Annotated in this window: 96 protein-coding genes and 6 pseudogenes (2 of these 102 cut by a window edge); 55 read left to right on the top strand and 47 right to left on the bottom strand. The window is 70.5% G+C overall.

The genetic code is table 11. The features are described 5' to 3' along the window. From AB0I49_RS07640 to AB0I49_RS07630, 3 genes are all read left to right on the top strand, one after another. On the top strand, nt 1-3,298 hold the 3' portion of the coding sequence (locus AB0I49_RS07640; protein WP_363225899.1) for an ATP-binding protein. 1,145 nt of this gene lie to the left of the window's left edge; 3,298 of the gene's 4,443 nt are visible here — the last part of the coding sequence; its start codon lies off the left edge, out of view; its stop codon occupies nt 3,296-3,298. A 128-nt stretch (nt 3,299-3,426) separates the two neighbouring features. Beyond that, complete coding sequence (locus AB0I49_RS07635) at nt 3,427-4,158, top strand: Crp/Fnr family transcriptional regulator (RefSeq protein ID WP_363225898.1); 732 nt, start codon at nt 3,427-3,429, stop codon at nt 4,156-4,158. 85 nt (nt 4,159-4,243) lie between these two features. Then, nucleotides 4,244-5,035, top strand: coding sequence for a hypothetical protein (locus AB0I49_RS07630; protein WP_363225897.1), 792 nt, complete (start codon nt 4,244-4,246; stop codon nt 5,033-5,035). A gap of 94 nt (nt 5,036-5,129) precedes the next feature. On the opposite strand, the gene AB0I49_RS07625 is transcribed toward AB0I49_RS07630, so the two are convergent. After that, the gene (locus tag AB0I49_RS07625; RefSeq protein WP_363225896.1) at nt 5,130-5,291 is read right to left on the bottom strand and encodes a hypothetical protein; all 162 of its coding nucleotides are present in this window, start codon (nt 5,289-5,291) and stop codon (nt 5,130-5,132) included. 44 nt (nt 5,292-5,335) lie between these two features. Here AB0I49_RS07625 and AB0I49_RS07620 point away from each other — a divergent pair, with 44 nt between their 5' ends. From AB0I49_RS07620 to AB0I49_RS07600, 5 genes are all read left to right on the top strand, one after another. Further along, nucleotides 5,336-6,067: a hypothetical protein gene (locus AB0I49_RS07620; protein WP_363225895.1), complete on the top strand. Its 732-nt coding sequence runs from the start codon at nt 5,336-5,338 to the stop codon at nt 6,065-6,067. Then, entirely contained in the window at nt 6,064-6,372 is a 309-nt protein-coding gene (locus AB0I49_RS07615) for a DNA-binding protein (RefSeq protein ID WP_363225894.1), read from the top strand. Before AB0I49_RS07620 ends, AB0I49_RS07615 begins: the two co-directional genes overlap by 4 nt. A 53-nt stretch (nt 6,373-6,425) precedes the next feature. After that, nucleotides 6,426-7,508 (top strand): hypothetical protein, encoded by a 1,083-nt coding sequence (locus tag AB0I49_RS07610; protein WP_363225893.1) that lies wholly within the window; start codon nt 6,426-6,428, stop codon nt 7,506-7,508. A gap of 119 nt (nt 7,509-7,627) precedes the next feature. After that, nucleotides 7,628-7,999, top strand: coding sequence for a hypothetical protein (locus AB0I49_RS07605; protein WP_363225892.1), 372 nt, complete (start codon nt 7,628-7,630; stop codon nt 7,997-7,999). A gap of 128 nt (nt 8,000-8,127) precedes the next feature. Next, the gene (locus AB0I49_RS07600) at nt 8,128-8,814 is read left to right on the top strand and encodes a DUF5701 family protein (RefSeq protein WP_363225891.1); all 687 of its coding nucleotides are present in this window, start codon (nt 8,128-8,130) and stop codon (nt 8,812-8,814) included. 105 nt (nt 8,815-8,919) lie between these two features. Here AB0I49_RS07600 and AB0I49_RS07595 read toward each other — a convergent pair whose 3' ends face one another. The 11 genes from AB0I49_RS07595 to vanH all read right to left on the bottom strand — a co-directional run bounded on the left by AB0I49_RS07595 (nt 8,920) and on the right by vanH (nt 25,408). Beyond that, nucleotides 8,920-10,173 (bottom strand): MFS transporter, encoded by a 1,254-nt coding sequence (locus AB0I49_RS07595; RefSeq protein ID WP_363225890.1) that lies wholly within the window; start codon nt 10,171-10,173, stop codon nt 8,920-8,922. A 246-nt stretch (nt 10,174-10,419) separates the two neighbouring features. Further along, nucleotides 10,420-11,181, bottom strand: coding sequence for a glucose 1-dehydrogenase (locus tag AB0I49_RS07590; protein ID WP_363225889.1), 762 nt, complete (start codon nt 11,179-11,181; stop codon nt 10,420-10,422). Nucleotides 11,182-11,359: 178 nt separating this feature from the next. Beyond that, nucleotides 11,360-12,625: an aminotransferase class I/II-fold pyridoxal phosphate-dependent enzyme gene (locus AB0I49_RS07585; protein ID WP_363225888.1), complete on the bottom strand. Its 1,266-nt coding sequence runs from the start codon at nt 12,623-12,625 to the stop codon at nt 11,360-11,362. Beyond that, the gene (locus AB0I49_RS07580; protein WP_363225887.1) at nt 12,622-14,697 is read right to left on the bottom strand and encodes a condensation domain-containing protein; all 2,076 of its coding nucleotides are present in this window, start codon (nt 14,695-14,697) and stop codon (nt 12,622-12,624) included. The genes AB0I49_RS07585 and AB0I49_RS07580 overlap by 4 nt, the downstream gene beginning before the upstream one ends. Nucleotides 14,698-14,878: 181 nt before the next feature. Then, the gene (gene fabF, locus AB0I49_RS07575; RefSeq protein WP_363225886.1) at nt 14,879-16,159 is read right to left on the bottom strand and encodes a beta-ketoacyl-ACP synthase II; all 1,281 of its coding nucleotides are present in this window, start codon (nt 16,157-16,159) and stop codon (nt 14,879-14,881) included. Then, the gene (locus AB0I49_RS07570; protein WP_363225885.1) at nt 16,156-18,021 is read right to left on the bottom strand and encodes a thiamine pyrophosphate-binding protein; all 1,866 of its coding nucleotides are present in this window, start codon (nt 18,019-18,021) and stop codon (nt 16,156-16,158) included. The genes fabF and AB0I49_RS07570 overlap by 4 nt, the downstream gene beginning before the upstream one ends. 41 nt (nt 18,022-18,062) lie before the next feature. Then, nucleotides 18,063-20,855: an aldehyde dehydrogenase family protein gene (locus tag AB0I49_RS07565; protein WP_363225884.1), complete on the bottom strand. Its 2,793-nt coding sequence runs from the start codon at nt 20,853-20,855 to the stop codon at nt 18,063-18,065. A 410-nt stretch (nt 20,856-21,265) separates the two neighbouring features. Continuing rightward, nucleotides 21,266-22,438 (bottom strand): cytochrome P450, encoded by a 1,173-nt coding sequence (locus AB0I49_RS07560; RefSeq protein WP_363225883.1) that lies wholly within the window; start codon nt 22,436-22,438, stop codon nt 21,266-21,268. 273 nt (nt 22,439-22,711) lie between these two features. Beyond that, entirely contained in the window at nt 22,712-23,320 is a 609-nt protein-coding gene (gene vanX, locus AB0I49_RS07555; RefSeq protein WP_363225882.1) for a D-Ala-D-Ala dipeptidase VanX, read from the bottom strand. Next, nucleotides 23,317-24,357 (bottom strand): D-alanine--(R)-lactate ligase VanA-Sc, encoded by a 1,041-nt coding sequence (vanA-Sc, locus tag AB0I49_RS07550; RefSeq protein WP_363225881.1) that lies wholly within the window; start codon nt 24,355-24,357, stop codon nt 23,317-23,319. The genes vanX and vanA-Sc overlap by 4 nt, the downstream gene beginning before the upstream one ends. After that, entirely contained in the window at nt 24,350-25,408 is a 1,059-nt protein-coding gene (vanH, locus tag AB0I49_RS07545) for a D-lactate dehydrogenase VanH (protein ID WP_363225880.1), read from the bottom strand. The genes vanA-Sc and vanH overlap by 8 nt, the downstream gene beginning before the upstream one ends. Before the next feature lie 224 nt (nt 25,409-25,632). Between vanH and murF the strand changes: the two genes are divergently transcribed. After that, complete coding sequence (gene murF / locus AB0I49_RS07540; RefSeq protein WP_363225879.1) at nt 25,633-27,060, top strand: UDP-N-acetylmuramoyl-tripeptide--D-alanyl-D-alanine ligase; 1,428 nt, start codon at nt 25,633-25,635, stop codon at nt 27,058-27,060. Here the strand turns inward: murF and AB0I49_RS07535 are convergent. Next, nucleotides 27,036-28,289: a peptidoglycan bridge formation glycyltransferase FemA/FemB family protein gene (locus tag AB0I49_RS07535; RefSeq protein WP_363225878.1), complete on the bottom strand. Its 1,254-nt coding sequence runs from the start codon at nt 28,287-28,289 to the stop codon at nt 27,036-27,038. The two genes, murF and AB0I49_RS07535, sit on opposite strands and share 25 nt — an antisense overlap. Before the next feature lie 87 nt (nt 28,290-28,376). Between AB0I49_RS07535 and AB0I49_RS07530 the strand changes: the two genes are divergently transcribed. After that, nucleotides 28,377-29,075: a response regulator transcription factor gene (locus AB0I49_RS07530; protein ID WP_363225877.1), complete on the top strand. Its 699-nt coding sequence runs from the start codon at nt 28,377-28,379 to the stop codon at nt 29,073-29,075. Then, the gene (locus AB0I49_RS07525; protein WP_363225876.1) at nt 29,068-30,252 is read left to right on the top strand and encodes a HAMP domain-containing sensor histidine kinase; all 1,185 of its coding nucleotides are present in this window, start codon (nt 29,068-29,070) and stop codon (nt 30,250-30,252) included. Before AB0I49_RS07530 ends, AB0I49_RS07525 begins: the two co-directional genes overlap by 8 nt. 40 nt (nt 30,253-30,292) lie before the next feature. On the opposite strand, the gene rph is transcribed toward AB0I49_RS07525, so the two are convergent. After that, entirely contained in the window at nt 30,293-33,019 is a 2,727-nt protein-coding gene (gene rph, locus AB0I49_RS07520) for a rifamycin-inactivating phosphotransferase (protein WP_363225875.1), read from the bottom strand. 591 nt (nt 33,020-33,610) lie between these two features. Here rph and AB0I49_RS07515 point away from each other — a divergent pair. From AB0I49_RS07515 to AB0I49_RS07495, 5 genes are all read left to right on the top strand, one after another. Continuing rightward, on the top strand, nt 33,611-33,928 hold the full coding sequence (locus AB0I49_RS07515) for a hypothetical protein (RefSeq protein WP_363225874.1): 318 nt from the start codon (nt 33,611-33,613) through the stop codon (nt 33,926-33,928). 248 nt (nt 33,929-34,176) lie between these two features. Then, nucleotides 34,177-37,062, top strand: a complete 2,886-nt coding sequence (locus AB0I49_RS07510; RefSeq protein ID WP_363225873.1) for an NACHT domain-containing protein — start codon at nt 34,177-34,179, stop codon at nt 37,060-37,062. 149 nt (nt 37,063-37,211) lie between these two features. Further along, complete coding sequence (locus AB0I49_RS07505; protein WP_363225872.1) at nt 37,212-38,291, top strand: hypothetical protein; 1,080 nt, start codon at nt 37,212-37,214, stop codon at nt 38,289-38,291. A gap of 372 nt (nt 38,292-38,663) precedes the next feature. Then, on the top strand, nt 38,664-42,674 hold the full coding sequence (locus tag AB0I49_RS07500; protein WP_363225871.1) for an amino acid adenylation domain-containing protein: 4,011 nt from the start codon (nt 38,664-38,666) through the stop codon (nt 42,672-42,674). Nucleotides 42,675-42,714: 40 nt separating this feature from the next. Then, entirely contained in the window at nt 42,715-43,986 is a 1,272-nt protein-coding gene (locus AB0I49_RS07495) for an FAD-dependent oxidoreductase (RefSeq protein ID WP_363225870.1), read from the top strand. A gap of 19 nt (nt 43,987-44,005) precedes the next feature. Here AB0I49_RS07495 and AB0I49_RS07490 read toward each other — a convergent pair whose 3' ends face one another. Both AB0I49_RS07490 and AB0I49_RS07485 read right to left on the bottom strand, forming a co-directional pair. Next, nucleotides 44,006-45,376 (bottom strand): hypothetical protein, encoded by a 1,371-nt coding sequence (locus AB0I49_RS07490; protein ID WP_363225869.1) that lies wholly within the window; start codon nt 45,374-45,376, stop codon nt 44,006-44,008. Between the two features lie 721 nt (nt 45,377-46,097). After that, entirely contained in the window at nt 46,098-46,979 is an 882-nt protein-coding gene (locus tag AB0I49_RS07485) for a helix-turn-helix transcriptional regulator (RefSeq protein WP_363225868.1), read from the bottom strand. 199 nt (nt 46,980-47,178) lie between these two features. Here AB0I49_RS07485 and AB0I49_RS07480 point away from each other — a divergent pair, with 199 nt between their 5' ends. Together AB0I49_RS07480 and AB0I49_RS07475 are read left to right on the top strand one after the other, a co-directional pair. Next, nucleotides 47,179-47,589 carry a cupin domain-containing protein gene (locus AB0I49_RS07480; protein ID WP_363225867.1) on the top strand — a complete coding sequence of 137 codons (411 nt, stop codon included), beginning with the start codon at nt 47,179-47,181 and terminating at the stop codon, nt 47,587-47,589. A 92-nt stretch (nt 47,590-47,681) separates the two neighbouring features. Further along, nucleotides 47,682-48,959, top strand: a complete 1,278-nt coding sequence (locus AB0I49_RS07475) for an MFS transporter (RefSeq protein WP_363225866.1) — start codon at nt 47,682-47,684, stop codon at nt 48,957-48,959. 93 nt (nt 48,960-49,052) lie between these two features. On the opposite strand, the gene AB0I49_RS07470 is transcribed toward AB0I49_RS07475, so the two are convergent. After that, nucleotides 49,053-49,508 carry a MarR family transcriptional regulator gene (locus tag AB0I49_RS07470; protein ID WP_363225865.1) on the bottom strand — a complete coding sequence of 152 codons (456 nt, stop codon included), beginning with the start codon at nt 49,506-49,508 and terminating at the stop codon, nt 49,053-49,055. Between the two features lie 131 nt (nt 49,509-49,639). On the opposite strand from AB0I49_RS07470, the gene AB0I49_RS07465 reads away from it, so the two are divergent. Next, a complete protein-coding gene (locus tag AB0I49_RS07465; RefSeq protein ID WP_363225864.1) occupies nt 49,640-50,899 on the top strand; it encodes an alpha/beta hydrolase in 1,260 nt (419 codons plus the stop codon). Between the two features lie 230 nt (nt 50,900-51,129). On the opposite strand, the gene AB0I49_RS07460 is transcribed toward AB0I49_RS07465, so the two are convergent. Further along, nucleotides 51,130-52,143 carry a LacI family DNA-binding transcriptional regulator gene (locus AB0I49_RS07460; RefSeq protein WP_363225863.1) on the bottom strand — a complete coding sequence of 338 codons (1,014 nt, stop codon included), beginning with the start codon at nt 52,141-52,143 and terminating at the stop codon, nt 51,130-51,132. A gap of 245 nt (nt 52,144-52,388) precedes the next feature. Between AB0I49_RS07460 and AB0I49_RS07455 the strand changes: the two genes are divergently transcribed. The 6 genes from AB0I49_RS07455 to AB0I49_RS07430 all read left to right on the top strand — a co-directional run bounded on the left by AB0I49_RS07455 (nt 52,389) and on the right by AB0I49_RS07430 (nt 60,306). After that, nucleotides 52,389-55,031: a PA14 domain-containing protein gene (locus tag AB0I49_RS07455; RefSeq protein WP_363225862.1), complete on the top strand. Its 2,643-nt coding sequence runs from the start codon at nt 52,389-52,391 to the stop codon at nt 55,029-55,031. Nucleotides 55,032-55,568: 537 nt separating this feature from the next. Next, a complete protein-coding gene (locus AB0I49_RS07450; protein WP_363225861.1) occupies nt 55,569-55,841 on the top strand; it encodes an acyl carrier protein in 273 nt (90 codons plus the stop codon). Nucleotides 55,842-55,868: 27 nt separating this feature from the next. Next, nucleotides 55,869-56,903: a ketoacyl-ACP synthase III family protein gene (locus AB0I49_RS07445; RefSeq protein WP_363225860.1), complete on the top strand. Its 1,035-nt coding sequence runs from the start codon at nt 55,869-55,871 to the stop codon at nt 56,901-56,903. Between the two features lies 1 nt (nt 56,904). Continuing rightward, entirely contained in the window at nt 56,905-58,044 is a 1,140-nt protein-coding gene (locus AB0I49_RS07440; protein ID WP_363225859.1) for an acyl-CoA dehydrogenase family protein, read from the top strand. Further along, entirely contained in the window at nt 58,041-59,531 is a 1,491-nt protein-coding gene (locus tag AB0I49_RS07435; RefSeq protein WP_363225858.1) for an amino acid adenylation domain-containing protein, read from the top strand. Before AB0I49_RS07440 ends, AB0I49_RS07435 begins: the two co-directional genes overlap by 4 nt. Next, nucleotides 59,524-60,306 carry a class I SAM-dependent methyltransferase gene (locus AB0I49_RS07430; protein WP_363225857.1) on the top strand — a complete coding sequence of 261 codons (783 nt, stop codon included), beginning with the start codon at nt 59,524-59,526 and terminating at the stop codon, nt 60,304-60,306. Before AB0I49_RS07435 ends, AB0I49_RS07430 begins: the two co-directional genes overlap by 8 nt. A 147-nt stretch (nt 60,307-60,453) precedes the next feature. Here the strand turns inward: AB0I49_RS07430 and AB0I49_RS07425 are convergent, their stop codons facing one another. Next, on the bottom strand, nt 60,454-60,627 hold the full coding sequence (locus tag AB0I49_RS07425; RefSeq protein WP_363225856.1) for a CsbD family protein: 174 nt from the start codon (nt 60,625-60,627) through the stop codon (nt 60,454-60,456). Between the two features lie 494 nt (nt 60,628-61,121). Here AB0I49_RS07425 and AB0I49_RS07420 point away from each other — a divergent pair. After that, nucleotides 61,122-61,952, top strand: a pseudogene (locus AB0I49_RS07420) (DUF1206 domain-containing protein). A 134-nt stretch (nt 61,953-62,086) separates the two neighbouring features. On the opposite strand, the gene AB0I49_RS07415 reads toward AB0I49_RS07420, so the two are convergent. Further along, a complete protein-coding gene (locus tag AB0I49_RS07415) occupies nt 62,087-62,818 on the bottom strand; it encodes a GAF and ANTAR domain-containing protein (RefSeq protein ID WP_363225855.1) in 732 nt (243 codons plus the stop codon). 58 nt (nt 62,819-62,876) lie between these two features. Continuing rightward, a complete protein-coding gene (locus AB0I49_RS07410; protein WP_363225854.1) occupies nt 62,877-63,632 on the bottom strand; it encodes a GAF and ANTAR domain-containing protein in 756 nt (251 codons plus the stop codon). Nucleotides 63,633-63,962: 330 nt separating this feature from the next. Between AB0I49_RS07410 and AB0I49_RS07405 the strand changes: the two genes are divergently transcribed. Together AB0I49_RS07405 and AB0I49_RS07400 are read left to right on the top strand one after the other, a co-directional pair. Beyond that, a complete protein-coding gene (locus AB0I49_RS07405) occupies nt 63,963-65,459 on the top strand; it encodes an MFS transporter (protein WP_363225853.1) in 1,497 nt (498 codons plus the stop codon). Between the two features lie 172 nt (nt 65,460-65,631). Next, a complete protein-coding gene (locus AB0I49_RS07400) occupies nt 65,632-66,102 on the top strand; it encodes a MarR family transcriptional regulator (protein ID WP_363225852.1) in 471 nt (156 codons plus the stop codon). Nucleotides 66,103-66,344: 242 nt separating this feature from the next. Here AB0I49_RS07400 and AB0I49_RS07395 read toward each other — a convergent pair whose 3' ends face one another. Further along, nucleotides 66,345-67,262, bottom strand: a complete 918-nt coding sequence (locus AB0I49_RS07395; RefSeq protein WP_363225851.1) for a helix-turn-helix transcriptional regulator — start codon at nt 67,260-67,262, stop codon at nt 66,345-66,347. A gap of 219 nt (nt 67,263-67,481) precedes the next feature. Here AB0I49_RS07395 and AB0I49_RS07390 point away from each other — a divergent pair, with 219 nt between their 5' ends. The 4 genes from AB0I49_RS07390 (at nt 67,482) to AB0I49_RS07375 (ending at nt 71,093) form a co-directional block, all read left to right on the top strand. After that, nucleotides 67,482-68,459, top strand: coding sequence for an aldo/keto reductase (locus AB0I49_RS07390; RefSeq protein WP_363225850.1), 978 nt, complete (start codon nt 67,482-67,484; stop codon nt 68,457-68,459). Nucleotides 68,460-68,506: 47 nt separating this feature from the next. Continuing rightward, a complete protein-coding gene (locus tag AB0I49_RS07385) occupies nt 68,507-69,535 on the top strand; it encodes an alcohol dehydrogenase catalytic domain-containing protein (protein WP_363225849.1) in 1,029 nt (342 codons plus the stop codon). A gap of 282 nt (nt 69,536-69,817) precedes the next feature. After that, the gene (locus AB0I49_RS07380; RefSeq protein WP_363225848.1) at nt 69,818-69,916 is read left to right on the top strand and encodes a hypothetical protein; all 99 of its coding nucleotides are present in this window, start codon (nt 69,818-69,820) and stop codon (nt 69,914-69,916) included. A gap of 496 nt (nt 69,917-70,412) precedes the next feature. Then, nucleotides 70,413-71,093: a TetR family transcriptional regulator gene (locus AB0I49_RS07375; RefSeq protein WP_363225847.1), complete on the top strand. Its 681-nt coding sequence runs from the start codon at nt 70,413-70,415 to the stop codon at nt 71,091-71,093. Here the strand turns inward: AB0I49_RS07375 and AB0I49_RS07370 are convergent. After that, nucleotides 71,047-71,607: a hypothetical protein gene (locus tag AB0I49_RS07370; protein ID WP_363225846.1), complete on the bottom strand. Its 561-nt coding sequence runs from the start codon at nt 71,605-71,607 to the stop codon at nt 71,047-71,049. The genes AB0I49_RS07375 and AB0I49_RS07370 overlap by 47 nt on opposite strands. A 285-nt stretch (nt 71,608-71,892) precedes the next feature. On the opposite strand from AB0I49_RS07370, the gene AB0I49_RS07365 reads away from it, so the two are divergent. Further along, entirely contained in the window at nt 71,893-72,471 is a 579-nt protein-coding gene (locus AB0I49_RS07365) for a DUF1707 domain-containing protein (protein ID WP_363225845.1), read from the top strand. A gap of 478 nt (nt 72,472-72,949) precedes the next feature. Here the strand turns inward: AB0I49_RS07365 and AB0I49_RS07360 are convergent, their stop codons facing one another. After that, a complete protein-coding gene (locus AB0I49_RS07360) occupies nt 72,950-73,801 on the bottom strand; it encodes a LysR family transcriptional regulator (protein ID WP_363225844.1) in 852 nt (283 codons plus the stop codon). A gap of 80 nt (nt 73,802-73,881) precedes the next feature. Between AB0I49_RS07360 and AB0I49_RS07355 the strand changes: the two genes are divergently transcribed. Then, complete coding sequence (locus AB0I49_RS07355) at nt 73,882-74,391, top strand: cupin domain-containing protein (RefSeq protein WP_363225843.1); 510 nt, start codon at nt 73,882-73,884, stop codon at nt 74,389-74,391. A gap of 197 nt (nt 74,392-74,588) precedes the next feature. Continuing rightward, the gene (locus AB0I49_RS07350; protein WP_363225842.1) at nt 74,589-74,951 is read left to right on the top strand and encodes a DoxX family protein; all 363 of its coding nucleotides are present in this window, start codon (nt 74,589-74,591) and stop codon (nt 74,949-74,951) included. Between the two features lie 13 nt (nt 74,952-74,964). Here AB0I49_RS07350 and AB0I49_RS07345 read toward each other — a convergent pair whose 3' ends face one another. Beyond that, nucleotides 74,965-75,939, bottom strand: a complete 975-nt coding sequence (locus AB0I49_RS07345) for a helix-turn-helix transcriptional regulator (RefSeq protein ID WP_363225841.1) — start codon at nt 75,937-75,939, stop codon at nt 74,965-74,967. Between the two features lie 190 nt (nt 75,940-76,129). Here AB0I49_RS07345 and AB0I49_RS07340 point away from each other — a divergent pair, with 190 nt between their 5' ends. The 3 genes from AB0I49_RS07340 to AB0I49_RS07330 all read left to right on the top strand — a co-directional run bounded on the left by AB0I49_RS07340 (nt 76,130) and on the right by AB0I49_RS07330 (nt 79,537). After that, a complete protein-coding gene (locus AB0I49_RS07340; protein ID WP_363225840.1) occupies nt 76,130-77,212 on the top strand; it encodes an alpha/beta hydrolase family protein in 1,083 nt (360 codons plus the stop codon). A gap of 147 nt (nt 77,213-77,359) precedes the next feature. After that, nucleotides 77,360-78,229, top strand: a complete 870-nt coding sequence (locus AB0I49_RS07335) for a hypothetical protein (RefSeq protein WP_363225839.1) — start codon at nt 77,360-77,362, stop codon at nt 78,227-78,229. Between the two features lie 141 nt (nt 78,230-78,370). Beyond that, nucleotides 78,371-79,537 carry a hypothetical protein gene (locus AB0I49_RS07330; RefSeq protein ID WP_363225838.1) on the top strand — a complete coding sequence of 389 codons (1,167 nt, stop codon included), beginning with the start codon at nt 78,371-78,373 and terminating at the stop codon, nt 79,535-79,537. 25 nt (nt 79,538-79,562) lie between these two features. Here the strand turns inward: AB0I49_RS07330 and AB0I49_RS07325 are convergent, their stop codons facing one another. Then, the gene (locus AB0I49_RS07325; protein ID WP_363225837.1) at nt 79,563-79,760 is read right to left on the bottom strand and encodes a hypothetical protein; all 198 of its coding nucleotides are present in this window, start codon (nt 79,758-79,760) and stop codon (nt 79,563-79,565) included. A gap of 1,058 nt (nt 79,761-80,818) precedes the next feature. Between AB0I49_RS07325 and AB0I49_RS07320 the strand changes: the two genes are divergently transcribed. After that, nucleotides 80,819-81,457: a hypothetical protein gene (locus AB0I49_RS07320; protein WP_363225836.1), complete on the top strand. Its 639-nt coding sequence runs from the start codon at nt 80,819-80,821 to the stop codon at nt 81,455-81,457. Between the two features lie 54 nt (nt 81,458-81,511). Here AB0I49_RS07320 and AB0I49_RS07315 read toward each other — a convergent pair whose 3' ends face one another. The 3 genes from AB0I49_RS07315 to AB0I49_RS07305 all read right to left on the bottom strand — a co-directional run bounded on the left by AB0I49_RS07315 (nt 81,512) and on the right by AB0I49_RS07305 (nt 83,862). Then, a complete protein-coding gene (locus tag AB0I49_RS07315) occupies nt 81,512-82,225 on the bottom strand; it encodes a DUF4386 domain-containing protein (RefSeq protein WP_363225835.1) in 714 nt (237 codons plus the stop codon). Nucleotides 82,226-82,355: 130 nt separating this feature from the next. Further along, on the bottom strand, nt 82,356-82,979 hold the full coding sequence (locus AB0I49_RS07310) for a DUF4386 domain-containing protein (protein WP_363225834.1): 624 nt from the start codon (nt 82,977-82,979) through the stop codon (nt 82,356-82,358). 508 nt (nt 82,980-83,487) lie between these two features. Continuing rightward, a complete protein-coding gene (locus AB0I49_RS07305; RefSeq protein WP_363225833.1) occupies nt 83,488-83,862 on the bottom strand; it encodes a helix-turn-helix domain-containing protein in 375 nt (124 codons plus the stop codon). 100 nt (nt 83,863-83,962) lie between these two features. Here AB0I49_RS07305 and AB0I49_RS07300 point away from each other — a divergent pair, with 100 nt between their 5' ends. After that, a complete protein-coding gene (locus AB0I49_RS07300) occupies nt 83,963-84,682 on the top strand; it encodes an SDR family NAD(P)-dependent oxidoreductase (RefSeq protein WP_363225832.1) in 720 nt (239 codons plus the stop codon). Between the two features lie 215 nt (nt 84,683-84,897). Here the strand turns inward: AB0I49_RS07300 and AB0I49_RS07295 are convergent, their stop codons facing one another. Beyond that, nucleotides 84,898-85,356: a nuclear transport factor 2 family protein gene (locus tag AB0I49_RS07295; protein ID WP_363225831.1), complete on the bottom strand. Its 459-nt coding sequence runs from the start codon at nt 85,354-85,356 to the stop codon at nt 84,898-84,900. Between the two features lie 395 nt (nt 85,357-85,751). Between AB0I49_RS07295 and AB0I49_RS07290 the strand changes: the two genes are divergently transcribed. The 4 genes from AB0I49_RS07290 to AB0I49_RS07275 are packed head-to-tail and all read left to right on the top strand — an operon-like array spanning nt 85,752 to nt 90,331. Next, nucleotides 85,752-88,145, top strand: a complete 2,394-nt coding sequence (locus AB0I49_RS07290; RefSeq protein ID WP_363225830.1) for a xanthine dehydrogenase family protein molybdopterin-binding subunit — start codon at nt 85,752-85,754, stop codon at nt 88,143-88,145. Continuing rightward, entirely contained in the window at nt 88,142-89,026 is an 885-nt protein-coding gene (locus AB0I49_RS07285; RefSeq protein ID WP_363225829.1) for an FAD binding domain-containing protein, read from the top strand. The genes AB0I49_RS07290 and AB0I49_RS07285 overlap by 4 nt, the downstream gene beginning before the upstream one ends. Nucleotides 89,027-89,040: 14 nt before the next feature. Then, a complete protein-coding gene (locus tag AB0I49_RS07280; RefSeq protein WP_363225828.1) occupies nt 89,041-89,607 on the top strand; it encodes a (2Fe-2S)-binding protein in 567 nt (188 codons plus the stop codon). Nucleotides 89,608-89,620: 13 nt separating this feature from the next. Continuing rightward, nucleotides 89,621-90,331: an SRPBCC family protein gene (locus tag AB0I49_RS07275; protein ID WP_363225827.1), complete on the top strand. Its 711-nt coding sequence runs from the start codon at nt 89,621-89,623 to the stop codon at nt 90,329-90,331. Here AB0I49_RS07275 and AB0I49_RS07270 read toward each other — a convergent pair. The 3 genes from AB0I49_RS07270 to AB0I49_RS07260 all read right to left on the bottom strand — a co-directional run bounded on the left by AB0I49_RS07270 (nt 90,270) and on the right by AB0I49_RS07260 (nt 93,172). Continuing rightward, entirely contained in the window at nt 90,270-90,953 is a 684-nt protein-coding gene (locus AB0I49_RS07270; protein WP_363225826.1) for a GntR family transcriptional regulator, read from the bottom strand. The two genes, AB0I49_RS07275 and AB0I49_RS07270, sit on opposite strands and share 62 nt — an antisense overlap. A gap of 683 nt (nt 90,954-91,636) precedes the next feature. Next, entirely contained in the window at nt 91,637-92,215 is a 579-nt protein-coding gene (locus AB0I49_RS07265) for a hypothetical protein (protein WP_363225825.1), read from the bottom strand. 603 nt (nt 92,216-92,818) lie between these two features. Further along, nucleotides 92,819-93,172, bottom strand: a complete 354-nt coding sequence (locus AB0I49_RS07260; protein ID WP_363225824.1) for a hypothetical protein — start codon at nt 93,170-93,172, stop codon at nt 92,819-92,821. 335 nt (nt 93,173-93,507) lie between these two features. Here AB0I49_RS07260 and AB0I49_RS07255 point away from each other — a divergent pair, with 335 nt between their 5' ends. Next, nucleotides 93,508-94,359, top strand: a complete 852-nt coding sequence (locus AB0I49_RS07255; RefSeq protein WP_363225823.1) for an enoyl-CoA hydratase/isomerase family protein — start codon at nt 93,508-93,510, stop codon at nt 94,357-94,359. A gap of 213 nt (nt 94,360-94,572) precedes the next feature. On the opposite strand, the pseudogene AB0I49_RS07250 reads toward AB0I49_RS07255, so the two are convergent. The 3 pseudogenes from AB0I49_RS07250 to AB0I49_RS07240 all read right to left on the bottom strand — a co-directional run. Continuing rightward, a pseudogene (locus AB0I49_RS07250) lies at nt 94,573-94,647 on the bottom strand (hypothetical protein); the annotation flags it as partial. Nucleotides 94,648-94,698: 51 nt separating this feature from the next. Next, nucleotides 94,699-95,390, bottom strand: a pseudogene (locus AB0I49_RS07245) (Sua5/YciO/YrdC/YwlC family protein); the annotation flags it as partial. A gap of 44 nt (nt 95,391-95,434) precedes the next feature. After that, a pseudogene (locus tag AB0I49_RS07240) lies at nt 95,435-95,822 on the bottom strand (hydrogenase maturation protease); the annotation flags it as partial. 171 nt (nt 95,823-95,993) lie between these two features. Between AB0I49_RS07240 and AB0I49_RS07235 the strand changes: the two are divergent. Beyond that, complete coding sequence (locus AB0I49_RS07235; RefSeq protein ID WP_363225822.1) at nt 95,994-96,893, top strand: universal stress protein; 900 nt, start codon at nt 95,994-95,996, stop codon at nt 96,891-96,893. A 13-nt stretch (nt 96,894-96,906) separates the two neighbouring features. Here AB0I49_RS07235 and ppk2 read toward each other — a convergent pair whose 3' ends face one another. After that, complete coding sequence (gene ppk2 / locus AB0I49_RS07230; RefSeq protein ID WP_363225821.1) at nt 96,907-97,725, bottom strand: polyphosphate kinase 2; 819 nt, start codon at nt 97,723-97,725, stop codon at nt 96,907-96,909. A gap of 23 nt (nt 97,726-97,748) precedes the next feature. Between ppk2 and AB0I49_RS07225 the strand changes: the two genes are divergently transcribed. The 4 genes and pseudogenes from AB0I49_RS07225 (at nt 97,749) to AB0I49_RS07210 (ending at nt 102,638) form a co-directional block, all read left to right on the top strand. After that, entirely contained in the window at nt 97,749-100,133 is a 2,385-nt protein-coding gene (locus AB0I49_RS07225) for a phosphoketolase family protein (RefSeq protein WP_363225820.1), read from the top strand. 31 nt (nt 100,134-100,164) lie between these two features. Beyond that, nucleotides 100,165-100,371 (top strand): DUF6545 domain-containing protein, encoded by a 207-nt coding sequence (locus AB0I49_RS07220; protein WP_363226062.1) that lies wholly within the window; start codon nt 100,165-100,167, stop codon nt 100,369-100,371. A gap of 142 nt (nt 100,372-100,513) precedes the next feature. Continuing rightward, nucleotides 100,514-101,662: a serine hydrolase domain-containing protein gene (locus AB0I49_RS07215; protein WP_363225819.1), complete on the top strand. Its 1,149-nt coding sequence runs from the start codon at nt 100,514-100,516 to the stop codon at nt 101,660-101,662. A gap of 92 nt (nt 101,663-101,754) precedes the next feature. After that, nucleotides 101,755-102,638 (top strand): annotated as a pseudogene (locus AB0I49_RS07210) (IS5 family transposase). Here AB0I49_RS07210 and AB0I49_RS07205 read toward each other — a convergent pair. Then, nucleotides 102,616-103,059 (bottom strand): MarR family transcriptional regulator, encoded by a 444-nt coding sequence (locus tag AB0I49_RS07205; RefSeq protein ID WP_363225818.1) that lies wholly within the window; start codon nt 103,057-103,059, stop codon nt 102,616-102,618. The pseudogene AB0I49_RS07210 and the gene AB0I49_RS07205 overlap by 23 nt on opposite strands. A 100-nt stretch (nt 103,060-103,159) precedes the next feature. Between AB0I49_RS07205 and AB0I49_RS07200 the strand changes: the two genes are divergently transcribed. Beyond that, a complete protein-coding gene (locus tag AB0I49_RS07200; RefSeq protein WP_363225817.1) occupies nt 103,160-103,552 on the top strand; it encodes a nuclear transport factor 2 family protein in 393 nt (130 codons plus the stop codon). Nucleotides 103,553-103,639: 87 nt separating this feature from the next. Here AB0I49_RS07200 and AB0I49_RS07195 read toward each other — a convergent pair whose 3' ends face one another. From AB0I49_RS07195 to AB0I49_RS07185, 3 genes are all read right to left on the bottom strand, one after another. Next, nucleotides 103,640-103,855 (bottom strand): hypothetical protein, encoded by a 216-nt coding sequence (locus AB0I49_RS07195; protein WP_363225816.1) that lies wholly within the window; start codon nt 103,853-103,855, stop codon nt 103,640-103,642. Between the two features lie 188 nt (nt 103,856-104,043). Next, nucleotides 104,044-104,238 (bottom strand): hypothetical protein, encoded by a 195-nt coding sequence (locus tag AB0I49_RS07190; RefSeq protein ID WP_363225815.1) that lies wholly within the window; start codon nt 104,236-104,238, stop codon nt 104,044-104,046. 375 nt (nt 104,239-104,613) lie between these two features. Then, nucleotides 104,614-105,006, bottom strand: coding sequence for a helix-turn-helix domain-containing protein (locus tag AB0I49_RS07185; protein WP_363225814.1), 393 nt, complete (start codon nt 105,004-105,006; stop codon nt 104,614-104,616). 106 nt (nt 105,007-105,112) lie between these two features. Between AB0I49_RS07185 and AB0I49_RS07180 the strand changes: the two genes are divergently transcribed. Continuing rightward, complete coding sequence (locus tag AB0I49_RS07180; protein ID WP_363225813.1) at nt 105,113-105,946, top strand: enoyl-CoA hydratase/isomerase family protein; 834 nt, start codon at nt 105,113-105,115, stop codon at nt 105,944-105,946. Between the two features lie 123 nt (nt 105,947-106,069). On the opposite strand, the pseudogene AB0I49_RS07175 reads toward AB0I49_RS07180, so the two are convergent. From AB0I49_RS07175 to AB0I49_RS07165, 3 genes and pseudogenes are all read right to left on the bottom strand, one after another. Then, nucleotides 106,070-107,527, bottom strand: a pseudogene (locus AB0I49_RS07175) (MFS transporter); the annotation flags it as partial. Nucleotides 107,528-107,673: 146 nt separating this feature from the next. Next, complete coding sequence (locus AB0I49_RS07170; protein WP_363225812.1) at nt 107,674-109,074, bottom strand: MFS transporter; 1,401 nt, start codon at nt 109,072-109,074, stop codon at nt 107,674-107,676. A 440-nt stretch (nt 109,075-109,514) separates the two neighbouring features. After that, complete coding sequence (locus tag AB0I49_RS07165; protein WP_363225811.1) at nt 109,515-110,138, bottom strand: hypothetical protein; 624 nt, start codon at nt 110,136-110,138, stop codon at nt 109,515-109,517. Between the two features lie 518 nt (nt 110,139-110,656). Here AB0I49_RS07165 and AB0I49_RS07160 point away from each other — a divergent pair. Then, entirely contained in the window at nt 110,657-111,391 is a 735-nt protein-coding gene (locus tag AB0I49_RS07160) for a squalene/phytoene synthase family protein (protein ID WP_363225810.1), read from the top strand. Nucleotides 111,392-111,401: 10 nt separating this feature from the next. Here the strand turns inward: AB0I49_RS07160 and AB0I49_RS07155 are convergent, their stop codons facing one another. Then, nucleotides 111,402-111,983, bottom strand: a complete 582-nt coding sequence (locus AB0I49_RS07155) for a pentapeptide repeat-containing protein (RefSeq protein ID WP_363225809.1) — start codon at nt 111,981-111,983, stop codon at nt 111,402-111,404. Nucleotides 111,984-112,061: 78 nt separating this feature from the next. On the opposite strand from AB0I49_RS07155, the gene AB0I49_RS07150 reads away from it, so the two are divergent. Together AB0I49_RS07150 and AB0I49_RS07145 are read left to right on the top strand one after the other, a co-directional pair. Beyond that, nucleotides 112,062-112,607, top strand: coding sequence for a TetR/AcrR family transcriptional regulator (locus AB0I49_RS07150; protein ID WP_363225808.1), 546 nt, complete (start codon nt 112,062-112,064; stop codon nt 112,605-112,607). A gap of 177 nt (nt 112,608-112,784) precedes the next feature. After that, a complete protein-coding gene (locus tag AB0I49_RS07145) occupies nt 112,785-114,008 on the top strand; it encodes an FAD-dependent oxidoreductase (RefSeq protein ID WP_363225807.1) in 1,224 nt (407 codons plus the stop codon). 383 nt (nt 114,009-114,391) lie between these two features. Here AB0I49_RS07145 and AB0I49_RS07140 read toward each other — a convergent pair whose 3' ends face one another. Both AB0I49_RS07140 and AB0I49_RS07135 read right to left on the bottom strand, forming a co-directional pair. Next, complete coding sequence (locus AB0I49_RS07140; protein ID WP_363225806.1) at nt 114,392-115,111, bottom strand: GAF and ANTAR domain-containing protein; 720 nt, start codon at nt 115,109-115,111, stop codon at nt 114,392-114,394. 12 nt (nt 115,112-115,123) lie between these two features. Next, nucleotides 115,124-115,343, bottom strand: partial view of a GAF domain-containing protein gene (locus AB0I49_RS07135; protein ID WP_363225805.1) — the end only. Its footprint extends 635 nt past the window's final position; only the last 220 of its 855 coding nucleotides appear in the window; its start codon lies off the right edge, out of view; the stop codon is at nt 115,124-115,126.

The following is a 115,343-nucleotide window of genomic DNA, read 5'->3' as shown; positions in this document are numbered from 1 at the left end:
CCTCGTGTGCCGTGCGTTCGACGCCCAAGCTGATGCCCGCATCCGTCGGCTCACCGCATCGGAGACCTGGACGCGCCTTGCGGTTGAGCCGCTCTCCGACGCCCGGGTCGACGCCGCGGTCGCGAACATGGGCCTGGATGCCTCCCAGGTGGTTCCTACGCAGCGTGCGTTGTTCCGGTCACCGCTGAATTTGACCCTTTTGGACCAGGTCGCCGGCCAAGAGGAGGCGCTCTCCTTCTTTACTACCAGGCAACTCTTCGACGCCTTTTGGGACACCAAACGGAAGGAGTGCGAGCGGCGTAAGCCTTCCGTGCGCTTTCACGAAGCGGTGTCGGCAGTAGTAGGCGCGATGAGTGCGCGGCAGCGGCTCTTCGCACCGTTCAGCGTCCTCGACACGGATGGCCTCGCCGCGAGCGGAGAGGTGCTGGTGTCGGAGCACGTCTGTGTGCGTGAGGGGCGGCAACTGGCCTTCTTTCACGAGAGCTTCTTCGACTACGCCTTCGCCCGCGACTGGCTCCGGCGCGATGAAAGTCTGGTCGTCTTCCTCGCCGGCGGGGAACAGGAGCTCTTCCGCAGGGGACAGGTTCGGCAGGTTCTCGATCACCTGCGGGATGGGGACCCGGAGCGGTTCGTCGAGGAGGTCGAGGCGCTGTTGACCAACTCGGAGATCCGTTACCACATCAAAGACGTGATCTTGGCCGTTCTGCGCGGCTTGGAGGCTCCCACCGCTGGTGAGTGGGGTGCCGTCGCACGCGTGCTGGACACCCGCCCTCCGTTCCAGGACCTGCTTGTGAGCGCGGTCAGCAACGCGGCATGGTTCCGTCGCGCAGATGACGAGGCAGTGTTCGATGAGTGGTTGGCCAGCCCCGATGCGAGGGAATGCGACTGGGCGGTGCGGGTGATGGGCAAGGCCGTCAGGGCTTTTCCTGAGCGAGTGGCCAACCTACTGGAACCGTGCGCCTCGGATCCCCGGGACGGTTCGTGGCTGATCAGGATCGTTCGCTTCGCCCGTCTCGCCGAAAGCCGCGAGCTCTTGGATCTTCTGCTCGACGGCGTACGAATGGGCCTCTTCACCGGTCACGAGGGCATCCTCTGGTTCTCGGCGAGCGAACTGGCAGTTGAACGGCCCGAGTGGGCAGCCGAGTTTGTTGCCGTGTTGGTAGCGGATTGCCCGGACGCCTTCCAGCTCGATGATCACGGCAAGATCGGTGCTCTGCTGACCCGGGATGATTCGGCTCTCGACGCGGTCGAGACCGCCGCGACGGGTGCTCCTGAGGAGTTCTGTGTCCGCTTTCTGCCTGTGCTGCTGAACGTTATGGCGGTGACTGCTTGTCCGCCACAGGCTGGCTGCCCGGTCTATGACGGGCATTTCACGTACCGTTACCCTGATGACCAACCCAGTGACTTGGGTGACGCTTTATTCCAGGGCGCGGCAAAAGCCCTGCGGATCGTGGCAGGACGAGACGCCGCTCGCGTGCGGGAACTCGTGAGTGGGCTTGTGAACATGCCGTACGAATCGGCGCAGTGGCTCCTCTATCAAGCGCTGATCGAGGCGGGGCCCGCCCTCGCTCCTTGGTCCGCCGAGATCCTGCTGGAGGGCAGACACCGCCTTTTGTCCGGCTATGGATTCAACGTCGTTTGGGGTGCTCGAGAGGTCCTCCTCGCCGTTGGTGACGCGCTGCCGGCTGACTCTCTTGCGCAGTTGGAAAGCGTGCTCCTCCATCTGCGGCTTCCCCTGGGCGAGGAGCTTTCCCCCTGGCATGAATTCACGCTGCTGACGGCGCTCCCCGAAGGCCGACTGTCGGAGCGGGCGTCGCGTCGAACCGGGGAACTTCGCAGGTATCACGGCGACGTGCGGAGCCCCGAAGAGCCGCAGGGAATAGCGGCGGGGTTCATCGGGCCGCCCATCCCCTCGGAAGCGGCCCAGCATATGAGTGATGATCAATGGCTGAGCGCTATGAAGAAGCACAGCCAGGACCGCACCGACTGGGAGACCTTCACTGGCGGAGCCCGAGAGCTGTCCCAGGTGCTGCGGAGCATGACGCGAGCGGACCCCGGCCGGTTCGCGCGCCTTGCTTTGCGGATGGACGCCGGGATACATCCTGCCTACGGCGCTTCGCTGCTCCTCGGCCTTGGTGAAGCTGAGCCACCCGGTCACCCGGAGACCGTTTTCGGGGCCGTTCGCCACTTCGCGTGCCACGGCAGAACAGAGCACATCCGCTGGCTGGGACCGGCGGTGCGGAAGTGTCTTGCCTACGTGCCACTCGATCTGGTGGAGACACTACTGTGTTGCGCTCTCGCTGTGGACGCCACCGATGAGGTGACCGGCGAGGGTGGAGGAGACGTAGAGCGCGACGTGCTCGACAGGGGTATCAACACCGTGCGTGGCAGCGTGGCCGAGACGATGGGGGACCTGCTTATCCACGACACGGACGGTTCCCGGGCCGCCCTGGTCCTACCTCGCCTGGGTCGGCTGGCCGCCGACCCTTCCCTCCCCGTCCGGGCATGTGTGGCCCACGTGCTGCACGCGGCGATGCGCCACGACCGCCACGCGGTGGCCGATGCCTTCACGGTGCTCACGGAAGCCCCCGACCAGCTTCTGTCCTCACGGTATGTGAGCCGCCTGTTCGTGGCGCTGTGCTACGGCGACCCGGTGGCGGGCCGACCGGTGATGGAACGGATGCTGCGCTCCCCGGTGGCAGCGGTCCGTCGGGTCGGCGGACAGGTCGCCGCGCTGGCAGCGATGGAATGGGAAATGACGGATCTGCTGGCGAAGGTGCTCACCGGGAATGACAGTGCGCAGCGACAGGGTGCCGCTGTCGTGTGCGCTCGGCGTCTTGTGAACACCGGGGATGCTGCCCTTGCCCATCATGCGCTCGTCCGTTTCTTCCACGACCCGGAGGCGGAGGTGCGGAATGCCGCTGCCAGGCTCGTCGCTGAGCTGAGGGGGCGACGTCTTGGGCGCGTGCGCCGGACGCTGACCGCGCTGATGGACTCGCGTGCCTTCGAGTCTGCCCTGACCCAGTTGCTGATCACCCTTGAGCGCGCCCCCGACCGGGTCGACGAACTGGTCCTCACATGCGTGAGGCGATTCCTTAAGGTGATTGGTCCTGCCTCGGCTGATCTGTCGACCCATGCGGCAGTCGACGCCCGGCGCGTCGGGAAGCTTTTAGTCCGTGCTCATGCCCAAGCCGCCTCAGCCGCGCGTCGGTCCGAGATCCTCGACCTGCTGGACCAACTGCTGCTCCTGGGGTCTTACGGTGTGGCTGAGGCGATCAGTAGCGCAGATCGAGGCTGAGTTCCTAAACGACGGAGACGCCGGGTGCTCCGACTGTGCGCCGCCGTGCGCCCTGTGATGCACTCAGCGCACCAGCGAAACAAGCGGAAACCCGCACTACCGTGTCGACGGAGTGCTCTCCTGTGCACATGATGCACGCCTCGAACATTGGTGATCACGTTCCGTTCCTCAACACGCTGTCGAATGAGGCATGCGCGTCTTTCGCGCTCCTCGGCAGCCGGCGCAGTTATGGCGCAGGGGCTCCATTGATCCATGAGGGCGAACAGGCTCAGGAGCTGATGGTGCTCCATGAAGGGGTGGCAAAGGTTACGGCCCGATTGGACGGTGGCCGGGCAGCGCTCATGGACATCAGGATCGCCGGGGACGTCGTGGGTGAGTTGGCCGCAGTAGATCTAGGACCGAGGTCGGCGACTGTCACTGCGTGCGGTGACGTGGTCGCCACCGTCGTTCCCAGACACGAACTGTTGCCTTTCCTCCTGACCAACCCTGATATGGCACTGGCACTCAACCGAGTGCTCTGCGGCCGACTGCGTCGCTCCGATCGCCGGCGTCTGGAATTTGGCGGATATCCGGTTCTGGTCCGGGTGGCTCGCGTACTGGTGGAACTGGCGGAACAATACGGCCGCCCCGGGAGAAAGGCAGAGTTTAAGATCATCGATGTGAACCTGTCCCAATCCGAGTTCGCGTCGTTGACGGGATGTACCACACACACCGTGCGCAAGGCGCTCGCAGAATTGCGTGACAGCGGCCATATCACAACTGGCGCGAGGAAGACCGAAGTCCTGGACCAGGACGGGCTGCGAAAAGTCGCCCGGCTGAGCGTGTCAAAAGCTTCCACCAGGCGCTACAAAGCGGCATAAATGCCGGTTGCTGGACGGCCACAGACGCTGCCTCCACAGTTGACGTGCAACCCGCCCAACAACCCCTGGAAGGTGGCGAGTTATCGTGCACGAACCCTCCTCCCCGCGGCCGCCGGACGCCATTCCGCGCCGCCGGCTGTGCCTGGCGGCGGACATGGAGCAGTACAGCCGCCTCGACACCCGGACCCAGTCGGCCGTCCAGTCCGACCTGGCCCGGCTGCTGGATGAGGCGGCTGAGCTGTCCGGGCTGGACCGAGCGGCCTGGGCTCGCCAGCCGCAAGGCGACTTGGAGTTCGCCGTCCTCCCCGAGGCCACGCCTGAAGTCACTGTGCTGGGGCCCTTCGTGCAGCACCTGGTGGCTTGTCTCGGCGCCCTCAACGCCCGCCCGGCCGTCCCGCGCGTCAGGTTGCGGCTGGCTGTCGACGCCGGTGTCGCCGCGGGCGCCGCTCTCGGCCACGCCGGGCCCGCGCCGGTCGCCGTGGCGCGCTTCGTCAACGCGCCCCAGCTGAAGGCCGCGCTGGCCGCCCTCGCCTCGGCGGATCTCGCCGTCATCGTGTCGGACCGGCTGTACCAGGACGTCGTGCGGTTCGGGCATCCCGGCCTCGACCCGGCGCAGTACGTCCGGGCAGAGGTACGGGTGAAGGACTTCGGCGGTCACGGCTGGATCCGAGTACCGGGTCACGGGCCGGATGACGTGCGGCCGTTCGCGGAGAGCACGGGCGGCATGCTGCCGTCGCCGGGCACCCCAGCCCCCGGTCGGACGGAGCCGTCCCAGTACGTCCACCAGGGCGTCGCCGTCGGCCGGGACGCCAGTGGCGGCATCAACGTCGGCCTGCCCATGGTCCCCCCGCCGGTCGTCCCCTGGCGCACCTGGTGACGGCCCCGTATGAGGCCCCGCTCGGCCTCGAAGGGGCGGGGTGCCAATGGGCCGACTACGGGGTGAACGTCGGCCATGACGTGTTCGGCAACATTCACATCCATCCGCCCGCCCCGTCGGCCCAGCCGCTTCGGCGCTGGTCCGAGGAGACGAGCCCGATCTCGGCGACGCGCCACGCGGCTGCGCGGTCGGCGCTGACCACCCTTACATGCGCCTGCGAGCGAGCTGCTGGGGTGCTGTCGTCAGCCGGCTTCATCTGGCCGGGTTGGAGGAGCGATGATGTGGACTGACCCTCGGGGCATGTTCGCCCTGATCGACGAAGCCCTTCTCTCGGTGCCCGGAGGCGTGCGGCAATCACTCGCGGTGAGTATCGGTCGTCTGCCGGCACGCCTGTCCCCGGAGGAGTGCAGGAGCGCCCTGTACGGGCCGCGACGCGACGAGGCATTGAGGAAGGAGATCTGGCGACAGGCGGTCAGCGAGGCACAACAGGAGCCCCAGGGAGGCGACGGCGCCGGGCGGCTGTTCGTCATCTGGTTGGCCATGCCAGGCTTGTACCGGAACCTGCGCCGGATCCTGCGCCGATTTACGGTCGAGCGGACCGACCTTGAGGCGGAGGCAGTCCTCGCCGTCCTCGCCGCCCTCGACTCGGCGGATCCGGACCACCCGGACATGGGCAGCCGCATCATCAGGGACGCAGTGAACCGGATGTGGGCCTACGCGAACCGGGTCACACGGGAAGTTCCCGTCGTGGACATCGCCGCCCTCGCCGAAGCCCGCAACGCCACGGCCCCGTCGGAGGAACGGCCGCATACGACCGACGAGTGGGAGGTACACCTCACGCCGCCGCCCGGCCGTGACGGGCTGGCCGCGACGCTCCGCTTCGCCGAGTCGCGCACCCGGCGGGAAGGGGAACGGCTCGGAGCGCTCGCACACTGTGCAGGCCTGTCTGACCTGGTATTTCGGGCTCGCCGCCACGAGGAGGCCGATCTCATCGGCACTCTGGTGCTGCGCCCCGCAGGAGTACGGCGGTGAGCGCGCGGTCCGGGCCGCCCCTGAGTTTCGCGGAGGCCTTCGACCTGCCCTTGAGCGTCGATCTGCGCACGGCCGCCCGTGCCTTCGGAGTCTGCCCCGACACGGCGTACAAGCTGATTCGCCTCGGCGCTTTCCCGTGCCCCGTGCTGCGGCTCGGCTGGCGCTATCGCATTCCGACCGCGTACCTGCTGCGCTCCCTCGGAATCGAGGAGAGGCCGTTGTACGCCGTCGACTTGGAAGCCGGGGCCACACACGCCGAACGGTTCGACGACGTCCACTCTGGTGAAATGGAGGACCTCGCGTGATCGCGTCACAGTCTCTTCGGCAGGAGCCGGACCGGCCTCGTACGTGTTTCGTCGTGGGCCCCATCGGAGATTCGTACGCGGCGCACGGCAGCCCTGAGCATGAGGCGTACGAGCACCACCTCGGGGTTTTCGAGCAGGTGATCGCCCCCGCCTGCGAGAAGTACGAGATCACCGCCGTGCGCGCGGACGGCATCGCGCATGCCGGTGACATCAACGAGCAGATCTGTCGGCATGTCATCGAGTCCGACCTGGTCATCGCCGATGTCAGCGGCGGCAACCCCAACGTGATGTACGAACTGGGGCTGCGCCACGTCACGGGCAAGCCCACGATCCACATCGGGGAAGCCGGGCAATTGCCCTTCGACATCGCGTCGATCAGGATGATCAGATATCAGCGGGCGCGCAGTCTCCTGGCGGGTGCGCGCAGGGAGATCGAATGCGCCCTTGAGGCCGGGCTGCGGGACGGCTTCGAACTCCTCACCCCGGCACGGGTGCTGCGTGGGCTCCAGGCCGTCGACGGGCCGTCGTCGTCTCCCGAGGGGAGTGGCAGCGCGGTGGAGGCGGCCGACGATGATGCCCCTGGCCTGCTCGACGGTTTCGTCGTGATCGATGACGGGCTCGACGAGATGATCGCGGACACGCTGGCGATCACGAAGACCGTCGAGACGATCGGAGCGTTGAGCGATCAGAGCAACACGGAGATGCTCGATCTCAGCCAGGCGAATGCGCCTGCGAGTGCACGGCTCGCTGCTGTGAGCCGGTTCGCGGAGTCGCTCGGCGCACCGGCCAGGGAACTGAACACTGTCGCCGAGGCTTTCCAGGGGCGGATGGCGGCCCTGGACAGCGGGGTGAGGGCCGCACTGGGGCTCATCGAAATGACGCCGCCCGACGAGCGCGGCGAGGGAGTGAAGAAATTCCTGCACCAGCTCGTGACCTTGGACGATGCCGCTCAGGTCGGACTGTCACAGATCGCCTCCTTCGGTGAGTCCGCGGGTGGCATGGCCCGTTTGAGCCGTCACCTCCGCAAGCCGGTGCAGGACATCTCTGCCGCTGTGGAGCGGATGAACCATGCCATCTCACGCATGGGGGACTGGGCGGACAAGGCCCGCGTCCTGATGCGGGGCACTGCCGAGTGAGATTGCGCCGCAGGGGCCCGGGCCGCTGAGGCTCGGGTTCCCGCGCTGCCGCGGTTGTTCACGGAGCGGGATGCAGGTGGGGTCGGACGGGACCTTTGCTGACCGGGTGGCAACGGACCTTGTGTAGCACACGGTACGGGCAGGCGCACGCCTACTACTACGGCGAGCAGGGCGACGGCTCCGCCTGGCTCATCACGGAACGCGGCACCGTCCTGCGGCGCTACAGCCGCATCGGCGAGGACGATGACGAACTCTTCACCCTCGGCGAACCCCGGCCTTACGAGCGGGCCCGACGCGGGCAGTTGGGGCTGTCGCCCACCTGGGGCGCGGAAACGCGGGACCAGGATGCCGAGGGCGAAGGGGAGTGGGAGCGGGACGCAGCCGGTATGACACCGGAGCTCGCCGCCGCACTCGGGATCAGCCCGCTGGAACTCGGTGCGGAGACCCCCGTACACGGCACCGGCGTGATCGCCCGCACTCCGCGGCCGTAGTCGTAGCTGTGGCTGAGGGAAGGCCGCCTCATCCGTCGTGACATCGGTGCGCCCGTCGGGAACACTCCGGCGGGCCTTCTCGTTGGGTCTCAGGTCCGCTGCTTTGTGTCATGACCTGAGGGAGCACCTTGTCCGATACGTCGTCTGCCTCGTCCGTCTCATCCGTCTCGTCCGCCGTCGTCGTGCCCTCGCTTCCGCCGCTCGCCGCTCAGGCGGAGCGGCTGATCGAGCTCGCGGTGCATGAACTCGCGGGGATCTCCGCGGAGGAGCTGCGTGCCTTCGCCGACGCGGCCGGGCGTGAAGGCGGTGACGCTCTGCTCGTGATCCATCCCGGCCGCGTACCCGCGTCCGCGCTCGCGCCGTCGCTGAGCCGCGAGGGGAAGCCCGGCTTCGTCGTCGCCGATATGGAGGACGTCGATCAGTTCGCCCCTTGCGGCGTCGAGCTGCCCGACGAGGCGCTGTACGTCGTCTCCGGTCTCGACCGCGGCGACCGCATGGCCAATTGGAGCCCGGAGGAGGCGCTGCCCGCGCTCACGGAGGAGGGCCGTAGCCCGTTGCTGCTCACCGAAGGCGTTCACTGGGTGCTCCAGCAGCCGGCGGCTCTGGAGCGGAACCGGTGCTTCATGACCATCGGGTCCCGGCTGCGCAAGGCGAACGGCGCGCTGGACGCCCGTACCCCGGCGATCTGGATCAGCAATGGAACGGGGCGGGACGGCCGAGAGCGGCGTGACGCACCCAAGATCGGCTGGTGTTGGTGGGGGAACCGGCACACCTGGCTCGGCTTCGCTTCGGCTACGGGCCGCGGGGGCGCGTAGCGCCGGGCCGCGCGCCCGGCCGCGTTCGATGAGCCGCTCCTTTGCCGGGACCGGTGGTCTTGCCGGGACCGGTGGTCGCGCGCTGCCGCCCGCCCAGTGACACGGTCAGCGCAGGGAGCGGATCGCCGGGCTCGTGGCGACCAGGGCGGCGCACGCCAGGACGGCGCCGCCGCAGACCAGGAAGAGCGTCGTCGTGCCGTACGGGAGCAGGACGCCCGCGATCACGTAGGAGAACGGGTCGAACGCCACCGTGGCCAGCACGACGAGGCTCAGCACCCGGCCCAGCAGTCGCTCCGGCACCCGTTCCTGGAGCGTGGCCACGATGACCACGCCGAGGAACGCGGACCCGATGCCGACGAGTGAGACGATCGCCGTCGCGGCGACGACATGGGTGACGGCCGCGAGTCCGGCCACGCCCGCGCCGATCGCCGCGACCCCGCCGACCACGGTCCAGCCGCGCCGGGCGGGCGGCCGCCACCCGGCCATCAGCGAGCCGGCCAGCGAGCCGGCGCCGAAGCCGGAGAGTACGACGCCCAGGGAACCCGCGCCGCCGAGGCGTTGATCGGCCAGTACCGCGCCGCCTACGAGCACGGGGCCCACCACCGCGATGTTGATCATGGCGACGGCCGCCAGCATCCCCCGCACCAGCGGTTCACGCCAGGCGTAGCCCAAGCCCGCGCCGAGGGCGCGTGCGCTGCCGAACCGCTCACCGCCACCGTCGGCGTCCGGACCGGTTCCGGTCGCCTCGCCACGTCGTACCGCGCGGACAAGCGTGCTGAGGGCGACGGCGGCCAGCGCCGCCATCGCCGCTATCCCACCGAGCGTCGCCTCGAAGCCGACCGCGGCGATGACCCCGGCGGCCACCGCCGGACCGACCAGATCGCCCCCCGACTCCGCGCCCTGCACCAGCGCGTTGAACCGGGTGAGCTTCCCGGTCGGCACGACGGCGGGCAGCAGCGCCAGCGCCGCCGGGAAGTACGCGGCGTCGGCGACACCGAGCAGCCCGCCGAGCAGCGCGACCGCCGTCACCGACGGCGAGGCGAAGGTGACCAGGGCGCCGAGGGCGAGCAGGACGGCGACCCGGAGCCAGCAGGCCCCGGCCGCGATACGGGCGGGGCCGAGGCGGTCGACCAGCACCCCCGCGGGAAGCAGGAGCACCGCCCGCGGCAGCGCCACGGCCACGAGAACGAACCCGGTGGCGATTCCCGGTTCCGACAGTTCGAGCACGAAGAGCGTGAGCCACACCAGGAACAGCGCGTCGACCACGGCGGCCAGCCCCTGGCCCACGACCAGGCGGCGCAGGCGCGCGTCGCCGAGCGGTTCGCGCGGAACGGAACGGGCGGTCGGCTCCATCGTCATCGCCGGCCCCCAGGGACGTCGAGCGGGCCGCTCCCGTGTCCGACGCCGAGGACCTGCCACCGGCCATCGCCATCCGAGGCGTTCGGGACGTCCTCCTTCCCTGGACAGCCGCGCCCGCTCGCGCCGGGACGGACAGGAACGCATCGCTCACTGATCGACACCATGGACACATCCGCTCGCAGATTTCCGTGGAACGCGCCGCCCGGCCGCGGGAGTTCGTAGCCGAGGGCCCCACGCCGCCCGTCACTAGGCGATATGCGTGCCCCCGTCGACCGTCAAGGTGGTCCCGGTGATGTAGGACGCCGCGTCGGAGACGAGGAAGACCAGCGCCGCGGCGAGCTCCTCCGGCTGCCCGACACGGCCTGAGAGCACCCTCGGCATCATCGCGTCGAGATAGCCCTCGGCATAGCCGTCGGTCATCGCGGAGGCGAAGAAACCCGGCGCGAGGGCGTTCACGCGGATGCCCTTGGCGGGAGTCCACTGCTGGGCGAGATCGCGGGTCAGCCCGAGGAGCCCGGCCTTCGACGCCGAGTAGGCCGCCTGCGGCAGACCGCCCGTGACCAGCGCGAGAATGCTGGAGACGTTGACGATGGAACTGCCGGGCGGCATCACCGCCCCCGCGGCCTGCGCCATCCAGTAGGCGCCGCTGAGGTTGACGTCGATGACCTCGCGGAACTGCTCCGGCGTCTCCTCCGCCGCGGGCTGCTCGCTGCTGACCCCGGCGTTGTTGACCAGAATGTCCACCCGCCCGAACGCGTGCACGGCCGCGTCGATCAGCGCGCGGCAGTCCTTCGGTTCGGCGACGTCGGTACGTACGGCGACGGCCCGGCGGCCGAGCTTCTCGACAGCCGTACGCACAGCCTCCAGCCTCTCGGCGCGCCGCGCCCCGAGCACCACGTCGGCGCCGGCCTCGGCCAGCGCGGTGGCGAAGGCGACGCCCAGCCCGGAGGAGGCGCCGGTGACCACGGCGACGCGACCGTCGAGCCGGAACCGGTCGAGAACGCTCATGACCGCCGCCGGGCCATGACCCTGATCCTGGCCCTGGCCCTGGCCTTGGTCCTGGCCAAGGGGGGAACCAATCTGCGCACCACGGCACACCTCCCGAGTCCGTGAGTTCATGAATTTGTGAGTCCGTGAGTCCGTGAGTCTGTGAACCGGTGAGTCTTGTCCGGTGTGGGGCGGTGCGTCAGACCCCGAGCCGCCGCCGGTAGGCGAGAAGAGTGCGCAGGAAGCCGTCCATCTGCTCCTCGGTGTGGCCCGCGTGCGGGAACAGACGCAGCAGCGCCTGGTTACGGGCGACGGCCGGGTAGGAGAAGACGGGCACGAGGTAGCCGTCCTCGACGAACCACTCCCGCATCTGCAGCGCGGCGGCGTCGTTCCCGATCGGCACCGAGAGCATGTACGACTCGGTCGGCAGCGTCGGCGTACCGGCCTCGTGCATCTGACGGCGCAGACGGGCGGCGTGCGCCAGGTAGTCGTCGACGATCTCCGGCCTGCCGGCGAGGGCGTCGATCGTGCGCTTCGCGGTGTAGGCGGTGGGCGGCTGGATGGCGGCCGTGAACATCGAGGTGCCGGAGAGCAGTTCGAAGGCGTCGACGGCCTCCGCCGGCCCGGCGATCGCGCCGCCCTCCAGACCGACGGCTTTCGACAGCGACACCATCACGAAGTCGGCCCGCTCCCGGATCGCGGCCGCCTCGCGGGCGTACGGACGGTTCTCGGGCCCGTAGACCATGAAGCCGTTCGCATCGTCGATCATGCTGATGGCGCCGTGCCGGTCGCACTCGTCGAGAATCTCCACGATCGGCCCCATGGTGCCGTCGGCCGAATAGAGGCTCTCGGCGATCACCACGGTCTTCCGGGCCCGGGCCCGGGTCCGGGCCTGGACCCGGTCCAGGAGGCGTGCCAGGTGGGAGACGTCGTTGTGCCGGAACGCGTGGACGCCGCGCCCGTAGCCGAGCCCTTCGAGGCCCTTCCAGATACTCCAGTGCGCGTCACGGTCGACGACGAAGACGGTGTCGCGATTACGCACCTCGATCCCGGTGTCGAAGCACGCGGAACTGCTCATGGCGTGGACGAACCCGATATTGGCCAGCAGCCCCGTGGCGAAGCTGATGGCCCGCTCCTTGCCGGTGCGGCGGGCGATCGTCTCCTCCAGCACTTGGTGCGGGCGGCAGATCCCCTGGGTCATCCTGGAGCCGCTGGTGCTCAAGCCGTGGGCGAGCGCCCCCTCGGCGAAATAGCGCCGTACCGGGATGTGGCGCTCCAGTTCGAGAAAGCTGATGCTCGCGAAGTTCACCAGCTCGCGGCCGTTGCGGACGATGGTCGCTCCGACGGGGCCGTCCACCACCGGCGGACGGTACGCCGTCTCGTGCGTGTTCGCCTCGACGAAAGCGGCGAAGTCCCACGGGGCGAGGCGGTCCACGGACGGTGCGGGGGTGCGGGACGCGGTCATGGCGAGGCTTCTCCTCCATGAGGGGCGCGGGGCGGCAAGGGTTCCAGGGCGGCGGCGAGGTGGCCGAGCGAGGCCGTTCCGGCCAGTTCGTCCGACGCGATACCGGCCAAGCCGGACTGGCGGAGCAGCTCCAGCAGGCGGGGGACGGCGACGAGGGTGATTCCGTGGTCGGCGAGGCAGCGGTTCATGTCCACGGCGTCAGGCCCGTCGAGTGCATCAGGAGCGTAGAAAGCGCCGGGTCCGTCGAGTCCATCAGGTCCGTTGGAAGCGCCGGAGCCGTCGGAGGAGTCGCCCGGCGGGCTGCCCCGTCCGACAGCGGACACGGCGGCGGCCAGAGCCCGTTCGGCGCGCGTCGCGGGCGGGCGCGACGGGACTTGCGGGGGCCCCGTGCCGCCGGTGTCGGTGCGGAACCGGTCGCGCCGGCGGCCGGATCCGGGACCGGCCGTGGACAGCACGTAGCGGCCGGGCGCCACGATGCCCGGCACTTCGCCGAGGTGGTCCAGGACATGGCGGTGCAGGTCGCCGGGGGTGACATCAGGGGCGGTACGGGCGTACGCGACGAGGCACGGCGCGTCGCGGTCGCGTACGCCCGTACCGCCCCCGCCGGGCACCACCGTCACGCCGAGCACTCCGCGATGGCCGCGCACCACGTCTTCGACCTTGGCCGGGCACACCCAGCCCTGCGGGGCGCGCCACCATCCGGCGGCGGCCGGCGCGAGCGGGCGCGCCGGGACCGGGCAGTCGGCGCCGTTCGCGAGCGCCCGCAGCAGAGCGCACAGGCGGACGGGCAGCGCCACGGCCTGCCCGGCGTCGAGCAGGTGGTCCCCGACGGTGACGTCGAGGGTGACGACGCCCCCGTCCCGGCCGAGGTCGACGTAGAGCGTTTCGCAGGGCTCGTCGGGCGCGCTGCTGATCCAGGCGGCGGACCCGCCCGGCGGTGTGTTCTCCACGGGAACCAGATAGTCGCGCGGCCACGAGTAGCAGTTGTACTCGATGGCGGGGACGGTCACGACGCCGCGGCGGCGGTCCATGCGGGCCTGGGCGGCGACCAGTTCCGCGGGGCGGTACTGACCGTGCCGGTAGGCCGCGGCGGAGGCGGCGGCGACCGAGGCGGCCACCTCGCCGAACGCCGCGCCCGGACGGAGGTCGATCTGCACCGGAACCGTCAGGGCCCGGACGCCGACGCTGCCGCGCAGAGCGGCCCGCGCCCGGTTGGAGACCACCACCGAGGCGAGAAACCGGTGTTCGCCGGTGCGCGCGGCGACGTCGTGGGCCAGCGCGGCGAGCACGACGGTCTCCGGGCTGACTCCGCAGCGCCGGGCGACGCGTTCGAGGTCCTCGTACGCGCCCACCGAGCGGTGCTGGAGGCGGTGCCGTCCGTTGCCGTCCTCGGTCCCGCCGAACGGGGCCAGCACGCCGGTCGGGTTGCGCGCGAGACGCGTGAGCCACTCACGCTCCGCCGCGCGGGCGCGCTCCGCGGGCTGCGCGGCGACCGTGTCGAGCAGGTGTGTGAACCTCCCCGACTGCGCGTCGTCGCCGCGCAGGTGCGTGAACGCCCCCGCCGACGCGTCGTCGCCGCGCAGCCGACCGTGCAGCTGGCTGAGCAGCGCCGCCAGCCCCCATCCGTCGATCACCACGTGGTGGGCGGCCATCAGGACCGCACGCGGCTTGCCCGCCTCCAGCACCACCCGGGCGCGCCAGGGCGGCTCCCGCTCGGGATCGATCGGGCGGGCGGCCAGCGCCGCCGTGGCCGCCTCCAGAGTGCCGGCGTCGGCGGCGGGGACCTCGACGCAGTCGACCGGCAGCGGGGCCCAGTCCGCGCGGTGGACCCGCTGTACCGGGCGGAGCGGGTCGACGGTGGTGCGCAGCGCCTCATGGCGGGCGGTGAGGGACGCGAGCGCCGCGCGGACGTCCGCGACGGTCGCCGGGGGCGGTACGCGGCAGTGGTCGGCGAGCGGCGTCGGGTTCACCCGGCGGGGCGCGGGAATGGTGCGCTCGAACCAGTGCCACTGCTGCACCCAGGTCAGCGGGCCGCTGCGGGTGACGGCTGCGGGGCTCGGCGCACGGCTCACGGCCGGACTCCCGCCCGTACCCGTACCCATGCCGGTGCCTGTGCCTGTGTCCGTACCCGAGCCCGTGTCCGAGCACGAGCCCACCCCCACCCCCGCACTCGTACCCGCGCTCGCATCCGCATCCGCATCCGCATCCGCACCCGTGCCCGCTTCCGGAAGACGACTGTTCACAGCCGGGACCTCACACCGCTCGGATCACGAGAGCGGCATTGTGGCCGCCGAAGCCGAACGAATTGCTGAGAGCGATCCGCAGCCGCCCGTGGTGCTGCGCCCGGTGCGGCACGAAGTTGATGTCCGGGTCGATCGGCTCGTCGCAGTTGACCGTCGGCGGGACATCGCCCGTGCGGAGGGCCTGGATCGACGCCACGAGCTCGACCGCCCCGGCGGCGCCGATCATGTGCCCGGTCATCGACTTGGTGGAGCTGACGGGGATTCGGGTGACGCGGTCGCCCAGCACCTTGTGCAGGACGGCTGTCTCGGTGGCGTCGTTCAGCAGCGTTCCGGTGCCGTGGGCGTTGACGTAGTCCACGTCCGAACCCGCTATGCCCGCGTCGCGCAGCGCCGCCTCGACGGCGAGGCAAGCGCCCCGGCCCTCCGGATGCGGGGCGGTCCAGTGATGGGCGTCGGACGTCGCCCCGTACCCCGCGAGTTCGGCCAACGCCGCAGCCCCTCGCCCGGCGGCCGCCTCGGCGGCCTCCAGCACCACCACGGCGGCCCCCTCGCTCATCACGAACCCGTCGCGGTGCGCGTCGAACGGCCGGCACGCCGCGGCCGGTTCGTCGTTGCGTTTGGACAGCGCGCGGGCGTTGCCGCTGCCCGCGAGATCCACGGCCGTGACGCAGGCGTCGGCGCCGCCGGCCAGGACGACATCGGCCTCCCCATTGCTGATCATGCGCATCCCCGCGCCCACCGCATCCGCGCCGCTGGCGCACGCCGTGCTCTGCGCACGGCTGGGCCCCTGGGTGCCCAGACGCATGCTGATCTCGCCGACAGCGCTGTCCATGGCCGTCGTGACCTGGGTGAACGGGCCGATGGCCCGAGGCCCCTTGTCGCGCAGCGTGTTCGCGGCGCGGTAGATCGACCCCACCGGGCCGTAGCCGCTGCCGATGATCACGGCGACGCGCGGCGCCAGGCGCTCGTCGACGACGAGCCCCGCGTGCTCGCACGCCTCCAGGGCCGCGGCGAGGGCGTACTGCGCGTACGGGTCGGCGCGCCGGCTGACCCTCGGGGGCATGTAGCGGCCGGGCGTGAACCCGCGGACCTGGCCGCCGATGCGGACCCCGAGACCGGTCACGTCGATCGCGTCGTCCACCGTGTCGATGCCACTGCGCCCGGCCAGCATCGCCGCCCACGTCTCGGGGACGCTGTGGCCCAGCGGCGTGACCGCCCCGTACCCGGTGACCACCACCCGGCGCCGGGCCCGGCCGCGCCCGCCGCCGCCCCGCTCTCCCGCGTACGTCACTGGGGGACCGCCCCGGCGTCGCGGAGGGCCGGGAGGACGTCGCCGGGGGCGACCGGCACCATGAGCACGGCCGTGCCTCCCTGCGCGCAGAACCGCCGCGCGGCGCGGAACTCCTCGGTCAGCGCGGCCTTGTCGCGCAGCACTCGGCAGTGGACGCCGGGCCCGTCCACCACGGGCGGCGGCGCGTCCGGGCGGGCGAAGGGGAAGCGGTCGGCGTCGAGGCCGAGGCGGGCGCGCTGGGCGTCCAGCCAGCCGTAACCGCCGTTGCACAGCACCACGTACAGCACGCCGCCGTGGGCCGCGGCGGTGACGGCGATGTCCGCGCGGGCCGCGAGGAACGCTCCGTCCCCGACGAACGCGGTGACCTCGTGGTCCGGGGCGGCCCGCTTGACCCCGATGGCCGCGGCCGCTCCGAAGCCCAAGGGGGTCTGCTCCGACGGCACGATGGCCCCTCCGCCGACCCGGAACGGGAAGCCGTAGGACCACATGTCCTGCAACCCGTTCTCCTGGACCAGCACGCGGGGCCCGCCGGCGGTGGCGTCGAGCGCGGCGAGCAGTTCGGCGATGCGGATCTCCGGCAGCGCCGCCGCGCGGGCCAACTCCGCTTCCGCCTCAAGCGTCATGGCGTGGCGGGCGGCGGCGATATCGTTCGCCCACACCTCAGCCGCGCCCGCCTCGCCTGCCGTGTCCGTCGCGTCCGTTGCGTCCGTCGCGCCCTCAATATCCGTCACACCCGTCACGTCCGCTGCTTCCGCTGCTTCCGCTGCTTCCGCCGTGTCCGCGTGTTCGGCCTTACGGTCCTCGTCCAGCGCCCACGACCAGCCGAGCACGGCGTGCCGGGCGTCTCCGAGCACGCGCGGGCCCCGGAACTCGGCCGACAGGCCGCCCGGATCGATGTTGACCTGCACCACCGCGACCGGGGGCCACGGCGTTCCGCCTTCGACGACCGTCTCCTCCAGCCGCCCGGCGAGCGACACCACCAAGTCGCAGGAGGACCACAGTTCACGGGCGGGGGCCGCGGCGTAGAGGCCCGCCACGCCGCAGAACAGCGGGTGGCGCTCGTCGACGGCGCCGCGGCCGGACGCGGTGGTGAAGAGCGCCGCGCCGAGGCGTTCGGCGAAGCCCTCGACCACAGCGTCGCCGTTGCGGTGCCGCATTCCGCCGCCCACCAGCACCACCGGACGCCGGCTCGCGAGGATCGCCGCCAGCGCCGGCCCGCGCGCCACGGAAACGGGACCAGGAACAGGAACAGGGACGGGTTCGAGGATCAGAGGTTCGGGCAGCGTCGGCAGCGGTCCGGTGACGACGATCTCCGCCGTGCGGACGTCGTCGGGCACCTCCAGGTACACGGGGCCGGGCGGCGGTCCCACGGCTCGGGTCAGCGCCGTCACCGCCGCGGGGACGACCCGGTCGGGATGGCCCACCCGGTGCGCCCACCGTACGAGGGGAGCCGCCACGGCGACCTGGTCGAGTTCCTGGAATCCGCCGCTGCCCCGGCGCCGTTCGGGCGCACCCGCGGCGATGACGAGGACCGGCGCACCGGACTCCCGCGCCTCCAGCAGCCCCGTGGCCGCGTGCGTGACGGCCGGTCCCTTGCCCAGCGCGCATACGGCGAGCCGGCCCGACTGCAACGCGTAGCCGATCGCCATGTACATCGCGTTGCGCTGGTCACGGCACGGTACGAGGTCCAGACCGGCCGCGTCGAGGGCGCGCGGCAACTCCAGGTCGTCGCCGGGCAGTCCGAAGCAGGTGTCCACCCCGTTCGCCACCAGCACGCCGACGATCGCGGACCACGCGTCGGCGTACCGTACGCTCGCCCGGCCCTCGCCCGCCGGGGCCCTGCCCGCCCGGCCCCCGCTCACCTGGCCGTCAGCCTCCTGGGTCCCGTCCGCCCGAGCCCCGCTCACCCGGGCCACGTCCCGCGCACCGCGACGGGGGCGGCGGACGCCGGGAGGTTCTCCGCCACGGCCTGCGACATGAGCAGTGGTGCGGCGTGCCGCTCGCCGCCGTACGCGATGTAGTTCGCCATCATCCCGAATCCGCCGAACGGGCGGTTGCCGTCCTCGGCGTCGAGCAGCGTGTGGCCGACGCAGGTCCGGTGCCGTTTGGACAGGACTTCCACCGTCTCCGGGTCGTTTCCGTAGACCATCGCTCCCAGCGCGCGTTCGCCGAAGTACGGGTTCGCCAGCCGCTCCCGCAGCCGTCTCGCACTGGGGTAGGACACGACGTTGAACACCGGGGCGAACATCTCGTCAAGAGGGATCTTGTCGTCGAAGGCCCATGACAGCACGGTCGGCTCGACCTTGCGGGACGGCAGATCGATGCGCCCGCCGTGTCGTATGCGGCTCACATGACGCACCAGGTAGTCCGAGCAGTTGACCAGCGCCGAGTCGTAGCAGAGAGGGCCGTAGTCGGCGGCAGGGTCGGTGTTCTGTCCGAATCGCAGCGACGTCAGATGGGCGGACAGCAGGTCGACGAATTCCTCGGTGCGGCCCTGCGGCGCGAACACGACGTCGGGGCCGAAGCAGTCCTGGCCCGAATTGTGGAGACGTATTTCCGTGACGTCTCGTACGGCGTGCTTGAGGTCGGCATCGGGCGCGATCACGAAGGGGTTGATGCCGCGACCGAAGAAGAGGAAGAGCTGATCCTCCGCCAGTCCTTCACGCACGGTCTCGGCGTTGGAGTAATTTCCGGTGAAAACGATGACGTCCGCCTCGCGCGCCGGGCCCGTGACGAACTTGCGCCGGCTGAGTTCGCATAACTCGACGGGTAAACCGTGGACGGGCGCCAGGAGAGCGTGCAGGCGCCGCATTTGGCTTTCGATCCCGGAGGACGGCCGAAAGGCGATTCTTTCGGTGTAGAGGGACGCCACGAGCATGTACAGCGCGTACGAATAGAGCGGGATGTTGGAGGGCGTGAACACCGCGGCCCGTGGCACGCGGCCGGGCCGGACCCGGCGGATCTCTTCCTCCGCTCCGTCGAGCGTGGCGAGGAACGAACGGATCTCCGCCTCGGCGGTGCGGTGGGGCGACATCTCGGTGAGGATTCCCCTCACCGCGTCTTCGTTGTCGGCCACGTACCGGCGCACCGCGCGCAGCGCGTCGAGGCGGTCGGCGAAGGGGACGCGGTAGCCGGTCGCGTCGGCGTCGGGATCGGACGTGGAGGCGTCGGCGGCAGAACCGGATGCGGCCGCGCCGACGGCGGAACCGGACGTGGTCGCGTCGGCGTCGGAATCGGACGTGGTCGCGCCGACGGTGGAACCCGACGTGGCGTCGGCGTCGGCGTCGGCGGCAGCCGTGTGGTGCGCCGTGGGCAGCGAGGTCATGGCGATCTTCTCCAGTACGGCAAGGTCGGGCTTGCCCGTACTCGTGAGGGGCAGCGACGGAAGCACGACGATGTGGTCGGGCTGCTCGTAGCGGGCGAGCACGGGGCGCAGCATCCGTTTCCAGTGCGCGGGGGCGTGGCCGTCCGGGTCCGCGATCACGAACACCAGATGACAGCCCCGGCGCTCGTCGGGGACGGCGACGACCTCCGTCCGCGCGCCGGCCGACTCGCCGGCCCGCTCGGCGAGGTGGTCGGGGTAGAGCGTGTGGCCGTCACGGTGCACGGCGTGCTTGCGTCCGACGGGGAAGACGCGCCCGGCAGCATCGAGCAGCCCGATGTCCCCGGTGCGGTGAACGGGACCGGGAACCGGAACGATCTCACCGTCATCGCCCAGGTGGCCGGTCATCAGGCCGTCGCTGCGCACGACGAGTCGGCCGAGCCGGCCGCGGGGAAGCGGCCGGCCATCGTCGTCGTGGACTTCGACGACCACGCCGGGCAGCGGGGTGCCGCACCCGACCGGGTCGTCAGGGGGCGCCAGCGCGATGTTCCCCACCTCGGTCGCTCCGTAGCCGTCGAGCAGGCGTCGGCCCGTACGGGCGTGGAACCGCGCCGGCAGGTCGCGCCCCAGCGGCGCGCCGCCGACGCACCAGGCCCGTACCGTCTCCAGCGCGTTCGCGAGAGCGGGGCGGCGGTCGAGCAGGTTGACCAGGCTGTAGTAGGTCGACGGGGCGCCGTCCACGATGGAGAGACCGTGGTCCGCGCCGAGCGCGAGCACCCGGTCCAGGCGGGTGGCCGGTCCGTAGACCACCAGCGTGCCGCCGCCCAGCCACCAGGACAGGACCAGCGACAGACCGTACTGGTGGGAGTACGGCAGGACGGGCAGGAAGACGTCATCGGGCCGGTACCCCATGCGCTCCGCGCTGAGCGCGAGGTTGTCCAGGATCGAACGACCGGAGCGGACGACGCCCTTGGGGGTGCCTGTCGTACCCGAGGACCACGAGATCGCGGCGTCCCGGCGTCGCGCCCACGCCGCGGTATCGGGCACGGCCGCCGTACTCGATACGGGCCGTGGGGCCGCCGCATCGCCCGTACCGTCGCCGATTTCGAGCACCACGCGGGCTTGTGCGCGGATCTGCGATCGCCGTGCCGGGGCGGCTCGGTGATCGGCGAAGACCACCGAGGCGTCGAGATGGATGAGCGCGATCAAATGCACGACCCATTCCGGGGAATTGGGCCCGCTCAGCATCACCCGCGAGCCGGGCCCGATGCCGCGGTGCGCAAGGAATTCGCTGGCGCCGAATACACGGGCCACGATGTCGCCCGTCTCCCAGATGCGCCCTTCGGGCGAGATCAAGCGCCTGAAAATGGGCAACTCGTGCTCCTCAACGCCAGGTGGTGCGCGCGACTTCCTGGACGTACACGTTTGTCAACCCACTGACCCGCGATAATGTCTGTGTCTGTTCAACAAGATACAACCGAAGGTGACTATCCCATACCTGTAGACCGGTGTCGAGTACTGCAATGAGGCCCAAGGCGCGCGTGGGCCTATTGGGTGTGCAGTAACGGAATAGGTATAGGGCGAGTAATCAGACGCCGGGGAATACAGGGGCTGTTGAGCGGATGCGTGCGGCCGGAGGCGGGAATGGCGAGGTGGTTCGTACGCCGTCGGCTACGGCGTACGAACCACCGGGGCGGGCCGGGGCTCCTAGAGCCAGACGTTCGGCTCCCAGTAACCGGCGGGCTTGTTCCGGATGATGCGTCGGATAGCGGCGATCACGTTGTTCACCTCCCTTCGTCTCCCTGCGTCGGCGCGGGCCTGACGGGGGTCTTGAGGGTGCGGTGCACCGTGAAGGGGCGGGGGAGGACGGAGCCGGAGATCAGGGGGCGGGTGTCGCCGCCGCTGATGGTCAGGCGGGCGTCCTGGGCCAGGGCGGCGACCGCGTCGGTGATGAAGGTGTGCGCGACGGCCGCGCCGGCGCAGGTGAACGGGCCTGCGCTGAAGGGGAGATAAGGTCCTTGGCCGCCCGGTTCGCTCCAGCGGTCGGGCCGGAACAGCTCGGGACGGTCCCAGCGGTGCGGGTCGTGGTGCAGCAGGTAGGGGCTGACCGAGAGGATCGTGCCCGCCGCGAACGGCAGGCCGCCGAATTCGAGAGCGTGGGGCACGGGGCGGCCCACCATCCAGACGAACGGGCGGCAGCGGCCCGCCTCGCGCACCAGCCCATCGGCGGGCCACGGCCATGGCGGGCCGGACGGATGGTGGACGCCGGCCAGTAGGAGCGCCCACGCCACCGCGTAGCCGATGTTGCCCACGATCGACTGGAACAGCAGCACGTACAGATTGGCCACGGTCCCGTCGGGGAGCTCCGCCGGGCAGGCGCCGATCACGGCGTCCAGCACATCCCGCGGCTCGCTCGCCCCGGGCCCCTCCGCCCGGCGGTCGCGGACGTGTTCGGTGATCGCGGCCAGCAGCCTGGGGCGCAGCACTTCCGCCCGCGCCCGCTCCCGCATCCCCGGCTGACGGGCAGTCAGGCCGGCCGTCACCGCCTGCGCCAGCCGCCGCCGCAGCTCCGGCGGGGCGTCGGGGTGCAGCAGTACGTCCGCCGTGCACCGGTACACCAGCGTCGGCCCCGCTTGGGGCCACCGGCTGACCGGGCCCAGCCCGGCCGCCGCCTCGGCCAGGCGCTGGCGGTAGGCCGGCGAGTGCGTCCGTACGAGGTTGCGGACGGCGCGGCCGAGGGTGAGCTGCGCGGCCCGCGACGGCAGCATGTCTCCGAAGAAGGTGGACATGCCGCCGTGGAAAACCGGGTCGTGCAGCACCGTGAGCGCCGGTTCGGTGTCACGTACGCACCAGGCGCCCCACGGAAGCCGGAACACCTCTGCCGGACTCCGGCGTGCGCGGTCCTCGATGTACCCCAGCGGATCGCGCCGGAACCGGCGCATTTCCCTCACGCTCACCGCACGCCCTTCCAAGGGGTCGTGGCCCAAGTCGGCTGTTTTCGCCACTTATGCTGAACGTGTACCCATCGACAACGCCGCTCAACGCCGTACCGCCCATCAATGTGAACTCACCGGCCCTTCGGTCCCCTTCGCCACCCGCAGGGCTCCCGGGGCCCCGGGACCGCGGACCGTACGTGCCGGGGCCTCGCAGCGCATGACCTCGGGGCCGCCGCGCTACTGGCGCCTCGGGTCGGCTCGCCCTCCGCTAGGCGATGGGGAGCTCGCCCTCCGTTACGCGATGGGGAAGTCGAAATAGGTGTCGGGGTGCGGTTCCGCTGTCAGCGTGTAATGCCACCACTCGCAGTCGTACGAGCTGAAACCGGCTTCCTCCATGACGGACCGCAGGCATCGACGGTTCGCCGCTTCGGCCCGCGTGATCCCTGCCGCCCCGTGGTGCGAGACGGAATCCATCAGGTCGTGGCCGCCGCCCATGGCAGCGAGTTCACCGGTATCCAGGTGATACAGCGTCAAGTCGACGGTGCTGCCGCGGCTGTGGCCCGACTTGGCGGCCACGTACCCCATGTCGAACATCTCGGCCCGGTCGATATTCGGGTAGTGCCGTGGCTTCGTCCGCCCGTCCTCCGGCTGCCGCGACCAGTGCACAAAGCAGTCCACGGCGCGTTGCGGGCGGTAGCCGTCCCAGAGGAGCAGACCGAATCCGAGGTTCCCGGCCTTTTCCCGCGCCGTCTCCAGGGCCGCGCACAGGGCCCGCGTGCCGACTATCCGGTTCGCCTGGTATCCGTCCACCGGTTTGCCAGTGAAGTTGTCCCAGGTGGCGTACTTGGCGTCCCAGCGTATTCCGGGCATGAGCTCGTCCACGAAGACGAAGTCCTCTGTCATCGGCTCTTCCCCGTCAGCGCCAGCGACACCAGCCGGTCGATCACTTCCGAGAGCGGTGTCTTCGCCGCCGCCATCATCCTCGGGTAACGGCTGTACGAGGTCATGCCGGGCAGCGTGTTGACCTCGTTGAGGACCACTCCGCCGTCCTCCGTGAGGAACATGTCCACCCGCGCGAGCCCCCTGCACCCGAAGGCGCGGTATATGGCCTTCGCCGTCTCCTGGACGAGTGAGCGCGACGCCTCCGGGATGTCGGCGGGCACGATCGGCGTGGAGTTCTCGGAGCCGCTTTCCGGGTCGGACTCCTGGTGGATTTTGAAGAAGCCGTGGGAGAGGGCGATCCGGTCCACCTCGCCCGCGAACACCTCCGGGTCGTCTCCCAGGATGGCGCATCCGATCTCGCTGCCGACGACGGCCTCCTCGATCAGCACCTTCGAGTCGTACGTCCTCGCGGTTGCCACCGCGCCCGGCAGTTCCTCTTTCCGGGACACCTTGCTGACGCCGAAGGACGATCCGGAACGGGCCGGCTTCACGAAGACGGGATAGTCGAGCCGGTCGGGGTCGATGGTCTCGTCCGCCGCGACGGTCCGGAATTCCGGCGTGGCGATGCCCGCGCCTCGGGCGACGGCGTAAGCCAGGGATTTGTCCATGCACACGGCGGAGCTTTGGATGTCGCACCCCGCGTAGGGGATTCCGGAGAGTTCCAGCAGCCCCTGTATCGCACCGTCCTCGCCGAGCCTGCCGTGCAGAACGGGCAGCACGACGTCCAGCGGGATCGTCGCGTACCGCCCCTGCTCCAGAACGAGCAATCCGGGCGCGCCCCTGTCCGGCGACAGCACGACCGGGCGGCAGTCTCCGTTCTCCCAGTCCGCGTCGGGTCCGTCACATAGCCTCCAGGCGCCGCTGCGGGTGATCCCGATATAGAGCGGTTCATACTTCTCGGTATCGATGTTCCGCGCGACCTCCCGCGCGGACTTGACGGAGACGGAGTGCTCTTCGGAACAGCCTCCGAAGATGATGCCGACCTTCGGCCTAGCCATGCTGATTCCTGCTTTCGAACGCGAGGCAGTTGATGATGGAGTTTTCGACGGTGTCGCTCAAGGCGTGGTCCGTGAAATAGGCGGTGTGCGGGCTGATGAACACATTCGGCAGCTTCTGCAGCCGCGACAGCGATGTGCTTCCGATGGGCCGGTCCCGGCAGTCGGCGTAGAAGATTCCTTCCTCGCCTTCGAGGACATCCAGCGCCGCCCCGCCCAATCTGCCGCTTTCCAGCGCCGGAACGAGGGCCTCGGTGTCCAGCAGCGGGCCGCGCCCGGTATTGATGACGAACGCGCCGCGCTTCATCCGCTCGATGCGCCGGCGGTCGAGGAGATGGTGCGTATCGGCGTTGAGCGGCGCATGGAGCGTCACGATGTCGCTCAGCCGCAGCAGTTCATCGAGGGGAACGTAATCGACGGCCGTCTTGGGACGGCTGTCGTGGGCCAGTATCCGGCAGCCGAAACCCCGGAGCCTGTCCACGACGGCCGTGCCGATGCGGCCCGTTCCGATCACCCCGACGGTCAGGTCGCGCAGTTCCTTCCCGCGCACGTCGTGCAGCCGGTAATCGTGCATGTCCGCGCGGCGCAGAGTGGATTTCGCGTTCCGGATCGCCATCAGCATCAACATCAGCGTGTAGTCGGCCACGCTGTCGGGAGAGTAGGCGACATTCCCGATGGAAATGCCGATGCTCGCCGCGTATTCCACGTCGATGTGGTTGAGGCCGATGCTCCTGGTGGAGATGTACGCCGTGCCGGCTCGACGGAGCGCGAGAAGAGCGGGGTTGGTGATCCGGGTCTTGTGACCCACGCTGACGCACCGGTTTCCGGCGGCCAGCTCGGCGTTGGCTTCGGTCACCGGGGCCTCCGTGACGGTCGGCACCATCCCGAAGCGGGGCGCCATATCCCGGAATAGCGCGGCCTCGTCCCGACCGCATCCATAAACCGTGATCCCCGTCGCGGGGACGGTCGGGGAGGATGAGGATGATGAGGAAGAACCCGCCGGCGACTGGAAGCGGCGGAGGTCTGCTGTTCGGGCTGGTTCGCTGTGGGGCATGGAACCAGTCAAGGCGGTCCGGTGTTGTCGCGGCGTATGCGCGTTCCGATATGCGGGCGATATGTTACCTGGAAGTAGCGTCACGCCGACGGTATTTCGTCGGCATATTGAAATGCGCATACGCGCCGATAACACCGCGCTGCCTTGACTGGCGGCATGACGTACAGCGAATTCCCCTCCGTCAGCCTCCGCCTCGTCAGCCCCCACGACGCCCGGACCCGCTCATGATCCCGCTCAGCCTCAACGAGATCGCCGCGGTCGTCGGCGGTACGGGCGCCGGCGGCACGATCGTCGGCGGTACGGGCGCGGGTGACGGGGAAGTGACGGTGACCGCGCCGGCCGTGCTCGACAGCCGGCGGGCCGAGCCGGGCGGCCTCTTCGCGGCCTTCGCCGGCGAGCACACCGACGGCCACGACTACGCCGCCCAGGCCGGCCGGGCCGGAGCGGTGGCCGTGCTCGGCTCCCGGCCCACGCCGCTGCCCACCGTCGTCGTCGACGACGCGCGGGCCGCGCTGCAAGCACTCGCCGCCCACGTCGTGGCCCGCCTGCGGACCGGGTTGACCGTCATCGCGCTGACCGGCTCCCAGGGCAAGACCAGCACCAAGGACCTGCTGGCCGCCGTGGTGTCGAGCACCGGGCCGACCGTCGCCACGGCCGGATCGCTCAACAACGAACTCGGCGTACCGCTCACCATGCTCCGCGCCGACCCGGCGACCCGATTCCTCGTCCTGGAGATGGGCGCCCGTCGCGTCGGCGACATCGCCGGACTCACCGGCCTGGTCGCGCCCGACATCGCCGTCGTCCTCAACGTCGGCCAGGCCCACCTCGGCGAGTTCGGATCGCGCGCGGCCATCGCCCGGACCAAGGGCGAGCTGGTGCGGGGGCTGGCGCCCGGCGGCACGGCCGTACTCAACGCCGACGATCCCCGGGTCGTCGCCATGCGCCCGCTCACGGACGGCCCGGTGCTGACCTTCGGCCGGGCGGAGCACGCCGACGTACGGGCGCTCGGCCTGGCGCTCGACCGCCTCGGCCGACCCTCCTTCACGCTGCGGACCGCCGACGCCTCCGCCCCCGTCGCGCTGCCGCACATCGGCGCCCACCAGGCGCTCAACGCGTCGGCCGCCGTGGCCGCGGGGCTGGCGGCCGGCGTACCCCTCGACGCGGCGACGGCGGCCCTGGCCGCCGCCTCGCTGTCCAAGTGGCGTATGGAACCGCGCGACCTCACGGGCGGCGCGCTGCTGCTCAACGACGCCTACAACGCCAACCCCGACTCGACCCGCGCGGCCCTGGACGCGCTGGCGGCCATCGAGGGCAGGCGCCGCATCGCCGTCCTCGGCGAGATGCTCGAACTCGGCGCCGTCGGCGAAGCCGAGCACCGCGCCGTCGGCGCGTACGCCGCCTCCCGCGCCGATGTGGTGGCAGCCGTCGGCAAGGGCGCCGGCCCGATCGCCGACGGCGCGGGGGAGCGGGCGGTGACGCTGGCCGACAACGGCGCGGCCGTCGACTGGCTGCGCGGCCAACTCGCCGCCGGCGATGTCGTACTCGTCAAAGCCTCCCGCGGGGCGCGCCTCGACGAGGTCGCGGACGCGCTGGAATGGGGAGAGGGGGAGGGGGACAGGGTCCGGGTTCAGCGCCCGCGCCGCCTCATATAGAGGTCGAAGGCCCGGTAGACCATCGGCCGCAGCGGCAGGTCCCACTCCCCGACGTACCGCACCGCCCGGCCGCCGGTGCCGACCTTGAACTGGATCAGCCCGATGTGCGGGTCGTCGGCGTCGAGCGTGGGCGTGATGCCGCGCAGGTCGTACACGTCGCAGCCGGCCGCCAGCGAGTCGCGGATCATCGTCCACTGGCAGGCGTTGGAGCCGCGGACCTCGCGCTTCTCGGTGGAGGAGGCGCCGTACGAGTACCACGCGTGGGCGCCGACCCGGACCAGGACGGTCGCGGCGACCAGATCGCCCTGGTGGCGGGCGAGGTAGAGCGTGATCCGCTCGGGGTCCTCGGCGCTCAGCGCCGCGAACATGGTCTCGAAGTAGCGCAGCGGCCGGGGAGTGAAGCGGTCGCGCTCCGCGGTGTGGACGTAGAGGCCGTGGAACGCCTCCAGGTCGGCCGAGCCCGCGCCGACCGTCACCTCGACCCCTTCCCTCGCCGCCTTCTTGATGTTGCGGCGCCAGACCTGGTTCGCGCCCCTGAGCACGTCCTCCTCGCTCTTTCCGGCCAGCGGGAGCTCGTACTTGAACTGCGGATGCCCGACGCCGAATCCGTCCTCGGGACTCTGCGGCAGCCAGCCCGCGTCCCTGAGCCGGCCGGCCACGCGCGCGCCGACCGGGTCGGCGCCCTGGCCGGACAGCTCGGTGAGCCGCCTGACGCCCGCAGCGGCGATGCCCTCCTTGATCTGGGCGGCGCTCCAGGTGTCCGTGCGCACCGGCGGACCGAGCCGGATCGCGAACGCCCCGTGCGCCTTGAGATACGCCGCCAGCGGGTCCAGCCAGGCGTCGATCTCGCCGGTCCAGTCGATCACCGGGCCCTCGGGCAGATAGGCCAGTGTGAAGCGGTCGAGCCGCGGCACCGGGCGGTGCAGTACGAGCCCGGCGCCGACCAGCCGCCGCCCGTCGAACCAGCCGAGCGACTCGCTGCGCCACTCCGTCTTGACGCGGCCCCACGCCGGGGTCTGGAGGAAGCTGACCGATCGCTGGGCCCGTACGAACGCCAAGTGCTCGGCGGCGGTGATCGGTACGACGGTCAGACCCGCGCCCGCGCCGGTACCCGTGGCCGTCCCGGCCCCGCGGCGGCGCACGGCGCGGCGCACCAGTGCGCCGTCCTCGCGGGTCGGTCGGGGCGGGCGGAACGTTCGGGCCGGTCGGGCCGGTTCGCTGTTGGGCATGGCGCAAGCCAAGGCGGCCCGGTGTTGCCGTCGCGTATGCGGTTTTCGATATGCCGGCGATACATACGGACTCGTAGGCTTGACGGCATGCGTGTGCTGATCGTCGAGGACGAGCCATACCTGGCGGAAGCCATTCGCGACGGCCTGCGACTGGAGGCGATCGCGGCCGATATCGCGGGTGACGGGGGTACGGCCCTGGACATGCTCAGCACCAATGCCTACGACATCGCCGTCCTCGACCGCGATGTCCCCGGACCCTCCGGGGACGAGATCGCCCAGCGCATCATCGCCTCCGGCAGCGGCATGCCGATCCTCATGCTCACCGCCGCCGACCGCCTCGACGACAAGGCGTCCGGCTTCGAACTCGGAGCGGATGACTACCTCACGAAACCCTTCGAACTCCTGGAACTCGCCCTCAGGCTCAGGGCGCTCGACCGAAGACGCGCCCACAACAGGCCGCCCGTACGGGAGATCGCGGGGCTGCGGCTGGACCCGTTCCGCAGAGAGGTTTTTCGCGACGGCCGCTATGTCGCGCTGACCAGGAAGCAGTTCGCCGTGCTCGACGTCCTCGTCGCCGCCGAAGGCGGTGTCGTCAGCGCCGAGGAACTCCTGGAACGGGCGTGGGACGAGAACGCCGACCCGTTCACCAACGCCGTCCGCATCACCGTCTCGGCCCTGCGCAAACGGCTCGGCGAACCCTGGATCATCGCCACGGTGCCGGGCGTCGGCTACCGCATCGACAGCGCGGCGCCCGGCACCGGATACGGCGGAGGAGACCGTGCCTAGAACCCCCGGCCTGAGCGTCCGCGTCAAACTCACCCTCAGCTACGCCGGATTCGTCATGCTGGCCGGCCTTCTGCTGCTCGCGGTGATGTGGGTGTTCGTCCTGCGTCACCTGCCCGCCTATTCGAGCGTCGACGGGGGAGTGCTCGTCCGCGCTCTCCTCATGCGCGACTTCGCGTCGGCCGCCGGCGCGACGCTGGGCTTCCTGCTGGTGTTCGGGCTCGTGGGAGGGTGGTTCCTCGCCGGCCGCATGCTCGCCCCGCTGACCCGGATCACCACCGCCACCCGCATGGCCGCCAAGGGATCGCTCTCCCACCGGATTCGGCTGCCGGGCCGCAAAGACGAATTCCGCGAACTCGCCGACTCCTTCGACAGGATGCTCGCACGGCTCGAAGCACACGTCGCCGAACAGCGGAGATTCGCCGCCAACGCCTCGCACGAACTGCGCACCCCGCTGGCGATCTCGAAGGCGCTGCTCGACGTGGCCCGCACCGATCCGTACCACGACACAGGCGAACTCCTCGACCGCCTCCACGTCGTCAACACCCGGGCCATCGACCTCACCGAGGCTCTGCTCCTGCTCAGCCGCGCCGAACAGCGGTCCTTCACCCGGGAACACGTCGACCTGTCCCTCATGGCGGAAGAGGCCGCCGAAACGCTCCTCCCGCTCGCCGAACAGCACGGCGTCACCATCCAGACCAGCGGCGACATCGCCGTAACGGTCGGATCGCAGGCGCTCCTGCTGCAGTTGACCACGAACCTCGTGCACAACGCGATCGTCCACAACCTGCCCGAACGGGGCGCCGTGCGGGTCCATACGACCCTCCGCCCCGAGGCGGCGGTGCTCACCGTCGAGAACACCGGCGAGCGGATCACCCCCGAGCTGGCCCCGATCCTCACCGAACCGTTCCAGCGCGGCACCGAACGCGTACACGCCGACCACGCAGGCGTCGGCCTCGGCCTGGCGATCGTCAAATCCATCGCCCAGGCACACGACGGAACGCTCACCCTCACCCCGCGCCGCGCCGGCGGGCTACGGATCACCGTGGCCCTGCCGGCGGCGGTCCCGAGCGCCGACAGGGGCCGCGGGGTCCCGGGCACCGACGTAGACCGGGGCGTCCCGATCGCCGACGTGGGGCGGGGCAGGGCGGCGGCCCCCGCGCTGAAGCCGTCGCTGTAGCCGTAGCTGTCGCCGTAGCCGTAGCCGCCGGCTCAGCCCGTCACGGCGTGGGAAGGACCTCGACATACCCGTCGGTTCCGTTGACCCGGATGCGCTGACCGTCCTGGATCCGCCGCGTGACGCGCTCCACCCCGACGACGGCCGGCAGGCCGTATTCCCGCGCGATCACGGCCCCGTGCGTCATCAGGCCCCCGACCTCCGTCACCAGGCCCGTGGCGGCGACGAACAGCGGCGACCAGCTGGGGTCCGTATGAGCCGTGACGAGGATGTCGCCCGGTTCGAGATCGGCCTCCGCCATGTCGAGGATGACCCGGGCCCGCCCTTCGACCGTCCCGGCGGAGACCGGCAGGCCGACCAGCGCGCCGCTCGGCAGGTCGTCGCGTCGGTACGATCCGCTGATCGCCTCGCCGTCCGAGGTGAGCACCCTCGGCGGCGTGAGCGTTTCGTAGGACCTGAACGCGTCCTTTCGCCGGCCGATGAGGTCGTCGTCGACCTGGTGCGTACGCGCGACGTCGTGCAGTTCCTGGAACCTGAGGAAGAAGATGTCCTCCTTTTCGCGGAGCACACCGGTGTGCACGAGGCGTTCGGCCTCGGCCAGCAGCGCCTGCTTGTACACGAAGTAGCGGCTGATCATTCCGTACTTCGGATACTCGCGGTACCCGGCGAACGCCCGGACCCGGTCGATCATCCGCTTGGTCTCCGCGGCCCTCCGCTCCCCGTCCGGCAGGGCCCGCAAGCGTTCCAGCAGCTCCCGTTCCTTCGTACGCGCCTTCCGCAGCCCTTGCGCGAAGCGGCGCTCGCCGGCGCCCGGCTCCAGGTTCTGGACGTGGGAGAGGATCATGGGAAGCAGCGTGGTGGGGTGTTCGCTCCAGCGCGGCCTGGTGATGTCGATCTCGCCGGCGCACCGCATTCCGTACTTGTCCAGGTAGGACGCGATGGCGTCGCGTGCCTCCGGCCCGCCGTCGAGCGCCGTCAGTCTGTCGAGGAAGTCCGCGCCCTCGCCCCCGCTCTCGTCGCCCTTCTCCGCGACGTCGTGGAGAAAGGCGACGACGTCCGGGTGCGGGCGGATCGCGTCCGCGACGTCGAGGAGGGAAAGCCCCATCTCCGAGGTGACGTTGTGGGGGACGGACTGGGTGAGCGTGTCGGCCGCGTTCTTCTCGCCCAGCCACTCCAGCAGCTTGTCGTTGAGCCACCACGTGGCGTCCATCCCAGCCATGATCATTTTCAGGCCCCGGGGATCGAACAGGAGCCGCCTCAGTTCCTGGACGTCCGCCAGGATGAAGTCGAACAAAGCGGTTCCGGATCGCGTCCGGATGTCGTGCTTCAGCTTGTCGACGGACGCCTGGTTGCGCGCGATCAGCTCGGGGACGATCGCGGGATCGGGCTCGTCGGCCGGATCGTTCGCGGCGGCCGGAGTGCTCGGGGGGACCGGAGTGTTCGGGGGGACCGGAGTGTTCGGAGGGACCGGAGTGTTCGGGGGGACCGGCTTGGCGGGCCCTTCGTCCGCGTCGGGGAGGGACGGGACGAAGTCGCCGCGGTCGAGGACGGTCTGCATCGCGTCCCGTGTCAGCGGGTCGGACTTGCCCGCGACGTCGAGCAGGCCGGCGCGGGTCGTCGGCGACGCGAGCTGCTGGGTGACGTCCACGAACAGCCTTCCCCCGGCCTCGGCCATCGGCCGGGGCGTCGTCATCTGCCAGAAGGACAGCCCGAGGGGCTTCATGGCGTCGGTCATCATCTGCTGATGACCGACGGAGAGATAGACGTGGTTGGCCCGGTCGTCGGTCTCCGGGACGGGGAACAGCGTGGTGATCGGCCGGCTCTGCACGATCTGGAAGTCGTCGTCGGCCAGGCACCATTCGATGTCCTGCGGGCGGCCGAAGTGCGCTTCGATCCGCCTGCCCAGCTGTACGAGCCGTACGACCTGCGCGTCCGTCAGCGCGGGCTGCTCCTGCCGCGCCCGCTCGACCGGCTGCTCCTGGGTTCCGCCGCCCGGCGAGGCATGAAGGGCACGGTGCTTGGCGGCGATCGCCCTGGCGACGATGGCGCCGTCGGACACCTGGTAGGTGTCGGGGTTCATCAGGCCGGAGACCAGGGCCTCGCCGAGGCCGAAGCCGGCCTCCACACAGCTGACCTTCCGGTGGGACGTGACGGGGTCGGCCGTGAAGAGGACGCCGGACGCCTGCGCGGCGACCATCCGCTGCACCACCACGGCCATGTGGACCTTGCGGTGGTCGAAGCCGTTGCGCAGCCGGTAGGCCACGGCGCGCTCGGTGAACAGCGAGGCCCAGCAGCGGCTGATGTGCCGGAGGACGGACGCCGGGCCCACGACGTTCAGGTACGTGTCCTGCTGGCCCGCGAAGGAGGCCGTCGGCAAGTCCTCCGCCGTCGCGCTCGACCGGACGGCGTAGGCGGCTCCCTCACCGACTTCTTCGCCGGCTTCTTCGCCGAACCGGGCGAGTGCGCCGCTGATCGCCGCCGCGACATCGTCCGGGATGGCGATTCCCTCGATCGCCCGGCGCACCTCCGCGCTGTGCGTGCGAATCGCCTCCCGGTCGTTCGGGCTCAGGCGCGCCAGCCGGTCCAACTGATCGTCAATAACCGGTGCGTTCTCCATGATGCGGCGAAAGGCGTCCGTGGTCACGCAGAAGCTGGCCGGTACGTGAACGCCCTCGACGCGCGACAGTTCCCCCAGGTGCGCGCCCTTGCCGCCGATGACAGCGACCTGTGTCTGGTCGATCTCCCGGAGCCCCAGCACATAGCTGCCCATCCGTTCACCTTTCTCTTCGGCCCGATCGGGCCTCTCGCGTTTCTCGCCGCTACGCAGCTCATCCGTGACGCAGCTCGTCCGCTGCGAAGGCGGAAGCACCCCATACGTCAGCAATGAAACGCATACGTCGTGAACCGGCCATTTCGGCAAGTTCCGGCCGAGGTCGACCATTGTGCGGTACGGCCTGGGCCTTGCCGCAAGCCCCCGGACGCGTTATATGTTGATAATGGAAGGAGTGCGTTCGCGTTCGTTCGTACGTGAGCGTCTCGTTCGCGCGTGAGCGCGCCGGACAGGCTGTGCCGCACCACCGGACAGGCTGTGCCGCACCAGCTGATCGGCGTCGAGCTCACCCTTCACAGCAGACATCCCGGCCACCGACCGGATCAGCACGTTCCGACAGACCCGCACATCCGTGGTACCCCCGATGGCGCGTCCGTCTCTTGAAACTCGTCAACACCACTGGTCACAGCCTGTTTCGGCTCTCTGGTGCACCCCCGTCGCTCGCGCTACTTTCGGAGCCAAGATGCTCGTACAAGCACATCGCGATATGGGGGAAACACATTGCGTAAGTTCGCTGCATCTGCCGCGGGTATGGCTCTCGCCCTGGGGGCGCTCGGACTCGCCGTGGCTCCGACCGCCAGCGCGGCAACGCCCTGTCCGTCCGGCGCCGTCTGCATCCGCGAGACGAACGGCAACATCCTGAACAAGAACATCTTCTACAGCTACGGCAACCACAACCTGTCCAACGTCACCGGCGTCCGGGTGCTCGTCAACAACCAGACCGGAGGCGCCGGCTTCCAGATCTGCAAGGGGTACAACGGGACCAACTGCTACCCCGTGCAGCGCGGCAAGGGGGAGTACGCGCCGTACGACTTCACGCCGATCAACTCGGTCGTGCTCGTGCGATAAAGACAGCGTGCGGTAAGCCGTCGCAGTGCCCTGCGATGGCGTTCTCCAGCGGATCAGCGGCCTGGCGCCGCACGGCATCTCTGCCGTGCGGCGCCAGGCCCGTCGTATGAAGCGGCACCCGGTGGGCGGACTGGGACTGAGGCCGGTGAACCCACACTCCGCCGGTGCGCCCCATCCGCTGTGAACGCCACCGGAGCAAGTTGAGGAGAACGGGCGTGAGCAGCCCTGATGTGGCCCACAATGCCCGCATGGAATGGGAGTTGGGCTCGCACAACGTCATGCGGGGCACGGCCGATTACGTGATCCAGATCGGGCAGGTGCGCGGCGACGTCAACGTCCACCTGCCCCCGGCCGCGGACCCCGTCGAGCGGGCGGCGCAGGCTCTGGCGCGCAGCGTCCGGGCGCAGTGGGCGGCGGAGATGACCGCCCGTGACGTGGCGGCGAGCGATCCCCTCCCGGTGCGATGGCAGGCCGACTGGCCGGCGCTGCGGGAGACCGACCCCGACCCCGCCGCCGACCCCGACGCTGACGTCGGCGGCGGGGACCGGCTGGCGATGGTGGCGGACGCGTTCCTCGGGCTCCGCCCGCGCCGCCTCGTGGTGCTGGGCGGGCCGGGCGCGGGCAAGTCGACGCTCGCGGCGATGCTCGCCCTGGAATTCGCCGAGCGGTGCCTGACGCCGCGCCGCGCGGACGACGGCGCCGCGGCCCGGCCCGTGCCCGCTGTCGCCCCGGTCGTCCTGACCCTGGAGTCGTGGGACCCGCACGGCGAGCACTTCCACGTCTGGCTGGCACGGCGCATCACCGAGGAGTACCCCGGCCTGCCGCGCGTGGACGGCAGGCACCCCGCCGTACGGCTGATCCAGGACCGCCGGATCCTGCCGGTGCTCGACGGGCTCGACGAGCTTCCCGAACACCGGCAGGCCCTGGCCCTCCAGGAACTCGACCGGGCCCTGGGGGAGCGGGACTTCCTCATCCTCGCCTCGCGCACCGAGGAGTACCGAAGGCAGCGCGCCGCGGGACGGCACATCGCGCGGGCCGCCGTGATCGAGGCGCGGCCGGTCGGCTCGCAGGAGGCCGCCGCGTATCTGCTGCGGAACGCCGACCCGTCCGTTCGCAGGCGCTGGAAGCTGCTGTTCGACGCGGTGGACCGCGATCCGCTGGGGGCGGCGGGGCCGGTCGCGCAGGCGCTGTCGAGTCCGCTGATGATCTGGCTGGCCCGCCGCGGCTACCGGATGCCGCCCGCCGATCCGCTGGAGCTGACGCATCCGCGCTTCGCCTCGCGGGAGGCGGTCGAGGAGCATCTGCTGGAGGTGATCTTTCCGGCGGTCTTCACGGAGCATCCGCACGACCCGGACCGGCTGCACGCTCCGGGACAGTGGAACCCGGACCGCGCCCGGCACTGGCTCGCGTACATCGCCGGGCACCTCGACCGCGGCCGGACGGCCGAGCTGGCCTGGTGGCGGCTGCACCGCACGGCGCTGGTGCGGGCGTTGGCCGTCCCGACCCTGCTCGTGGTGTGTTTCGCGCTGTCCTGGCTGGCCACCGCCGCCGACGGCTTCCGGCCGGCACGTGCGTACGACACCGGGACGGGCGACGAACTGGCCCTGGCCGGGGGGCTGCTGTACGGCTCGGTGGTGTGGCTGGCCGTCGAGATGTGGTTCGGCTACCGGCGGGGCGAGCCGCGCCGCCGCGCCAACCCCTTCCGTATCGGCGCGGCCCTGCGCTCTGCCGGGCGGGGCGCGTCCGTCGGGCGGGCGGCCAAGGCCGCGGCGGTTGTCGTCCTCCCGACCGCGGGGTTCGGCTGGATCTTCATGGACGCCTCCGACCCCCGCCCGTATCTGGTGATGATCGTGTGCAGCACGCTGGTGGCCCCGGTGTTCATGGTGGCGATCGCCGCGCCCACCGACGCCGAGGACGCGAGCACGCCGGACGAGGTGCTGCTGAGCGAACGCAGAACCGTGCTGCTGTCCGTCTGCACGGTCGCCGTGCTGATCGGGGTCGGGCAGGGGGTCGTACTGGGTTGGTACGGGCCGCACGACAAGGCGCTGGAACGGGGCATCGCCGGGTGGCTCGGGGCCTCGACGATGATGTTGCTGATGAGCCCGTGGAGCCGGTGGCTGCTGGCCAAGGGGTGGCTGGCGACCGCCGGGCGGGTGCCGTGGTCGCTGATGGAGTTCCTGCGCGACGCCCACCACGGCGGCTTGCTGCAACGCAGCGGCGGCGTCTACCGGTTCCGGCACCTCCGGCTCCAGGAGCACTTGGCGGCCCGGATCCGGGGACTCCCCACAACCGCTACCCCTTCGGTCCCGGTCCCGTCGCCCATGGCGAGCACCACGCCGCAGCCGCAGCCGGAACGGGCTGGCGCGCCCGTTCCCGCGTCCGCCCCCGCGCCTCGGCGCAGCTTCCGCGACGAGATCGCCGACGCCGAGCGGAAGCCGTTGTCATCGCGCCGGGGCTGGACGGTCCATGAGGACGGTGAGCACGGCTTTCGAATCAGCAGCAGACAGCGCCGGATCGCCCTCGCTCACTGGCCGCTGATCACCCTCTTCTTGCTCCTGGTGCTCATCCGCCAGGCCGTTCAGGGCGAATGGCGGGGAGTGCTCGTCGTCCTGCTCTTCTGGCCCTTGTACGGCGTGCTGGTCACGCTGCTGGGCCTGCTGCGGCCGCAGCGGCACGAGCTCTCCCTGACGCGCGAACACCTCGCCTTCCGGATGGGCCGCCGCCGTGACCAGCTGGCCTGGGCGGAGGTGCAGGAGGTCGCCGTACGCAAGTGTGTCCGGCGGAAGCGGGACACGAAGGTCTACGCCGTCCACGTACGCCTCCGGCCCGGCGCCCGCGTGCCCGTGCCGTACTTCCGCAGCGGCAACGGCTGGTACACCGTCCTTATGCTCTCCTTCGTGCCGTCGGTCCCCGCGGATCTCGCAGCCGCCTTGACCCGCTTCGCGGGCCCTCTCTGGCATCCGCCCGCCGAGCCCGTCGCGCGGCCCGTCGGGCGGGGCGAGGTACGTGACGGGGTGCGCAACGAGATCTCGGGGCAGGCGCGTACGGGCGGTGTCGTCCAGGCCGGAACCGTCCACGGCGACATCACCGTGCGCCCCGAAGCCGACCCGCCCCAGGGCAGGCACGAGGGCTAGAAGCGTACGTGCTCGGCTGGGTGCCGAGCGGTTGCGTGCCAGGTGGCGACCGGTCTGACGGCTCCCTGTCAGTGGGCTGTGTGATGATGCTCCGCAGTCGGACGGGTCCTGGGGAGGGCCGGGTTCATGATGAGGGGCGGGGTCGCGGCGTGGGCAAGGACGGGTCCATTTCGGACAAGGAGTGGGAGCGGTTCCTCCGGGAGTCGGAGGCCGGGGTTCCGGGCGCGCCTGAGGAACCGTCGGCGCGGGCCCGGAGCGTCGCGCGGCTGCCGCGGGGCGAGTCCGGTCGGCCGCAGGGCTGGCGGACGTACGAGCCGCCCCGGCGGCGTCGGGGCAAGGGCTGGTACGTGGTCGGGCTGCTCGCCGCGGGCGTTCTGCTCGTGGTGGCCCTGATCCCGGGGAAGCTGATGGGTTGGTTCGGGGGCGACGACGGGACGCCGCAGGCCGCGGAGTCCGAGCAGCCGGACCATCCGCCGGCGGCGGTGGCGGCCCAACGGCCCACGCTGGACGAGCCGTTCAGGGGATCGCCGGCCGCGCGGTGGAGCGACGGCGCGGCCGGGATCGACATGCCGGCAGCGCGGGCGACCGGCTGGCTGAACCGGGAGCAGGTCGCGCGAGCCCTCGACCGGTCGCGGGACTTCCTCGTCGCCTCCAGCCTGGATTCCGGCGTGCTGCGCGGTGAGCGGCCCGACAAGGCGATCGAGTTGATCAACCCGCATCAGGACGACGTACAGCACTACCTGCTGACCGCGTTCCATTCGCCCGGCCGCAAGAACGACCCGCTGACGCTGTTCAGCCGTTTCGACAAGTCGAAGGTGCGGCTGGTGGGGGACGTGGTCAAGACACGGGGGCGGATCACGTTTCATGAGGGCAAGCGCGGCGCGCTCGAGGTGACGGCCGACGTCACCTACGTCTACCCCGTCACCCGAGCCGGCGGGGGCGACGGAGGCGAGGTCGTGCGCACCATCGTGCGCCGGGAGACCGTGATGAGCTGGGACGACCCGGCGAGGGTGCACACCGAGCCGGGCACCTTCTCCCTCCTCTCCTACCAGGCCGACACCACCAACGGCGGCTGTGACACCTACACCGGCTACTTCACCCCCGCGTTCAGCGCAGAGCGGACCGCCTCGGGCGGCCCCGAGACGGATCCGTACGACCGGAGCACGTCGATGACCGCGCGTATGAGGGAGGCCGACGGGGAGGGCTGTGGAACTGCCACGCGGTCGTGAGGGCCCTGGCCGCCCAGACTACGGAGCGCACGCTCGGCGGGTCGACGAAGTACGGGCACTGAGGCGCGCGGCCCGTCGGGGCCACCGCGACGCCGACCCGGCTCGGTCCGTCGCGCCGTCCTCGGTGGGCTTCGCCTTCTCCTATGCGAGGTCGTCATACAGGCCGACGTTTTCACAAACGCACAACCACTTGACGCCTTCATCCGGCCGAGGGGCGTGACCGCTTCCTGTCCCAGCCTGGTCCTGCGGTACTGGCAGAGGTGTTCGGTGAGCCCTGCCGACGCTGGGGGCGCGCGTTGCGCGCCGCCGACCGGGGCTTGGGCCGAGCCGTCGCCATGACCGTGAGGAACCCCGATCGACGTGGAGGCTGTCATGACCGCCGCTGCCCGCCCGGATGGCGCTGTACCGCACACCGACCGTGTCCGTTCCTGGAACGACACCCGCACCGACTACCCGCGCAACGCGCTGGTCCCCGACCTGTTCGAGGAACAGGCGCGTCGGACGCCGCAGGCCGTCGCCCTGTCCCCGGAGAACGGCGCGGATATCACCTACGCCCAACTGCTGCGGCGGGTGGAGAGCCTGGCCGGGACGCTGTCGGACCGGGGAGTCCGTGCGGGGGACACGGTGGCCGTGGCCCTGGAGCGTTCCGTCGACGGGTACGTGGCGATCCTCGGCATCCTGCGCGCCGGAGCGGTGTACCTGCCGGTGGACTTGAGGTTCCCGGCGAGTCGTATCGAGGCCATCCTCACCGACGCGGAGTGCCGCTTCGCCGTCACGGCGCAGGAGCACGCTCATCTCCTCCCCGCGTCGGTGACGAAGCTCGACAGCGCGGAGGTCCCGGAGGTCCCTGAGGCGCCGGCGCGGCCGGTGCCGGAAGGCGTCACGGCGATGAGTCCGGCCTATGTGCTGTACACATCGGGGTCGGCCGGCGCCCCGAAGGGGGTGATCATCCCGCACCGGGGCATCGTGCGCCTCGTACGCGACACCACCCTCATCGGCTTCAACCCCGACGACGTCGTCTGCGGGACCGTCAACCTGACCTTCGACATGTCCGTCCTCGATGTGTTCGGCCCTCTGCTCAACGGGGCCCGGCTGGTCGTCCCGGAGAAGGCGACACTGCTGTCCGCCGCGGCTCTGGAGGAGCTGCTGCGCCGGGAGCAGGCGACGGTGATGTGGCTCGGCTCGGCGCTGTTCCATCAACTGGCGGCGCAACGGCCCGCGATGTTCCGGACCCTGCGCTGTCTGATCGCCGGCGGTGACGCCCTGAACCCCACCGCTGTCAGGGAGGTCCTCGCCCATGGACGGCCGGGGCAGCTGATCGACGGATACGGACCGACGGAGAACTCGGCGCTCAGCACGGCGCATGTCGTCGACGATCTCGCCCCCGAGGACGAGTCGGTGCCGATCGGGACCCCCATCTCGAACTCCACCGCGTATGTGGTCAGGGGCGATGGCTCGCTCGCGGACATCGGGGAGGAAGGCGAACTGTGGGTGGGCGGCGACGGCGTGGCGCTCGGCTACCTCAACAAGCCGGAGCTCACCGCGGAGCGTTTCGTCCCCGACCGTTTCGGCGACGGCGACCGCGACGGCGACAACGAGGGCGACAACGAAGACGATGGCGATGGCGGCCGGCTTTATCGCACCGGTGACATGGCCCGGTGGCGTGAGGACGGAGTGATCGAATTCCTGGGCCGGCGGGACCGTCAGCTGAAACTGGGCGGCTTCCGGGTCGAACTGCGCGAGATCGAGATCGTGCTCGCCGCTCACCCCGACGTCAAGGAAGCCGTCGTGGCCGTGCGCGGCCAGGGGACGGAGAACCAGCGGCTCTGCGGCTGGGTGGTCGCGGACGACGGCACCGACCTGCGGGCGCTGCCCATGCGGCTGCGCAGCTATCTGCGCGACCGGCTGCCGGTGTTCATGGTTCCGCAGGCTGTCGACGTCGTCGAGGAGATGCCGCTGAACGCCGCCGGGAAGGTCGACCGGGCCGCGCTGTCGGACACCGTCGACGCGCGGGACACGGCCCCGCCCGAGGAGGAACAACCGCGCGGAGCGACCGAGGAGGCGGTGGTCGAGGTCTGGCAGGACGTCCTGGGCATGTCCGGCATCCGGCGTTCGGAGGACTTCTTCTCGCTGGGCGGGCAGTCCCTGCAAGCCACCCAGGTCGCCGCCGCGATCAGCGGCCGCCTCGGCATCGCGGCGGAGCACGGCAGCGCCCTCATCCGTTCGCTGCTGGCCAACCCGTCGGCGGCGGCCTTCGCCGCCCAGCTCGACGCCCTGGCCTCCGGGGCCGAAGAGGGAGTCCCCGCGACGGATGCGGGAGCCTCCGCGCCAGAGGTGGACTTCGCGCACGAGGCGCGGGTGCCCGACACGCTGCGCTTCGACGCGCCTCTCGTGGACGACCTGCTCGACCCGGACCGGGTTCTGCTGACCGGGGCCACGGGCTTCCAGGGCGTCTTCCTGATCGACCGCCTGGTCGCCGCGGGCGTCCCCGAAGTGTGGTGCCTCGTCCGTGCCAAGGACGAGGAGCACGCCCTGCGCAGGCTGGCCGGGCGCATGCGCCGCTACGGGCTCGACTACGACAAGGTCCGTGACCACATCGTCGCGGTGCCCGGTGACGTGTCCGAGCCGCTGCTCGGCCTCGATGCCGACGCCTTCGACGCCCTCGCCTCGTCGGTCGACTCGATCGTCCACTCCGGTTCGCTGATCAACTTCGCCTACCCGTACGCCACTCTGCGGCAGACCAACGTGGAAGGGGTGCGGACCCTTCTCGACCTCGCCACGCGGCACCGCCGCAAGCCCTTCCACCACATCTCGACCGTGGTCGCCCTGGTGGGCGCCGGAACCGCCAACGTCCGCTACCTCATGGAGGACCGGCCGCTCGACTTCCCCGAGCGCATCACGCTCGGCTACGCGGAGAGCAAGTGGGTCGCCGAGGAACTGGTGAGCCGGGCCGCCGAACGTGGGCTTCCCGTGTCGGTCTACCGCCCGTACGAGATCACCGGCACCCGCGACCGCGGCATCTGGAACACCGACACTCTGATGTGCGCGTGGTTCCGCACCATCGCGGAGACCGGGCTCGCACCGGACGTCGAACTGCCGCTGGACTTCGTGCCCGTGGACTACACCGCGGAGGCCATCGTCCACATCATGCGCAACGAACAGCCGGACGGCCGTACCTACAACCTCACCAACCCCGAGGACGCCCGGCTCGATCTCCTCGTCGAGCGCTTGCGGCACATGGGCTACCCGGTCCGCAAGGTGCCGTACTCCGAGTGGGTCGACCGGGTCACCCAGCTCACCAGGGACGATCCGCACCACCCGATGACGGCGTTCATGCCGATGTTCAACGACGGGGCCGCCGCCGACTCCATGACGGTCAAGGAGATGTACTTCGCCGAGACCTTCCCGGAGTTCAGCAGGACCAACACGGAGCAGGCCACCAAGGAAGCCGGTTTGGACCTCCCGCCCGTGGACGCCTCGCTGATCGATCTGTACCTGCGGTACTTCGTCGAGTCCGGATTCCTCACTCCGCCGACGGGCGACCCGGACCAGGGCCAGGGGGAGGAACAGCGCGAGGAAAGGGGCGAGGACCGGGAACAGCGCGAGGGGCAGGGCGAGGAGGCGGCTGCGGCCCCGGCTCCGGAATCGTCTCCGGAAACGGGATCGCCGACCCCCCTCCCGTACACCCGGTTCATCAACGGCAAGGACCCCGCGACGGTCGACTCCGCGCCCGGGAGCATCCGGCAGGTGGTGAAGGAGCTTCAGCCGAACATGGCGGCGCACGTCCGCGCCAACCCCCTGTACGGCGTTCTCCTGGAGGGGGAACTCACCACCGGCCACCTGCGGCGGCTCATCGCCGGCGAACTGCACGTCCAGCCGGCCGAGATCGCCGCGTTCACACACCTCGCCGAACGGTTCCCCGACACCGCCGCCGGGGACCTGTTCCGCAAGGTCGCGGACATCCTCCGCTCCGCCCGGCCCGCGCTGGAAGCAGCCGCCGAATCCATCGGGATTCCCCCGGACACGACCGGCGGCGCCCAGGCTCCCAGCGGCGCGCAGGACTTCGCCGGATTCATCTCCTGGCTGTCTCTCAACACCACGGCGGGGAGCGCTGCCGCCGCTCTCCGCAACGACCTCATGCTCTGGTGCGCCATGTGCGCGGAACTGACCTACGCGCTGCGCAACAGCACTACGGAGTTCCCCGCGGCCGTCGTCGAATACGTCGAAGCCTATGCCGAGGCCCCCGCTCAGCTCCTCACTGAGGCCGCCGAGGTCGTCGAGGAAGCCGTCGCGAACGGCGAGACGCTCGCAACGGTCTCCCACGTCGCCCAGCGCGTCGACCCCGTGCTCCGGGAGTACTGGCAGCCCGACACCACCGAGTGACCCGCACCCCCACCACACCCCCTGAAACCGGAGGTATCCCATGCGTATAGCCGTCATCGGAGCCGGTACCGCGGGGCTCACCGCCGCCTGGCTCATGGACCGGACCGCGGACGTCGAAGTGTTCGAAGCCGCCCCCAGGATCGGCGGTCATGCCGACTCCGTGGAGGTCGACGTCAGCGGCCGGCCCATCCATGTCGACCTCGGCGCGCAGCACTTGGCGCCGGACGCCTTTCCCGCACATGCCGCACTGCGGGAGGCGCTCGGCATCACGGCCGCCGACCTGATCCCCGCCCCGCTGCACATGACCATGATGTCCCCCGGCGCGCCACAGCGACTGCTCGTAACTCCCCACGCCAGGGCGGATGTTCCACGTGAAACAGTGACAGGGCAGGCATGGGAGATCCTCGGCCGGTTCGTGGCCCATGCGGTCGCCTTCGAACAGGGCCGAGGGGACTGGACGACCACCCTCGAAGAGCTCACCGCGGAACTGGGCCTGGACAAGCCATGGACCGACGGGCTGATCTTCCCCTGGCTCGCCTCCTTCGTCGGCTGTAGCAACGACCAGGCCGCAGCCATGTCCGCCCGTGCGGCAATCGCCTGGATCACCCGCACCGCGCCCTCCGCACCCGACGCCGCCCCCGTCTTCATCGGTCTTGCCCGCGGCATGCACCACCTGGCGCAGACCCTCGCGAGTCAGCTGCGCAACCCCGTCCGCACCAGCACCGGCATCCGACAACTCGACGTGACCGCCACCGGCATCGCGCTCCGGGACGCGCACGATCAGGAACGGTCTTTCGACAAGGCCGTCATCGCGACGCCCGCGCCCGCCACACGAGACATCCTCAGCGGGACACGGGGCTTCGACGCGCACACCGGCGCACTCTCAGCCTTCCCGTACGTGCCCACCACGATCTCCGTCCACCGGGATCCGGCCTACATGCCCTCGAACCGGAAGCACTGGTCGACCAACAACATCGCCGTGCACGACGGCTGGGCGGAGACGAGCACGTGGTACGGCCCCCTTCAGGACACCGACGTCTTCAAGAGCTGGACCACGTACCGCGACAAGCCCGAGGACACCATCGCGGAGCGGACCTACCAGCACCTTTGCGTCACCCCACAGGCCGTACGGGCCCGCACCCGCCTTCAGGACCTGCGCGGGCTCGCCGGAGTCCACCTGGCCGGCAGCTACCTCCGGGATGTCGACAGCCAGGAGAGCGCCGTACGCTCTGCCCTCGACGCCGCTCAACTCCTGACAGCTGACAGCCCGCGACTGCACGCCGTGTTCGGCCTGGCCGACCTCGACGGCTGACGAGCGCGGTGGCGCGGGTTCAGCGGCCGCGGACCGGGGAGGCGAGGGTACGGGCCCGGTCGCTGAGCGCGCTGGCGTGCGGCTGTCGGGGGAAGGCGAGCAGGGCTCGTTGGAGGCGGGCGAGGGCATGGTCGATCCGGACGGACCGCAGGTGCGGATAGTGGTCCAGGAAGGTGTGCCAGTGGGAGCAGGCGGCCTCCAGGTGGCCGACGCGCAGGAGGCTCTCGGCCAGGTGGGCCTGGGTCAGGGCGTAGTGCAGCCGCTGGGCGGACTTCCGGTGGCGCACGGCGCCTCGCAGGGCCGTCAGGGAGTCGTCCGGCCGGCCGAGGGCGCGGAAGACCGCCGCGCGCTGGTAGTCCAGCCCGGCCCGGGGGTAGGCGGTGAAGGGGCCGGCGGGGCCTGCCGCGCTGCCGTGTTCCTCCTCGGCGGCCTCCAGGTCGGTCAGGGCGAGCCGGGAGCGGCCCTCGGCGGCGTGGATGAGGGCGCGCTGCGTGAGGAGGAAGGACGTGAGGTCGGGGCCGGCGCCGGGTTCGGCGGTGCGCACGGCCCCTTGGATGAGCCGGGTGGCCGTGTCGGGGTGGCCGAGGCGCAGGGCCTGGCCGCTCATCACCCGCAGCGTGATCGCGTACGTGGGGCGGTCGCCGCCCTCGCGCGCCATGGACAGGGCGGTCCGGAAGTAGAGCTGGGCGAGCCCCTCGTAGCCGGTGTCGGCGGTCATGGTGGCGAGCAGATGGGTCAACCGGGCGGCCTGTGAGCACAGTTGGCTGTGCAGGCCGTCGGGTGCCCGGGTGAGCAGCAGCGGGGCCACGTCGTCGGCCAGATAGGAGGCCAGGGACGTCCGGGCGTGGGCGCCGCCGTGCGCGGCGGACAGGGACGAGAAGAGCCGTGCCATGTCGTCGAGCTTGCGTATGTCCACCGGGGCGGCCCGGCCCAGCGGCCCCGAGGGGGGCCGGGCGCCGGTGGCGTCGGGCCAGGCGGGCAGGGGCGGGCCGAGGGGGCTGTACTCCGTGCCGGCGAGGAAGGCGCGCCGGGCGGGATCGATGTCGCCGCGGCAGAGCGCGACCAGTCGACGTACGGGCTCCGCCGACTCCGCCGCCTCCAACGAGGGAATGGGCACGGTCTCGGTCCGGTCCGCGAGCTGGGCCAGTCCGGTGTCCTGGGGGACGAGCAGCCGTCCCGTACGGCGGCTCAATACCTGCGCCACGAGCTCGGGGACCGGGGCGGGCGGCCGGGATCCGTTGAGCCAGCAGGCCACTGAAGAACGGGTGTAGTGCAGATCCAACTCGCGCGCCGCGCCGAGAGCGTTGACCTCCCGAGCGAGCACGCCGGCGCTCCACTCCGCCTCCGCCAGGAGCGCGGTCAGCTGCTCGTTGGGTTGACGACGTGACACGCTCGGACACCTTCCATGTTCCATCCCATCGGGCCCCACCGGCTCATAAGCACACGACTGTTGGTCGCTCTCGACTCGCCGTGGCCGGAAAGGGGTTCCCGACGGCGAGGAGTGTTTCCTACCGGTTCTGTTTCCAGCAACGCCCGTCCCAAGGAACAATGGGCGGGATCCAGACACCCGGCGACCGACCCGCCGGTCGCGACGGCACGGCCCTTCCCCTACGCGACATCTGCCCCCATATCTGCTTCTTCGCAGCGGGAAGGGTGCCGCACGCCTCGATCGCCCGGAGCCCGCTCGGCCGGGGGCGGCGGCAGGGCGACGACCTCGGGGTGCACCGCCCCACGTGTCACACGGTTTCCGGTGGTGACGCGGCTGGTCGCAGGGATTCGGCGTGAAGAGGACGCCTCCGACCGTGCGGTTCCGGCCGCGGAGGGGCCTCGGGGGCACTCGAAACCCCGGGGCAAGGCCCTTGCACATGGGCTGTCGCCGTGGCAGAGCCCAGCCGCCAGCCACCGCCAAGTGCAACAAAACCTCAAACGCCTCTCGCGTACGTCACTGGCGTCGGCGCCTCCGCCTGCCGGCGATGACCACGGCGACGGCTCCGCACACGGCTCCGACGATCCCGCAGGCGAGAACGAGCGTGAGGTCCATCGTCAGCCTCCTCAGGGGCCACACTCTGACTTCCCCGCCCGGCCCTGACCGAACTCCAGCAGGCGAGAGGTCACCGTCGTCTCGCCGATGTGCTGTCGGCTTCTTGAGTGGCCGACCAGCTGGCGAGCAGTCGCAGCCCCTCTTCGGAGGGGGAACCCGGTTCGGCGGTGTAGACGGTGAGGGTGAGGCCGGGTTCGGCGGCCATCTCCAGCCCTTCGTAGGCGAGGGTGAGGTCGCCGACGGCCGGGTGGTGGAAGCGTTTGGTGCCCGTGCCGTGGTGGCGGACGTTGTGTGCGCCCCAGCGCGTACGGAAATCGTCGCTGCGGGTGGACAGCTCACCGACGAGGTCGTGGAGGTCCTTGTCGTGAGGGTTGCGGCCGGCTTCGGTGCGCAGGATCGACACGGCGACGTCGGCGGCCTGCTCCCAGTCGGGGTAGAAGCGGCGGGAGGCGGGATCGAGGAAGTTGAAGCGCGCCAGGTTCGCCTGGTTGTGGGGCGTGGCGTAGACGTCGTCGTAGAACGCGCGGGCGAGCTGATTGGTGGCGAGGACGTCCATGCGGCCGTTGCGGACGAAGGCGGGGCCGGCGGTGACGGCGTCCAGGACCCACTGCAGGCTGCGATGCGCCTTCCACTGGGCGGTACGGCGCCGGGGACGGGCGAGGGCGCTGGAGCCGTCGGCAGCGTGGGCGAGGTTCAGCAGGTGGGCGCGTTCGGCCTCGTCGAGTTGGAGCGCGCGGGCGAGGGCTTCCAGAACGGTCGGGGAGGCGCCGGCGAGGTTGCCGCGCTCCAGTTTGGAGTAGTACTCCACGCTCAGGTCGGCGAGGGTGGCGACCTCGCTCCTGCGCAGGCCGGGCACGCGCCGGCGGCTGCCGGAGGGCAGGCCCGCCCGCTCGGGGGAGATCTTCGCTCGCCGCGAGGTGAGGAACTCGCGGATCTCTGCTCGGTTGTCCACGCCCTCGACGGTACGTCCCGGCCGCGGCCATAGGGGTGTACTGGCGGTACACCCCTTGACGGTGTCTCGCTCCGCGCGCCGGGAGCGGATTACCTGGGTGACGTGGTGCTTGCCGCCCAGCCTTCACGAGGGCCGGCAGCCCACTTCACCCCCCCGGTCCGTACCCGGTCCCGCACTCGGCAAGGAGCAACCCGTAACCATGCAGATCACCCGCAGCTCGCTCGACACCGTCAAAGGCCCCGCCGACTGGTTCACCGGCGACGTCTACATCGACCCCGTCGCCGCGGCCCCGGCGCCGTCCCGTGTCACCGCGTCCCTGGTGCACTTCACGCCCGGCGCCCGCACCCACTGGCACCGCCACCCGCTCGGCCAGACCGTCTTCGTCACCGAAGGGATCGGCCTGTGCCAGCGCCGCGGCGGGCCGGTGGAAGTCATCCGGCCCGGCGACCGCGTCCTGTTCGAGGCCGACGAGGAGCACTGGCACGGGGCCGCGCCGAACCGGCTGATGGTCCACATGGCCATCAACGAGGGCGACGACGACCACGACGTCGTGCACTGGCTGAGCCCCGTCACCGACGAGGAGTACGCCGCGCACCCGGCCGCCGACTGAACCCGGCCGACCACCGATTGAACCCGGCCGACCGCCGATTGAACCCGGCGGCCTGGCCGCCCCCTCGCGCGTACGGAAAGAAGTCCCCTCATATGTCCCGTCCCGCTGCCCCCGCGCCGGGCAAGCTGCCCTTCGTCGTGTGGGTGCTCGCCGCCGGCACCTTCCTGATGGGCACCACCGAGTTCGTCATCGCGGGCATCCTCCCGGACATCGCACCCGACCTCGGTGTCGGCGTCTCCCACGCCGGACTGCTGATCACGGCGTTCGCCGTCGGCATGATCGTCGGCGGGCCGGCCATGGCCCTGGCCACGCTGCGCCTGCCCCAGCGCCGCACCCTCGTCCTGGCCCTGGCGGTCTTCGCCGCCGGTCACGTCGGTGCGGCGGTCACCAGTTCCTTCACCGTCGTCCTGGCTGCCCGGTTCGTCACCGCGCTGGCCACCGGCGCGTTCTGGGCCGTGGGGTTCGTCATCGCCACCAGCGCCGCGGGGCCCGCGGGCGCGACCCGGGCCGTCGGCGTGATGATGGGCGGCCTGACCCTGGCCAATGTCGTCGGCGTCCCCGCCGGATCGCTGGCCGGACACGTCACCGGCTGGCGCGGACTGTTCTGGGCCCTGGCCGCACTCGCCGCCCTCGCCGCCGCCGTGATCGGCCGCTTCGTCCCCCGTACCGAACAGCGCGCCCAGGTATCCGTACGGGGCGAGATCCGGGCGCTGCGGCAGCGCCGGCTGTGGGCGGCGCTGGCCGCGGCCGTCCTGATCATGGGCGGCGTCCTCGCCGCCTACACCTACATCACCCCGCTGCTGACCGACCGTGCCGGCATTCCGGCGGGCGCCGTGCCGCTGGTCCTGGTCGCCTTCGGCGCCGGTGCGCTGGGCGGCACCGCGATCGGCGGCCGGTTCGGCGACCGCCGCCCGACGGCCACGACGATCCCGGCCGCCGCGGCGACCGGGCTGGTCCTGCTCGCGCTGATCCCGCTGTCCACCACCCCGGCCGCCGCCATCGCCCTGATCTTCCTCATGGCGCTGACCGGATTCACGATCAACCCGGTCGTCACCGCCCTCGCCGTCCGCTCCGCCGGCGACGCGCCCACCCTGGCCTCGGCGCTGACCACGTCCGCCTACAACACCGGCATCGCCGCCGGCTCCGCGCTCGCCGGACAGGCCCTCGCCTCCTCCCTCGGCGTGACCGGCCCCGCCCTCGTCGGCGCCCTCTTCGCCGGGCTGACTCTGCTGCCGCTGACCGCCCTGGCCGTATCCGCCAAGCGCGCGAGGACCCGGACCGTCACCCAGGTCGTCGCGCGACAGGGCGCTCCCGATGCTCGGGTCCCGGCATCGCGCGAGACCGCTGAAGCGCCGCCGACGCGGTACTGAGCGCGGAGGTCCGTACGCCCGTACGTCCGCGGGGCAGGTCCGGGTCTGGTCCCGGCCCGGAACAGGGGTGACTGGAGGCGCCGCGGCCCCGGCCTACAGCTCGTCGTAGATCCCGCCCAGCCGGCGCAGGGCGTCGGCCGCGACGGCGAGGTCCTCCGTGCCGAGGTGGGCGAAGGACTTGGCGAGGGCGTCCGCGAGGACGCCCTCTCGCTCCCGGTGGCGGTCCAGGCCCTGGTCAGTGAGGCTCACCCGGACGGCACGGCGGTTGGCGGGGTCGGGTTCCCGCAGCACGTAACCCGCCTTGGCGAGACCGTTGACGAGCTGGGTCGCGGCGGCCCCGGTGGTCTCGACGCCGGCGGCGAGTTCGGCGATGGAGAGCGGTCCGCGTTCGGCGAGCACGCGCAGGGCGCGGGCGTGGGTGAGGGAGAGGGCGCCGGGGTTGCGGGTGGCCCGCCCCCGCAGGCGGGCGTCGGCGGCGCTGAGGCTGTACGCGGCACGTGAGAGGGCATTGAGGGCACCTTGGCGCCGAGTGGCATCGGTGCTGGTCATGGCCTTCTCCCTGGTGTGGTCTCGGGGCTTCCGCTTGACATCCACGATAACTCAAGTACTTATTGAATAAGTACTTAGCTGTTGTGCGGCTGAGCACTGAGCGAGCCGAGAAGCGGAGAAGGAGAAGAACCATGACCGTTCGTTCCGTCGGGCAGAGCTGGGCCCTGGACATCGCCCTCGCGCAGGGCGGATTCGACGCGCTGCACCCGGAGGCCAAGGGGACGCTGGAGCAGTTCGGGCACGACCACACCGACTTCGACAAGGTCTTCGTCCTCGTCAAGAGCGGGGCCATGCTCCCCAAGGCATGGGCGACCGTTGCGGGGCAGGCGGAGACGCGCGCCGCCCACCATGAGCGGGAGGGCTTCGCGCAGACCGCGGCCGACCTCTACCTGCGCGCCGCCGTGATGTGGGGACGCGCCCAGTACTCCATCTTCGACGCCGAGGACCCGCGGAAGATCGCCTTCCGCGAGCACTGCAACCACTGCGTGGCCCGCCTGGGCGAACTGCGCGGCAACCGCGTGCGCCGCGTCGTGCTCGACTTCGAGGGCCGGCACATCTACGCCCTGCTGCACCTGCCCGCGGGCGCCGTGGAGAACGCCCCGGCCGTGATCCTCGGCCCCGGTATGGACATGATCAAGGAGGACTACATCTACGCGGCCGAGCGCTACTACACCTCGCGCGGCATCGTGGCCCTCTCCATCGAGGGGCCGGGGCAGGGCGAAACCCGCGCGAACGGCCTCACCGCGGACCTGACCAACTACGAGCGCGCCATCAGCCGCTACATCGACTTCCTCGCCGAACTGCCGGAGGTCGACGCCGAGCGCATCGGCATGTTCGGCATCAGCATGAGCGGCTACTGGGGCCTCCGCGCCGCCGCCACCGAGCCCCGCCTCGGCGCGCTGGCCACCTTCGAGGCCGTCAGCGGCGACTTCGAAACGATCTTCAACCGCGCCCAGCCCACCTTCAAGAACAACTACATGTACATGGCCGGCTACACGGACGAGCAGTCATTCGACCGCGAGCTCGCCGACCGCATGCCGCTCGACGGCATCGTCGCCGACATCACCGCCCCCGTCCTCGTCGGCATCGGCGAATTCGACGAACTGACCCAGCTGGAGCAGGCCCTCGCCACCTACGAGCGCATCCGCGCCCCCAAGGAGATGCGCGTCTACGAGAACGAGTTCCACCCGCTGGGCGGCGTCGCCGCCGAAGTCTTCCGCTTCGGCGCCGAGTGGGTCGAGCGCGCCTTGAACGGCGCTCTCCGGGAGCCCGGCCGCGACGCGCGCCACTACGTCCAGCACGATGGCGGCACCATCGACGGCTCCGCCGCCCCCGCCTGGTGGCTCGGCGCCACCCCGCGCGAGATAACCGCCGCGGCCGACGAGCGCTGAACCGGAGGACCGACTGCCGCGTGCCCCGGGACGTTCCGCCCTGGGCACGCGGCCCTTCGCGTACGTGCGCCCGTTCGCCTGCTCGTTCGCCCCCACGCCGATCCGCCCGTCCGGCACCTGGGAACGCACCACGACGGTGGCGAGGCGGTCGACGCAGGGCACGGTCGTACGTACGCGCCGTGTCGGACCATCCGGCTCGGCGTCCCCGGCGAGGTGCCGTTCCGGTCGTGTCAGCGGCGGCCCAGGGTGCTCTCGCGTGTGATCAGGCGGTAGTCGGGGGTCAGTTCGCGGCCCGAGCGTTCCTCGGGGTGTTCCAGGCGGTGGAGCAGCGATCGCACCGCGAGGCGCGCGATGGCGGGTTTGTCCGGGGAGACGGTGGTCAGGGTGACCGCGCCGAAGCGGCCCTCCGCGATGTCGTCGAAGCCGACGACCGCCACGTCCCCCGGGACCTTCAGGCCCCGCTCGTGCAGGACCCGCATCGCGCCGATGGCGACCAGGTCGTTGTACGCGAACACGGCGTCCGGGCGTACCCCCGAGTCCAGCAACCGGGCCATCGCGCGGGCGCCGTCGCCCCGGTCCCAGCCGCTGGTCTCGCCGACCAGGGAGTCCGGCGCCGGCAGTCCCGCCGCGGTCAACTCGGCGCGCCAGCCGTCCAGGCGCAGGTGGGCGGGGCGGTTCGCCGAGTCGGTGCGCGCGCCGAGGTAGGCGATCCGGGCGCGGCCGCGGTCCAGCAGGTGGCGCACCGCGGTGCGGGACGCGGCGACGTTGTCGATGGCGATGTGGTCGTACGGCAGGTCGTACTCGCGCTCGCCGAGCAGCACCAGCGGCACGTCGTCGTCCCGGCCGCGCAGGTCCTCGGCCTCCAGCTCCAGCGGGCTCAGGATGAGCCCGTCGATCACCCGGGCCCGGAAGCCCTGGCTGACCAGGATCTCCTGTTCGCGGTCGCCCTGGGTGTGGTCGAGGAGGACCGTGATGTCGTGCTCCGCCGCCGCGTCGAGCACGGCCCCCGCGAGCTCGGCGAAGTAGGGGTTGCCGAGTTCGGGGACGGCGAGCGCGATGATGCCCGTACGTCCTTTGCGCAGGTGGCGGGCGGTCGGGTTGGGGCGGTAGCCGAGTTCGTCGATCGTCTGCTGGACGCGGCTGCGCGTCGCGGGAGTCACATGCCGGCGGTTGTTCACGACGTTCGACACGGTCTTGATGGAGACGCCGGCGCGCGCCGCGACATCCTTGAGGCTCACCCGCACGGAATCTCCTTCGGGTCGGGTCAGGGGCGGGGCGGTACGTCGCGGTACGGCGCACCCGGCTCGGTACTGCCGCCCGCCGGAGCGTTCGTCTCGGCCCTGGACAGCGCGCCGGATCACGTGCTGTCATGCCAACTGCCGGTCTTTCCAACGTTGTACAGATGAGTTGTACCGACTTGAGCAGCGATCCGCCACCCTTCCTCACCGCGTTCCAGCAGACGCGTCTCCCTACAGGTACAGGAGGATCCGTGCGCACCAGACCCCTCAGACGAACCGGACGACATCTGGCCCTGCTCCTCACAGCGGCTCTTGGATTCACCACGCTCACCATGGCCCCACAGGCCACGGCCGTAGACGGGCCGAAGCCCGCGAAGGGGCCGGCGGCGCGTGGGCCGGTCGTGCCGCACGGGCTCAAGGGCGAGTACTACACCCAATCCGCCCCCGGGGCTTTCGACTTCGACAAGCTGAAGGCGACGGGGTTCGATCCGAACATCGACTTCGGCAGCCTCGAATCCCGGTTGCAGTCCGCCACCGGGCAGTCGGACAACGCCAGCGTCCGCTGGACCGGGAAACTCGTGCCCGGCAGGACCGGCGCGACAACGTTTTCCATCATCGGGGACAACGGCTTCCGGCTGTGGGTCGGCGGGCGGCTGGTCATCGATCACTGGGTCGACGACTGGGACAGGGAACAGACCTCCCAGCCCGTGGAACTGACGGCTGATCAGGCGGTCGACGTCAAGGTCGAGTACTTCGAGCACATCGGCGGGTCCAATCTGCATCTGCGCTGGACCGAGCCCGGCGAGCGGAAGGAAGCCATCCCGTCGTCGGCGTTCCGGCTGCCCGACGACTGGAAGTACGACGGCGCCATCGGCACGACCGTCCTCGGCGACGGGCGGACCCTGAAGCTCGACTTCGCGCAGAAGCTCGGCAGGGTGCCGGGCGGGGTGAACGGCCATGTCTCGGCGGTGATCGGCGGCTCCACGTGGCCGCTGAGCAGCGTCAAGGCGGACCCGGACGACCCCCGGGGCCTGCTCGTCGGGCTGAAGGAGCCCGTCGTCGGCAACAAGGCCGGCGACGCGCCGGGGCTCGTGGACGTGACGTACGACGGGAAGGGCGGGCTGGCCGGGAGGAACGGCGCCGCCGTCGGATCCTTCTGGTCCAGTGGGCCCAACCACTCCACGTACGAGCTGAGCACCCCGTGGGGCGACGACGTGACGCCCGCCAACGCGCACCGCGAGTACCCGCGGCCGCAGCTCACCCGGTCCGAGTGGCGGAACCTCAACGGGAAGTGGGAGTTCGCCGCGGCCGAGGCGGGCGACGCCGTGCCGGTGGGCAAGCGGCTGGGCGAGAAGATCCTGGTGCCGTACCCGGTGGAGTCGCAGCTGTCCGGGATCGAGCGCCACGAGGACCGCATGTGGTACCGGCGCACCTTCACCGTTCCGACCGACTGGCAAGTCGGCCGCGGCAAGCGGCTCCAGCTGAACTTCGGCGCCGTCGACTGGCAGGCGCAGGTCTACGTGAACGGCAGGAAGGTCGCCGATCACCAGGGCGGCTACGACAAGTTCAGCGCGGACATCACGGACGCGCTGAAGCCGGGGCGCACCCAGGAGCTCATCGTCGGCGTGTACGACCCGACCGACGCGGCGAAGGCCGAGAACCCGCCGATGGGCAAGCAGCGCCTCGACCCCAGCGGCATCTGGTACACCCCGTCCTCCGGGATCTGGCAGACCGTGTGGATGGAGCCCGTCGCCGCGGACCACGTCTCCGATCTGAAGCTGACGCCCGATGCGAGCGGCAAGCTGACCATCGAGACGACGGGCGTGCGCAGCGGACTTCCGGTCACCGCCACCGCGTACGCCGGAAAGCGCGAGGTCGGCACCGTCAGCGGCCGGTCGGGGAGCGCGCTCGATCTGAAGATCTCCAAGCCGCGCCTGTGGACGCCAGACGACCCCTACCTCTACGACCTCAAGGTGAGCGTCGGCGGGGACCGCGTCAGGAGCTACTTCGGCATGCGGTCGATCTCCGTGGAGCGGGTGAACGGCACTCCGCGCACCGTGCTGAACGGGCAGCCCGTCTTCATGATGGCCACGCTGGACCAAGGCTTCTGGCCCGACGGCCTGCACACCGCGCCGAGCGACAAGGCGCTCGCGTACGACCTGAAGATGCACAAGCGCATGGGGTTCAACTCCGTCCGCAAGCACATCAAGGTCGAGCCGGACCGGTGGTTCTACTGGGCCGACAAGCTGGGGCTGCTCGTGTGGCAGGACATGCCGGCGATGGCGGCGGGGGTGAACCCGAGCACCGCGGCGCGCACCGAGTACGAGCGTGAGATGAAGACGATGATCGACCAGCACTCCAACCACCCGTCGGTCATCATGTGGGTCACGTTCAACGAGGGCTGGGGCCAGTACGACGAGGCCCGCATCGCCGACCAGACCAAGGCGTGGGACCCGACGCGGCTGGTCAACTCGATGTCCGGCATCAACCTCGGGGTCGACGGCGGCACCGGCGACATCCTGGACGAGCACGGGTATCCGAGCCCCGCGCTGCCGCCGCACCCGGACGGCAAGCGGGCGCTGGTCGCCGGGGAGTACGGGGGACTCGGGCTCGGCGTCCCCGGGCACGCCTGGTCCGTGCAGCAGTCGTACGTGGACGTGTCCCCGGCCACGTACACGAATGACTATCTCCACAAGCTGGACGAGGTGCGGGCCCTGGTCTGCAAGGGCGGCAACGGCGCCGTCTACACGCAGATCTCCGATGTGGAGGGCGAGTTGAACGGCCTCATCACATACGACCGCAGGGTCGTGAAGCCCGATGTGAAACGGATCCACGATGCGCAGCGGGCGCTGATCCGCGACGCGTCGCGGGCGCGGCCCGCCGGATGCGCCTGAGCGTCTGGGCGTCTGAATTGATCTGATCGCGGCGCGAAAGGCCCCTGACCGGCTGCCAGCCAGGTCAGGGGCCTTTCGCGTGCCTCTGGAAGAAGCACCTCTCCTGTTCGGCCGGCTGCCGGGGTCTCCGGGCGGGCCCCAATTCTCATCGGATTCCGCCGGCGGTCCGCGTACGGAGCGCGCGGGAAATGAGAAAAACTTCACCGCCGGGCCATGTTTCGCATTCGGTCGGTTAGGGCTCGCCCCGCCCGATGGGCAATGGGCGACGGAGCGGTGTTCGGATTCGAGGTGGTGTGTAGCCAATTGCGTATTGAATTGTGCATGGCAAACTTGCCTTGACATGCGACAGACCTGATGGGCAGACTGCTGCGCGTCTGAGATCGATTCGTCCGACCGGATAGCGCGTAACTCGCGCGTATCCGGTCGCTGAGTGCGCCGCGTCACGGAGTGGTTCGCACTATTCTCCGGACCGGCCGAATATCCCCCTTGTCGTTGCGCGGGCCGTTCGCGGCCTGCTGCTATCAGGCTGGAGCCGAAGTGTCTGACGTCGACCGCGTGGACCTGCTCGAAAAGCTCATCGACTTTGTTGGGAACGACCTGTTGGAAGGGCAGGCCGGTGCCGACCTGACGTCGACCACCCCATTACTGGAATGGGGGGTGCTCGACTCCATGAAGACGGCGCGACTGCTCGCTTACATACGCGATGAAATCGGTGTGCGCGTGCCGCCGAAGAAGATGGTCGGCGACCACTTCAAGGACCTGGAACACGTGACGGATCTGGTTCTGGAACTCCAGCAGCCTGTCGGCTGACCCTGAGACGTCGAGAGGTTCCCTCCCGTGAAAACGAAAGACGTGTTCGTCGGCGGCCTCGGTGTCTACGTGCCGGAGAAGATGAGTATGGAGTCGGCGGTGGCGGAGGGGATGATCGACGCCGCCGCCGCGAAGGAATACGACTTCGCCGGCATCGCGGTGGCCGGTGAGACGCCGGCCCCCGAAATGGCCCTGCACGCGGTGCGCGAGGCATTGCAGCGCTCCGGCAAGGACCAGTCCGAGTTGGGCATGCTGCTCTATGCCAGCGTCTGGTACCAGGGCCCGGACGGCTGGTGCCCGCAGTACTACATCCAGCGGCACGCGGTCGGCGGCAACGTCGTGGCGGCCGAGGTGCGGCAGGGCTGCATGGGCATGTTCAGCGCCCTGGAACTCGCGGCCGGCTATCTGATGGGCGTTCCGGAACGCGACTCCGCGGTCATCACGAGCGCCGACAATTTCAATTCGCCGCGCATCGACCGCTTACGTTTCAGTCCGCACTTCCCCATGGCGGACGCGGGCTGCGCCGTGGTGCTCACCAGGACCCCCGGATTCGCCCGGCTCGAATCCGTCAACGCGGTCACCCTGCCCGAGTACGAGGGAATGCACCGCAGCGGTGAGCCGATGTTTCCGCCGGGGGAGACGCTCGGGCGTCCGCTGAACTTCGCGGCCACCAAGAAGCACTGGATGGAGAACGCGGAACAGCCCCCCGGAGGCCCGCTCCCGATCATCGCGGCCCAGGACGAACTGGTGACCCGCACCCTGGAGGAATCCGGAATCGAGATAGACGACGTCACCAAGGTCGCCTATGTCAACGGATCGCGCGGACGGGTCGAGGGCCGGGGCATGATTCCGCTCGGATTGCCCATGAGCCGGTCGACCTGGGATTTCAGCCGCACCATCGGCCATGCCGGTGCGAGCGATCAGTTCATCTCGCTGGAACACCTGGTCAGGACCGGGGAACTGGGCCCAGGTGATCATTTTCTGATGCTCGGAGTCGGTCCGGGGTTCAATATCGCATGTGCGGTCTTCAGCATCCTCGAACGTCCCTCGTGGGTGGACTGACATGGAATTCGGCTGGAACACCGGGCAGCAGGCCCGGCACGCCGAGGTCCTGGCCGGGGTGCGCGCCGCCTTCCTTCCGGACCGGCAGCGCGACGAGCAGCCCTTCACCAGGGAGGACTGGCTGGGGCTGGGGAAGCTCGGCGTGCTGGGCGCGAGCATCCCGGAGCGGTTCGGCGGCGGCGGCCTCGGCGCCCTCGACACCGCCCGCGTCATCGAGGCGGTGGGCGAGGGCTGCTCCAGCACCGGCCTCGTATTCGCCGCCGCCGCCCACCAGTTCGCCTGTGCCAGGCCGATCCTGGAATTCGCCGAACCGGCCGTCCAGGAACGGCTGCTGCCCGGCCTGTGCTCCGGCGCCCTGATCGCGGGCAACGCCATGACCGAGGCCGACGCGGGCTCCGACGTCTCCCGGCTCGCCGTCACCGCCACCGCGGTGGACGGCGGCTACGTCCTCGACGGCACCAAGAGCTTCGTGAGCAACGGCCCCGCCGCCGACGTCTACGTCACCTACGCCACCACCGACGCCAAGGCGGCGCACCTGGGCCTGACGGGGTTCGTCGTGGACAGCGACACACCCGGCGTCGCGGCCGGCCCGCCGTTCGAGAAGACCGGCCTGCTCGGCTGCCCCGCCGGCACCGTCTCCTTCAAGAGCTGCTTCGTACCGGCCGCCCAGGTCCTGGGCGCCCCCGGGCTGGGCAGCACAGTCTTCCAGACCTCCATGGCCTGGGAGCGGGCCTGCCTCTTCGCGCTCTACCTCGGCGTACAGCAGCGACTGCTCGACGCCTGTACGCACCACGTGCGGCAACGCCGCCAGTTCCAGCGGCGGTTGTCGGAGTTCCAGGCGGTCTCCCACCGCCTCGCGGAGATGAAGCTGCGCCTGGAGAGCGGCCGCCTCCTGCTCTACCGCGCCTGCTGGGAACTCGACCGCGACGACGACAGCGCGCTGTGGGCGGCGCTGTCGAAACTGGCGGTCTCCGAAGGCGTGCTGGAGAGCGCGATGGACGCGGTCCGGCTCTTCGGCGCGCGCGGCTACCTGCGGGAGGAGGGCATCGAGGCGGCCCTGCGGGACGCGGTGCCCGGCACCCTCTTCTCCGGAACCTCCGACATCCAGCGGGAGATCATCGCCAGGGAGCTGGGACTGTGAGACTCCACGAACTGCTGATGCGCTCGGCTCGCCGGACACCGGACGCACTCGCCGTCGACGACCTGTCCGGCGGCGTCAGCTACCGCGAACTGGACCTGCTGGCCGACGCGTTCGCAGCCGCCCTGCACGCCGCCGGGACAGCCCCCGGCGACCGGGTGGTGATCTGGAGCGGCAAGGACATCGACTCGGTGGCGCTGATGCAGGCCGCCCTGCGGATCGGAGCGGTCTACGTACCGGTCTCGGCGGCGAACCCGCCCGCCCGGCTGGCCCAGATCATCCGGGACTGCCGCCCGGCCCTCGTCGTCACCGACGCGGACGGGCTGCGCCGCGCCGCCGCGGAGGGCCGGCCCCGGACGGTGGGGGAGGGCGGGCCGAGAGTGGTCGGCGCCACCGAACTGCTGGCGTCCCCCGCCCCCTCCGCGCCCCCGGTGCACCACGGCGCACCGGACGATCCGGCGTACATCCTTTACACCTCAGGCTCGACGGGGGTGCCGAAGGGCGTCGCGATCAGCCACCGCAACGCGCTGGCGTTCGTCACCTGGGCGGCCGCCGAGACCGGACTGAGGCCCGCGGACCGGCTCGCCAACCACGCTCCGTTCAACTTCGACCTGTCCGTGTTCGACCTGTACGCGGCGTTCCTGGCGGGCGCCTCGGTGCACCTGGTGCCGCCGGGCATGGCGTACGCGCCGGACCTGCTGACCGACCTGCTGGAGAGCCGGCGGATCACGGTCTGGTACTCGGTGCCCTCGGTCCTCATGCTGATGATGCATCAGGGCGGGCTGCTGGACGGCGCTCCGCCGCCCGCGCTGCGGGTCTGCGCCTTCGCCGGCGAGCCCTTCCCGCCGACGGACGCCCTGCGGCTGCGCGCGGCGTGGCCGGACGTCCGGCTGTTCAACTGGTACGGCCCCACCGAGACCAACGTCTGCACCTCCTACGAGATCACCGCCGACGACCTGGGACGCGGCGGCCCGCTGCCCATCGGCGTCCCGTGCTCCGGCGCCGACGTCTGGCTGGAGCCGCGGGACGGGCCGGAGGGCGAGATCACCGTCGCGGGACCGACGGTGATGACCGGGTACTGGGGCGCCGCACCGCAGACCGGCCCCTACCGCACCGGTGACATCGGGCGCTATGACGCGCACGGCAACCTGGAGTACGTGGGCCGCCGCGACCACCTCCTCAAAGTGCGCGGGCACCGCGTCGAACCCGGCGAGATCGAGGCGGCACTGGACGCACACGAGGCGATCGGCACGGCGGCCGTGGTGGTCGTCGGCTCTGGACTGAAGGCCCGTATCCACGCGGCCGTGGTGCCCCGGCCGGGCGCGAACCCGCCGACCCTGCTGAGCGTCAAACGGCACTGCGCGGACCGCCTCCCGCTCTCCATGACGGTGGACGCCCTGCACGTGATGGCGGCCCTGCCCCGCACCCCGAACGGCAAGACCGACCGGGCCGCGCTGACGGCCCGGCTGACAGCCGCGGCCCATGGCTGACATCCGGCCACGACCGTCCGGCACCAACCCCGAACAGGAGGGATCACGGCACATGACCATGGACCGGGAAGCGCTGTGGGACACGTACTGGGCCGATCTGCCGGAGCAGAGCGGCGAGGCGTTCTGGGACTCCGACCCGGCTCACAACGCGGTGCGCCATCTGCCCATGCTGCGGCCCTACTTCGATCCGGCGTTACCGGTGATGGACCTGGGATGCGGCAACGGCACCCAGAGCCCCGTTCTCGCCGAGCACTTCGACCGGGTGATCGGCGTCGACATCGCCCAGGCCGCGATCGACATGGCGCGCCAGACCAACGCCCGCCCCAACGTCGAGTACTTCCGCTTCGACGTCATGGAGACCGGTGAGGCGCGCGCCCTGCACGAGCGCATCGGCGACGTCAACGTCTACATGCGCGCCCTCTTCCACCAGTTGCCGTACGACCACCGGGCGCCCGCGGTGGAGACGCTGGCGGCGCTGGTCGGCAAGGGCGGCCGGGTGTTCTGCCAGGAGCCGACCAAGGTCACCTGGTCCGTGGTGCACCGGCTGCTCTTCGAGTCCGACGAGTCGCTGCCGAAACTGGAACGGCTTTTCAACCAGTTCCAGTTCGGCCTCTCGCCGGGCCAGGAAGTCGACACCGAACTGGAGGACCTGTTCAGGAAGACCGGATTCGAGATCGTCGAAGCCGGCGACATGCCGATGCGGACCACCGAGACCCTCGCCGACGGCACCCCGCTCGACCTGTCGACCCGCTATGTGATCGCGCACCTTGGCTGACGGGCATGCCTGGGCTGCCTTGCGCCGTCCCGAGCCGTCCCGCGCTGTCCCGTGCCGGAGCCGGTGCGGGACGGCGCGGACGACTGGTCCGACAAGGGGGCCGGGGTCTCGAACAGGTCGCGGGCCCCGGTCATGCGGCGTTCGTGATCAGCGGCGGAAGGCGCCCTTGATCCTGTCGCCGGACCGTTTCAGATTTCCGGAGACCCGGTCGGTCCTGCCCTGCCTCCGCAGCCGCTCGTTGCCGGTGCTCCTGCCGAAGCGTTCCGTGATCCGACCGGTGAGAGCCTGTGCCTTGTGCCTGATCGTTGATCCCACGCTCATGGCTGTCCTCTGATCGTCCGTCCGCTGGATGGGCTCCCGCCCCCGGCCGCCGTGCGAGCCGCCCTGTCCGGAGGCGGGGACGGGGGAGGGGTCGGGGGAGGGGGAAGTGTGCCTGGTCTTCGCGGGGTCCGGGCGAAGCGGGAAGGTGAAATGCCTCGTCCGAACGATCCGGATGATCCGGACGATCCGAACGGTTTGAACGATCCGAACGGTTTGCGCGGTGCGAACGGTTTGAACGGTCCGGAGCGGCATGCCCCAAGCCGTGCTGTCAGTCAACGCCCGGCGACTTCCCTTGTCAACGCTCCTTGTCAACGCCCTTGCCGAGGCCTTCGAGGGCCGTCGGCCGCCGTGCCGGGTGACCGCGGCCGGGGCCGCCGAGACCGCCGGGGGCTGAACAGGCTGCGGCGAGTACGGCGCATCAGGTCTCCTCGCGAGGGGCACCCGGGGCCCAGGACGCGCATCGCGCGTCCCCTGTCATGGGGAGGGATCCAGTGATGTCGTCTCAAGCGCGGGACAGGAACCGGGGCGCGCGTTTCGCCGCCCGGAGTGTCAAGGAGGAGACGCTGACCGCCATGGGCCGGGCGGGATTCATGGCGCGCGGTGTCGTGTACGTCCTCATCGGCGCTCTGGCGATCAAGGTGGCCTTCGGCAGCGGCGGAGAGTCGGCGGACCGTCAGGGGGCGCTGCACCAGGTCGCGGAGCAGCCCTTCGGGAAGGCGATGCTGTGGGCACTGGCCGTGGGCTTCGGCTGCATGGCGCTGTGGCGGGGCTCCCGCGCGGTGCTCGGCAGGGGGCCCGAACGCAAGACCGCCTCGCGACTCCTCGACGGCGGCCGGGCGATCTTCTACGCGTCGGTCTGCTGGATCACCGCACGGTTCGCCGCCGGTGGCGGCCAGGGCGCCGGCGGCAACGCGAAGTCGAAGGACTGGACCGCGTCGGCGCTGGAGCTGTCGTACGGCCAAGTCCTGGTGGGGGCCGCGGGCTGCGTCCTGATCGGCATCGGTGTCGTCATCGCGGTACGGGCGGCCCTGCGCAAGTTCCTGCGACAGCTGGACGTGGGCGCGATGAGCCGCCGTACCCGGCAGATCGTGACCGGCCTGGGGGTGGGCGGCGGCGTGGCGCGCGGCACGGTGTTCGCGGCGGCCGGCGTCTTCATCCTGACCGCGGCCGTCTAGTTCGACGCGGACGAGGCCAAGGGGATGGACGCGACGCTGCGCAGTTTCACGCGGACCCCGGCGGGCCCCTGGCTCCTGGTCGCCGTGGCGATCGGGCTGATCCTCTACGGCGCCTTCTCCTTCGCGTCGGCCCGCTGGCGCCGCCTGTGAACAGGAACCGCGACCGGCGGTGGCGTGGGGCGGTGGTCATGGGCGACGTGCTTCCGGGGTGAGGAGCCGCACGGCTGCGAGGCGAGGGGCCGCGTAATCGGCGCGTGGGCCACGGTACGCACGCGGCCCGGCCGTCATGGGAGTTGCGGGTCGGGTGGTGAAGGCCGGTCAGGGGGCGGTTGGTCCAGGCGGGATCGGTGGTGGACGACGTCGTGTGCGACGTCGAGGAGGGGGCGGTCGTAGGTGAAGGCGTAGGCGCGTAGCCGGGTAAGGGCCTGGTCGATGGGGATGTGGAGGCGGAAGGTGAGGGCGCCGGCGGCCTGGTGGATCAGGGCGCGGTGCAGGGGCTGCGGGTTGTGGCGGCTCAAGCCGTCGGCGCCCTGGGGGGTGAGGACGATGAGGGTGGCGGCTTCGGCGAGCGCGAGGGCGTCGGCCATCTGCCCGCGGGTGGGGCGGGCGGGGGTGCCGCGGTGGCCGGTGAGGGCGCCGAGCCGGATGACCCCCAGGTGCAGCGGCAGCGCGTACACGGCGCGTACCGACTGGTCGCGGGCGGCGGGCAGCAGGGCGGGCCAGCGGTGGTCGGGCAGGGCGTGCAGGTCGGGCACGATCACGGGTTCGCCGGTGCGGGCCGCGTCACAGGTGGGGCCTTCGCCGAGGGTGTACTGGAGGTCTTCGAAGGCCATGCCGGCGGTGTCGGCGGGGTCGTACCAGACCAGTTCGAGGCCGGCCCGGTTGAAGAGGGAGATGGCGAGGCCGTCGAGGCCCAGCGCGTGTGCGCATGCGGCGGGCGGCAGGGCGGCGAGCCCCTGGCCGGCCTCGGTGGCCGTGGCGAGGAGCGCGGCGAGATCGGGGGCGGCTGCGGGCACAGCGGGGCCTCCTCGGGTGAGGGCGCGGTGCGCGCGGTGGAACGGGCGGCGGCGGGCGTCATGAGCGGTGCGGCGTGTCGGGGGAGGCGAACAGCTCGATGTCCGCGGTGCCTTCGACGACCTGTGCGCACAACAGGGTCAGCGAACTCCCGTGGGCCCGTGCGTGGGCGCGGAGCCGGCCGAAGGCTTCGTCGGGCAGGATGCCGCAGCAGGCGGCGAGGACCCCCTTGGCCTGTTCGATCACGATCCGGCTGTTGAGCGCGGTCTGCAACTGGCCGACCCGTTCCGCCTGGTCGTCGGCCAGGCGCTGGTGCAGCAGGCCGATGGTCGCCGCGTCCGCCAGGGCCTGGCCGAGGCGCAGGTCGGCCGGGTGCAGGGCGCCGGGGCGGGTGTGGAAGAGGTTCAGCGCCCCGATGACCTCCTCGCGCAGCCGCAGCGGCAGCGCCGCCACCACGGCGAACCCGGCGCCGCGGGCCGCTTTGGCGAAACGCGGCCACCGGAAGACGGCCCCGGGCCCGGCCAGGTCCACGGGACCGACGCTCTCGTGCAGCAAGCAGCAGTCGCGGCACGGGCCTTCGTCGAACTCCAGCTGCGCCTCCTCCAGTTGGTGCGCTGCCGCGGTGGAGGCGGTGACGTCCACCAGTCGTCCCTGGGCGTCGACCATGATCACCCCGGCCGCCCCCACATCCAGCAGCTCGGTCACGTGATCGGCCAGGACGTGCAGAAAGTCCACCAGGTGGAAGCCCTCGGTCATCGTGTCCGCCAGTTCCAGAAAGGCGCGCGCCAACCTCTCGTCCCGTTCCCGCTGCGCCATCCCTCTGCCCCTTTCCAGTAGTGCGGGACCGCCCGCAACCTCCGGGTGCGGCACGGCACATGCCCTGGGGACATTCTGACCGTGCCCGAGCGGGTCCGGCAGGGGGTGCACAGCCCGCATCAGCCGAGGGAACGATCCTCTGCCCGCGGAACCCGAACCCCTGATGGCGTGCCTGGCCGCCGCCCGTAGTGCTGAGTGGCGGATCTCGTGCCGCGTGCCTTGCGGGCCGTCGAGGGGGCGGCCGTGCGGTTGACGCCTAGTTGACACCTAAGGGGTACCAGCTACTCTCGATATTGCTAAGAATATTGGTAATCAATGAGCTGAGGTAAGATGGGTGCCGAACCGGCCGCCGAGCCGTACCGGTGGCGATGGCTGATCCTGGTGGTGATGCTCGTCGCGGAGGTCATGGATCTTCTGGACGCGTCGATCGTCAACGTCGCGGGTCCCGCGCTGGAGGAGTCCCTCGCCGCCGGCCCCGTCGGCCTCCAGTGGGTGATCGGGGGCTATGCCCTCACGCTGGGGGCCGGCCTGGTCCTGGGCGGACGGCTCGGCGACCGGTACGGGCGGCGCCGGATGTTCCTGGCCGGCCTGGCCGGCTTCACACTGAGCTCGCTGCTGTGCGCGCTGTCGCCGAACATCGAGTCGCTGATCGCCTTCCGGCTCCTCCAGGGCGCCGCGGGCGCGATGCTGCTCCCGCAGGGCCTCGGCCTGCTGCGCGAGAACTTCGCCGGGCCCGAACTCACCAAGGTCTTCGCGGTCTTCGGACCTGTGCTCGGCCTGGGCGGCATCATCGGCCCGGTCCTGGGCGGCTTCCTCGTCGAGGGCGACTTCTTCGGCCTCGGGTGGCGCTCGGTGTTCCTGGTCAACCTGCCCATCGGACTCGCGGCCCTGGCCATCGCGGCGACGTTCGTCCCGAAGAAGGGCGGCGACCGCACCGTACGGGTCGACATGGCCGGCGCGGGCCTGGTCGTAGCGGCCTGCGCCCTGCTGGTGCTGCCGCTGAACCAGGGGCAGGAGGACGGCTGGCCGCTGTGGACCTGGCTGTGCATGGCCGCCTCGGCCGTCGGATTCGGCCTGTTCGCGCTGCGGCAGCGCCGTGCCGCCGCGGCCGGCCGTGAGCCCCTGGTGACCCCGGGGCTGCTGCGCAAGCCCGCCTTCACCGTCGGGCTCGGCGGTATCGCCCTGTTCTTCGGCGGGCTGATCGGCACGCAGCTCGTGCTCACGCTGTTCCTGCAGATCGGCGAGGGCTTCAGCGCCGGGGACGCGGGCCTGGGCAATCTGCCGCTCGCGGTGGGCACGGCGATCGGCGGCGCGGTCAGCGGCGCGTTCCTCGCCGACAGGATCGGCCGCAAGGTCCTCCAGATCGGGCCACTGATTCAGCTCGCCGGCGCGGCGCTGCTCTGGTACGAACTCGACAGCCTGAGCACCGGTTCGTTCTCGATCTGGGACATCGCCCCGGGCGTGGCGGTGTCCGGTGTCGGAGCGGGCATGGTGATCGCCGCCCTCTTCAGCTTCATCCTCGCCGCGGTCGACGACGACGAGATCGGCTCCGCCTCCGGTGTGCTGTCCGCGGTGCAGGCCATCGGCGGCTCCGTCGGCGTGGCGATCTTCGGCTCGGTGTTCTTCGCGCGGGCCAGGACCGGCGACTCCACCGCGGGCTTCCACCACGCGCTGATCGTCCAGGCGTGCCTGCTGGCGGCGTTCGTGGCCGTCACCTTCCTGCTGCCGAAGAAGGGCCGGCCCGAGGAGGAGCAGCACGGCATCACCCCTTCCGCATCCGACAGCGGTCCTGCCGGCTCCGGCGCGAAGCAGGACGTCACCGTGTGATCCCCGGCCCGGCGCCGCCCGAACGGCGGCCCCTGCCTGAGTCGAGCGCACACCCCGCCCCCCCAGCGGCGCCACCCGCCCCCGCGCCCTCGCCCTGCTCTCGTACAGCCCGCAGCTCTCGCGCATCATTGGTTGCCGACGACCTCAGCGACCCAGGAGCAGCTTCCACGCCATGACTGCCGACCAGCCCACCGACGACCAGCCCGCGGCCCCGGCGGAGGGCCCCATCCGCGACCAGCTGCGGGCTCTGACCCGCTGCCAGCAGCGGTTCGAGCGGTACCTGGGCCGGCAGATGCGCGTCGATCCCGCCGGGCTCGCGGTGATGGACCGTCTCGTCAGCGCCGGACCGGCGACACCGAGCGAACTGGCCCGCGAACTCAGCACGTCCACGGCCGCGATGACGCTGGTCATCGACCGCCTGGCGGACGGCGGACACGTGAGCCGGCAGCCGCACCCCAGCGACCGGCGCAAGGTGCTCGTGACACCGGCGGAGCACTGGGAGGAGGCCGCGTTCGAACACGTCGAGCCCCTCATCGCGGGCATCGGCGAGATCGCCGAGTCCATGACGGCCCGGGAACAGGCCACGGTGGCGGCGTTTCTCCGGCGGGCGGTGGCCGCCTACGACCGGGCGACCAAGGCGTAGGCGGCCTGCCCCGCTCGCGGCGTCCGGGCCCGCGGCGAGTCCGGTGGCGCTGCTGCCTTCACCCGGGAGCGGGCCATGAGCGGCGCGCCGGCGCCTTCCGCGTACGGGGAGCGAGCCGCGGGCCTGGTAGCGGCGGCGGGCAGCGCGGGGCCGCCGAGCCGCCAGGCCGCCAATCCGCCGAGCCGCCGAGCCCCCGAGCCGCCAGGCCGCGGGGCCGCGCGGCCCGGTGCGGCCCCGTGCGGTCAGCCTCGGCGGGTCTGCCGGCCAGTGGCTTCCGGGCCGGGCGCCGGGCGGTCCGCCGGTTGTGGCGCGGTCATGTCGAGCAGGAGCAGGGCGTCGTGGTCGGGGGTTCCGGGCTCCGCGGTGTAGACGCCGATGCGCTGGCCGGGAGTGCCTTCCACGTGCAAGGACTGCGAGGTGAGGGTGAGCGTGCCGACCTTCGGGTGCTGGAAGGTCTTGTGCGCGGGCTTGCGCCCGGTCACCTCGTAACGCTCCCAGAGGCCGGCGAAGTCGGGGCTCTTGAGGAGGAGTTCGCCCACGAGGCCGGTGAGGTCGGGCGCGTCGGGGGCGGTACCGGCGATGGCGCGCAGACGGGCGACGCACGCGCTGATCTGACGGTCCCAGTCGGCGAACAGCTCACGGGCCGCCGGGTGCAGGAACAGGTAGCGCGCGAGGTTGCGGTGCTTGGCCGGCCAGTCCTCCAGGCCCGCGTACAGGGCGAGACCGCCGGGGTTCCAGGCCAGCATGTCCATGCTGCGGCTGATCACGTAGGCCGGGTTCGGGCGCAGGGATTCGAGCAGCAGCCCGAGGTGGGGCCGCACGGTGCGGCCGGGCGTGGGCGGCGGCTCGGGGACGTAGCGGGCGGCGCGGGCGGCGAGCTCGCGCAGGTGCTGGTGCTCCTGGTCGTCCATGCGCAGGGCGCGGGCGAGCGCGTCCAGGACGGCGGGGCTGGGGCGGGTCTCCTTGCCGCGTTCCAGACGTACGTAGTAGTCGATGCTGATGCCGGCGAGGGTGGCCAGCTCCTCGCGGCGCAGGCCGGGGGTGCGGCGGATGCCGGCGCCGACGGTGAGGCCGACGTGTCCGGGGCTGGTCTGGGTGCGGCGGGCACGCAGGTAGCGGCCCAGCTCGGCGCCTTCGCTGTGCGCGCTCTCGGATGCCATGCCTCCAGTCTCACCCCCGCACGACCTGGTCCGCAGGCGCGAGGGGGGTCCTGTCATTACCCCCGAAGAGCTCGCCCTGCCACACCGGCGCCGTCCGGGCGAAGCTGAACGGGCAAGACGGCGCCCCCCGAATTCCCTCCGTGGCCCTCGTGGGCACGGCCCGCCGACCGGGCCACATGGGAGGGCGCGGGGGAGACGCGACGAAGCGGAGAGGACGACATGCGTTACATCAACCTGCGTGACCTGGAGGTTTCCCGGATCGGTCTGGGGGCGATGGGGATGTCCCACGGCTACACCGGCTCCGGAGCCGATGACGCCGAATCGATCAGGACGGTGCACCGCGCGCTGGAACTCGGCGTCACGCTCATCGACACCGCCGAGATCTACGGCCCCTACACCAATGAGGAACTCGTCGGACGAGCGCTGAAGGGGCGCAGGGAGAAGGCGGTGCTGGCCACCAAGTTCGGCATGGTCTCCCACGGCGGCGACGGCGCGGGGAACCCGGACTCCGGCCCGGCCAACATCCGCATCGCGGTCGAGGGCTCCTTGAAGCGGCTCGGCACCGACTACATCGACCTGTACTACCAGCACCGGGTGGACCCGAACACGCCGATCGAGGAGACCGCCGGCGCCGTCGGCGAGCTGATCGCCGAGGGCAAGGTCCGCGCCTTCGGGCTCTCGGAGGCCGGCCCGGACACGATCCGCCGCGCGCACGCCGTGCAGCCGGTCACCGCGGTGCAGTCGGAGTACTCGCTGTGGACCCGCGGCATCGAGGAGCGCGTCCTGCCCGTCCTGCGGGAGCTGAACATCGGCCTGGTGCCGTTCTCCCCGCTGGGCCGCGGCTTCCTGACCGGCGCCGTCCGCTCCATCGACCAGTTCGACGAGAACGACGTCCGCCGCGTCAACCCGCGCTTCACCGGCGAGAACTTCCAGCGCAACCTGGCGCTCGCCGACGAGGTCAAGGCCCTGGCCGCCGAGGTCGGCGCCACCCCGGCGCAGGTCGTGCTGGCCTGGCTGCTCGCCCAGGGCGACGACATCGCCCCGATACCCGGCACCAAGCGGGTGTCCCGCGTCGAGGAGAACGCCGCCGCCGACGCGGTGACGCTGACCGGCACGCAGCTCCACACGCTGAGCAGCCTGCCGCCCGCCGCCGGCGACACCCACACCGAGGCCCAGGCACGGTTGCTCGAACGCTGATCACCCGCCCCGCCCCCCAGAACCCCCGTTTGGAGTCAGTACCCCTGATGCGTGCAGCAGTGATGTACGGAGCCGGAGACGTCCGCGTCGAAGCCCGGCCCGACCCGAAGATCGTGGAACCCTCCGACGCCCTCGTCCGCACCGTCGCGGCCTGCGTGTGCGGCAGCGACCTGTGGCCCTACCAGTCGATGCCCGCCACCGAAACGGGCCGCCCCATGGGACACGAGTTCCTCGGCGTCGTAGAGGAGACCGGCTCCGACGTGAACGGCCTGCGGGCCGGCGATCTGGTCGTCGCTCCGTTCACGTACAGCGACAACACCTGCGACTACTGCGCCAAGGGCCTGCACATCTCGTGCCGGAACGGCGGCCGGTACGGATTCGACGGCGTCGACGGCGGGCAGGGCGAAGCCGTCCGCGTCCCGCACGCCGACGGCACCCTGGTCAAGCTGCCGGTCGCCGCCGACAGCGCGCTCCTCCCGTCCCTGCTGGCGCTGTCGGACGTCATGACCACCGGCCACCACGGCGCGGTCACCGCGGGCGTCGGCCCCGGCGACGCGGCACTCGTCGTCGGCGACGGCGCGGTCGGCCTGTGCGCCGTGATCGCGGCCAAGCGGCTCGGGGCCGAACGGATCGTGCTCGCCGGCCGCCATGAGGCCCGTACCGGCCTGGGCCGCCGCTTCGGCGCCACCGACGTGGTCGCCGAGCGCGGCGAGGAGGGCATCGCCCGCATCCGCGAGCTGACCGGGGGAGTCGACAAGGTGATCGAGGCCGTGGGTACGCGCCAGGCCCTGGACACCGCCCTGGGCGCGGTCCGGGACGGCGGCACCATCAGCCGCCTGGGCGTCCCCCAGTACGAGCAGGGCCCCCTCGGCCCGGCCGAGTTCATGCGCAACATCACCCTGACCGGCGGCGCCAGCCCCGCCCGCGCCTACATCGAGCAGCTGCTGCCCGACGTCCTGGACGGCACCATCGAACCCGGCCGCGTCTTCGACCGGACCTTCCCCCTCGACCGGACGCCCGACGCCTACCGGGCCATGGCCGACCGCCGGGTCCTCAAGGCCCTCATCACCCCGTGACCACACCGCCGCGCCCGCGCGCCTCAGCGAAGGACGCCCCCCAATGCAGTACGCAACCCTGAACAACGGCGCGGAGATGCCGATCCTCGGCTTCGGCGTCTACCAACGAAGAGGCCGTAGGCCGCGCCCGTTCTTCCAGCGCGCCGACTATCAGCGCCTCATGCGCGGACACGGCGCGCGGATCCAGTCCTGGGGCTGCTTCGCCGAAGGCAGGAACGACCTGTTCACCAACCCCTGCTGGCCGAGATCGGCAAGGAAAACGGCAAGTCGGTCGCGCAGATCGTGCTGCGCTGGCTGACTCAGCGCGGCGTCATCGCCATCCCCAAGTCCGTGCGCGCCGAGCGCATGGCGGAGAACATCGGCGTCTTCGATTCCGGCTGACCGGCAATCAGATAGCCCGGCCCGGATCGCCGCACTGGACACCGGCAGTTCGCTGTTCTTCGATCACCACGCCCCCGAGATCGTCACCTGGCTCGGCAAGCGCCGCTTGGAAGCCTGATCCGCGCTCTGCGCCCTGGCCCTGGCCCTGCGCCCCGTGCTGGTTCAGGGGCGGGCTACGGGCTGCGGTCAGAGCCGGAAGGTCCGTACGGAGAAGGTCTGCCCGACGGTCGGAGGGTGGCGACTGACGGCCAACGCGCGTAATTTCGTTCCGCGTTCGGGGCGGGTGCGCCGGCCGCCTCCGGCAGGCCGTCCGCGGTGGACACCACCACACGGAGCGGCAGCAGCGTCCGCGAGGGCTTTCACGCGCCGCCCGCCCGCCCGCGTACGGACTCGGCGCTCGCCTCAGTCGGCCGTGGGCCAGTCCCAGCCGAGTTGGAGGAACATGCCGAGGCGGTCATTGACGCCGCGGATCTCGGCTATCCGGCCGTTCTGGACCGTGAAGATCCAGATCTGCTCGACCTCGATCCTCGACGCCGCTCTGACCCTCCTCGACGGTCACGGCGTCGGCGCCTTGACCATGTGCCGCCTCGTGGCGGAGCTGGAGGTGGAGGCGATGACCCTCTACAACTACGTCCCCACCAAGAACGCCCTGCTCGACGCGCTGGTGGAGCGGGTCTTCGTCCAAGTCGTCCCCGAACCGGCCGACGCCGACATCGGGGGCCGAGGCGACTGGGCAGAGTTCCTCCGCGCCTACGCCGCCCACCTCCGTACCGGCCTGCTCCGCCACCCGTCCCGCCGTTACCCCGGCCACACTGGCCGCGGTCGAACGCGGCCTGTCGGCGCTCACCGGGGCCGGATTGCCGCTCGGCCGGCCCTGGACGCCATCAACGCGGTGACGCTGTTCACCATCGGACACACCACGGCCGAGGTCGGCACCGCTGGTGCGGCAGCTTCGGCCCACTGGATCGCCGAGCAGGACGCTGCACCGGCCGCCGTACGAACTCGCCTACACCCACGGTCCTGCCTGCACGCGAACAACCCTCGCCGAGCCGGCGATCGGTGCGGCCGGGGCGGGCCCGGCACCCTGTCACCGGCCGCGACCGGACGAGGTGTTGTCGCACTGACAGTGCCTAACCGCCCTCATCCGGCGCCAGCACGCGCTGGGCGGCGGTGGTGAACGCCCCGTAGGCCACGTGATAATCCCTTTCAAGGCCCGCCAGTTCCGCGCGCAGCTCTTCGGGCCCACTGGCGAGGTCGAGCATCAGCTCCACCCGCTGCTGCTGCTTCTTGCTCAGCGCCTCCGCGCACCGCGCCACCGTGTGCGGGCCGAGGGGCAGCACGTGTGCTACGGCCCGCCGCAGCTCCGTGAGGGCCCGCTGTGCGTCCTGCGCGGCGTCGCGGACGGAGCCCGATCCGGGCGGGGCGGCCAAGGGCGCCGCCCCGCCCGCCGCTTCCTCGCGCAGCTCCCACAACAGCGCGAAGGCCGCGTGCGCGTCATCGCAGCGGTCCAGCACCCGCGCGTACGCCGCACGCCGTTCCTCCCACAGCCGCGCCCGGCCCTGCGCCCCGGCTTCCTCGCGTACCTGCAACACCGCCGCCTGCCGCTGCACCCAGGCCCCGCCCAGGGTGCCGCCGAGGGTGCCCAGCACCGCTAACGACGAAGCCCACAGCGCCGCTACGCCCTGATCCACAGCCTGCCCCCGTCCGTTGCCTTCAGCACCGCACAGCCGACGGTACAGACGGCCTCTCGACCCGAGCACGTCAAGGCACTATGGCCGGGCCGGGGCAGGTCAAGGAAGGGCTGCGGTCGGCGCGCATCGGGAGACCGCCACTCGCTGCCCCGCCGCGCAGCGAGTGGCGGCCAAACCGTACGGCCGACTTAAGGGGCGCGTTCATCCCCAAGACTGACGACCACACCCTGCCGAGGTGCCAGGTTGTCCCACGAGCAGCGAACAGCGGAATGGAAGGGGAGGGCCGTGGACGGCATCATCGACGTCGGTGGCGGGCCGGAACAGGTTCCCCTGCGCGCCTCGGACGCCGAACGGGAGCGCGTAGCAGGGGTCCTGCAACAAGCCTTCGCCGAGGGGCGGTTGGATCTCGACCGATTCCAGGAGCGCCTGGACGCGCTGTGGCGGGCCGGAACCCGCGACGACCTCGCGGCCCTCTCCCGGGACCTGACGCCGCCGCCGGGCGCGGAGCCCGCCCCCATGGAACTGCGGGCAGGACACAACGCCAGGGTGCGCAAGGAAGGCCGGTGGCCGGTGCCGCGGCGCATCCGCGCCGTAGCCGAGAAGGACGGCCGTATCCACCTGGACTTCACCCAGGCGGACTGCCGCCACCAAGAGGTGTTCGTCGACGCCACGTGCGTCAGCAACGGCCCGATCACCCTCGTGGTCCCGCGAAGCTGGGCCGTCCACACCGACGCGGTCGCCCTCCGCGGCCACGGCAAAGTCACCAACGACACCACCCCGCCAACTGATCCCGCCGCGCCCGTTCTCCGACTGGCCGGCGTCGCCGACCGGGGGCGGATCAAGATCCGCCACCCGCGTAAATGAACCCCGCAGACGCCGCGGACGCGGGCCGCAAGCCGACTGGGACTTGTGCTGATCGATCCCGTGACCTTTGCTCGGTCAGTTCGTCCGACGCGTCTTAGGGAATGGCGATCTGACGCACACCGAGTGGGAACGGCTGGACCTTTCCGCTATTCCCGGCCTCGTGGACCACTCCACGGTCATCGGTCTTCTCACCGTCTTCCTGCGGGACACCGCTGCCGCCGCCGCCCCAGGCCCCCCGGCTGCATGCACCCGAGGACATCCGGGCCGCCATAGCCGTACTGTGCCGCAGACCGAACCGGCTCACCGCCGAGCAACTGGTGAAGGCACGCCTCTACCGGAACACCGTGCTGACCGCCACGTTCGCCGATGACCCCCGCGTTCGCGCGCGCGTCGACGAGTTGCGAGGCGGCGGCCGCCAGTTCCGCCCCCTCGCGGGCGGAGGGTCGGGGGCCTGGCTCGTGACTCCACGGTGAGTCGCTCAGTCGTGGTAAGCGGCGGTCGCGATCTGGACGAATGAGCGGATCAGTGGATTCGTATCGGTCGCGTTCCATGCCACGACCACGCGGCTCGGCGGCATGTCGATCACCGGCACCACGGTGAGCCCCTCTCCCGGTTCGTGGTCCAGGAGCGTCATGCCGATCGTGCCGTTCCAGAGAACGGCTTGCCGGCATTCATGGACGGCGCGGACCACCGGCCCCTCGCGCGTTTCCCCGCCGTTCCAGTACGACTGCCAGGCGGGGTCGGTGCCCTTCGGGAACAGGAACCAGCGGCGGTCGGACAGGTCGGCCAGCTTCAGGCCGTCGCGGCGGGCCAGCGGATCGTCGGCGCGCAGCAGCGCCCCTACGGGGTCGGTGCGAAGTTCGTGCACGGCCAGTCCGGTCGTGTCGAACGGCTCGCGGGTCAGAGCGACATCGACCAGCCCGGCGTGCAGCCCGCAGGTGGGATCGGTCAGATCGGTCTCGCGGATGCGGACCTCGACGTGCGGGTGCAGTCGGTGGTAGGCGTTGGCCAGCCGGGTTGCGCCCGGGTCGGTGCTGTCGCCCAGGATGCCGACGGTGATGGTCGCCGTTCCGGCGGCCGCGGCCACACGTACGCGTACCCGGTCGGCTTGGTCTAGCAGGGCGCGCGCCTCGTCGAGCAGTACCGCCCCTGCCGAAGTGAGCGTGACGCCGGCGGAGGAACGGTTGAACAGCGCGGCGCCGACCTCGGTCTCCAACTGCTTGATCGCGCGGCTCAGCGGCGGCTGACTCATGTGCAGCCGGCCGGCGGCCCGGCCGAAGTGGAGTTCTTCGGCGACCGCCACGAAATAGCGCAGCGTGCGTAGCTCCATGCTGCGACGATACCCGTACGGTATCGACGCCTCGAAACGGGTCTTGGACGTCGCGGCGCCCTGGCAAGTGGAATCGAGGCATGACTGACGAACACAGGGCCAGTGAGCCGATCGCCGACCCCGCCGTGTCGGTGGTCGGTCCGGGCGACGGGGAGACGATCGTCCTGGGCACCACGCGACTGCGCGTCCTCGAAGACGGCAGCAACACCGGGCACCGCCTCGGGCTCGCCGAGTCCGTCCTCGCGCCGCACACGCCCGGACCGCCGCAGCACCGTCACGCCCAGCACGACGAGGGCTTCTACATCATCTCCGGCGCGGTCCGGTTCACGGTCGGCGAGCAGGACTACGACGCGCCCGCCGGCACGTTCGTGCTGGTCCCGCCCGGAGCCCCGCACACCTTCGCCAACACGACCGACCAACCGGCCGTCATGCTCAGTACCTTCACGCCGGACCTGTACGTGCAGTACTTCCGCGACCTCCAGGACATGATCGCCAGCGGCCAGGCGATGACGCCGCAGGCGAACATCCAAGTGATGAGCCGCTATGCCACCGAACCCGCCACCGAATTCGTCCAGAAACCCGAAGGATAAAGCCGCCCGGCCGCCCGGCCACTCGGCTGCCCGGCCACCCGGCCGCCCGGTACCGGATCCGTGCGGCCCCGGCGTCTCCGACCTCTCAAGGTCCGGAGCGCTTACGCACCCGCGTGTGCATTTGTCGGTACTCCCCTTTTTGGTTCTCCCCTGTTGAGGATGAGGTCACCTGCAACTGGTGGCCGTGGATGGGAATTGTGAACGTCGCATATTGGATTGTCGCCGGCCTGCTCGCTCTCTTCTACCTCTACGGGGGCGGGGTGAAGGTGGTCCGGAGCCGGGAGCAGCTCCGGCCGATGATGGCCTGGGTGGACAGCACGCCGATGCCGGCCGTCAGGGCCATCGGGGTGATCGAAGTGCTCGGCGCGATCGGGCTGATCCTCCCGCCGCTGACCGGCATCGCGCCCTGGCTGGCCCTGGCTGCGGCCATCGGGTTCGTGGTCCTGCAGATCGGGGCGACCAGAATTCACCTGAGCCGCGGAGACCGCCAGATCGCCCTCAACATCACGCTGGTCCTCGCCGCGGCCGTAACCATCTGGCCGGCGACGACATGGCTGTGATAGCAGGCAGGGCTCAGAGCCAGCCGCGCCGGGCTGCCTGGACCCCGGCCTGGAAGCGGGTGGTGGCGCCCAGGCTGGTGAGCAGGCCGGAGACGCGGCGTACGACGGTGCGGCGGCCGAGCCCCAGCCGTCGGGCGATCGCGTCGTCGGTGGCGCCGCTGGCCATAAGGGTGAGGATCTGGCGGTCCCGGGCGTCGACCTGAGTGCCGGTTCCGGTGCCCGTAGCCGACACCGGGACCGCGAGTCTCCACAGGGATTCGAACGTGTTGGAGAGCGCCAGGAAGAGGCTGGAGGGGCGTATCAGGAGGGAGACGACGCCGGGGCGGTCATCGGCGTCGAGGGTGACCACCGCCAACTCGCTGTCCACGATGGCGAGTTTCATGGGCGGGTCGTCCAGCGTCCGCGCCTGTTCCCCGGCCGCGATCATGCGGGTCATGTTGGGCCCCGCGATGGGGTCGTCGAACGCGGACCCGTGGTAGATGGTGCGGTAGACGACCCCGGTGGCCATGCGCTCGCACTGGAGCGCCTCCTGTCCGAGGTAGTGGTCGACCGTGCCGGAGTACGGCGGCGTGTCGATGGTTCGCAGCTGGTGGCGCGCGGACCGCTGTAGCTGCCGGCTCACGTCGAGGACGCGGGCGGCGTCCTCCACGACCTCCAGCGCGCCGTAATGACCGGCGTCCCTCCTCGCGAAGCGGTAGAGCTGTTCCAGTTCCGCCCCGGTCCGGCGTCGGGCCGTCCACAGGGCGGCGTCGCGCTGCGCCAGCGCCTCGACGACCTGTGTGGGCGGCAGCGCCTCCCAGGACTCCTCGTCACCGGTGACCGTCGTGACGACGATGTCCTGGGCGGCGAGCTCCTTCAGCACCGCCCGCGCGACGGCCTCGCTCAGCCCGGCTCGGGCCGCCAGCCTGCCCGCGGGCTCACGGGGGTGGCCGACCAGGGACCGGTAGACGCGCCCGCGGTCGGAGTCCGGGTCCAACACGTCGTGCACGGAGCCCCCTTCGCCCGTACCGGGCCGGTCCTCCCGGCCGCCGCAGCATACTGCGCGACCGGCGCACTTGCGCCAGTGGCGCAATCGGGCCACCGCCTTGTATGGCGCATCGCGCGGCACTGCGGTGAGATTTCCGGTGTCCGAGCGCACCACCGGCCCCATGGCACCCAGCCAACCCCGAGGACACCTGATGAGACCAGCCCTGTCCGTACGGCTCCCGCGCGCCAAGGCAGCGGTCGCCGCGGTGGCCGCCGCCCTCCTGCTCCTACTGGGAACGCCCGCCGCGCACGCGCAGCCTTCGGGCCCGCCGAAGATGACCGACGGCTTCGGCCTGACCCAGACCGGCTCCGTATCCGGCTCCGCCACCAACTTCGTGATCACCGTGAAGACGGCTCAAGTCGCCGGTGAGCACCGCATCCGCATCCTGCTGCCCGGCGACTACGCGGCCAACCCCGCCAAGCGCTACCCGGTGCTCTACTTCCTGCACGGCGCCTCCGACGACCCGGGCAACCCGCGGCTCGCCTACCCCGCCCTCCTCGCGGCCCAGTCGATGATCACGGTCATCCCGGACGGGGGCCGCCGGGGCTGGTACAGCAACTGGCTCGACCAGAAGACCGCCGCCGGCGCGCAGAACTGGGAGAACTTCCACATCGACCAGGTGATCCCGTTCATCGACGCCAACCTGCGCACCATCGCGGCCAAGAAGGGCCGGGCCGTCACCGGCCTCTCGATGGGCGGCTTCGGCTCCCTGCACTACGCCCAGGCGCACCCCGAACTGTTCAGCCAGGCAGGGGCGTTCTCGGGCGCGGTCGACCTCTCACGGGACCACGCCGTGATGCGGGCGGCCGTGGTCGCCACGCTCACCAACATCGGCGCACCGCTCTGCGGCTCCGGCGCCCCCGACTGCCCGCTCGACTTCGGGCCCGCGGTGTCCAGCGACGCGATCTTCGGCACGCCGTACCCGGTCCTCGGCGCCGACTGGCGCTGGAACGACGCGGACCCGTCCACGCACATGGACCGGCTGAGCGGCATGGGCATCTCGCTCTACACCGGCGACGGCCGGGGCGACCCCGCCAACCCGGAGTTCTGGGTCAGATCGGCGGCGCAGCACGTGAAGGAGCATCTGGACGCACTCGGATACCCGTACCACTACGTGGACTACGGCGACGGCTCCGGCTGGGGGAGCTGCGACGGCGGCCACAGCTACGACTGCTGGGCGCAGGATTTCGCCGACTTCGTGCCACGCCTGGAAGCGGCCTTCGCGTCCGCCTGACCCTCGCGCGTGCCTGACGCTCCGCGCCTGTCTGCCTTTTCGCGCACCGCCTGCCCTTTGGCGGCTCCGACCCCCGCCCCAGTCCTCGCTCCGATGTCCGTTCCGATCTTCTTTCCGATCTTCTTTCCGACAGACAGGGTTACGTACGTGATCAAGCGACTGCGCACCCTCCTGCTGAGCCTGGCGCTGCTCTGCACCGTGGGGGCCGGCACCGCCCACGCCGGTGCCGCTCACGCCGACGCCGCCCATACCCAGCCGACCAAACGGGTCTTCAACGCGATGCAGATCATCTTCAGCCCGTCGATGCCAGACGCGTTCTGCACGCTCGGCGCGGTGGGCAACGACAAGTACCGGCACAAGATCGCCATCACGGCGGGCCACTGCCTCAACGATCCCCCGTACGCGGACCGCGAGATCCCCGACGACATCGCCCCCGTGTACGACCGAGCGGACCCGGACTTCGGCCCGATCGGATACGTGCGCTACTTCAAGGACCCGGAGGGCTCCCAGACCGGGCACGTGACCAAGGACTACATGGTCATCGAGCTGGTCCCGCAGGTGACGCTCTCCTCGCAAGGGCCGTACCTGAAGCAGACGGGCGAGCTGAAGGTCCCCGGAGGGGTCGCGAGCCCCAATGCCCTGGACCCCGCGCTCGACAACGAGCGGCTGCTCGCCACCGGCAGCAATGAGATCATCACCTCCGGGCAGACGGGCGTGTGGTACGGGACCGTCGTGGACAACGCCGACGGCGTCTACCGGTCGCCGGCCGCGAACATGCACGGCGATTCGGGCGGACCGGCGATCTGGCACGTACCGGGAACCGACCTCCCCTCACCGGCCAACGGCTTCCAGGCATCGGGCCCCTGGGCCGGCATCACCAAGGGGATCACCCTGAATCTGCCACCCTTCCTGTACACCAGCTCGGCCAACATCCTCGCCGACCTGCGCGCCCGGGACACCGCCGCCGCCCCCGCGGGAGTGTTCGGCGCGGGCTTCGAGGTGACCACCAACCCGTAGGGCCGGACGCGGAAATCGTCCGAAGCCATCGCAACCGCCTCTCCCGCCCCACCTCCCGCGTCCCATGTTTCACGTTCCATGTCTCACGTCTCACGCCCCACGTCTCACCTCTCACCTCTCACGTCCTCAAGGAGGACACCCTTGTCCATCTCGTCCATCGGGAAGCTGCCGAGGCGCACGAGAACGACCCTGCTCGGCGTGCTCGCAATGGTGACCGCGCTGCTCCTCGCCGCGCCCCCGACACAGGCCGACCCGTCCGCGGCACGGGCCGACGCGTCCCCGGTACGGGCCGACGCGCCCGCGTTCGAACTCACTCCGCTGGTCCCGGCCGGTGCGGACCATCAGCAGCGGCTCAGGGCCGAAGTGGAGCACTGGACTCTCGCGAAGATGGCCTCGGTCGGCCTCAACCACGAGGACCAGGACGCCACTCCGCCCCCGGGAGGCTGGGACGACCTCAGCAGGCCGTGGCCGCGGAAGGCGGGGCTGGTCTCGCGCACCGCGGGCAAGTTCTTCATGGAGTACAAGAACCTCGACAACGGCGCCGTCACGGAAGCAGCGTGCTCCGGCGACGTGGTGGGCGGCGCCAACCAGAGCGTCGTGGCGACCGCCGCCCACTGCCTGCGCGTCCACACTCCGATCGACGTGGGCTTCGGAAACATCGTGGTCACCAACATGGCCTTCGTGCCGGGATTCAACGGAGCGAACCTGCCCCGTCACACCACCAGCACGAAGCTCCCCGGCAAGGACATCGCCCCGTACGGGGTCTGGGGAGTGACCCGCGAATGGTTCACCGACACCTGGAGCCGGAGCGCCGACTGGCTGCTGGGACACGACATGGCCGCGGTCCTGGTGGCCAACCCCGACGATCCCCGGCCGATCGCCCAGGTCACCGGCGCCCAGCGCATCGGCTTCAACCAGCCGCAGCGGCAGGTCGACCACGTCTTCGGCTACCCGACCATCAACGAACGCAACTACTACCGCCCCGGTCACGTCCCCCGGGAGCTCCAGCGGACCTTCGACGGCCGAAGCCTCATGGTCGCCCAGGGCCCCACCTGGGCCGACCCCGTCTACTACAGCGATGTGCTGCCCGGGGCCCTGTCGCCCGGATGCAGCGGCGGAGCCGTGTTGCAGGGATTCGACCCCGCCACCGGCGAGGGACTCCAGGTCGGAGTCTTCTCCCGCTACGACGATCCCGGCCAGATCATCGGCGTTCTCGGCTGGCAGCAGGGTCCCAACATGAGCTCCACCCACTTCGGCGACGAGGAGCAGGCCGTCTACGACGCCGCCCAGTCGGCGTCCCTGACGTAGCCGGCCCGGCGCCGGACATGCACCATCATGCGCATACCGAACCCGTACGGTGCAGCTTGTCCTGATCGACGTATCCGGTCAGATCGCCGTCACCGACGGTGCCGTGGTAGCGGTGCCGGTAGGGGTGGGCGGGCTGATCGGGCTCGACGTTGAAGCGGTCTCCCTTGGTGACGTCCCCGATGTCCTTCCCAGAGGCGTCCAGGACGTCGCCGTCATCGGTCACCGCGTACTGGCGCAGCTGACGGCAGTTCGAGGCAAGGCCGGCCCGGGGGGCAGGTGAATCGAGGGGAGGGGCGGCACGCGGACCACGAGGTGCTGGTGTCGGCGCTTTGTTTCCGCCGTTCTCCTTGCTCCCGGAAGTATGGCGCCCACGAGGAGGGGCCGCCGAGGAATGAAGGGGAGCTTCGGGACGCCGGCTCGGTGATGGTCCGGACGGGTGCTCAGGTGACAACGGCGGGGAGGGAGAAAGCGCTGCCCGTGTGGGCGGCGACGGCCGTGGAATGGCTTCGTATCCGCCCGGCAGCTCGTCGCGGAGACACAGCGTGAGTACGCCCGCGATGGCCAGTGCCAGGACACCCCATATCCGCTTCGGTCGTTTGCGCGGCGGGGGAGCAGTCTCTGGTGGTGTTCCTGGATTCGCAGGCGGGGGAGGGGGCGAGAGGCTCGGTTTCTCCGCGTCGTCCGGGTTCGCCCCGGTGATTACCTCGTGCTTTTCGGATGGTGGTGCGATTCCTTCTGGCGCAGTCGCTACGGTCGGTGGGGCTTCGGGGGTACGGGAACAAGTGGTCCGCCCGAGCGCCCGACGGGCTTCTCGCCACAGCGGCATCCATGCGGCCGACCGTTCTCCCCACACGGTGAGGATCGCTTCAGTCGTATGCCACGGGTAGATCTCGATGCCCTTCATGACGTGGTGGCATTGCGTCCTGGAGATTCCGCTCTTCTTTTCCAATTCCCGAACGGATATACCAGATCGCTCTGCGATCTTCGTGATCTTGCTGTGCCACTCCGCGACGGGGTCAGGGCCGACTGTCATCAGGTTCATCCCTTGAAAGGGGGGGAAGTTACCCGCTGCTTCTATCAGGCCGGCGCTGCGGTCGCGTTGCGATGTGAACGGCTGATCGGAGAGTGCTCGCAAGTGCCCATTGGTGTCCGTGGGTGTCCAGGTGTCCACGGACGTCCGTGGACACCTGCGACCTGGCGGGACGGCTTCCTGGACACCTAGGACTGGTGCCGTGCCCCCAGCCCTGGTGGGCACGGCCAACCAGGCATCCGGAGGTCCTCATGCGGTTGTGGAAACCGTCCGTTGTCGTCGTCGCCGCGCTCGCGGCGACCCCCGCCGTTCTGTCCACGCCCTCGTACGCCGACAACGGCTACACGCACGGAACCGTCCTCACCCGGTCGAACTGCTCCATCCACGCCAACTACCCCAGGCCCGGAGGGTCGGACTGGGGGTGGAACAAGCGGCAGCGCACACCGCGCGGCGGCTGGTACCACGTCGGCGTCCGGTACACCTACAAGAACTACGCACTGGTCCTCGACTACGCCAAGGCCGGTGAACCGAGCTGGGGATTCATCGCCAAGTCCTGTCTGGCCGACCGCCACGCCTACGACAAGCAGGGCCGGCGCCTGCCGGACCTGCGCGCCGTCGACGGCAACGGGAAAGTCACGAACGTCCGGATGAACGCCTCCCACGCCGGCAAGAAAAAGCGGGCTCTCCTACGTGTCGGGGCGGGCCACGTCGGAACGCTGCGCAACGCGCCCAAGTCCTTCGCGATCGGCAACGTAAGGGCGGGAGACCCGTTCTATATCACCACCAAGCGCTGCGGAAAGCACGCCTACAATTCCTGGGTCCTCGGCTACGCGCCGAAGTCCGGTCGCTGGGGATACGTCCAGGCGCAGCACCTGCCCACCTGTCGCTGAATCACCGCCGCGACGCTCGGAGACCCGATGACCATTACCCCCGCAGCCTGCCGTTCACGGGTTGCGGGGGGCCTCCTCGGCGGTGACGTTCCTGCCTTTCACCAAGAGCCACACCATCAGGACGAATTCACCGACGAAGGCGAACATGGCCACTTCGGCCCCATAGTCGGCGGACAGCAGGGCGCCGAAACTGTCCGTCAGATAGCCCAGCCCCGCGATCACGAGAAGAACACCCAGGATTCTGGGTACGTACCCTGACCTGTAGGCAAGGTATCCAAGTGCCAGCAGGTGGAAGCCGAAGAGAATGAGACCGGTATCCCAGACGTCGTGAAAGGCGTCGACCTTCATCAGTGCCTCGACATGCCTCTGGTCGGCACCTTGTGGTCCCGCGTGCCCGTCGGCCGCTGCGAGCGAGGGAACTCCGGCCAGCTGGCTCGCGGCGACCATGAGCACCGCCGCGTACGCGAGCCTGAACCACGCCGCCAGCGTGGAGACCCCCTTGTGCACCGGTGCGAAGAAGGTCAGCAGGGCCCAGGCCACTATGACATCGAGAACGGCCACCAGCGCCAGAGCGGCGACACCGGAACGGAACATCGCGTCGGACGCCCGTATGTCGCGTGCCGTCCTTTCGGCATCGCCTTCCGTCACAAGGTGTTCCACGACGGCGAAATTGGCGAAGACGGCGAGCGCGGCCATCACCAGAATCCCGATGCCGGCAGCCAGGGCCGCCCTGCGCATATCCCGGCTCGTCGGCTCCAAAGCCTCCATGCTTCCCTCCCGGTTGAATGCCAAGCTTGGAAATGCCGCGACGAAATGCCGCGACTCACGACTGGAGAAAACCTCCGGCCGCTCTCCGGCGACAGACGGCACCCGCGAAGTCCGTCACCCGCGAGGTCCGTCACCCGCGAGGTCGGTCGGACGTCGGCCCCGTATGGCCATCCCCCGTACGTACGCCCTCCGTGCGGGCACCCGGTTCGGGGGAGCGGAAGCCCCGAAAGATCAACAGCAGCGGGAACGCTATTTCGAACAGGCCGCCCGGCACCAGGAACGCGATGCCGACACCGGAATCGAGATCGGCCGCTCCCAGCGCATCGGTCAACACCCCCGCCAGCAGAGCGGCATAGCCGACCACTCCCAGCAGCGACAGCCACCGTTCGGCCAGCCCGGAGCGCAACAGCAGGCAGGAGAGGACGAGTCCAGCGGCACCGGACAGGGCGTAGACGAGCAGGTCATAGTCCTCGTACTGATTGTGGCTCGCCAGGAAATAGACCCCCACGGCGACGATCGCCGTGCCCTCCATGGCCCGGAGAATGAGGTAGCCCGCCGAGAGCTCCTTTCCGTAGGGCCGCAGCACCGGGAACATCGCGACGCCGATCACCGCGACCGCCAACGCCGTGCACCACTCCAGCGAGACCCCGCCCATCAGCGTTCCGCTATGTGCTGCCTCATCCGAGAAATAGGTCTGCACGAGAGAACTGCCGATGGAAAAGGTGATCGTCGACGAGATGAAGAGCAGCCCCACGAGAACGGCGGTTCCCCTATATGACATGCGTCTTCCCTTCCTCTGCCTCCGGATAGCGCACACCGAAGCCGCACCCAAGCGAAGGGGTGACCGGTCCGGGCGATGCGCGTGCCGCGGTATGGAATGAGGCCGTGGGCTCACTCCGCGTGACGCCGCGGGCGCGCCTCAGGACCACGACAGACACGGCCGGGCCTCGCGTCCCGGGTCTGGTCGACATCCAGGAGACGGCGTTCCGGGCCGTGGGTGCGGGCGTCATCGTCGGGCTCCCCTCTGGAGCCGTCGCGGCACGGCCCGAAGGCCGCCCGAGGGCCGAGTCCTTGAGAGCTTCCTCGCGTCGGCGTCCACCCGCCAGAGGCCGACCGGACCTCTTCGCCACAGCGGGGGGGGCGGGAGTACGCGATGAAGATCCCGGCGCTGATCGCGCGCCGCCCGCTCGCCGACCGGAGAACTGAGAGCCGCGCGTACTTCACGTGGAATATTTCCGGGAATCCGGCTCCCGGATTCGATGTCAACTGGGAGGGGAGAGCGTTTCTGTGGCCTGCGCCGTGTCGAAGTGGTGGCGGGCGGACTCGATCCGGTCGACGTTGTCGAGGACCCAGGCGCCGAGTGCTGTGATCGGCACGACCAGTTCGCCGCCGAGGTCGGTGAGTGCGTAGACAGCGCCTGGCGGGCTGGTCGGCAGTACGGTCCGGGTGACGAAGCCGTCGCGCTCCAGTCCGCGCAGGGTCGAGGCGAGCATTTTCTGCGAGATTCCGGCAGCGGCCCGCCGCAACTCGTTGAAGCGTTTCGGTCGGGTGTCCAGCTGCATCATGACGAGAACCGACCATTTGCTGCCGATCCGGTCCAGCGCGTCCGTGACCCGTTGGCAGTCCTCGGTATCCACGGGGTGACCTTGTTTCATAAAAGTGCCTCCTTGCGACAACTCCTGGATTCTTCTACACACATGGTATTCACTGCATATCCAAGGGAAGAGGCACGCGCAGATGGAACAGGTCTCACTGGTCACCGGCGGTACGTCGGGCATCGGTATGGCGGTGGCGGAGGCGTTCATGAGGAAGGGCGCCGCGGTCGCGGTCTGCGGTCGCTCGCAAGCCGCTCTTGACCGGTTCTCCCATGCGCATCCGGACGCGCTGGCCATCAAAGCCGACGTCACCGTCGCACGGGAGCGGGCCGCGATGTTGGACGCCGTCGCAGACCGCTTCGGCCGACTCGACGTCCTGGTGAACAATGCCGGTACGTTCATCGAGCGGAACTTCGCGACTGGCGCGGAAGCCACCGACGCGCTCGAAAACGAACTCGCCCTCAACTTCGCCTCGCCCATTCACCTGACGGGTGAGGTCCTGGCCCGTTGGCCCGAAATGACCGGCATCGTGTTCGTCACAGCGGGCTACGCGTTGGTGTCACCCACTCGGGCCCCGACCTATGGTGCGGCGAAAGCGGGACTCCACGGTTTCGCCGAGGGGCTGCGACGACAACTGGCTCCCCGGGGAACCCACGTGCTGGAGGTGCTTCCCCCGCTCGTGGACACGCCCATGAACGCGCATGTCGAAGGACGCAAAACCTCCCCCGCCGAGGTCGCGGCAGTGACGCTCAAGGCGCTGGAGGCCCGGCGGCCGATGGCGCTCCCAGGAGCGACGCGGCTGCTGCCGACGATGCTCCGCGTCGCACCGAAAACCGTCACTCGCACCGTCGCCAAGTCCTGACCGCGACACCCCCGACCGGGCCGTCAACCGCACAGGCTCGCCTGCCTCACCTTCCTCACCTGCGCGAAGCCGAGAGTACGGCGCGGCTGTCACCGGCTGAATCCAGGCAGGGAAGCAAGCCTCGGGGCCGGCAGCTGCCCTGCTGCCGGCCCCGCCGCTCGGATGGACGTGGGTCGAGGGGCGCCTCGCCGCCCTGGTACGCGGCTCAGCGCGGGTCAGCGCGGGTCACGTGTGCGTTCGGAGACGTCGCCGAGCCCCTGCGTCCAACTGGGCTCCTGACTGCGCCGGGAAATCCGCCAGCCCTCCGGGGTGCGTGTGTACTCGTCGATGTACCACATGCCCAGCAGCGCGATCCGGGGATCGCCGTTCTCGACCGGAATCCCGAGTGCGTTCAGACACATCACCCGTCCCGTTGCGCGGTCACCGTCGACGCGGATCTCCGGGTTGCCGATCAGATGCTGGCACGCGGTGAACTGCCCCATGCTCGACGCGAGGAACTCCTTCATCTCGGCACGGGTTCCCGCGAGACCACCGAACGCCGTGTAGTCGATATGAGCGTCGTCGGTGAATATCCGGTCCAGGGCGTCGAAATCCTGACCGTCGATCGCGGTGGCGTAAGCCACCAGCATTTCCTGGATCTCCAACCGGTCGGATATTTCCTGAATGCCGAGCATTCTGCCTCCTGGGGCATGGAGCAAAACGGAGGGGAAGAGAGTAGCGGAAGGCGCGGGCTGCTCTCGTCCGAACGCGACGGGCAGCCCGTTCCATCTCGCGCATGACGGCGCTGGGTCGGCCGACCGGCCGACCGTAACGAAGGTTCGTATACAACTTTCCGCATCCGGCCCCGTTCTACGGGATGCGGGCCGACCCTGATGTGGTGTCAGAGCGGCAAGGCTCGGTGTCGTCGAGCCTTCAACCTAAGGCCCGTTGCGCCGCAGAACGCCGGTGATGCCGCTGCCGCGACATGCGGGCTACCGTTGTCCATCTCGCTGCTTTTGTATACGGTCTTGGCCGTACGGGCAGCCGCAGCAGTACCGAGCGGCAGCCCACTACGAGTGAGGTGAGCCTGATGAGTACCGAGAGGACCGTTCCGGAACGGCGGCACGGGGTCGGGGCGCGAGAACCTCGCCGGGAGGACGCCCGGCACTTGGCGGGCCGGGGCTGCTTCGTCGCCGACATGCGGCTTCCCGGGCTGCGCGAGATCGCGTTCGTACGGAGCCAGGCCGCGCACGGACGCATCCGCGCGATCTCCGTCCCGGAGGAGGACCGCGCGGCGGTGTGGACCGCCGAGCGGCTCGCGCCCTTCGCCGAACCCTTGACGGCGACTTCGACGCTGGAGGGGTTCCGCGAAGCGCCGCTGCCCAACCTGGCGTCGGGGAAGGTGCGTTACGTCGGAGAGCCGGTCGCCCTGGCCATCGCCGGCACCCGGGCGGAGGCGGAGGACGTGGCCGGCCGGGTCGGGGTGGACCTCGAACCGCTGCCTGCCGTGGTCGACTTCGACGCGGCCCTGGCCCCCGGCGCGCCGAGAGTGCACGAGGACTGGCCGGACAACGTCTTCGCCACCACCTCCGGCGAAGTGGGCGACGTGGACGCGGCGGCCCGCGAGGCGGCGGTCGCCGTCACCCGCGAGTACACGATGAACCGGCAGGCCGTCGTGCCGCTGGAGACCAGAGGGGTGATCGCGCACTACAACCGGTCGGCCGACGAACTCGTGGTGTGGTCCTCGACGCAGACGCCGCACATGATCCGCGACATGATCGCGCTCCAACTCGGCATGCAGGCCCGGCGGGTGCGGGTGATCGCCCCCGACATGGGAGGCGGGTTCGGAAGCAAGTGCTCCGTCTACCCGGAGGAGATCGCGCTCGCCGCCATCGCGACCCAGGTCGACCATCCGGTGCGCTGGGTGGAGGACCGCTGGGAGGCCCAGGTCGCCTCCACGCAGGCCCGTGATCACCGACACCGGGTCACCGCCTACGCGGCGGCCGACGGAACGCTGTTGGGTGTGGACGCGGACATCCTCGTCAACAGCGGGGCGTACTCGGTGCACCCATGGACGGCGACGATGGACGCCACCATGGCCTCGGCGATGATCCCCGGCCCCTACCGGCTGCCGAACTACCGCTTCCGTACCCGGAGCCTGGCCAGCAACAAGACCCCTTCGGGCCCCTATCGCGGCGTCGCCCGGCCCTCCGCCGCCTTCTCCATCGAGCGCACCATCGACGAACTCGCCCTCGCGCTGGGCATGGAACCGTACGAGATGCGCATCAAGAACATGGTGCGCAGCGAGGACATGCCCTTCACCTCCGTCGCGAACAAGGTCTACGACAGCGGCGACTACCCCGAAGCCGTACGCCGTGCGACCGCCCTCATCGGGCACGACGAGTGGCGCGCGCGTCAACAGGCCCTGCCCGCCACGGCCCGTCGGCGCATCGGCGTCGGGTACGCCTCCTTCACCGAGCAGACCGCGCACGGCTGCATCGAATGGGCCGCCCGCGGACTGGCCGTCACCATCGGAACCGAAGGCGCCCGGCTGGCGATGGACGCCACCGGGAGCTTCGTCCTGAGCGTCGGGATCAAGAGCCATGGGCAGGGCCTGGAGACCACCCTCTCGCAGGTCGTCAGCGAGACCTTCGACGTCGAGCCCGACCGGGTCACCGTGCTGCACGGCGACACGGCGATCACCCCGCGTGGTGACGGCACCTTCGCCTCCCGCTCCATGGTGATGTCGGGCGGAGCCACGCACCGGGCCGCCCAGGCGCTCGCGGAGAAGGTCCTGCGCATCGGCGCCGTACTCCTGGACGAGCCCGTCGAGGACCTGGCCCTGAGCGACCACGCCGTGGTGGGGAAGAGGGGTTCGGTCGGCTACGCGCGGCTGGCCAAGGAGTTCCTCTTCACCCCCGACCACGTACCGGGCGTCGAGGCCGGTCTGGAGGTCACCTGCCACTACCGGCCGGACGTGCAGACCGGCGCGTTCACCTACGCCACGCAGGCGGCCGTGGTGGAGGTCGACCTGGACACCGGATTTGTGCGGATTCTCGACTACGGAGTGGTCGAGGACTGCGGCACGGTCGTGAACCCCCTCATCGTCGACGGCCAGATCCTCGGCGGCGTCGCCCAGGGCATCGGCAACGCCCTCCTGGAGGAGATCGTGCACGACGCCGACGGGCAGCCGAAGTCGACGAGTTTTCTGGACTATCTGCTGCCGGGGGCCACCGAGGTGCCGCGGATCAGGATCGAGCACATGTCGACGCCGTCCCCGCACACCACGTTCGGCGTCAAGGGCGCCGGCGAGGGCGGGGCCATCCCGCCGCCCGCCGCCATCGCCAACGCCGTACGGGACGCGCTGCGCGAGTTCGGCACGGAGGTCAACGAGACCCCCATGACCCCGGAGCGGGTGTGGACGGCCCTCCAGGCGAACCGGCCGGCCGCCGAGGCCGGCGCGAGGACGGAGGCGGCCCGATGAAGGCACCAGCCTTTCGCTACCACCGGCCCACCACCGTGGACGAGGCCGTCGAACTGCTCGCCGGGGCCGGCGACGACGGCAAGGTCATCGCCGGCGGCCAGAGCCTCGTCCCCATCATGAACATGCGGCTGGCCGAGCCGGAGACGCTGATCGACCTCACCGGCGTCGACGCGCTGCGCGCCGTTCGGGAGACGTCCACGGGCGCCCGTTACGGCGCGACCACCACCCACATGCGATTCGAGCATGAGCTCGTACCGGACGTCACCCGGGGCCTGCTGCCGTACGCTGCCGCCGGCATCGGCTACCCGGCGATCCGCAACCGCGGCACCGTGGGCGGCAGCCTCGCGCACAGCGACTCCTCCGCCGAGTGGCCCACGGTCATGTCCGCCCTGGACGCCACCGTGCACACCCGCTCCGTACGCGGCACGCGCGCCGTCCCCGTACGGGAACTCCTGCTCGGCTTCTTCACCACCGCGCTGGAACCCGATGAGCTCATCACCGAGGTGGAGGTGCGGCGCCTCGCCGCTTCGACGCGGTGGGGCATGTACAAGATGTGCCGCAAGCCCGGCGAGTTCGCCCAGTCGCTGGGCGTCGTCCTCGGCGAACGGGAACGGGAACGGGACGCGGATGGGCCGTGGCAGGACATCGAGCTGTGGCTCGGCGCGGCAGCCGACCGCCCGCTGCGGCTGAGCGCCACCGAAGCGGCCGTCCGCGGTGGAACATCAGCCGACTTGGAGCCCGCTCGCCTCGTAGAGCCCCTCGCACAGGACACGGGACAGGACCCGTCGGAGCTCGATTCCACCGCGCGGTACGCGCTGCAACTGCACGCGGTCACGGTCCACCGCGCGCTACGGGCTGCGGAAGGGATGAAGGAGGGATGAAGGGATGATGCCGGATGCATGAGATCACCGTTCAGATGACCGTCAACGGCCGGCCGCACACGGTGCGTACGGCGGGCCGTACCACCCTGGCCGACCTGCTGCGCGACCAACTCGACCTGACCGGCCTGCATCTGGGCTGCGAGCAGGGGGTGTGCGGGGCCTGCACCGTCACGGTGGACGGGCTGCCGACGCGTGCCTGCCTCACCCTGGCCGGATCCTGCGAAGGCAGTGAAGTGGTGACGGTCGAGGGCCTGGGAGGCCCCGACGCGGACAGGCTGCGGGACGCCTTCTCCCGGAACGGCGCACTCCAGTGCGGCTTCTGCACGCCTGGGATGCTCCTGTCCGCACACCACCTCGTCTGCGCCCGGCAGCCGCTCACCCGAGAAGAGATCGGCGTCGCCATGTCCGGCAACCTCTGCCGCTGCACGGGTTACAACGGCGTCGTCAGCGCTGTCGGGGAGGCGGTGGAGAGCGGCATCGCGGCCGAGGACGCGGCGGCGGCCACGCCGCACCGGGACGACACGGCGGCCACTCGCGGGGCCGACACGGCGGCTGCCCACCGATACACACACGAGGAGTAGAGCGGAGTAGAGCATGGAGTTCACCAACAGTTTCGTCGTCCCGGCCGCGCCCGAGGAAGCCTGGGCCCTACTGACCGACGTACCGAAGATCGCCCCCTGCATGCCGGGCGCGAGCGTGCTCCCCAAGGACGACGGCTCGTACGAGGGGACGGTGACCGTCAAAGTCGGACCCATCAAGGTCAGCTACGGAGGCACGGCGGCCTTCCGCGAACGCGACGCGGAAAAGCGGCGCATGGTGCTCGACGCCGGCGGCAGCGAGAGCAGCGGAAAGGGGTCGGCCGAAGCCGTCGTCACCGTCGACCTGGCGCCCGAAGGCAGCGCCGGCACCCGCGTCTCGGTGGCGACCCAGCTCCAGATCACCGGCAAGGTGGCCCAGTTCGGGCGCAGTGCGATGGCGGATGTGGGGGCGCGGCTGATCGGGCAGTTCGCGGGGAACCTCGAAGCGATGCTGGCCGCCGAGAAGCAGTCGGCCGCCGATGGGCAACCGGCCGCCGGTGGGCAGTCGGCCGGGCAGCGGTCGCCGGGTTCGGTTGCGGCAGCCTCCGCCCCCGCCGACCCGGGCGGTGCGGAGCTGAACGCGGTGGCCTTCGTATGGCCCGTCTTCCGCCGCTACGCGCCGGTGGCCGGGGCGTTCGTGACCGGCGCGCTGTCGGCGTGGCTCGTCAACCGTCTGCGGGGGTGTCGTGCTCCTGCCGTTCCAGCACCGACTGCTGGGCAGCCCTGAGATGCACCTTCATGATCATCTCGGCTGAGATCGCGTCCCTGCGGCGCAGCGCCTCGATGAGCCCCCTGTGGTGCTCGGCGCTGCGCGCAAGGTCGCGCTCTGTGTATTGAAGGAACGTACGGCGTACGAGTGGCAGCCCGAGCACGCCCGTCAGCAGATGAACGAGGCCGTCGTTGCCGGTGGCCGCCAGCAACATCGCGTGGAAGTCGTTGTTCAGCCCGACGGCTCGCTGCCTGCCCGCGCGGCCGCCCTCCGCGATCGCCTGCTCGTACTCGGCGAGGTTCGCTTCGAGCGCGGCCAGATCCTCCGCCCCGATCTTCTGGGCGGCCACCCCCGCCACGTATCCCTCGATCACGGTGCGCAGCCCGTAGATCTCCGCCACCTGCTCGGAACTCCAGGCCACGACCTGCGCGCCCCGGTTGCGCTCGATCCGGACCAGCCCCTCGGAGTGGAGCTTGCGCAACGCCTCGCGTACGGGCGTACGGCTGATCCCCATCGAGGCGGCCAGGGATTCCTCCCGCAGCCAGATCCCGGGGCGCAGCTCTCCCGAGGCCATGCGCTCGGCGATCTCGGCATAGGCGCGCTGGGCCGCTGTCGACTCTGCCCCACGGCCGTCTGCCACGGCGGACCTCCTCATCCTCGGTACGGGAACCGCGACGGTGCGGGCCTCGACGGTACGGGAGCCGCGATGGCGCGGGAGCCGACGGCGCCGCAGACCGCAGCGCTGGACACCGCACTTCCCGTCCCTCCCTGCCCTATCCCGCCTCGCAAGATAACTCAGCGAACCGGCGAGACCCGCCCCGGGTACCGTCGCCCCATACCGGCCGTACCACCGGGCTCGCCCACCCGAACACACCTCACCGGAACGGCGCGCTCCAACGCCAGGTCCGCCGACAGGCAGCGCTCATGGAACTGCCCAAGGCCGCTGTACTGTCTCGTTCTGGTCAGGAGGCGATGCCCCGGTCAGCAGCCGGCAGACCGAGACGCTCACGACGCCGGCGGCGACGTCGGGAAGGATGCGAAGCGGACCTACGCCCATTCGGCGAGGGAGTCGAAGTGGGCGACGATGTGCGTAGGCCGCTGGGGCTGTAGCTCTGCTGCGTTCCGGTGAAAAGAGAGGCCCGAGGGTGCCCCGCACCTCAGGTCATCCGTAACGCCAGGAAGAAGTCCAGCTTGTCCTCCAGCCACGACAAGTCGCGCCCCGTCAGCTGAAGAAGCGGCCTTCGGCCGCGCGATCCTTGCAGGCTCGCTGCGCCCGCGCGGCCCTCCGGTGCCCACCAAGGGCCGTACCGGGGCATCCCGCGCTCACGGGGAGCCGCTGGACGGTGGTGGGCGCGGTACGTCGCTGATGCCTAGATCAGCACGCATAGCGTCCCGCATCACATCCCAACGCTCCCAGAGCCAGTTCAGGTATGCCTCAATCTCTGCGAAGGACCCGTCTGGTTCTGGGTGCCCCTCTTCCAGGTTCTTCGTCTTCCGGTAGCTCTTCCCGAGCGCAATGGCCAGCCCATCCAGATATCTCAGCACTGTGTCGGAAGCAACCATCTGGGCCTCGGCAAAGGCCACGTGATGCGCTTGGCGAGCTGTTTCCAGCGCCTGGCCGACTGCTTCGTCCACCTCGCCACGGTCGACAAGGTAGAGGAAGTTCATCAACTCAACTCGATACCTGCGAAACGCGGCATTCGTGTCCACGTAGCAGGTGCGCCGTTGCTCCAGCCCCACACGCTCCTGCTCGCGCTGCCATTGGGCTTGCTCGGCTTGCTGGTGCCTTTCGAAGTCCGCTTCCAGTGCTCTGGCTTGAGAGCGCTGGGAGAGGACCGGCGCCAGCAGCGTGCCCATCACACCGCACACCCCAACGATCAGAGCAATCACGGCACTACTCATGCTCCCCCCTGACTTCGCCACAGATGACGGCGGGACCTACCTTTCGCCGAAGATCCGGGGCCGCGGCGTGCTGCTCTTGCAGTTCGATGCCGCGACGTCCTCCGGCATGGCCCCTCCGAATGCGTTCGCCGGGTCGGCCAGAACATCGATGCCCTCTTCCGCCATTACGCAAAATTCCCGGAAGGCGTCCGGCGACAGGCCAACCGTTTCATCGAGCAGTCCGAACAGGAATGGAACCGCCTCAGCCAGGGCGCCGCGGCTGCGGAGCGAGCCCGGTCTTGGACCAGAGATAGACCGGGAGCACTGGTCAGGACGAGTGCAGCGGTGGCGGAGAGTGGGGGTGAGGCGTATATCGGCTCCCGCGCCACACGGGGCGAGAGGGAGGTCACTGATCGGCGAATGACCAGGTCAGGGTTTTCTGCGTTCCTCTAGAAGAAGCCCCCGCTCCTTGGGCGAGTACGACGCCAACAAGTACTTCGGCTGTTGGTGGTGTAGCAGTTGCGTGGGTGCTGACCTGTACGTCTTGCGGTCCTGCAGTGGTCGGGCGTGATGGCGAGCCGTGACTGGTCCGGATCTTGCGGGTGGGGGCGTCTGTACCCGGCCTCACTGGGCGGGTGTGCCGCCCTGGCGGGTGCGGGTCGGGCGCAGGAGGTGCGCCGAGACGAGGTGGATGGCGGCGGCCAGGGCGGGGCCCGGGAGGGTGGCGGGGGAGCCGGATGCGGCGTTGATTGCGAGGTCGGCGAGTTGGATGGCGCCGGCCAGGAGAAGTATCAGGCGCAGGTCGCGCCCGGTGGCGGCGAGCCAGGTCACGGCCGCGGCGATCAGCAGGGAGCGCGCTCCGTACATCTCGGCGAAGAGCGCAGGGCCCGTTCCCGTGGCGGTGCCCGGGAATGCTGCGGGGGCGAACAGGGCCAGCGCGCCGAACGCCGCTGATCCGGCCGCCACCAGTACGTTCACGGCGCGTAGAGCACGTTCGCGACGAAAATCATTCGCAGCATGAATCATTCCGGGACGGTACCATTCCTGGCGTGTCGGCGAAGCGGGCGGCACGTACGCCGGTGAGCGCCCCGTGTTCCGGCTCGGGGTGTTCGGTGCGCGGCAGGAAGCGCGTTATGGAACTTGACTCCGTTGCGGAGGTCGTCGCCCGGCGAGCATCAGCTCGAAGGGACGCCCGTGCGTTGTTCGTCGTAGCGGGAGCGGGTGGCTTCGACTGTGGCGAGATGGTCGACGACCCATCCCAGCAGATCCTGCAGGGGGGCCTGAAGGGTTCGGCCCAGGGGGGAGCAGGTTCCATGACCGACACCGACACCGACACCTACTCGACCCTCAAAGTCTCCGCCTCCGGCGGCGTGGCGTACGCCGTCATCGACAACTCCCCAGTCAACCTGCTCGACGCCGCTCTCATGAGGGACCTGGACCGGTTCGCGGGCTCCATGGCCGGCGACGATGACGTCCGGGTCATCGTCTTCGACAGCGCGGACCCGGAATTCTTCGTGGCGCACGGCGACATGCGGATCGCCGACGACCCCGAGTCGTTCGCGGCGCTCGACCTCGCGCCCGAGCAGGACCCGTCCCTGAACCCGATGATGCGGCTGCACGAACGCATCCGGGCGCTGCCGCAGATCACCATCGCCAAGCTGCGCGGGCTGGCCCGCGGCGGCGGCGCGGAACTGCTGTCCGCGATGGACATGCGGTTCGCGGCACGCGAGCACGCCGGCCTGGCACAGCCGGAAGACCGGATGGGCCTCATCCCGGGCGCGGGAGGCACCGCCTACCTGCCGGCCCTCGTCGGCCGCGCCCGCGCCCTGGAGATCATCCTCAGCGGACAGCTGATCGATGCCACGACCGCGGAACGCATCGGCTGGGTGAACCGGGCCGTACCGAGTGCCGAACTCGACCACGTCGTCGACACCCTCGCCCACCGCATCGCCGCCCTGGCGCCCGGCGTCGCCCGCGCCACGGCCGAAGCGGTGGACGCCGCGGCGGCTTCCACCGCCGACGGACTGCGGAAGGCCGATGAACTCTTCGGCCGGCTCTTCAGCGCTCCCGCCGCAGACCGCCTCGGCAAGGCGGCCCTGGCCGCCGGGGCCCAGACCCGCGACGGCGAGCGCCGCCTCGAAGCCCTGATCGACGGCCTCACCTGAACCCGGGCCCGGTGGCCTGACCGGGTTCCCCGCAAGGCCGGGGCGCATCGGCGCAGAGGTCTTCCAGGCCCTCGGCGCCGGCGCGCACCGTGCTGCGACGGCCGCGCGACATGGGCGTGATGGTGCTGGACGGGAGGGGCGCTGCCGCGCGGGCACGGCGCGAGCCCACTGGGTCGACAGGTATCCGGGGTGGAGATCGTGTGCCACGGCCTGCGGCGTGATGCCGGTGATGCGGACGAGATCGGTGTATGAGGTCTCGAAGGCTTCCATCGTGCTGAGCTCGGCCAAGTCGCCGTTGTGCGCAGCGAGGTGGACCTGTGCGCCGTGGGCGAGCTTGAGCTAATTTCCGGTGCCCGCCACGGGGACGCGGGCCGGGACGGGCAGGGGGAGCGGCGCCGGAGCGTACCCGCGCGCCCGGCGGACCGTGAGCACGGTGCGGCCTGCGGTACGCGTCACCGAGTCGTCGTACCGGGCGTGGATCGGCCGGTCGTGGCCGAGGACGCCGTCGGCGATCTGGGTCAGTGTCCGGGCGGCCTCCGCGTCGTCGATGAGGATCGGTTCGCCGGCCGCGTTGCCGCTGGTGACCACCAGTGGCCGGGCCAGGTCGTGCAGCAGGAGATGGTGCAGCCCGGTCGTGGGAGGAAGATCCCGATGCGGTGGCAGCCGGGCCGGACCGCTTCGGACACGCCTCCGTGCCGGGGGCTTCGGGCGGTGAGCAGCACGACGGGCCGGGCGGGGGAGCGGAGCAAGCTGCTCTCGGCGCCCGATACCTGCGCCAGCCGGCCGAGGGCGGCCACGTCCCCGACCGTGACGGCGAACGGTTTCGCGGGGCGTGCCTTGTGTGCGCGCAGTCGCCGCACGGCGGCTGGATCGCGCGCGTAGCAGATCAGTTGATAGCCACCCAGTCCCTTGACCGCCGCGATTCCCCCGCCCGCCACCGTGTCGACCGCCGCGCGCAGGGCCCGCTTTCCGGCCGGTCGGCCGTTCCAGGACAGCCGTGGCACGCAGAGCGGGCAGGCGAGCGGCTCGGCGTGGAACCGGCGGTCGGCCGGATCGGCGTACTCGGCGGCTCAACGCTGCCTTCGACGGCGTAGACCACCAGTCGGCCGGGCAGCCGTCCCAGGACGCGGGCCAGTTCGACGGCCTCGCCGAGCCCCAGTCCGTGCGAGCTCGTCGTGCCCGGCCGCCACAGCTCGGCACGCTCCAGTTCCAGGCGGTGCACCCGGCCCGGGGCGGCGGGGTGCGCGTGGGCGGCGTCCACCACGACCGTAAGTTCGGCGTTCTCCCACAAGCCGATGAGCCGCGCGGGGTCGCCGTCGCACTTGGCCAGTACCGTGCCGGGGGGGCAGCGGCCGCCCGGCGGCCCGCTCTCGCAACCGGGAGAGGACGGCGTGCGCGACGCCGTCGTCGTGCCGGAACGCGTTGCCGACGCCGATGATCGCGATACGGGTCGGGACAGCCATCGCTCATCCACCTCCGGTCGGTGCCGGTCCCGGCTTCGGGCGTCCGACCCGCGCGGGACAGGGGCCGAAGGGCCTCGAAGAGGGCCGAACCACCCCTGCCCGCGCAGCGGTTCGAGGTGCGACAGTGCCGCCAGGAACATCCCGGCGGGCGGAGTGAAGGAGGCGGGGACGGTGGAACTGCCCTTGGTCGTGGGCGTGGACGGATCGGAATCCAGCCTGCGGGCGACGGACTGGGCAGTGGACGAGGCGGCGCGGCGCGGCGTGTCACTGCGGCTGGTGTACGCGTCCCTGTGGGAGCGCTACGAGGGCGCCATGCCCCCGTACAGCCCCGGCCGCCCCTGCGAGCAGGTGCTCGCCGAGAACATCATCGACACCGCCGTGGAGCGCGCCCGGCTGCGCGATCCGCATGTGAAGGTGTCCGCCGCGGTGCTGCATCAGGAGGCGGTGACCGCCCTGCTGGACGAGGGCCGCAACGCGTTGGCCCTGGTCACCGGCGTGCGCGGACGCGGTGAGCTGAAGAGTCTGCTCCTCGGTTCGGTCAGTCTGGCCGTGGCGGCGCGGGCCCACTGCCCTGTGATCGTGGTGCGCGGAGACCCCGTGATCGTGGTGCGGGGAGACAAGGCCGGCGTGGCGGGCGCGCACGAGCGGATCGTCCTGGGCGTCGGTGCGGCCGGTGCGGGATCGGCCGCGGTGGAGTTCGCCTTCCGCGAGGCCGAGATCCGGCACTGCGCGCTTGACGCCGTACGCGCCTGGCGCTGCCCGGCGCACGAGACGACCGACCATCCCCTGCTGGCCGGGGAGCCCGACCGGTACCACGAGGAGCAGGCGTCGCTCCGGCTCGACGAGGCGCTGCACGAGGCCGAACAGGCCCACCCCGGTGTCCGGGTGCGCCGCCTCGTGGTCGAGGGTCCGCCCCGGCATGTGCTCCTGGAGCGCTCCGCGGTCGCCGACTTGCTGATCGTCGGAGCCCGGCGCCGCACCGGACACTTCGGCCTCCAGCTGAGCCGTGCGGGTCATGCGCTGCTGCACCACGCCGCGTGCCCGGTCGCCGTCGTTCCCCAACGGGCCTGATGTGTCGCCGACGTCACTCGCGGAGACCGGCCGCGTGATCCGGGACGTACGTCTGGAGCTTGCGCGGCGGCCGCTCGTAACCGGTGGGCGCCGGCCTCGGCGGCAGCGTGAGCGCCGGCCGGGGCTCCGCGTGGTACGGCACGGACGACAGCAGGTGGGCGATCATATTGAGCCGGGCCCGGCGCTTGTCGTCGCTCTCGACGACGTGCCACGGGGCCTCGGAGATGTCCGAGTGCACGAACATCTCGTCCTTCGCCCGCGAGTACGCCTCCCACCGGGAGATGGACTCCAGGTCCATCGCGGAGAGCTTCCACCGCCGCGTGGGATCTTCGAGACGGCTCCGGAACCGCTGTTCCTGCACCGCGTCGCTCACCGAGAACCAGTACTTGCGCAGCAGGATGCCGTCCTCCACCAGCATCCGCTCGAAGATCGGGCACTGGTGCAGGAAGCGCTGGTGCTCCTGTTTCGTGCAGAAGCCCATGACGTGCTCGACTCCGGCCCGGTTGTACCAGCTCCGGTCGAAGAGGACGATCTCCCCGGCCGCCGGAAGGTGCCCGGCGTAGCGCTGGAAGTACCACTGGGTGCGCTCGCGCTCGGTGGGCGCGGGCAGCGCGACGATCCGCGCGACCCGCGGATTGAGATGCTCCGCGACCCGCTTGATCGTGCCGCCTTTGCCGGCGGCATCACGCCCCTCGAAGACCACGACCAGGCGGGCGCCTTCGGCGCGGACCCACTCCTGGAGCTTCACGAGTTCCGTCTGGAGCCGGTACAGCTCACGTTCGTACAGCGTCCGCGACAGTGCCGCCGGTGTCCCGCTCTTCCTGCCCGCCATGCCACGACGTTACGGAGGACCCCATGCCCAAGGTCAAGCGCCAGGACGGCACCTCCCCAAGTGATGAGGAGTTGGCGGCCCTTGATGCGCACTGGCGGGCCGCGAATTATCTGGCCGTCGGCCAGATCTATCTGATGGGCAACCCGCTGCTGACCGAACCCCTGCGGCCCGAGCACATCAAACCGCGGCTGCTCGGCCACTGGGGCACCTCGCCCGGACTGAACCTCGTGCACACCCACCTCAACCGCCTGGCGAAGGAGCGGGACCTCGACACGGTCTGCGTCTGGGGCCCCGGCCACGGCGGACCGGCCGTCCTGGCCGGCTCGTGGCTGGACGGCTCGTACAGCGAGACCTACCCGGACGTCGGCCAGGACGCGGCCGGTATGGAAAGGCTGTTCCGCCAGTTCTCCTTCCCCGGCGGCGTGCCGAGCCATGTCGCCCCGGAGACCCCCGGATCGATCCATGAAGGGGGCGAACTGGGCTATTCGCTCGCCCACGCCTACGGCGCGGCGCTCGACAACCCCGGCCTGCTGGTCGCCTGCGTGATCGGGGACGGCGAGGCCGAGACCGGGCCGCTGGCCGCGTCCTGGCACTCCAACAAGTTCCTCGACCCCGTCCACGACGGCGCGGTCCTGCCGATCCTGCACCTCAACGGCTACAAGATCGCCAACCCCACGGTGCTCGCACGGCTCCCCGAAGCCGAACTCGACGACCTGCTGCGCGGCTACGGTCACGCCCCCCTGTACGTCACCGGCGACGACCCGCGCGAGGTACACCGCGCGATGGCCCGCGCACTGGACGAGGCCGCCGACACCATCGCCTCCGTCCAACGGGCCGCGCGCGCCGAGGGCGCGCACATCAGGCACCGGTGGCCGGTCATCGTGCTGCGTACCCCCAAGGGCTGGACCGGACCCGCCACCGTGAACGGAGAGCCTGTCGAAGGTACCTGGCGCGCGCACCAGGTACCGCTCGCGGGCGTCCGCGAAAACCCCGAGCACCTGGCCCAACTCGAAGCCTGGCTGCGCTCGTACCGCCCCGAGGAACTCTTCGACGCCGCCGGCCGCCCCACGCCCGAGGTGCTCGCCTGCGTCCCCGACGGCGAGCGCCGCCTCGGCGCGAACCCGCACACCAACGGCGGCCTCCTCACCCGCGCCCTGCCCCTCCCGCCGCTGGAACACTTCGCGGTCCCCGTCGACAAGCCGGGCGCCGCCCTCCACCAGCCCACCCGCGTACTGGGCGGCCTCCTGGCCCAGATCATGGCCGACACCGCCGACCGCCGTGACTTCCGGGTCGTCGGCCCCGACGAAACAGCGTCCAACCGGCTCGACGCGCTGTACGCCGTCACCGGCAAGGCGTGGCAGGCCGAGACGCTGGACACCGACGAACACCTGGCGCGCGACGGCCGGGTCATGGAGGTCCTGTCCGAACACCTCTGCCAGGGCTGGCTGGAGGGCTACACCCTCACCGGCCGCCACGGACTGTTCTCCTGCTACGAGGCGTTCGTCCACATCGTCGACTCGATGGTCAACCAGCACATCAAGTGGCTCAAGACCGCACGCGACCTCCCCTGGCGCCGCCCCGTACCCTCCCTCAACTACCTGCTCACCTCGCACGTCTGGCGCCAGGACAGCAACGGCTTCTCCCACCAGGACCCGGGATTCGTCGACCACGTCCTCAACAAATCCCCCGAGGTGGTCCGCGTCTACCTCCCGCCGGACGCGAACACCCTGCTCTCCGTCGCCGAACACGTCCTCGGCAGCCGCGACTACGTCAACGTCGTCGTCGCCGGCAAACAGCCCTGCTTCGACTGGCTCTCCCTGGACGACGCGCGCACCCACTGCGCCCGCGGCGCGGGGATCTGGCAGTGGGCGGGCACCGAGACCGACGGGAAGGCGCCCGCCGCCGTCCTGGCCTGCGCGGGGGACGTCCCCACCCAGGAGACGCTCGCCGCGGCGGACCTCCTGCGCCGCCACCTCCCCGATCTCGTGTTCCGCGTCGTCAACGTCGTGGACATGACCCGGCTGCTGCCCCGCGAGGAGCATCCGCACGGCATGCCCGAATCCGAGTACGACGCCCTCTTCACCCCCGACAAGCCCGTGGTCTTCGCCTACCACGGCTACCCCTGGCTGGTGCACCGCCTCGCCTACCGCCGCAACGGCCACGCGAACCTGCACGTCCGCGGCTACAAGGAAGCGGGTACCACCACCACGCCCTTCGACATGGTCGTCCGCAACGACCTCGACCGCTACCGCCTGGTCATGGACGTCATCGACCGCGTCCCCGGCCTCGCCGTACGCGCCGCGAACGTCCGCCAGGCCATGACCGACGCCCGCACCCGCCACCACGCCTGGATCCGCGAACACGGCACCGACATGCCGGAGGTCGCGGACTGGACCTGGACGGGCTGAGCCCTTCCATCTCCACTGGCGGGCCGTAGAAATCCGCGACGGACAGCTCAACACCCGGCCCTACCTGGACGTCACCACCCGCGCCCATTCCGAACACCACCACATCGTTGCCGAACGCACCGGCCGAGACCTGCACGCCGCCGTCACCGCCGACCAGATCCACGCAGCCCTCCACGCCCAGACCCACAACGCCGTCCCGCAGCACCGGGCCGATTACAACGCAGTCGGCGGGATCTGATCACGGTAGTCGGCGGCTCCGAAGCCCGATCCGGCCCCGTGCCGGTCAAGTCGCGCAGCCGGGGGTGTGGCGGCGGAATATCCACGTGCCGCCTGCGGGTTGCGTCCGACGACCGAACAGCTGATCAAGCTAGGGGCACCTCATGCCGATCGAATCCTTACCGCAGGGAACCGTGGCCGAGGGCTTCGAACCCGTCCGCGAGGTGTTCGCGGCCACCTTGGCGGAGGAACGCGAGGGCCACGCAGCGCAGTTGGCCGCCTACGTCGACGGACGCCAGGTCGTGGACCTGTGGGGCGGCCCGGAGATCACCGGCGACTCCCTGACCGGCGTCTTCTCCTCCACCAAGGGCGCCGCGCACCTCGCCGTCGCCCTGCTCGTCCAGGACGGCACACTCGACCTCGACGAGAAGGTCAGCCATTACTGGCCCGAGTTCGCCGCCGAGGGCAAGGCCGGCATCACCTTGCGCGACCTCCTCGCCCATCGGTCCGGGGTGATCGGAGCCGACGACGGCTTCTCCCTGGAGGAGCTCGCCGACGACCGCCGCGTCGCCGAACGGCTGGCCGGCCAGCGCCCCTTCTGGCGGCCGGGCACGGCCTTCGGCTACCACGGCCTGGTCATCGGCGCGCTCACCGGCGAGGTCGTGCGGCGCGTCACGGGCCTGACGATGCAGGAGTTCTACGAGGCCCGTCTCCGCGCTCCGTACGGCCTCGACTTCTACATGGGCCTGCCCGAGGAACAGGAGCACCGGGTACTGCCGACCCTGCCGATGGACCCGACGCCCGAGCAGCAGCGCGAACTGGACGCCGCGGCGACCAGCCCGGAGAGCCTGCCCGGCATAGCCTTCAACGAACACGCCTCGGACGCCGTCCCCCTCGGAACACTGCCCAACTTCCGCGCCATCCGCGCTGGAGGCCCCGCCTCCGTCGGCGGCATGGCCTCCGCGCGGGGCCTGGCGGGGATGTACGCGGCCGCCATCAGCGGACTCGACGGCAAGGCCCCGCTCCTCAAGCCCGATACGGCGGCGGAGTTCGCGCAGATCCACTCCGTCGGCTACGACCTGGTGTCCCGCCAGCACGAGTCCTTCGGCCTGGGCTTCCAGGCGGAGGCCGACATCTATCCCTTTCTGGGCGCCGGCTCCTTCGGCCACGCGGGCGCGGCAGGCTCAGTGGCCTTCGCCGACCCCCGAGCCGCCCTGTCCTTCGGCTACAACCGCCGGCGCTGCGCCGTCCTGGGAGGCGACACCCCGGAAGCGGGACGCCTGGCGAAGGCGGTACGAGAGTGCGTGGCCTAGGGTCAGTCGCGACAGTCGATCTTGTTCGTCGATGATCATGCCCTGTGGGACGTGGTGACCTGACGGGCGGACAGTGAGCTCGGCTTGAACCGTTGCTGCCGCGGGGCATCGGGCCGGGCCGTCCGCAGGTGTGGACGCGGCGGCAGTTGATATACGGCATACGGTGGCGGACCCGGACCGGTGGCCCCTGGCGTGAGGTGCCGGAACGCTATGGGCCCTGGGGCCGGATCCACGACCTGTTCCGGCGTTGGCAGCGGGACGGTGCCCGGGCGGGGATCCTCACCCGGCTCCGGGCCGAGACCGATGCCGAGGCCGATGCGAAGGGCCTGATCACCTGGGGCGTGAAGGCCGACTCCACGGCCTGCCGGGCCCATCAGCGCGCCGCCGGAGCGGCGAAAAGAGGGGCCTCCGGAAGGAACCGCCCGGCGGGGTCATCGACGAGCCGGCCGGCCACGGCCTCGGACGGTCCCGCGGCGGACTGACCAGCAAGATCCGCCTCGCGGTCGAGCAGGGCCGGAAGCCCTTGTCCGTCGTGATCACGGCTGGACATCGGGGCGATTCCCGCTTCCCCACGGTTCGAGGCGGTCCTGGAAGCGATTCGGGTGCCGAGGCCGGGGCTCAGCAGGCCGTGCGAGCGTCCGGACCGGGGCCGGGCCGACAAGTCGTACGAGTCCCGAAGCAGCAGCTCCTGCCTGCGCGGACGAGGAATCAGGACCACCATCCGGTCCTGGCGGACTGTGTCCGCAACCGCCTCAAACGCGCATCGCGCGGTGGACGACCACCGACGTCCGCCAAGGACGACTACGCGCGGCGGCACGCAGTCGAGTGCGGGATCAATCGCCTCAAGCGACACCGGGCCGTCGCCGCTCGTTACGACAGACTCTCCGTCCGCTCCGAAGTGAGCGTGCCGATCGCAGCCCTCAACGAATCCAGGGCGTGTATCGAAAATGGATCTAGGCGAATGGGCCGTCGGTGACGAAGCGGCGTAGGGAGTCGGCGAAGGCTGCGGCCTCGTCCGCCGGCCATGAGGCGAGACTGGCGGTGATGCGGGCGGACAGGCGCTCGCGCAATGTCCGCACCGTGCGCTGTCCCGCGTCGGTGAGGACGAGCAAGGTGGCGCGCCGGTCGGAGGGGTCGGCTTCACGACGTACGAGTCCGGCCTCCTCCAGTCGGGAGGCGCGGCGGGTGACGCCGGATCGATCGAGCCCTACCTCGTGCGCAAGGTCGGCCGCACTGCAGGGCCCGGTGCGCTCAAGCCCGCTGAGGACCGGGTAGGTCAGTTCGTCCACGGCTTCCCCCAGACCGATGGTCAGGGCCCGGTGCAGTCCTTGACGCGTGCTGCGCTTGAGCAGCACGCCCAGTGCCTCGGCGATCTCGCGTCCCACCTCGGTCTCCATCCACTCAGAATAGCGTGCGTGCCGCACGCATACGTGTTACGGTGCCCAATATGCGTGCGTCACGCACGCAACTGAGGTGGGACACGAGAGGAAATCCGTTATGCACCGCACCGACATCGCCGCCGCACTCACCGATCTGATCTTCAATCCGGGACTCGATCTCCATGAGGCCGCCGACCGGCATTTCGCCCCCGACTACCGCCAGCGCACCGACGGGCGCTGGGACGACCGCGACGACTTCCTCGAACACATTGCCCATCTGCGCCGCGTCGTGGTCGACGGCTCCGTCGAAGTCCACGACGAGCTGTACGACGGCGTCCGCTACGCCGACCGCCACACCGTCCACATCACGAAGACGGACGGTTCCACCGTGCGCACCGAGGTCTACCTGTTCGGCGAGTTCGCACCCGATGGCCGTTTTCGGCGCATTGAAGAGGTGACACTCATGCTCGAAGGCGCCGAAGCCGACCGGAATCTGGGCAGCGCCCGCTGACTGGGGGACGGCAGGCAACTGTCTGAAGCCGAGCGGGGGGAGTGGTCACAAGGCCCGCTTCCGGTCGGGGGGAGGCTCATGTGCTGGTCACAGCCACTCGTTGATGGCCGCGACGAGGACGGCCGCCTCGCGGCGGACTGCAGGTTCGTCGTAGCGCGTCGCCACGGCACGGTGTCCTTTGGATCGATTAATCCCGCACTCGACCGCGTGCTGGGCCTCGTACTCCTCGGTGTCGAACTTCGGCGGCTGCCTGCCACGGGGGCCGCGCTTCTTGCGGTGGGCCCCGCCTGGTCGGCCCTGCACCGACAAGGCTTCGGCCCTGCGTAACATCCGTGCGCTGTCGGGCACCAAGGCCATCGACCAAGCCACCCGCGCGACGTTCCCGGACCGTGCCCGCATCCGCACCCTGTTCCCACAAGCAGCGCGCCGCGCGAGTAGCGGGCATCCCGGATCTTGAGGGGGAGTGGCCCATGCGGGTGCTACCGACGGAGTCAGGTGCCCCGGGGACGCGGCCTGACCATCCTGCCGCGGCGTACGAAGCACTCGTGCAGCCCGGCGCGGGCGACCGGCACATCGAGGTTGTCGGTGATGACCGGGCCGACCGTCTGCCCGGCGTCGTGCGGTTCCCTGGGCGCGAGCAGGGAGGGGGAGGGCCGGGCCTGGAAGCAGGCGCGGTATATCTCCACGCACTCCTCGGTCCTCTTCTCCGGCGTAGCGAGGAACTCGGCCGGCAGCCTGGAGACGCCGGGCGGAACCGTTCGACGAACGGTCGCGGTAACCGCTAGCCGAACGCAATCTGGCCCCAACTCCGGTCGCCAAAAGGTCACTTGCCGTCGTTCGTCGTGATCCTCAGATTTCCGGTCCGACTCTCAGCACTCTCAGCGCTCTCAGCAGTGGACGCGGGCCCTGCCCCGCCGCGGCCCGAAGCGCCGTTTGCCGGCCCGTACTTGGGCGGTGAGGGCCATATCCGACCTGCTGAGGTCCTGCGCGTTCCGTTCATGCCACTGCGATCCAGCTGCACATCGACATCTACATCTACATCGGCATCATTGAACAGGCGGCTAAGCGTCAGCCCTGATGTCGTACGCCCGCTGGCAGGACTGGATTTCTCTGCTGTGCTCGACAGTCCAGTCGTAGAGCCGGCCGAACGGCTCGCGCAGGGATGCGCCCAGGGGTGTGAGCGAATACTCGACGCCGACCGGCGAGGTCGGCAGCACCGTGCGCTGAATCATTCCGTTGCGCTCAAGACGGCGCAGTGTCTGGGTGAGGACACGTTGCGTGATGCCCTCCAGGCTCCGCTTCAGTTCATTGAACCGGGTGGGCCGCTCCAGCAGTGCCATCACCATCATCGACCACTTGTCCGCAATCTGGTCGAGGATCGGCCGGCTGGGGCAGTTCGCCCGGAAAACCGTCTGTGGTTCGGTGCCAGCGCCGTACAGGTCGGTGTCCTTCATGATCCTAGGTGCTCCCAAAGTGCGTTCTTGAACATCTGGGCGCCGTCGTCGACGGTAGGTATGCATTGCAAACCTACATGCCCAACGGTAACCAATGGAGAACCTCATGACGAACGATGCCTACTCGACCCTGCGTGTGAGCAGCGAAAACGGCGTCGCCCGGATCGTCCTCGACAATCCGCCGGTGAACGCGCTCGGAACGACGATGATGCGTGAGCTGCGGACGGTGCTGACGGGCCTCAAGGACGATGCTTCCGTCCGCGTGATCGTCTTCTCGAGCGCCGACCCGGAATTCTTCATCGCTCACGTGGATATGCACGTCGGGGAGGAGATGGACATCCTCCAGGAACTCGCCGCATCCGCACCGGCGGACGTCAACGTGTTCCAGGCGATCGGTGAGCTGATCCGCCACCAGCCCCAGGTGACCATCGTGAAACTCGCCGGGAAGGCCCGCGGGGGCGGGGCGGAATTCGTGGCCGCAGCGGATATGACATTCGCCGCCGACGAGACCGCTGGACTGGGTCAGATCGAAGCGCTGATGGGCATCATCCCCGGCGGGGGCGGAACGCAGTACCTCCGGGACCGCGTGGGTCGCAACCGCGCACTGGAGGTGATCCTCACCGCCGACTTGTTCGATGCCCGGACCGCAGCGTCCTACGGCTGGATCAACCGGGCCCTGCCGGCCGACGAGCTCGACGAGTACGTCGACCGTATCGCCCGTAACATCGCCGCGCTGCCCGACGGTGTCATCGAAGCGGCCAAGCACGCGCTGCCTGCCGATGATTTCAAGGAAGGGCTCCTTCGTGAGAACGATGCCTGGGCTTCTACGTTCAGCCAGCCGGCCGCTCAGCATCTGATCAGCGGGGGTCTGCGGGACGGGGCGCAAACGCCGGCCGGCGAACGCGATCTTGAGGGACTGATGCGCGGCGTCACGCGCTGATTGCCGGACGGGCGCGCACACAACACATCGCTGAACGGCCCTACGGCCGTTCTGTTCGCCCATCAAGCCATTGAGCTCCCCATTCGGGTCCGGGTCCGGTCCGGGTTCGGGTTCGGGTTCGGGTCAGGAAACACGCACTCGCGGGTCCGGTGCGCCGGTCTCCGCGAGGAGACGAGCAGCGGTGCGTTCCGCCGATTTCTGCGCCCAGCGGCCGTTGGTGGCCGCGCCGACCAGCAGGACGGCCGCACCGCAGCCGGTGATGACCCACCAGGCGGGCCGGGCGGCGTCGGCGAATGCATCCGCGTATGCGGCGCCGGTGATGTTCCGGGTGCCGTGGGCCAGGACCGCGCCGATGACGGCCACGCCCAGAGCCTGGCCGACCTGGCGGCTGGTGGTGGCCACCGCGGAGGCGACCCCGGCCTGGGACAGGGGCATCCCGGAGACGGCGGTGTTGGTGATGGGCGCGTTGACCATGCCGGCGCCGATGCCGAGCAGGCAGTAGCCCAGGAAGAGCAGAGGGCGGGATGCTTCGGCATCGCAGGCCGCGAAGAGCACGCCGCCCAGGGCCATGGCGGCGCCGGAGAGGACCAGTGCGGGGCGAGGCCCGTAGGAGGCGACCAAGCGGCCGGATACAGGCGCGCTGATCAGCATGAACGCTGCCATCGGCAGCAGGTACAGGCCCGCGTGCAGCGCGTCGAGACCACGCACGTTCTGCAGGTAGAGGGTGTTGAGGAAGAGGAATCCGCCGAGGACCACGAAGCCCGTGACGGCGATGGCGACGGCGCCGCTGAACGGTGCGCTGCGGAAGAACCGGAGATCCAGCAACGGCTCGTCACGGCGCGATTCGTACCTCAGCAGGCCGAGCAACGAGGCGGTGGCGATCACCAGGCAGACCAGGACCTCCGCCGAGGTCCAGCCCTTGCCGGGCGCCTCGATGATGGCGTACGTGACCGTGCTGAGCAGCCCGACGACCAGCAGCTGCCCGATGGGGTCGGGTCGGCGTGGCGCGGGGGCGCGCGACTCGGGGACGTAGCGCAGGGTGGCCCAGACGGCGACGGCGCCGACAGGAATGTTGATGAGGAAGACCGCCCGCCAGCCGACCGTGTCCACGAGCAGGCCGCCGATGAGGGGGCCGGCGGCCATGGCCAGGCCGAAGACGCCGCCCCAGACGCCGATCGCGCGAGCTCGTTGCCGGGGGACGGTGAAGGTGGTGGTGATGATCGACATGGCGACGGGGTTGAGCATCGAGCCGCCGATGGCTTGCACCACCCGGAACAGGATCAGCGTCTCCAGGTCGGGCGCCACCGAGCACAGTGCCGAGCCGAGGGCGAAGACGATCAGGCCCGTGGTGAAGACCTTGCGGCGGCCGACGCGGTCGGCGGCCGAGCCGGCCGGCATCAGCAGGGATGCGAGGACCAGGGTGTAGGAGTCCACGGCCCACTGCATTCCGGAGAGGGAGGCGCCCAGGCCCCGCTGCATCACCGGCAGGGCGACGTTCAGAATCGTGCTGTCCAGGCTGACCAGAAGCAGGCTCGTACAGCAGATCACCAGGATCAGGACGCGCCGCTTGCGTGAGAGTTCCGTCGTGTCCGCGTCTCCTCGGAGTTTCCGTGACCGTGCCCGGGCCGATGCGGCGGAGCAAAGGGGCGTCGCCGGTTCATCACGGTCGTGGGCGGTGCGCGTGGACGTTCCGGGATGGGTGGTGCCGCGGTCGCGCGGTCGGCGGGTCACGGGCTCTCTTCCAGCGCCGGTACGACATGGCGTACGGGGGCGGGGTCGGCCTCCGCGGGGAGCGGGGCGCGCGGCGTGTCGCACGGGTCGGTCCCGCCGGTTTGCGCGGTGCGAAGCGCCTTGGGCAGGGCGAAGGCGCAGACGGCGGTGGTGATCAGGGCGAGCGCGGTGACGTACCCGCCGAAGAGCGGCATGTCGCCGTGGCCGCTCAGAGCGGTTCCGACCAGAGGCAGGGTGCCGCCGACCAGAGCCGCGGTGGCCCCGTAGGTGACGCCTATGCCGGTGACGCGGCAGCGCATGGGCAGCAAGTCGGACATCACCGCGAGCGAAGACGTGGACCACAGTGAGCACAGCAGTGCCCCGCCGCACTGTACGGCCAGGAGTGCGCCCGCCGACGGCCGCAGCAGGAACAGCAGCGGCGCGGTCAGCGCGGTGGCCGCGATGCCGAAGGCGACGAGCATCCGGCGAGGCCCGATCCGGTCCGCGGCCAGGCCGCTCAGCGGCTGGACGACGATGAAGAACACGAGTGCGATGGTGCTGGTCGTCAACGCGGTCGAGCGGCTGATGCCGGTGGTCAGATGGGCGTAGGTGGGCAGGAAGGTCAGCCAGAGGTACTGGGAGGCGGTGCCCGCGAGGATCACCCCGGCCAGGACCAGGGTCTGGCGGGGGTGCCGCGTCAGGAACTCCAGGACTCGCGGCCGTTCGGCCCGCCCGGCCCGGACGGCCTCCGCCACGTCGCTGGTCTCCTGGCTCCGGAACCGGATCCACACGCCGACCAGCGCGGCGACCGCGCCGAGGGCGAAGGGGATGCGCCAGCCGTACGCGCTCATCGCCGCCGGCGGCAGCACCTGGGCGGTGAGTGCCGCGGCTCCGGTGGCCGCCAGGAGGCCGATGCCTTCCCCGGAGTGCATCAGGCCCGCGTAGAAGCCGCGTCGCCTTCTCGGGGCCGACTCGGTCAGGTACGCGATGGCGGTGGACGACTCCCCGCCGGCGGCCATGCCCTGTACGACCCGCGCGGCGACCAGCACGGCCGGGCTGAGCAGCCCGGCGCTGCTGTACGTGGGCACTGCCGCGAGTATCAGGCAGCCGAGCCCCATGAGCGAGAGCGTGACGGCCATCGCCTCGCGCCGGCCGCGCCGGTCCGCGAGCGCCCCGAGCAGCAGGCCGCCGAGCGGGCGGAAAAAGTAGCCCACCGCGAAGACGGCGAAGGTCTGGAGGAGCGGGACGAAACTGTTGTCCGCCGCGTGCGGGAAGACCTGGCGCGAGAAGTAGACGCCGAGGATGGTGAACAGCGTCCAGTCGTACCACTCCACGCCGTTGCCCAGGCACCCCGCGAGCAACTGGCGCCGGCGGGTGCGGCTGGTGGCGGTCGTGGGGTCGTAGACGGTCGCGGACATGCGGGCGGCTCCTCCAGAACGTAAATGAAAATGAATGTCAGTTCATTCTGCTGTACGCCCTGCAAAGCACTCACCAAGAAAGACTCTTTAGAACGAAAAATCCAGGATTTATGGCGGGCTGCTGCTTCTACTGCGGCGCCGCTCACCCACGGCAGCCGAACTCGCCCCGCGCCAGGGGGAATGCGACCGTGACCGTCCGCCAGCCGCGGTCGGGGCACCGCCGACGCCGTCTTCACCCACCGTGGAAGCGCCGAACGGAGCCGGGACCATTCGGTCCGGCTCCGGGACGGTCTGCTGCGTGATCCCGAGGTCTGCTGATCGGCGGGGGTATCGATCGCCTCGTGCTGGTGTGGGATCAAGAACACGCGCTTACCGCTCGCAACCCCGTACCGTCACCGCCGTCGTACCGGCCCACGCCGGCACCGCGGCCGCGGCCCACGTCAGTGGTCGGTGTGGCGGATGCAGTTGCCTTCGGCCCGCACGATGGGGGCGCCGCTGTAGCTATCCGGTCCGAACATCAGGCCGATGCCGTGCTCGTCGGTGGTGCTGATGGTGGGCAGGCCCTGGCCGGGCCGGCCCTTCGCGGGGCCCGGGCTCTCCTCCACCGTGAGCTTGCGCTGCGACCATTCCTCGCGAAGGTGGCGGAGCGCCGTCAGATAGTCGCGGCGGCTTTCGAACTCCAGCTGCCAGTAATAGATGGGCTGGTCGCGGGTGGTGCCATCGCTGTCGGCCCCGAGGTCGTCCACGCAGGAAGTGCTGCCTTCGTCGTTGGCCGTCGACTCCAGTGAGGCTCCGGGCAGGGCGCCGGCCAGGCTTGGAGCGGGCCGCAGTTGGCTGACGGCGCGCATGCCCGCGGCCTTGGTCGTGGCGACGTGTTTCTCGTACGCGGCCGTCGAGCGCACCGGCCCACCGCTCATGGATTCGCAGGCCCGGGCCAGCATCACGAGGAGCCCGGTGAGGACGACGGCGACCAATACCCCTACGAGGGGGCCGCTCCGACCACGTCGGCCGGGCGGGGGAGCGGTTGTCGAGTGCGGGGGCTCCGGGTGGGCTGTTGTGCGCATGACGTCAATCCAAGCCTCCCTCAGGCAGGCCGGGCAGAGTGCACGTACTCACCGCTCCTGCGTACTTCGACCCACGTCAGCGCCCGCGTGGGTGGATGGAGGGGCCGGGGAGTTCGAGGCCCGTGCAGCCGTGGCGCTCGGCCTGGTCGGCCGCGAACTCGTTCCGCACACGCGGTACGGGCCCCAGTGCCCGTCGCCTGAGTCGAGGGCGGCCTGCTCGGCTTCGTCCAGTTCGGTCGCGCCCTCGCTGGAGGTCGCGGTGCGTCGGCGCCGGGCCCGAGGGGTCTCGTGGGCGGCGCCGGCGGCGGTCGGGCAGGTGTCGAAGTCCTCCTGTTCCCCCTGCCCGGCAAGGCGGTGGACGGCCGCCCGGCGTGCACGGCGCACGCCTCCGGACGAGGCAGCGGGACCTGCCAAGGGACCGCCGGAGCGGCTCGATCGCGGCTAGGGTTCCCACCGAGGCAGGCGGATCGACTCGATCGCGCGGGTAGTTCCCTCAGGGCGAGCCAAGGACGTGGCCCATGACCTCGGTGGACGAGTGGCTGGAGATCGTAAAGCCCTTCAGCGAGCGTTGGGTCAGCATCTCGCGGCATGTCTCAAGGAGCCTCGGCGAGACCCTTCACCCCACATACCTGCTCCTGCGGGGAATCGACGAGATCGAGGACGACCCCGCACTCTCGCCGGGGGACAAGGCATGGCTTCTGGCCGCGGTGGGAGACTCCCTCCTGGAGCGGGACCGCCGGCGGATCGAGGCTCCGCTGCTGAGCAGGCGGTACGACCTGCCTGAAGTGAGTCTGCGAATCGGCGAGTGGGCGGCCGCGCTGCCCGAGGGCATCGGCCCTCGTGTCGTCGACGCGGCGTCGAACCTCGCCCATTCGATGTCGCGCTGGGCCCGGTGCGAGTGGTCCGTGCACACCGAGGCGGATCTCGGCAGGTACGCGTACCAGGTGGCAGGGTCGTTGATGATGCTGTACGGCGACATCTGGTCATGGCACGGATTTCCCAAGATCCCTTACCGGGACGAGGTCGCGTTCGGTCAGTACGTCAGCATCAAGGACATCACCGTGGACCGGGACGAGGACCTGGCCGCGGGGCGCGACCTGTGGCCGACCGGGTGGGGCAAGGACGAGATGACGGCCTACGCCGATTCGTTCCGGCCCGCGGCGCGGCGGTGCCGTGAGCATTACGGGCAGGGAACAGAGCCACGGCAGTTCTACGACATCGTGTTCGACAAGGCCGAGCTCCAAGGCTCCTGACGACCGGGCCTCAGCCGTTCTGGACACGGACAGCGGCACAGTCGCCCGCGTCGGCGTTTGTCCCGTCGTGTCCGTCCGGCGCGCGTCCGCCGGGCCCACGCACCGTCAACGACGGGACGAGGCGGGGCGGGGCGGGATGCTTGGCTTCGGGCCGGGCAGCGGCAGGAAGCCGGGCGGGACCAGGGGCAGCACCACGGGGACGTGGGCGCGTAGGCCCCTCACTCCTCGACCCGCACCCCGATCCGCGCCGCGAACGCTGGTGCCAGTTCCATTGCGTACTGCCGAGCCGCGCGTCCCGCAGCTCCACGTCCCGCAGTTCGGCGCCCTCCAGCCGCGTACCGACCCCCGATATGCCTTCCAGGACCGAGTCGAGCAGCCGCGCGCGCCCCAGGCCGGCCTCGTCCAGCCCGCAGCGGTACACCCCGCAGTCCAGGAACGTCGCCCCCGCGCCATCGGTCCCGCCCAGGTCCAGATCCTCGAATCGGAGCCCGTCGTAGTCCCCGTCGGGCTGAAGCCCGCGCCCTTCGTACGTACGCAGCTTCGGCAGGGTGATGTCCGGTCGCTGCGCCTCGCGCTTCACTGTCTTTGCCATGCGTCCATCCTGCATCACGAAGATGCATTCTCGCGTCTGGTGAGGCATTGTTGCGTCAGAAGATGTGGAGGTGTTGCCGTGCCGGTGCGTACCGATGTGGACGCGGTGCTGGAGCGGGCGATCCGGGCGATCGCCCAGGACCGGGGTGCGTCGATGGAGGAGCTGGCCGCCCGGGTGGGGGTGAGCCGGGCGACGCTGACCCGGCTGTTCTCCTCCCGGGAGGGCCTGATCGACGCGATGGGCCGCAGGATTCTCGCCCACTGCGAGGAGGTGCTCGAAGAGGCCCGGCTGCAGGATGCTCCCGTCGAGGATGCCCTCGGTGTGCTGGTCACCAACTATGACGTGCTGGCCCAGTTGTGGAGCGTCGTCTACGTCGAGGCGGACGTCCTGGGTGTTCCGGAGCTGAGCGCCGCGGCGGACGCCGTCGTGCAGGAGCTCACCGCCTTCGCCGTCCGTGGCCAGGGCGAGGGCCTGTTCCGTACGGACATGCCCGCGAACTGGCTCGGCTCTGCCATGTGCTCCCTGGCCGAGTGCGCCTGGCAAATGGTCAACGAGGGCTACATGGGCGCCAAGCAGGCCCCCGACTACCTCGCCAGACTCCTCCTCGACGGCGCGCGCCCCTGACCGCCAGCCGGCCGCCCGGCTCCGACACGCCCTTCACCGACCACCCGGCCCGGCCGCGGTCATCGGGCGAGGAGCCGGCACATGAGCGGAACGAGCAGACGCTGGTTCCCGGCCACGAGCGGGCCGACCGTGGCCGCCGGCGCGACCTCCTCAGAAAAGAGCCCGACCATGCCCCACGTGAGTGATGTGCCCGAGCCTGTCGCGTTCCTGCGAACCTCGTGGTCGACCGATCCGTTCGCGCTCGGCTCCTACTCCTACCTCGCCCCCAGCCCGCTGGGCGTGTCCGTGCGCGAGAAACTCGCCGCCCCGGTCGGCCGCCTGCACTTCGCCGGCGAGGCCACCTCCAGCGAGGCGCCGGCCACCCAGGCCGGAGCCCTGCTCAGCGGGCGGAGGGCAGCCGACGAGATCATCAAGGCGGCCGGCCCGGGCGAACACGTCATCGTGATCGGCTCCGGGTTCTCCGGCCTGGGCTGTGCACGCGACCTGACCGATGAGGGCGTGCACGTCACCGTCCTGGAGGGCCGCGACCGCGTCGGCGGCCGGACCTGGACCGAGCGTCTCGACGGCATCCCGGCAGAGATGGGCGCCTCCTGGATCCACGGAAGCGAGGGAAACCCCCTCACCACGCTCTTGCGCGAGACTCGCGGACGCTCCTACCCCTTCGACTACGACAGCGTCGTCGGACGTGACGAGGACGCGATCGCCGAACTCGACACCCACATGGCGAAGTCCGAGGACATCGAAGACCCCGACACCACCGCCGTCTCCGCCCTCCTGCCCCGCCCGATGCCACCGGAACTGCGGTACGCGGTCAACTCCGTCCTGGTCCAGGAGTACGCAGCCGAACCCGAACACCTCGCCCTCTCCGCCGAGAAGGAAGGCGTCGCGGGCCAGGGCTGCGACCTCCTTCTGCCCGACGGCTACGACAAGCTCCTCGCCCACGTCCGCGGCACCATCCCCGTACGCACCGGCGCCGTCGTCACCCGCATCGCCCGAGACCCCGGCGGCGTGACCCTCACCCTCGCCGACGGCGAGACGCTGCGCGCGGACCGGTGCGTCATCACGGTCCCTCTCGGCGTCCTCAAAGCGCGGAAGATCACCTTCGAACCCGCGCTCCCCGTCCAGAAGCGTGAGGCCATCGACGCCCTGGGATTCGGGCTCCTCGATAAGCTCTGGATCCAATTCCCGTCCGTCTTCTGGGACAAGAACGCCGACCTCGTCGGATGGTTCGACCCCGCCGACCCCGGACGCTGGTCCTGGTGGCTCAACGGACACCGCGCTTTCGGCAAACCCGTCCTGCTCGGCTTCAACGCGGGCCGCCCCGCCCACGACCATGCTCACCTCACCGACCGCCAAGTCGTCGACAGCGCCATGGACGCGCTGCGCCGCATGCACGAGTGACGCTCAATACCCTCGTGTGCCGCTCCGGCGGCATGCGGCATGGCGAGTGGGAACGCGGGCCGGCGGGCCCCTCGTCTGCTGGTGGTACAGCCGCAGCAAGGGCGTTGACCTGCAAGTCTGGTGGTTCTGGGGTGATCGGGCGCGGTGGTGGACCGTGAATGGTCCGATCTTGGCCGCGGCGGAGCGTGGGTCCGCCGTCAGGCAGCGCCCATGGAGCTGTCAAAGGCCGCTGTACGGTCACCCCGCGGTCAGGGAGGCGTGCTGTCCCGTTCCTCCGGGAAGTGGCCGTGGAGCGGTACACCAGATCATCTGGGCGCCGGATGGCCCTCGCCAGTCGCCATGCGGACTCGTACGATATGGGGCCTGGCTGTCTGTCAGGCCGGTCAGAGCGCGGGATCGGCGCGTCCTTCCACCACTTCGCGCGCCACGTCGCTCAGCAGCCGGTGGTGTGAGCGCGCGTGCCTGCGCAGGATGTCGAAGGCGTCGTCCATGGGGACCGCCCGGCGCGTCGCGAGCACGCCCTTGGCCTGTTCGATGATCACGCGGCTGGTCAGGGCCTGTTCCAGCTGGGTGGCGAGGGTCCGGCTGCGGTCCGCCTCGTGCGCGCGTTGCAGGGTGACGGCGGTGAAGTCCGCCACCGACTGGCCGAGCGCCAGCGTCTCGGGGGAGAAGCCGCCCGGCGGGCCGGACAGCAGGACGAGCGCGCCGCTGGTGCGCGTCGATCCGCGCAGGGGCAGGGCCACCACACGGGTGTGGCCCAGTTCCAGGGCCCGCGGGGTGTAGTGCGGCCAGCGCTGCCGGGTCGGGTGGCGGTTGAGGATCGTCTGCACCGGGGGCACGTCGGCGTGGTGGCAGTCGTGGCCGGGGCCTTCGCGCCAGCCGACCGCGTCGTGCTCCAGCCGGGACACCTGCGGATCGGACCCCGCCACGTGCACGGCGGCACGCTCGCCGGCGGCGAACACCACGGCCGCGGCACGGGCGCCGAGCAGGGGCGGGCTGCGCTTCGCGAGGATCGAGAGGGTCGCGGCGAGGTCCACCGGACCGTCCGTCGTGCTGCCGGCCAGAGCTACGAACACGTCTGCCAGCCGCTGCTCGGCCGTCATGGCACCTCTCCGTCAGTTGAGTTTCAGGTCTCCGCGTACGATGCGCCGCGCGATCACCTCGGTGGAGACTTCCTCGGCGAACGCCCGGGCCTTGATCAGCGCTACCGCGTCCCCGACGGGGCAGCCGATACGGACGGAGAGCACGCCCGCCGCCTGCTGCACGGCCACCCGGTGGTCGGTCCCGCCGTAGAGTTCCGGGTCCGCGTCCGGGCCGAGGAGCACGATGCCGGTG

The organism is Streptomyces sp. NPDC050617, assembly GCF_040654795.1.
Classification (GTDB): domain Bacteria; phylum Actinomycetota; class Actinomycetes; order Streptomycetales; family Streptomycetaceae; genus Streptomyces.
Note: the sequence above shows the minus strand (reverse complement) of the source record. Positions and strands in the feature narration are given on the sequence as shown.

Coding starts and splice junctions, on each gene's coding strand:
- AB0I49_RS07315 (WP_363225835.1), bottom strand. CDS start 82,225: ATGGAGGCTTTGGAGCCGACGAGCCGGGATATGCGCAGGGCGGCCCTG.
- AB0I49_RS07205 (WP_363225818.1), bottom strand. CDS start 103,059: ATGGAGACCGAGGTGGGACGCGAGATCGCCGAGGCACTGGGCGTGCTG.
- AB0I49_RS07595 (WP_363225890.1), bottom strand. CDS start 10,173: ATGACGATGGAGCCGACCGCCCGTTCCGTTCCGCGCGAACCGCTCGGC.
- AB0I49_RS07165 (WP_363225811.1), bottom strand. CDS start 110,138: ATGCGCACAACAGCCCACCCGGAGCCCCCGCACTCGACAACCGCTCCC.
- AB0I49_RS07530 (WP_363225877.1), top strand. CDS start 28,377: ATGCGTGTGCTGATCGTCGAGGACGAGCCATACCTGGCGGAAGCCATT.
- AB0I49_RS07620 (WP_363225895.1), top strand. CDS start 5,336: ATGTTCGCCCTGATCGACGAAGCCCTTCTCTCGGTGCCCGGAGGCGTG.
- AB0I49_RS07255 (WP_363225823.1), top strand. CDS start 93,508: ATGACCGACACCGACACCGACACCTACTCGACCCTCAAAGTCTCCGCC.
- AB0I49_RS07425 (WP_363225856.1), bottom strand. CDS start 60,627: ATGAGCGTGGGATCAACGATCAGGCACAAGGCACAGGCTCTCACCGGT.
- AB0I49_RS07480 (WP_363225867.1), top strand. CDS start 47,179: ATGCAGATCACCCGCAGCTCGCTCGACACCGTCAAAGGCCCCGCCGAC.
- AB0I49_RS07340 (WP_363225840.1), top strand. CDS start 76,130: ATGAGACCAGCCCTGTCCGTACGGCTCCCGCGCGCCAAGGCAGCGGTC.
- AB0I49_RS07590 (WP_363225889.1), bottom strand. CDS start 11,181: ATGAGCGTTCTCGACCGGTTCCGGCTCGACGGTCGCGTCGCCGTGGTC.
- AB0I49_RS07535 (WP_363225878.1), bottom strand. CDS start 28,289: ATGCCCAACAGCGAACCGGCCCGACCGGCCCGAACGTTCCGCCCGCCC.
- ppk2 (WP_363225821.1), bottom strand. CDS start 97,725: ATGGCGGGCAGGAAGAGCGGGACACCGGCGGCACTGTCGCGGACGCTG.
- AB0I49_RS07510 (WP_363225873.1), top strand. CDS start 34,177: ATGGAATGGGAGTTGGGCTCGCACAACGTCATGCGGGGCACGGCCGAT.
- AB0I49_RS07185 (WP_363225814.1), bottom strand. CDS start 105,006: ATGAAGGACACCGACCTGTACGGCGCTGGCACCGAACCACAGACGGTT.
- AB0I49_RS07265 (WP_363225825.1), bottom strand. CDS start 92,215: ATGAGTAGTGCCGTGATTGCTCTGATCGTTGGGGTGTGCGGTGTGATG.
- AB0I49_RS07355 (WP_363225843.1), top strand. CDS start 73,882: ATGACTGACGAACACAGGGCCAGTGAGCCGATCGCCGACCCCGCCGTG.
- AB0I49_RS07465 (WP_363225864.1), top strand. CDS start 49,640: ATGACCGTTCGTTCCGTCGGGCAGAGCTGGGCCCTGGACATCGCCCTC.
- rph (WP_363225875.1), bottom strand. CDS start 33,019: ATGGGCAGCTATGTGCTGGGGCTCCGGGAGATCGACCAGACACAGGTC.
- vanX (WP_363225882.1), bottom strand. CDS start 23,320: ATGACAGAGGACTTCGTCTTCGTGGACGAGCTCATGCCCGGAATACGC.
- AB0I49_RS07170 (WP_363225812.1), bottom strand. CDS start 109,074: ATGTCCGCGACCGTCTACGACCCCACGACCGCCACCAGCCGCACCCGC.
- AB0I49_RS07475 (WP_363225866.1), top strand. CDS start 47,682: ATGTCCCGTCCCGCTGCCCCCGCGCCGGGCAAGCTGCCCTTCGTCGTG.
- AB0I49_RS07155 (WP_363225809.1), bottom strand. CDS start 111,983: ATGGCAAAGACAGTGAAGCGCGAGGCGCAGCGACCGGACATCACCCTG.
- AB0I49_RS07280 (WP_363225828.1), top strand. CDS start 89,041: ATGCATGAGATCACCGTTCAGATGACCGTCAACGGCCGGCCGCACACG.
- AB0I49_RS07410 (WP_363225854.1), bottom strand. CDS start 63,632: ATGGCGCAGCGGGAACGGGACGAGAGGTTGGCGCGCGCCTTTCTGGAA.
- AB0I49_RS07430 (WP_363225857.1), top strand. CDS start 59,524: ATGGCTGACATCCGGCCACGACCGTCCGGCACCAACCCCGAACAGGAG.
- AB0I49_RS07625 (WP_363225896.1), bottom strand. CDS start 5,291: ATGAAGCCGGCTGACGACAGCACCCCAGCAGCTCGCTCGCAGGCGCAT.
- AB0I49_RS07320 (WP_363225836.1), top strand. CDS start 80,819: ATGCGGTTGTGGAAACCGTCCGTTGTCGTCGTCGCCGCGCTCGCGGCG.
- AB0I49_RS07635 (WP_363225898.1), top strand. CDS start 3,427: ATGATGCACGCCTCGAACATTGGTGATCACGTTCCGTTCCTCAACACG.
- AB0I49_RS07300 (WP_363225832.1), top strand. CDS start 83,963: ATGGAACAGGTCTCACTGGTCACCGGCGGTACGTCGGGCATCGGTATG.
- vanH (WP_363225880.1), bottom strand. CDS start 25,408: ATGCCCCACAGCGAACCAGCCCGAACAGCAGACCTCCGCCGCTTCCAG.
- AB0I49_RS07470 (WP_363225865.1), bottom strand. CDS start 49,508: ATGACCAGCACCGATGCCACTCGGCGCCAAGGTGCCCTCAATGCCCTC.
- AB0I49_RS07395 (WP_363225851.1), bottom strand. CDS start 67,262: ATGGCATCCGAGAGCGCGCACAGCGAAGGCGCCGAGCTGGGCCGCTAC.
- murF (WP_363225879.1), top strand. CDS start 25,633: ATGATCCCGCTCAGCCTCAACGAGATCGCCGCGGTCGTCGGCGGTACG.
- AB0I49_RS07225 (WP_363225820.1), top strand. CDS start 97,749: ATGCCCAAGGTCAAGCGCCAGGACGGCACCTCCCCAAGTGATGAGGAG.
- AB0I49_RS07275 (WP_363225827.1), top strand. CDS start 89,621: ATGGAGTTCACCAACAGTTTCGTCGTCCCGGCCGCGCCCGAGGAAGCC.
- AB0I49_RS07160 (WP_363225810.1), top strand. CDS start 110,657: ATGACCTCGGTGGACGAGTGGCTGGAGATCGTAAAGCCCTTCAGCGAG.
- AB0I49_RS07390 (WP_363225850.1), top strand. CDS start 67,482: ATGCGTTACATCAACCTGCGTGACCTGGAGGTTTCCCGGATCGGTCTG.
- AB0I49_RS07200 (WP_363225817.1), top strand. CDS start 103,160: ATGCACCGCACCGACATCGCCGCCGCACTCACCGATCTGATCTTCAAT.
- AB0I49_RS07585 (WP_363225888.1), bottom strand. CDS start 12,625: ATGACCGCGTCCCGCACCCCCGCACCGTCCGTGGACCGCCTCGCCCCG.
- AB0I49_RS07295 (WP_363225831.1), bottom strand. CDS start 85,356: ATGCTCGGCATTCAGGAAATATCCGACCGGTTGGAGATCCAGGAAATG.
- AB0I49_RS07495 (WP_363225870.1), top strand. CDS start 42,715: ATGCGTATAGCCGTCATCGGAGCCGGTACCGCGGGGCTCACCGCCGCC.
- vanA-Sc (WP_363225881.1), bottom strand. CDS start 24,357: ATGGCTAGGCCGAAGGTCGGCATCATCTTCGGAGGCTGTTCCGAAGAG.
- AB0I49_RS07515 (WP_363225874.1), top strand. CDS start 33,611: ATGGCTCTCGCCCTGGGGGCGCTCGGACTCGCCGTGGCTCCGACCGCC.
- AB0I49_RS07405 (WP_363225853.1), top strand. CDS start 63,963: ATGGGTGCCGAACCGGCCGCCGAGCCGTACCGGTGGCGATGGCTGATC.
- AB0I49_RS07440 (WP_363225859.1), top strand. CDS start 56,905: ATGGAATTCGGCTGGAACACCGGGCAGCAGGCCCGGCACGCCGAGGTC.
- AB0I49_RS07180 (WP_363225813.1), top strand. CDS start 105,113: ATGACGAACGATGCCTACTCGACCCTGCGTGTGAGCAGCGAAAACGGC.
- AB0I49_RS07500 (WP_363225871.1), top strand. CDS start 38,664: ATGACCGCCGCTGCCCGCCCGGATGGCGCTGTACCGCACACCGACCGT.
- AB0I49_RS07385 (WP_363225849.1), top strand. CDS start 68,507: ATGCGTGCAGCAGTGATGTACGGAGCCGGAGACGTCCGCGTCGAAGCC.
- AB0I49_RS07290 (WP_363225830.1), top strand. CDS start 85,752: ATGAGTACCGAGAGGACCGTTCCGGAACGGCGGCACGGGGTCGGGGCG.
- AB0I49_RS07400 (WP_363225852.1), top strand. CDS start 65,632: ATGACTGCCGACCAGCCCACCGACGACCAGCCCGCGGCCCCGGCGGAG.
- AB0I49_RS07215 (WP_363225819.1), top strand. CDS start 100,514: ATGCCGATCGAATCCTTACCGCAGGGAACCGTGGCCGAGGGCTTCGAA.
- AB0I49_RS07285 (WP_363225829.1), top strand. CDS start 88,142: ATGAAGGCACCAGCCTTTCGCTACCACCGGCCCACCACCGTGGACGAG.
- AB0I49_RS07140 (WP_363225806.1), bottom strand. CDS start 115,111: ATGACGGCCGAGCAGCGGCTGGCAGACGTGTTCGTAGCTCTGGCCGGC.
- AB0I49_RS07360 (WP_363225844.1), bottom strand. CDS start 73,801: ATGGAGCTACGCACGCTGCGCTATTTCGTGGCGGTCGCCGAAGAACTC.